Source organism: Bacteroides intestinalis, from assembly GCF_003464595.1.
Taxonomy (GTDB): Bacteria; Bacteroidota; Bacteroidia; order Bacteroidales; family Bacteroidaceae; genus Bacteroides; species Bacteroides intestinalis_A.
Genome location: NZ_QRZF01000006.1, coordinates 230,687 through 346,029, shown reverse-complemented (window position 1 = coordinate 346,029; position 115,343 = coordinate 230,687). Strand labels below are relative to the sequence as shown.

73 protein-coding genes (2 of these 73 running past the window's edge) are annotated in these 115,343 nt (G+C 43.0%); 59 read left to right on the top strand and 14 right to left on the bottom strand.

Annotated elements, in window-relative coordinates; translation table 11 throughout:
• A protein-coding gene (locus DWW10_RS11375) for a type I phosphomannose isomerase catalytic subunit (protein ID WP_022392517.1) crosses the window boundary here: on the bottom strand, window positions 1–91 show its beginning. Its footprint begins 884 nt before the window's first position; the window shows 91 of its 975 coding nt (coding positions 1–91); the start codon lies at window positions 89–91; its stop codon lies beyond the left edge, outside the window.
• A 198-nt stretch (window positions 92–289) separates the two neighbouring features.
• On the opposite strand from DWW10_RS11375, the gene DWW10_RS11370 reads away from it, so the two are divergent.
• Genes DWW10_RS11370 through galK form a run of 3 tightly spaced genes read left to right on the top strand, consistent with a single transcriptional unit; the run spans window position 290 to window position 3,985 of the window.
• Window positions 290–1,387, top strand: a complete 1,098-nt coding sequence (locus DWW10_RS11370; RefSeq protein ID WP_118220784.1) for an aldose epimerase family protein — start codon at window positions 290–292, stop codon at window positions 1,385–1,387.
• Between the two features lie 45 nt (window positions 1,388–1,432).
• Window positions 1,433–2,776, top strand: coding sequence for an MFS transporter (locus DWW10_RS11365; RefSeq protein WP_022392519.1), 1,344 nt, complete (start codon window positions 1,433–1,435; stop codon window positions 2,774–2,776).
• Between the two features lie 54 nt (window positions 2,777–2,830).
• Window positions 2,831–3,985 (top strand): galactokinase, encoded by a 1,155-nt coding sequence (gene galK, locus DWW10_RS11360; RefSeq protein ID WP_022392520.1) that lies wholly within the window; start codon window positions 2,831–2,833, stop codon window positions 3,983–3,985.
• A 127-nt stretch (window positions 3,986–4,112) separates the two neighbouring features.
• Here galK and DWW10_RS11355 read toward each other — a convergent pair whose 3' ends face one another.
• The 3 genes from DWW10_RS11355 to DWW10_RS11345 are packed head-to-tail and all read right to left on the bottom strand — an operon-like array spanning window position 4,113 to window position 8,562.
• Entirely contained in the window at window positions 4,113–5,093 is a 981-nt protein-coding gene (locus DWW10_RS11355; RefSeq protein ID WP_022392521.1) for a glycoside hydrolase family 43 protein, read from the bottom strand.
• 5 nt (window positions 5,094–5,098) lie between these two features.
• Complete coding sequence (locus DWW10_RS11350) at window positions 5,099–7,081, bottom strand: alpha-L-arabinofuranosidase C-terminal domain-containing protein (RefSeq protein ID WP_022392522.1); 1,983 nt, start codon at window positions 7,079–7,081, stop codon at window positions 5,099–5,101.
• A gap of 26 nt (window positions 7,082–7,107) precedes the next feature.
• Window positions 7,108–8,562, bottom strand: a complete 1,455-nt coding sequence (locus DWW10_RS11345) for an arabinan endo-1,5-alpha-L-arabinosidase (protein ID WP_476374699.1) — start codon at window positions 8,560–8,562, stop codon at window positions 7,108–7,110.
• A gap of 203 nt (window positions 8,563–8,765) precedes the next feature.
• Between DWW10_RS11345 and DWW10_RS11340 the strand changes: the two genes are divergently transcribed.
• The 27 genes from DWW10_RS11340 to DWW10_RS11205 all read left to right on the top strand — a co-directional run bounded on the left by DWW10_RS11340 (window position 8,766) and on the right by DWW10_RS11205 (window position 52,942).
• Window positions 8,766–13,034: a hybrid sensor histidine kinase/response regulator transcription factor gene (locus tag DWW10_RS11340; protein WP_022392524.1), complete on the top strand. Its 4,269-nt coding sequence runs from the start codon at window positions 8,766–8,768 to the stop codon at window positions 13,032–13,034.
• Window positions 13,035–13,460: 426 nt separating this feature from the next.
• Entirely contained in the window at window positions 13,461–15,311 is a 1,851-nt protein-coding gene (locus DWW10_RS11335) for a LamG-like jellyroll fold domain-containing protein (RefSeq protein ID WP_022392526.1), read from the top strand.
• 73 nt (window positions 15,312–15,384) lie between these two features.
• Window positions 15,385–18,456 carry a SusC/RagA family TonB-linked outer membrane protein gene (locus tag DWW10_RS11330; protein WP_118487050.1) on the top strand — a complete coding sequence of 1,024 codons (3,072 nt, stop codon included), beginning with the start codon at window positions 15,385–15,387 and terminating at the stop codon, window positions 18,454–18,456.
• Window positions 18,457–18,462: 6 nt separating this feature from the next.
• Window positions 18,463–20,217 carry a RagB/SusD family nutrient uptake outer membrane protein gene (locus DWW10_RS11325; protein WP_118421297.1) on the top strand — a complete coding sequence of 585 codons (1,755 nt, stop codon included), beginning with the start codon at window positions 18,463–18,465 and terminating at the stop codon, window positions 20,215–20,217.
• Window positions 20,218–20,238: 21 nt separating this feature from the next.
• Window positions 20,239–23,448: a SusC/RagA family TonB-linked outer membrane protein gene (locus tag DWW10_RS11320; RefSeq protein WP_022392529.1), complete on the top strand. Its 3,210-nt coding sequence runs from the start codon at window positions 20,239–20,241 to the stop codon at window positions 23,446–23,448.
• A 19-nt stretch (window positions 23,449–23,467) separates the two neighbouring features.
• The gene (locus DWW10_RS11315) at window positions 23,468–25,285 is read left to right on the top strand and encodes a RagB/SusD family nutrient uptake outer membrane protein (protein WP_118421406.1); all 1,818 of its coding nucleotides are present in this window, start codon (window positions 23,468–23,470) and stop codon (window positions 25,283–25,285) included.
• A gap of 77 nt (window positions 25,286–25,362) precedes the next feature.
• Window positions 25,363–25,806: a hypothetical protein gene (locus DWW10_RS11310; RefSeq protein WP_022392531.1), complete on the top strand. Its 444-nt coding sequence runs from the start codon at window positions 25,363–25,365 to the stop codon at window positions 25,804–25,806.
• Between the two features lie 83 nt (window positions 25,807–25,889).
• The gene (locus tag DWW10_RS11305) at window positions 25,890–27,803 is read left to right on the top strand and encodes an arabinan endo-1,5-alpha-L-arabinosidase (RefSeq protein WP_022392532.1); all 1,914 of its coding nucleotides are present in this window, start codon (window positions 25,890–25,892) and stop codon (window positions 27,801–27,803) included.
• Window positions 27,804–28,090: 287 nt separating this feature from the next.
• The gene (locus tag DWW10_RS11300; protein WP_022392533.1) at window positions 28,091–29,230 is read left to right on the top strand and encodes an aldose epimerase family protein; all 1,140 of its coding nucleotides are present in this window, start codon (window positions 28,091–28,093) and stop codon (window positions 29,228–29,230) included.
• Between the two features lie 25 nt (window positions 29,231–29,255).
• The gene (locus DWW10_RS11295) at window positions 29,256–30,950 is read left to right on the top strand and encodes a sodium:solute symporter (protein ID WP_022392534.1); all 1,695 of its coding nucleotides are present in this window, start codon (window positions 29,256–29,258) and stop codon (window positions 30,948–30,950) included.
• A gap of 98 nt (window positions 30,951–31,048) precedes the next feature.
• Window positions 31,049–31,729 carry an NUDIX hydrolase gene (locus tag DWW10_RS11290; protein ID WP_007217736.1) on the top strand — a complete coding sequence of 227 codons (681 nt, stop codon included), beginning with the start codon at window positions 31,049–31,051 and terminating at the stop codon, window positions 31,727–31,729.
• Window positions 31,730–31,808: 79 nt separating this feature from the next.
• The gene (locus DWW10_RS11285; protein ID WP_022392535.1) at window positions 31,809–32,492 is read left to right on the top strand and encodes an L-ribulose-5-phosphate 4-epimerase; all 684 of its coding nucleotides are present in this window, start codon (window positions 31,809–31,811) and stop codon (window positions 32,490–32,492) included.
• A gap of 42 nt (window positions 32,493–32,534) precedes the next feature.
• Window positions 32,535–34,043, top strand: coding sequence for an L-arabinose isomerase (gene araA / locus DWW10_RS11280; RefSeq protein ID WP_022392536.1), 1,509 nt, complete (start codon window positions 32,535–32,537; stop codon window positions 34,041–34,043).
• A 2-nt stretch (window positions 34,044–34,045) separates the two neighbouring features.
• Complete coding sequence (locus DWW10_RS11275) at window positions 34,046–35,644, top strand: xylulokinase (protein ID WP_022392537.1); 1,599 nt, start codon at window positions 34,046–34,048, stop codon at window positions 35,642–35,644.
• A gap of 298 nt (window positions 35,645–35,942) precedes the next feature.
• On the top strand, window positions 35,943–38,291 hold the full coding sequence (locus DWW10_RS11270) for a beta-L-arabinofuranosidase (protein WP_022392538.1): 2,349 nt from the start codon (window positions 35,943–35,945) through the stop codon (window positions 38,289–38,291).
• A 39-nt stretch (window positions 38,292–38,330) separates the two neighbouring features.
• On the top strand, window positions 38,331–40,265 hold the full coding sequence (locus DWW10_RS11265) for a glycoside hydrolase family 97 protein (protein WP_022392539.1): 1,935 nt from the start codon (window positions 38,331–38,333) through the stop codon (window positions 40,263–40,265).
• 31 nt (window positions 40,266–40,296) lie between these two features.
• Complete coding sequence (locus DWW10_RS11260; RefSeq protein ID WP_022392540.1) at window positions 40,297–41,841, top strand: alpha-N-arabinofuranosidase; 1,545 nt, start codon at window positions 40,297–40,299, stop codon at window positions 41,839–41,841.
• A gap of 175 nt (window positions 41,842–42,016) precedes the next feature.
• On the top strand, window positions 42,017–44,026 hold the full coding sequence (locus DWW10_RS11255) for a transketolase family protein (protein ID WP_022392542.1): 2,010 nt from the start codon (window positions 42,017–42,019) through the stop codon (window positions 44,024–44,026).
• 128 nt (window positions 44,027–44,154) lie between these two features.
• Entirely contained in the window at window positions 44,155–44,589 is a 435-nt protein-coding gene (gene rpiB / locus DWW10_RS11250) for a ribose 5-phosphate isomerase B (protein ID WP_007217730.1), read from the top strand.
• A 272-nt stretch (window positions 44,590–44,861) separates the two neighbouring features.
• Window positions 44,862–46,265, top strand: coding sequence for a glycoside hydrolase family 28 protein (locus DWW10_RS11245; RefSeq protein ID WP_022392543.1), 1,404 nt, complete (start codon window positions 44,862–44,864; stop codon window positions 46,263–46,265).
• Window positions 46,266–46,435: 170 nt separating this feature from the next.
• Entirely contained in the window at window positions 46,436–46,711 is a 276-nt protein-coding gene (locus DWW10_RS11240; protein WP_007214998.1) for a tetratricopeptide repeat protein, read from the top strand.
• A gap of 21 nt (window positions 46,712–46,732) precedes the next feature.
• Entirely contained in the window at window positions 46,733–46,960 is a 228-nt protein-coding gene (locus tag DWW10_RS11235; RefSeq protein WP_007217729.1) for an indolepyruvate ferredoxin oxidoreductase subunit alpha, read from the top strand.
• Between the two features lie 19 nt (window positions 46,961–46,979).
• A complete protein-coding gene (locus DWW10_RS11230) occupies window positions 46,980–48,065 on the top strand; it encodes a 3-methyl-2-oxobutanoate dehydrogenase subunit VorB (RefSeq protein WP_022392544.1) in 1,086 nt (361 codons plus the stop codon).
• Between the two features lie 240 nt (window positions 48,066–48,305).
• Entirely contained in the window at window positions 48,306–49,067 is a 762-nt protein-coding gene (locus DWW10_RS11220) for a thiamine pyrophosphate-dependent enzyme (protein WP_022392545.1), read from the top strand.
• 97 nt (window positions 49,068–49,164) lie between these two features.
• A complete protein-coding gene (locus tag DWW10_RS11215; protein ID WP_007215003.1) occupies window positions 49,165–49,707 on the top strand; it encodes a 2-oxoacid:acceptor oxidoreductase family protein in 543 nt (180 codons plus the stop codon).
• A gap of 187 nt (window positions 49,708–49,894) precedes the next feature.
• Window positions 49,895–52,096, top strand: coding sequence for a putative porin (locus DWW10_RS11210; protein ID WP_022392546.1), 2,202 nt, complete (start codon window positions 49,895–49,897; stop codon window positions 52,094–52,096).
• 12 nt (window positions 52,097–52,108) lie between these two features.
• Complete coding sequence (locus DWW10_RS11205) at window positions 52,109–52,942, top strand: transporter substrate-binding domain-containing protein (RefSeq protein WP_022392547.1); 834 nt, start codon at window positions 52,109–52,111, stop codon at window positions 52,940–52,942.
• Window positions 52,943–53,173: 231 nt separating this feature from the next.
• Here DWW10_RS11205 and DWW10_RS11200 read toward each other — a convergent pair whose 3' ends face one another.
• Window positions 53,174–55,099 carry an NAD(+) synthase gene (locus DWW10_RS11200; RefSeq protein WP_022392548.1) on the bottom strand — a complete coding sequence of 642 codons (1,926 nt, stop codon included), beginning with the start codon at window positions 55,097–55,099 and terminating at the stop codon, window positions 53,174–53,176.
• Window positions 55,100–55,326: 227 nt separating this feature from the next.
• Between DWW10_RS11200 and DWW10_RS11195 the strand changes: the two genes are divergently transcribed.
• The 4 genes from DWW10_RS11195 (at window position 55,327) to DWW10_RS11180 (ending at window position 62,604) form a co-directional block, all read left to right on the top strand.
• Window positions 55,327–57,123: a sensor histidine kinase gene (locus DWW10_RS11195; protein ID WP_022392549.1), complete on the top strand. Its 1,797-nt coding sequence runs from the start codon at window positions 55,327–55,329 to the stop codon at window positions 57,121–57,123.
• Window positions 57,124–57,248: 125 nt separating this feature from the next.
• On the top strand, window positions 57,249–57,659 hold the full coding sequence (locus DWW10_RS11190; protein WP_022392550.1) for a Fur family transcriptional regulator: 411 nt from the start codon (window positions 57,249–57,251) through the stop codon (window positions 57,657–57,659).
• Window positions 57,660–57,711: 52 nt separating this feature from the next.
• The gene (locus tag DWW10_RS11185; protein ID WP_007215010.1) at window positions 57,712–58,269 is read left to right on the top strand and encodes an NADH peroxidase; all 558 of its coding nucleotides are present in this window, start codon (window positions 57,712–57,714) and stop codon (window positions 58,267–58,269) included.
• Window positions 58,270–58,482: 213 nt separating this feature from the next.
• The gene (locus tag DWW10_RS11180; RefSeq protein ID WP_118421407.1) at window positions 58,483–62,604 is read left to right on the top strand and encodes a hybrid sensor histidine kinase/response regulator transcription factor; all 4,122 of its coding nucleotides are present in this window, start codon (window positions 58,483–58,485) and stop codon (window positions 62,602–62,604) included.
• 31 nt (window positions 62,605–62,635) lie between these two features.
• On the opposite strand, the gene DWW10_RS11175 is transcribed toward DWW10_RS11180, so the two are convergent.
• Window positions 62,636–65,212 carry a glycosyl hydrolase 115 family protein gene (locus DWW10_RS11175; RefSeq protein WP_022392552.1) on the bottom strand — a complete coding sequence of 859 codons (2,577 nt, stop codon included), beginning with the start codon at window positions 65,210–65,212 and terminating at the stop codon, window positions 62,636–62,638.
• A gap of 279 nt (window positions 65,213–65,491) precedes the next feature.
• Between DWW10_RS11175 and DWW10_RS11170 the strand changes: the two genes are divergently transcribed.
• The 8 genes from DWW10_RS11170 to DWW10_RS11135 all read left to right on the top strand — a co-directional run bounded on the left by DWW10_RS11170 (window position 65,492) and on the right by DWW10_RS11135 (window position 76,733).
• The gene (locus DWW10_RS11170; RefSeq protein ID WP_022392553.1) at window positions 65,492–68,653 is read left to right on the top strand and encodes a SusC/RagA family TonB-linked outer membrane protein; all 3,162 of its coding nucleotides are present in this window, start codon (window positions 65,492–65,494) and stop codon (window positions 68,651–68,653) included.
• A 19-nt stretch (window positions 68,654–68,672) separates the two neighbouring features.
• Window positions 68,673–70,745, top strand: a complete 2,073-nt coding sequence (locus DWW10_RS11165; protein ID WP_022392554.1) for a RagB/SusD family nutrient uptake outer membrane protein — start codon at window positions 68,673–68,675, stop codon at window positions 70,743–70,745.
• 252 nt (window positions 70,746–70,997) lie between these two features.
• Entirely contained in the window at window positions 70,998–73,640 is a 2,643-nt protein-coding gene (locus DWW10_RS11160) for a T9SS type A sorting domain-containing protein (RefSeq protein WP_022392555.1), read from the top strand.
• Window positions 73,641–73,757: 117 nt separating this feature from the next.
• Window positions 73,758–74,279: an RNA polymerase sigma factor gene (locus DWW10_RS11155; protein WP_007663901.1), complete on the top strand. Its 522-nt coding sequence runs from the start codon at window positions 73,758–73,760 to the stop codon at window positions 74,277–74,279.
• Window positions 74,276–74,692 (top strand): hypothetical protein, encoded by a 417-nt coding sequence (locus tag DWW10_RS11150; protein ID WP_022392556.1) that lies wholly within the window; start codon window positions 74,276–74,278, stop codon window positions 74,690–74,692. Before DWW10_RS11155 ends, DWW10_RS11150 begins: the two co-directional genes overlap by 4 nt.
• A 21-nt stretch (window positions 74,693–74,713) precedes the next feature.
• A complete protein-coding gene (locus DWW10_RS11145) occupies window positions 74,714–75,157 on the top strand; it encodes a DUF6108 family protein (RefSeq protein WP_044533313.1) in 444 nt (147 codons plus the stop codon).
• Between the two features lie 34 nt (window positions 75,158–75,191).
• A complete protein-coding gene (locus tag DWW10_RS11140) occupies window positions 75,192–76,067 on the top strand; it encodes a hypothetical protein (protein WP_022392558.1) in 876 nt (291 codons plus the stop codon).
• Window positions 76,068–76,265: 198 nt separating this feature from the next.
• Window positions 76,266–76,733: a nucleoside deaminase gene (locus DWW10_RS11135; RefSeq protein WP_021967750.1), complete on the top strand. Its 468-nt coding sequence runs from the start codon at window positions 76,266–76,268 to the stop codon at window positions 76,731–76,733.
• A 176-nt stretch (window positions 76,734–76,909) separates the two neighbouring features.
• Here the strand turns inward: DWW10_RS11135 and DWW10_RS11130 are convergent, their stop codons facing one another.
• Both DWW10_RS11130 and DWW10_RS11125 read right to left on the bottom strand, forming a co-directional pair.
• The gene (locus DWW10_RS11130; protein ID WP_022392559.1) at window positions 76,910–78,508 is read right to left on the bottom strand and encodes an OmpP1/FadL family transporter; all 1,599 of its coding nucleotides are present in this window, start codon (window positions 78,506–78,508) and stop codon (window positions 76,910–76,912) included.
• Window positions 78,509–78,543: 35 nt separating this feature from the next.
• Window positions 78,544–79,941, bottom strand: coding sequence for a hypothetical protein (locus DWW10_RS11125; protein WP_022392560.1), 1,398 nt, complete (start codon window positions 79,939–79,941; stop codon window positions 78,544–78,546).
• 281 nt (window positions 79,942–80,222) lie between these two features.
• Between DWW10_RS11125 and prmA the strand changes: the two genes are divergently transcribed.
• The 5 genes from prmA (at window position 80,223) to DWW10_RS11095 (ending at window position 85,402) form a co-directional block, all read left to right on the top strand.
• Complete coding sequence (prmA, locus tag DWW10_RS11115; RefSeq protein ID WP_022392561.1) at window positions 80,223–81,065, top strand: 50S ribosomal protein L11 methyltransferase; 843 nt, start codon at window positions 80,223–80,225, stop codon at window positions 81,063–81,065.
• 127 nt (window positions 81,066–81,192) lie between these two features.
• Window positions 81,193–82,683: an amino acid adenylation domain-containing protein gene (locus DWW10_RS11110; RefSeq protein ID WP_022392562.1), complete on the top strand. Its 1,491-nt coding sequence runs from the start codon at window positions 81,193–81,195 to the stop codon at window positions 82,681–82,683.
• A 12-nt stretch (window positions 82,684–82,695) separates the two neighbouring features.
• A complete protein-coding gene (locus DWW10_RS11105) occupies window positions 82,696–82,938 on the top strand; it encodes an acyl carrier protein (protein ID WP_022392563.1) in 243 nt (80 codons plus the stop codon).
• Between the two features lie 3 nt (window positions 82,939–82,941).
• Window positions 82,942–84,330 (top strand): MBOAT family O-acyltransferase, encoded by a 1,389-nt coding sequence (locus tag DWW10_RS11100; protein WP_022392564.1) that lies wholly within the window; start codon window positions 82,942–82,944, stop codon window positions 84,328–84,330.
• Between the two features lie 19 nt (window positions 84,331–84,349).
• Window positions 84,350–85,402 carry a hypothetical protein gene (locus tag DWW10_RS11095; protein WP_022392565.1) on the top strand — a complete coding sequence of 351 codons (1,053 nt, stop codon included), beginning with the start codon at window positions 84,350–84,352 and terminating at the stop codon, window positions 85,400–85,402.
• Between the two features lie 22 nt (window positions 85,403–85,424).
• Here DWW10_RS11095 and DWW10_RS11090 read toward each other — a convergent pair whose 3' ends face one another.
• Entirely contained in the window at window positions 85,425–86,285 is an 861-nt protein-coding gene (locus DWW10_RS11090) for a glycoside hydrolase family 25 protein (RefSeq protein ID WP_022392566.1), read from the bottom strand.
• Window positions 86,286–86,397: 112 nt separating this feature from the next.
• Window positions 86,398–88,044, bottom strand: a complete 1,647-nt coding sequence (locus DWW10_RS11085) for a diphosphate--fructose-6-phosphate 1-phosphotransferase (RefSeq protein ID WP_022392567.1) — start codon at window positions 88,042–88,044, stop codon at window positions 86,398–86,400.
• 182 nt (window positions 88,045–88,226) lie between these two features.
• Here DWW10_RS11085 and DWW10_RS11080 point away from each other — a divergent pair, with 182 nt between their 5' ends.
• The 10 genes from DWW10_RS11080 (at window position 88,227) to DWW10_RS11035 (ending at window position 105,169) form a co-directional block, all read left to right on the top strand.
• The gene (locus DWW10_RS11080) at window positions 88,227–88,496 is read left to right on the top strand and encodes a hypothetical protein (protein ID WP_007663915.1); all 270 of its coding nucleotides are present in this window, start codon (window positions 88,227–88,229) and stop codon (window positions 88,494–88,496) included.
• A gap of 9 nt (window positions 88,497–88,505) precedes the next feature.
• Window positions 88,506–89,060: a 1-acyl-sn-glycerol-3-phosphate acyltransferase gene (locus tag DWW10_RS11075; RefSeq protein WP_022392568.1), complete on the top strand. Its 555-nt coding sequence runs from the start codon at window positions 88,506–88,508 to the stop codon at window positions 89,058–89,060.
• A gap of 178 nt (window positions 89,061–89,238) precedes the next feature.
• Window positions 89,239–90,033, top strand: coding sequence for an amidohydrolase (locus tag DWW10_RS11070; protein WP_022392569.1), 795 nt, complete (start codon window positions 89,239–89,241; stop codon window positions 90,031–90,033).
• Between the two features lie 37 nt (window positions 90,034–90,070).
• On the top strand, window positions 90,071–95,680 hold the full coding sequence (locus tag DWW10_RS11065; protein ID WP_118421408.1) for an alpha-2-macroglobulin family protein: 5,610 nt from the start codon (window positions 90,071–90,073) through the stop codon (window positions 95,678–95,680).
• A 9-nt stretch (window positions 95,681–95,689) separates the two neighbouring features.
• Window positions 95,690–98,035, top strand: coding sequence for a penicillin-binding protein 1C (gene pbpC / locus DWW10_RS11060; protein ID WP_022392571.1), 2,346 nt, complete (start codon window positions 95,690–95,692; stop codon window positions 98,033–98,035).
• A 276-nt stretch (window positions 98,036–98,311) separates the two neighbouring features.
• On the top strand, window positions 98,312–100,303 hold the full coding sequence (locus DWW10_RS11055; protein WP_022392572.1) for a glucosamine-6-phosphate deaminase: 1,992 nt from the start codon (window positions 98,312–98,314) through the stop codon (window positions 100,301–100,303).
• A gap of 127 nt (window positions 100,304–100,430) precedes the next feature.
• Window positions 100,431–103,346 (top strand): golvesin C-terminal-like domain-containing protein, encoded by a 2,916-nt coding sequence (locus DWW10_RS11050; RefSeq protein WP_118421409.1) that lies wholly within the window; start codon window positions 100,431–100,433, stop codon window positions 103,344–103,346.
• A gap of 99 nt (window positions 103,347–103,445) precedes the next feature.
• Window positions 103,446–103,763: a hypothetical protein gene (locus tag DWW10_RS11045; protein WP_007663951.1), complete on the top strand. Its 318-nt coding sequence runs from the start codon at window positions 103,446–103,448 to the stop codon at window positions 103,761–103,763.
• A 1-nt stretch (window position 103,764) separates the two neighbouring features.
• A complete protein-coding gene (locus DWW10_RS11040; RefSeq protein ID WP_022392574.1) occupies window positions 103,765–103,977 on the top strand; it encodes a sulfurtransferase TusA family protein in 213 nt (70 codons plus the stop codon).
• 127 nt (window positions 103,978–104,104) lie between these two features.
• Window positions 104,105–105,169 carry a hypothetical protein gene (locus tag DWW10_RS11035; RefSeq protein WP_022392575.1) on the top strand — a complete coding sequence of 355 codons (1,065 nt, stop codon included), beginning with the start codon at window positions 104,105–104,107 and terminating at the stop codon, window positions 105,167–105,169.
• Between the two features lie 16 nt (window positions 105,170–105,185).
• On the opposite strand, the gene DWW10_RS11030 is transcribed toward DWW10_RS11035, so the two are convergent.
• Window positions 105,186–106,367: a sensor histidine kinase gene (locus DWW10_RS11030; RefSeq protein ID WP_022392576.1), complete on the bottom strand. Its 1,182-nt coding sequence runs from the start codon at window positions 106,365–106,367 to the stop codon at window positions 105,186–105,188.
• A gap of 448 nt (window positions 106,368–106,815) precedes the next feature.
• Between DWW10_RS11030 and DWW10_RS11025 the strand changes: the two genes are divergently transcribed.
• Both DWW10_RS11025 and DWW10_RS11020 read left to right on the top strand, forming a co-directional pair.
• Window positions 106,816–108,645: a YgiQ family radical SAM protein gene (locus tag DWW10_RS11025; RefSeq protein WP_022392577.1), complete on the top strand. Its 1,830-nt coding sequence runs from the start codon at window positions 106,816–106,818 to the stop codon at window positions 108,643–108,645.
• A gap of 13 nt (window positions 108,646–108,658) precedes the next feature.
• The gene (locus DWW10_RS11020; RefSeq protein ID WP_022392578.1) at window positions 108,659–109,300 is read left to right on the top strand and encodes an outer membrane beta-barrel protein; all 642 of its coding nucleotides are present in this window, start codon (window positions 108,659–108,661) and stop codon (window positions 109,298–109,300) included.
• Window positions 109,301–109,394: 94 nt separating this feature from the next.
• On the opposite strand, the gene DWW10_RS11015 is transcribed toward DWW10_RS11020, so the two are convergent.
• The 3 genes in view from DWW10_RS11015 to DWW10_RS11005 are tightly spaced (at most 16 nt apart) and all read right to left on the bottom strand, a layout consistent with a single transcriptional unit that may run on beyond the window.
• Window positions 109,395–110,492 carry a glycoside hydrolase family 88/105 protein gene (locus tag DWW10_RS11015; protein ID WP_022392579.1) on the bottom strand — a complete coding sequence of 366 codons (1,098 nt, stop codon included), beginning with the start codon at window positions 110,490–110,492 and terminating at the stop codon, window positions 109,395–109,397.
• 16 nt (window positions 110,493–110,508) lie between these two features.
• Window positions 110,509–112,281 carry a RagB/SusD family nutrient uptake outer membrane protein gene (locus DWW10_RS11010; RefSeq protein ID WP_022392580.1) on the bottom strand — a complete coding sequence of 591 codons (1,773 nt, stop codon included), beginning with the start codon at window positions 112,279–112,281 and terminating at the stop codon, window positions 110,509–110,511.
• Between the two features lie 10 nt (window positions 112,282–112,291).
• Window positions 112,292–115,343, bottom strand: the 3' portion of a protein-coding gene (locus DWW10_RS11005; protein ID WP_259320470.1) for a SusC/RagA family TonB-linked outer membrane protein. Its footprint extends 11 nt past the window's final position; only the last 3,052 of its 3,063 coding nucleotides appear in the window; its start codon lies beyond the right edge, outside the window; its stop codon occupies window positions 112,292–112,294.

The window sequence follows — 115,343 nt, the reverse complement described above, 5'->3', positions numbered from 1 at the left end:
ATAGCGTTTCATTCAATTGCTTAAAAGCAATAATCTTGTCGCCTCCCCAAAGCGTCTGCTTCAGAATAGGCTCAAATTTCAAAGGATACATTCGTAGTTTTTGTTAGAGCTTTAAATAAAAATGTTACATTTTTTTAGATTAACGCGACAAACTTACAAAAATATCAATTCGCCTCGTAAATGTTAAACGCTAAACTTTCCTAAAATGTTCTTCACATTTCAAGATAAACCCTTGGGAGTACGGAAGAATTTCTTTTTATTTGCAAGAAATTTAAATTATACCATGGATATGATAAACACCGTGTCAACAGGAAGTAACTTGTCTGGTTTAAACAAGGAAGACTTTCAAAAAGATATAAATAACAAAAAGACTGATTTATTTATTCTTAAAAATGCTCAGGGAATGGAAGTTGCAGTAACTAACTACGGATGCGCTATCCTTTCCATTATGGTCCCCGACAAGAACGGGAAGTATGCTAATGTAGTTCTGGGACATGACAGTATAGATCATGTAGTCAATAGTCCCGAACCTTTCCTCAACACTACCATCGGACGCTACGGTAACCGTATAGCCAAAGGAAAGTTCACTCTGTATGGCGAAGAGCACAATTTGACGATCAATAACGGACCTAATTCTCTGCACGGCGGACCCACAGGTTTCCACGCCAGAGTATGGGATGCAGTCCAACCGGATCCGACAACTGTTGTATTCAACTATACATCTGCAGATGGTGAAGAGGGCTTCCCCGGCAATCTGGAAATAGAAATGACCTACCGCCTGGAAGATGAAACCAATGCACTGGTTATCGAATACCGGGCCACTACCGACAAAGCAACAGTTGTCAATCTCACCAATCACGGCTTCTTTAATCTGGCAGGAATTGCCAATCCCACCCCTACGGTTCTGAACCACACCATTACTATCAACGCTGATTTTTATACTCCCATTGACGAAGTATCTATTCCTACAGGAGAAGTCCTGAAAGTAGAAGGTACTCCTATGGATTTTCGTACGCCGCACACTATCGGTGAACGCATTGATGATAAATTCCAGCAATTGATAAATGGCGCAGGCTATGATCATTGTTATGTACTGAATAAAACCGAGAGTGGCGAATTAAGCCTTGCCGCTACTTATACGGAACCGGAAAGCGGACGTACAATGGAAGTATATACCACAGAGAACGGAGTACAACTTTATACAGGAAACTGGTTGGGCGGATTTACCGGTGCTCACGGAGCTACTTTCCCGGCACGCAGTGCAGTTTGTTTTGAAGCCCAATGTTTCCCCGACACACCTAACAAACCACATTTCCCATCGGCCGTATTGCTCCCGGGCGATGAATACCAACAAGTAACTATTTACAAGTTCGGTGTACAAGAATGAATATAACTAACCTAATTTTATAACTAATTTAATTAATTAAAAACCATGACACAACAAAAACAGAACGGTAATCTTGTCGCTATCATTACCATGTTCTTCATTTTTGCGATGATTTCCTTCGTTACAAATCTTGCCGCACCGTTCGGTACGATTTGGAGAAACGAATATGCGGGTTCGAATACTTTAGGTATGATGGGAAATATGATGAACTTCCTGGCATATCTGTTTATGGGAATTCCTGCCGGTAACATGCTCGTTAAGATCGGTTACAAGAAGACAGCATTGATTGCAATGGCAGTAGGTTTCCTCGGTTTGTTCACGCAATACCTTTCCAGCTTATTCGGAGCAAATGCCGAAGTTTTCGCATTCGGTGAATATGCAATCAAATTAAATTTCGTTATTTATCTGCTTGGTGCATTCATCTGCGGTTTCTGCGTTTGTATGCTTAACACAGTGGTGAACCCGATGTTGAACCTCCTTGGTGGTGGTGGTAACAAAGGTAACCAGTTGATTCAAACAGGTGGAGCCCTTAATTCTTTGTCCGGTACATTGACTCCGCTTTTCGTAGGTGCTTTGATCGGTACGGTAACTTCCAAGACTGCTATGTCGGATGTTGCTCCTCTTCTTTTTGTTGCTATGGGTGTATTCGTAGCCGCATTTATTATCATTTCATTTGTAGCTATCCCTGAGCCACACCTTCAGAAAAGTGGAGCGAAGAAAGAGAAATTCTCTCACAGCCCATGGAGCTTCCGTCACACTGTACTGGGTGTAGTTGGTATTTTCATTTATGTAGGTATCGAAATCGGTATTCCGGGTACATTGAACTTCTATCTTGCCGACGCAAGCGATAAGGGTGCCGGAATTATGATGAACGGTGCTGCTATCGGTGGTGCTATTGCTGCTATCTACTGGTTGCTGATGCTTGTAGGACGTACTGCAAGTAGCGCTATCAGCGGTAAGGTTTCCAGCCGTACACAGTTAATCGTTGTATCTGCTACCGCTATTGTTTTTGTATTGATTGCTATCTTCACTCCGAAAGATGTAACAGTTTCAATGCCCGGTTACACTGTAGGTGAAGGATTTATGATGGCACAAGTACCCGTCAGCGCATTGTTCCTTGTACTTTGCGGTCTTTGTACTTCTGTAATGTGGGGTGGTATTTTCAACCTTGCAGTAGAAGGATTAGGAAAATATACAGCACAAGCATCCGGTATCTTCATGATGATGGTTGTTGGTGGTGGTGTATTACCTTTGATCCAACAAAGCATCTCTGACTCTGTAGGTTATATGGCCAGCTACTGGTTGATTATCGCAGCTCTTGCTTATCTGCTATTCTACGGCCTGGTAGGTTGCAAAAATGTAAATAAAGATATCCCAGTAGAGGATTAACGCAATAAGAAGGTATAGGTAATTAATTTATTCACTTATAAATTTGAAAAGATTATGGATATAGAACACGTAAGAAGCCGTTTCATCAAGCATTTTGACGGAACAACAGGAGCAGTTTACGCTTCTCCGGGACGCATCAACCTCATTGGTGAGCATACAGACTATAACGGTGGTTTTGTATTCCCCGGAGCAATCGACAAAGGCATGATTGCTGAAATTAAACCGAATGGTACTGACATTGTACGAGCTTATTCCATCGACTTGAAGGATTATGTAGAGTTCGGTTTGAAAGAAGAAGATGCTCCCCGTGCAAGCTGGGCAAGATATATCTTCGGTGTATGCCGTGAGATGATTAAGCGTGGCGTTGATGTAAAGGGCTTCGATACAGCTTTCTCCGGTGATGTGCCTTTGGGTGCAGGTATGTCTTCATCTGCCGCTTTGGAAAGTACATATGCGTATGCATTAAACGATCTGTTCGGTGACAACAAGATAGACAAGTTTGAACTGGCTAAAGTAGGTCAGGCAACTGAACATAACTATTGCGGTGTAAACTGCGGTATTATGGACCAGTTTGCTTCTGTATTTGGCAAACAAGGCAGCCTTATCCGTCTGGACTGTCGTTCACTGGAGTATCAATATTTCCCGTTCGATCCGAAAGGTTATCGTTTGGTATTGGTAGACTCTGTAGTTAAGCATGAATTGGCTTCTTCAGCATACAATAAGCGTCGTCAAAGTTGCGAAGCTGCTGTTGCTGCTATCCAGAAGAAACATCCGCATGTAGAGTTCCTGCGCGATTGTACCATGGACATGCTGCAAGAGTCAAAAGCTGAAATCAGCGAAGAAGACTTCATGCGTGCAGAATATGTCATTGAAGAAATTCAACGCGTACTTGACGTTTGTGATGCTTTGGAAAGAGCTGATTACGAAACTGTAGGTCAGAAGATGTATGAAACCCATCATGGTATGAGCAAACTTTACGAAGTAAGCTGTGAAGAGCTCGATTTCCTGAATGATCTTGCATTTGACTGCGGTGTAACAGGTTCACGCGTTATGGGCGGTGGCTTCGGTGGCTGTACTATCAACTTGGTGAAAGATGAGTTGTATGATACATTCATCCAGAATGCTAAAGATAAGTTCAAAGAGAAGTTTGGCAGAAGCCCTAAAGTTTATGATGTAGTTATCAGTGACGGTGCTCGCAGATTAGTTTAAAACTAAAACAACCCAATCCTAAAAGGGCGTCTTCCCATCACGGGGAGACGCCCTTATCTTTTTAGCCTTTTCAAATAAACTAATCAACTAACCTAATCTAACCTTCAGTATATTCTAATATCTAAACCTATTGCACTCCTTCTGTTGTCATCTGAATCCGCTTCATGGTTCCATCTTCATTGTAATACAAACGATCTATGCATACAGAACGTCTATAGCTTCCACCTGTCGGATTAATACCTCCATTGTGATAAATAAAGTACCAGTCACCTTTGAACTCAATAATCGCCTGATGGTTGGTATTGGAATTACCAGCTATTTCATTCAGGATACCTTTATATTCCCAAGGTCCTGTGATACTCCGGCTCATTGCATAGCAAATCTTCTCGGGAAATTCAGACGCATAAGAGAGATAATACCAATCACCACGTTTATGTATCCAGGGAGCCTCCGTAAAACGAGGTAGAACCACATGAACAATCGGACCATCCAACTCAATCATATTATTTTTCAGTTTGGCATAATAGCACTGAGTATTTCCCCAATACAGATACGCCTGTCCGTCATCATCAATAAAGACTGTCGGATCAATGTCATCCCAGTAGATTTTAGTGCGTTCTACTGTCATATCATTGGTAATCAGAGCAGAGCCACGTGCATCGACAAAAGGACCTAACGGAGAGTCGGAAACAGCCACACCGATAGACTTTCCGGGAATGGCATTATGCTCCACAGTAACGTACCAATAGAATTTACCATCACGTTCGATAACCTGACTTGCCCATGCTTCTCCCTTTGCCCAAGAGAAATCTTTGGCTTTCAGAGGTACAGGATGTTCAGTCCATGTCTTCATATCAGCTGAAGAAAAAACACACCACTCATTCAGAAGATAATGTTCAGCTGGTGGAGGACATTCATCATGTCCGGCATAGATATACACTCTGCCGTCATATACCATCGCACCCGGATCAGCTGTATATTTATATTTGATAATCGGATTTCCTTTCGCTACAAAAGTGGTATCTTTTTGTGCTGATAGCCCTTGTGAGGCTACCAGTACAAAAGAAACAACCAAAAATCTAACCTTATCTAACCTAACTTTATTCATCAATTTCATCCTTTCTTAAAAATGTAGACAGCAAATGTATTGGGTTCTAGCTCTACATTCAGCACCTGTCCGTCGATAGAAACCGGACTTTCCTGGGGCTGGATAGCAGATGGCTGTTCAATCGTATTATCTTTATTGGGATCAGCAGAACGAAGCTTCATACAACGACCGCCAGACAATACATCTTGCTTCTTCAATCCTTCAAACTTCAATGATAAGGGCTGAGCTTTATCGGAAGTATTGGCTACTTTCACTATAATCTCTTTTTTATCCTTATCATAAACAGCACTTGCAAACAAACCATTCTGTCCCTCAGTTCCTGCTACAGGCTTTTTATCCATAGTAAGGGGAAGTACGTTGGTGCCTTTATGGTGTCCGTAGAGTTGCTGAACATAGTAACTTACAGTACGTACCGAGTTCAGATTATCAAACCAGATCATATCCGGACGCCATTGCCATCCTTCCACATGAGCAAACAGAGGAGCATAAGTAGCCATGTGTACAATATCGGCATTACGTTCCAATCCTGTCATAAAAGCAGCTTCAAGCAAGGCAGCATTGAAATGGTTCCACTTCTTACCTTTACCATGACAAGCATATTCACCGGCGAATACTTTCGGCCCTTTACGGTCATAGTTATCATAACGTGTTCCCTGGTTCAAGAACCAGTTCTCAGGACGATAGAAATGTTCATCCACCAGATCCGCTTTCAGACGCTTCATTTCCGGCCACAAATATTCAAACTGCTTTCCTTCAGAATCAGGTCCTGAACTTCCGATAATCTTGATATCCGGATAGGCTTTACGAATAGCCTTGATAAACGGTTCGAGATGTTCCGGATATTCCGGTCCCCATTGTTCGTTACCAATACCAATAAACTTCAGATTGAACGGTGCAGGGTGTCCCATATCTGCACGAAGTTTTCCCCACTTTGTTGTAACATCTCCATTAGCAAACTCTATCAGGTCGAGAGCATCCTGAACATAACTATCCAAATCGCATACGGCCACATGTGCCTCTGCATCTGAATTCTGAAACTGACAGGCAAGACCACAACTTAATACAGGTAGTGGCTCCGCTCCTATTTCTTCTGAAAGTTGGAAAAATTCAAAGAAGCCTAATCCATAGCTCTGAAAATAATCGGGATAGAAACGGTGCGGGAAAGTATATTCCCAACGATTCTCATTCAGGGGACGATTCTCTACAGGACCTACTGATTTTTTCCAGTCATAACGTGTAGCCAAATCAGTTCCTTCAACGATACACCCGCCGGGGAAACGGAAAACACCTGGTTTGATATCTGCTAAGGCCTGTGCCAAATCTTTACGTAAACCATTTTCGTGTCCTTTCCAGGTATCAACCGGGAAAAGAGAAACGTGCTCCAAATCAACAGTACCTTTTGAAGCAAGGAAAATACGAAGCGTTGCCTTCGGATCTGTAATGCCTGGCTTCAGAACAACTTGGTATTTTTTCCATTCTTTCGAATCAATAGTCAATGTTTCTGTGGCAAAAGCATGATGTTCGCCCATAGATTTGGTATCCACCAGCTCTACACGAATTTTTTCTGCCGTCCCTCCTTTTGGCAAGCGTGCCCATACAGAAAAGCGATACTCTTCACCGGCTTTAACGCCAATACCGAAGAAGCCTTCATTGTCAAGTCCGGTGTGCTTATGCGGGTGTCCCGGATCAGACAGACGAACATAGTGAGGGTTTCTTTCAAAAGGACCATCATCCTGCAAAGTAACATTACCAAAGGTCTTCCATCCCATTAAATTCTGTGGGAATTCAAACGAACGGTTCTTTACAAGTTCAGCATATAAGCCACCATCAGCAGCATAATTGATATCCTCAAAGAACAGTCCATACATAGTAGGCTGAATCTCTGCACCTAATTTCTTGGTTTGTATCACAAACTCATTGGTTTGTGCCTGAAGCGACACTCCTGCTGTAAGAGCCAGCGCCGCCAATAATCCTGTGTATCTTTTCATGGTTTCAAAATAAAAATTATAATTGATTATTTAATCCTTTTCCCCCAGACGGAACGTCCCCGGCTATCCAGACCGGTAAAGAGAACTGTTTCCGTTTCATTTTCCCAATCATGTCCGGCAAATACGATCAAGTCTTTTATATCTTCTCCATCAAGTGCCAACCGCAGAGATTGCTTTGCATCTGTAAAATCCCAGGTTCCTTTATTCTCTCCCAGTTTTCCATCTTTCTCCAAATGTAACAAACGAGACATGTTCCATTCTTCATCTTGCAGTTCACCCTCACCCCACAATATTTGTCCTGCTTCCAACTGGCGTTCATACAAAGGTTCCTGCACACGGATAATCTCCCACTCACCAGCTAAATCTGCAGCGGAGAACTTTCGAGATTTACTACCTGCATAACGTTCAGGAGATACTACAGGCCAACCCTCTTCCGTAAAGAACACTTGACGTATATGAAGATCCATCATCTGATTCTGTGGAGACAAACGACCTTGATGAGCCATAAAATACTGTCCATCGTCTGAAGTAAACACCGCACAATGCGCTGTTCCGGCCCAACCCGGATGATTTTTGAAACGGTAAGGCGCCGTTAGTATCGGAAAGTTATTGGTAGTATCTTTCAATTCCTTACCAAAGTAATCCATAAAAGGACCTTCTGCTTTATCTGAACGTCCGACACGCACATTGTAAGTCGTCATCAGCGGATCATAGGAAACAAACAGGAAATATTCTTTTAATTCAGGATTATAAATAATCTCAGGTGCTTCCAGATTATCCTTCTTGTAATTAGCACGACGAGCTACCAAGTGTCCTCTATCTCCTTCTACCAAAGGAAGTCCGGTTTCAGGATTCAATTCCACGCAGTACAAACCACCAAAGAACGAACCGTAGTGCATCCACCACTTCCCATTTGAAGGGTCTACAGTGATACTGGGGTCAATGGCATTCATGGCTGTCGTATCGTCTGTTTTAACAACACAACCTGCCAACGTCCAAGGACCTTCAGGCGAATCAGATTCTGCTAATCCGATATAGGATGTCTTCCGCCCGAAAGCCGATACGCAATAATACAATCTATACTTATTGTTATAAGGAATAATATAGGGAGCCCATATATTTGTCGCTCCATGTCCATCAGCATGGGCACGCACCCACTCTACCGCTTCCTGCGGAATTTCAGGAAACGCCCAGCCAAGGAATTCCCAATTCACCAGATCTTTAGAACGCCGCATCTGAATAAACCCCAAAGGGACTCCTTTCTCTTTCGCTTCTTTACGGTTTTCACGGAATATTGCATCTGTAGAATACATATAGTAATACTCACCCATCTTCCGGCATGACGGATCATGTACATTATAAGTTCCCCACGATTGATAATTCTCCATAGAAGACAGTGAAGAATAATCATCCGCCCACGGGTTAGGTGAGGCGGTAGGCGTAAATACAGAGGAGGTACAGCCAGCGAACAGGCTGCTCATCAACACAACAGCTACACATAACAAGTTTCTCATACTATCAGTAAATTATAAATTCTGTTGCAAAAATACGCCCGGGCCAGCATGGTAAGGTGGACAAATGAACATTTGAGGTGGACAATCCAGCAATTTAAATTAAAAACAGTTGGTCTAATTTTAAACATTATAAATATTCTTCTAACTTTGCCTTTAATAATACAAATTATATGAAAAGACACAACCTTTTATACCTTATTATATATATCAGTTTCATTACACCGTGTGCTCTGCAAGCACAAGAGCGTTTCACTGACCAGTACAATGTCTCGTACATCACCATGGATGATGGACTCCCACATAATTTTATTGATGATATTTACAAAGATACCCGGGGATTTCTTTGGATTTCTACTGCCGGAGGAGGACTTTCCCGATATGATGGCTACGAATTCATTCATTTCAATCCCAATACCTCCCATTGTAAGCTAAAAAGTAACTTTATACTAAATGTATATGAAGATACCTTTCAACGCCTTTGGATCGTATCTGAAGGAGGAACAGACATTATTGATTTATTGACTTTGCAACCTATCATCCCGAATGACCCCAAAGGACTGCTGACCATCTTATTAAACCAACCAGCATACACTGTGATACGCGACTCACAGAATTCTATATGGTTGCAATGCGGAAATGCACTCCATCGGATTACCTTTAATACAAAGGGAGATGTAGAAAGCCTGTCTACATTAACATTGCCTCAATTAAACGAACCGGATCTCGTATTAAAGGACATTGATGAAGACGGAAAGATATGGACCGCAATAAATGGCACAATCTATAAAATCATTCCGAATAATCAGGGAGAATTAGAAAAAAGCCATATATCAGAGAAACTAACGTTCTTACCTGATACCTATCTGAAAGATATGTTAGCAAAAGAAAATGAAGTATGGATAGCCACACATGCAGGATTGTACCGCTATAATAAAAACAGTAACGCAATAAAGATTTACGAGAATATTCCTAATGACCCACATTCCATTTCGCAAAATTATCTGACCAGCCTTGCTATCACCAACGATAAACAGTTGATTGCAGGTACACTCCGTGGTGCAAATATTTATAATCCAATTACAGACAGTTTCGAACATCTCACCCATAATTCTACCGGCAACAGCCAATTGAATAGTAACTTTATCAATTGTATAAAAGTAGACGGAAAACATATATGGATCGGCACTGAAAGCGGAGGAATCAACAAACTCGCACCCAAACGCTTATCTATACACAACTACATACATGATAAAGAAATCCCCTCAAGTCTGTCTGATAATCCGGTAAATGTCATTTATGAAGATAAAGAAAAGAACTTATGGGTAGGCACTGTGGAAGGAGGCTTGAACCTGAAGAAACAAGGGACTGAACAGTTTTTCCATTACAGATGGGAACGTGGTGAGATAAGTCATAATTCTGTCAGTAGCCTTGCCAGTGACAACCAAGGTCAGTTATGGGTAGGTACTTGGGGCGGTGGAATCAATATTATGAATCCCAAAGCACTGAGTCGTCCCCTTCAAGTCATATATACACATCCAGAAACAGGATTTCCATTATTCTTCATAGCAGTACTTGTTTATGACCCTATCAATAACGGGATGTGGGTAGGTGCCAATCGGGGGCTCTTTTTTTACGATATGGCAACTCAGAAATTCATTTCCCCCTTTGCTAACCAGATGGCAGAAAATGTACGTGGTTGCCTCGGTGCCCTCATCGACAAAGAAGATAAATTATGGATAGGCAGCACAGAAGGAGTATATATTATAGACCTTCATTCCCGCTCCGCTAAATCAGAGAAAGGAGAGTTCCAGTACCGACATCTCAATTATAAGTTGGACAATCCCCAATCAAAGCTAATAGAGAAGATTAGTTGCTTCTGCGAAACGACAGATGGAACACTGTGGCTGGGTAGCAACGGATATGGTATTTATAAAAGAGTTGTTGATGACCAAGGCAAAGAAAAATTCATTTCTTATAATACCACCCAAGACCTAATCAACAATAATGTCCGGAGTATGCAAGAAGGCATAGACGGTAATATCTGGATAGGAACAAATAATGGACTTTCCTGTTATCACCCGATAGAGAACCGTTTTACGAATTACACGAAACAAGATGGGCTACCCGATGCTCAATTCTACTGGAACGCCTCATGTCATTCGTCAGACGGAACCCTCTATTTTGGTACTGTCGCAGGGCTCACAGCCATTGAAAGCAATTTTCCGCCTAGTATAATTCAGCCAGCCAATGTAAGATTCACTAAACTAAGAATCGGGAATCAAGATATTCTTCCCGGTAACATATATCTATCCCAAGATATTGCTGTCACTCAGGAACTAAAATTTCATGAAAAAGAGAAATCATTTTCTTTGGAATTCTCAGCCCTCAATTTTGAACCGGATAATACGGCCACATATAGCTATCGCCTTCTCGGATTTGAAGATAAATGGGTACAAGTACCTGGAAACCGACGATTTGCAAGTTATACAAACCTGCGTCCGGGAACTTATACCCTGCAAGTAAAATATACGCCCGACGTAGAAGATGGAGCAGAGAACATCACACAACTAAAAATCATTATCCAACCCTACTTCTATAAAACCACTTGGTTTATCTTATTACTTATCGGTTTCGCTTTATTAATCACCTGGCAAATTTATCAATGGCGTATACGGAACTTCAAGCAACAAAGAGAACTGTTGCATCGCACAGTGGAAGAACGTACATACCAACTGGAACAACAAAAGCAGCTATTGGAGAATCAAACGGAAGAACTCTCCAGGCAAAACAACACACTAAAACAACAAAACGAAAAAATCACCCGGCAGAAAGCTCAATTAAGTCGTATGGCACGCAAAGTTCAAGAGTTGACATTAGATAAGATTGCCTTCTTTACCAATATTACACATGAATTCCGTACCCCGATAACCTTGATTATCGGCCCCATCGAACGTGCTCTTAAACTGAGTTATAATCCGCAGGTAATAGAACAATTAAACTTTGTAGAACGTAACTCCAAATATTTATTATCCCTTGTCAATCAGTTAATGGACTTCCGAAAGGTAGAATCCGGTAAGCTGAATATAGTAAAGACTAAAAGTAACTTTCTGAATTTTATAAACTCATTACTCACTCCTTTTGAAGTGTTTGCCGGAGAGCGGAATATCGCGATTAAGCACTATTTCCATATGAAAGATCCTGAAATCCGTTACGATGAGGAAGCTATGCATAAAGTAATTACCAATCTACTAAGCAATGCTATTAAATTCACTCCCGATAATGGAGAAATATCCGTATATATAGCTACATTACCGACAAAAGAAAGTAAGGAAGTACTATACCTCTGCGTCAGTGATAGTGGGACAGGCATTCCGAAACAAGATATAGAGCAGATATTCAACCGCTTCTACCAATCAAAGAAGCAAGTGAAGTATCCTGTATACGGGCAAACCGGTACTGGCATAGGGTTATATCTCTGTAAACGTATCGTACTGATGCACGACGGAGACATAAGTGTCCGTAATAACCCCAGTTCTGGCTGCTCTTTCCGCATCCTGCTTCCATTACCCAAGGAAGAAGACATAAACGATCAGCTTATCATTGAAAATAACATTCCGCCTACAACACCCGCAACAGCAGACGACGAGTTGCCCAAAGAAAAAGTGGCTTTAAATATTCTGGTTGTAGAAGACAATGCTGACATGAGAGGATATATCCGTTCTATTCTCCGCGATTATTATAATGTACTCGAAGCTTGTAACGGTGCAGAAGCCATTGAAATACTAAACAGGCAATCGATAGATTTCATTGTCAGCGACCTGATGATGCCAGTAATGGATGGTATAGAGCTGTCACATCGAGTAAAAGAGACTTTTGCAAACTCACACATCCCTTTCCTGATGCTTACTGCCAAGACATCACCGGAAGCCCGTCTGGAAAGCTATCGCACAGGAGTAGACGAATATCTTCTAAAACCTTTTGATGAGACTCTCCTATTAACCCGTATTGAAAATATTCTGGAGAATCGGAGACGCTACCAGAGACAATTCAGGGCAAATATGGATGTTGAAGTACTAAATATAGAAGAAGAATCAGGAGACAAGAAGTTTATCAACCAAGTGATGGAAGTAGTGAAAGAACACTATAAAAACCCCTACTTCGAAGTCAGCGACTTCAGTGAAGCTGTTGGGGTAAGTAAAAGTCTCCTAAACAAAAAACTGCAAAGCCTCATCGGACAGTCTGCCGGACAATTCATCCGTAACTACAGACTGAATACTGCCCGGGAATTGATTCTCAAAAATCGGGAAACAAAACAGATGAACATTGCTGAAATAGCATATGAGGTAGGTTTCAATGACCCCAAGTATTTTGCACGTTGTTTCAGTAAACAATTCAATATGAAGCCCAGTGATCTGATGAATGAAGAAGGTAATAACTAATAGAAATTACAAAAACGACGTACAATAAATAAGATTTATAGCCACTTTTTTCTGCTAATAATCAACCTTTTACAAAAAGCAGGTTTCTTGTCAACAAGGAATTAACTTTCTGTATACAAGAAGTTAACTTCTTGTTGGCAAACTCTTAACTTCTTGTATACAGAAATATTGTTGCTTTTATATTTATTTACAAGAAGAGATAACTGTACCCATTTACAAGATTGATTGGCAAAATAATCATTCATAAGAGGTCTCTTATACGTCAAGAATTATAATAATTGTAGTTTTTACACTCAAATACTCGTTTGTCCACCTCTAATATTCGTTTGTCCACCCCTAAAAGTATGTTTGAGCGTACTTTTGCATCACTACTTAATGTATCAAGTAAGTAGAATAACTAATTGTTAAACCAATAATATCTGTATTATGAAGACAAGAAAATGGCCGGTACCCATTCTGGCGGCATTTACAGTCCTTTCATTTTGGGCCTGCGAGGATTGGGGGCAAATGGATCCTCCGGCAGGAAATCAGAAAAATCCCAAATTAGAGCAAGTCGCAAAGATTACTTTTGAGGATAAAGATTTTGATCCTCAAAGCCTCAACTATTATGCCTACGAAGGCGGAGACATAGCTGAGATTGAAGACGACAATGTACACGGTAAAGTACTTCACCTACCTGATGGTTATGCCCGTATGTTCAATCCACTGAATAGTGTGGAAGCACAGAATGGTGTGTCACTGACATTCTGGGTGAAGCAGGCACTTCGCATTGACGAAGAAACGGAAGAAGAATTGGAGCCGGACTTGGTCGGTGCCCTCTTCTCTTTCCAAAACAGCAACGGCACACAACGCATGTTCCTCACCGCAAACGGCTGGCTGAAGTATGAAGGTGTGGATGGTGAATACGAGGTCAACAACCCCGAAACGAACAAAGTATCCAAAAACCCATTGTTGTTACCCGCCGGAGAATGGCACTACATGGCCATTACTGTCCGCAATGACGGTTACAGCATCTATGTGGATGGCAAACAACGCATCGACAAGACCGTAGAGAAATCAAACTTTGACTTTGGAAAGATTGTACAGTTCATGGCCGCTACACCTTATATATATATAGGTTATGGTTCAGACTCTCACACACAAGAGATGTGGATAGACGATATCGCAATTTACCGCAACCAAATTACCGACAGTCAATGTCAAATGCCGAACATAGGCGGAGAAGAGGGAGCATTCGAATATCTTGTCGGCGATCCCATCATCACTGTAGGCGCAGAAGACAACTCGGCAGCTTGGTGGACAGCATTCTCCAACTATTTCAGAATGCCCGCTGACGGCAATATGAAGTTCAAATTCACCAACCACACCAGCGGTGCTGGCAACTGGAATAACTGGTGCTTCTGTCTCTGTACCGATGCCGAACGAAATGGCAGTGACTATGCCGAATACTTCGTTATCCGCTCCGACCTATACGGATGGGGTGACAGCTATGGCTCAGGTATATGGACCAACGAAGGCTATGGTGACTGGGATGCTTTCCGTGCTGATATGGAAGGTGCAGAAGTGACTGTGACCGTCCAACGTAGCGGAGCAACGGCAACTGTAGAGGCAGTAGCCAAAGCCATCAACGGTAACGTGTACAAAGAAACTTTCACCACCACTTGCGGTGACGGCACACAAGTAGTCCGAGGCTTCTTTATAATGGATGGTTCACACATCGTATTCGACACTGAGGAAACCACAGCATTAACCACAGTGCCACTGACAAAGACGACTATCGGTGCCGAGGACTGTTCGACTGCCTGGTGGACAGAATTCTCAGACTATTTCCAGATCCCCGTCGGACAGAATTTGCATCTCGAATTCGAGAACCACACCAGTGGTACTGGCAACTGGAACAACTGGAATCTCTGCCTCTGCACTGATGCCGAACGGAATGGCAGTGACTATGCCGAATACTTCGTCATCCGTTCCGATCTTTACGGATGGGGTGACAGTTATGCCTCGGGCACATGGACTAATGAGGGCTATGGCGACTGGGATGCTTTCCGTGCCGACATGGAAGGAGCCACAGTAGTCATCGACATTCAGCGTAACGGTGCTACGGTGACAGCCACTGCGATAGCTACCGGCAAGAATGGCAATGTGTATAAAGAAGTTTTTGTAACAGACTGCGGTGATGGAAACCAGACAGTACGGGCATTCCTTATCGTGGATGGAGCTCATCTCAAGATGGATAAATCCAACTGCTATCTGTACACTCCGTTATTCAAGTAATAACCTCTATAAACAAGAATATATTATGGACAACAAAAAAATCACAATATCAGCAGCCCCGCGCTTGGCGGGTATGTTGCTGGCATTCGCCTTCCTGCTGACCGGACAAATGCTCTTTGCACAATCCAAGCAAGTGACAGGCGTAGTGAAAGATGCCACCGGTGAAACTGTTATCGGTGCCAGTGTACTAGAAAAAGGTACTACCAATAATGGTACTATTACAGACTTTGACGGTAACTTCAAATTAACTGTTGGCAATCCTAATGCCACATTACAGATTTCATTCGTTGGTTATCAGACACAAGAAGTCAGCCTGAATGGGAAGAATTCTATTGTAGTCACTCTGAAAGAAGATTCTGAAATGCTGGAAGAAGTAGTGGTAGTAGGCTATGGTGCACAGAAAAAGGAGAGCGTGGTAGGTGCCATCTCACAAGTATCTTCCAAAGAATTACTCCAATCACCTGCTGCCAATGTATCCCAAGCTATAGCTGGTAAAATTTCAGGTGTTATCACCTCACAGACTTCCGGTGCTCCCGGTTCAGATGACACGCAGATCTATATCCGTGGTCGTGCCACATTTGCCGGTGATGCCCAACCGCTTGTTTTGGTAGACGGTGTAGAACGTGAATTCTCACAGATTGCTCCGGATGACATTGAAACAATCTCTGTATTGAAAGATGCTTCGGCAACAGCCGTTTATGGTGTACGTGGTGCAAATGGTGTAATGTTGATTACCACCAAACGTGGTAGAGAGCAAAAGCCTGAAGTAAGTCTGACCGCCAACTGGCAGATTCAAAGTCCGACACGCACAGATACTTACCTGAACTCTTACCAGTCAGTGAATTTGCTGGAAGAAGCCCTCGCTAACGACGGCCTTCCTTCACAATTCTCTGCCAGTGACTTGGAAATGTATCGCAAGTCATGCGCCGGTGAGCTGAGCGGTTTGGATGCAATGCTCTATCCCAACGTAAACTGGTATGATGAAGTTCTGAAAAGTTCTTCTCCGGCACAGCGCTATAACGTTAGCGTACGTGGTGGTACCAAGCGTATGCGTTACTATGCTTCCGGTGAACTATACGACCAGAAAGGTCTGATCAAGAATCTGAGCAACGACAAGTATGGCAACTCTTCAAGTCCCAGCTTCCGTCGTTATGCATTCCGCGCCAATATGGACTTGTTCTTGACGAAAGACCTGACTTTCTCTGTCAACTTCGGTACCCGTTTCGAAGAGCGTAAAGGCTCCAATACTACCGAAAGTGCTAATTATAGCCAGATATTTTATGAAATGAATCATACTCCCGGATGGCTCTTCCCCGTATCTACAGTAGTACAAAACGGTGAAAAACAAGAAACGATCTATGGAGGTAGCTCACAGTATCAGAAAAATATCGTAGCATCCTTAGCCAAAGGCGGTTATTACAAAGCCACCAATACCATCAACGAAACTAACTTCATCCTTGACTACAAGATGGATTGGCTGACTGAAGGATTAAGCGTAAAGGGTATGGCTTCATTCGACTACGACTCTTACGACAAAACTCTGTACGGAGCTAGTTTTGCCACTTATGAGCTGAACAACCGTGACGATTTCGGAAACATCGACGCCTATAACCGCTTCAATACGGATGGCGAATTAGCTGGTAGCAAAGATTCTTATACGATTTATAAACTCTACATGGAAGCTCAAATCAACTATGCCCGCAAATTCGGTAAACATGATGTAACAGCTATGGCGCTCTACAATCAGAATGATTATCGTTACAGAGCTGACCTGGCTAAACGTTATCAAGGTTTAGTAGGTCGTGCCACTTATAGTTACGACGATCGTTATCTAGCCGAGGTGAACTTTGGTTACAACGGTTCAGAAAACTTTATGAAAGGTAAACGTTTCGGTTTCTTCCCTGCTTTCTCTTTAGGCTGGCGTATCAGCAATGAATCTTTCATGGAGAATACTAAGGATTGGTTGAATAACCTGAAACTTCGCGCCTCTTACGGTGAGGTAGGTAACGATGTATATACTGTGAATGGAGTAGCCCAACGTTTTCTCTATGAGGAAAAATGGAGCCAGATCAGTAATGATTATATGTTCGGTACCAGCGGCCAATCCGGCATCTACGAAACACAATATCCTAACTATGCCGTTACCTGGGAACGTGCTCACAAATACAATGTCGGTTTAGAGTTCGGATTGTGGAACGGATTGTTGAATGGTAATATCGACCTTTTCCACGAAAAACGTAACGATATTCTTACCAACTATCTGACACGTCCGGAATGGGTAGGTGTAACGATGGCAGCCGGCAATTTAGGTGAAACCGTCAACAGTGGTTTTGAAATCGAGTTGAAACATAACAACCGTATCGGCAAGGACTTTCAATACAACGTTGGTCTGACCTTCTCTCATGCCAAGAATGAAATTAAGAACATGGATGAACCGGCACTGAAAACAGACTACCGCAAACGTGAGGGTCATCCTATTGGCCAGTATTATGGACTTGTATGCGACGGCTTCGTAACAGCTGCTGACTTGGCTGATCCTAATTTCCCGACATCAACCTTTGGTAATGTACAGGTAGGTGACTTGAAATATCGTGATATGAACAAAGATGGTTTTATCGACGAACGGGATGAAACATTCATCGGTTATAGCGATGTACCCGAAAACACATATGCACTGACCTTAGGATGCAATTATAAAGGCATTGGTTTCAGTGTAATGTTTCAAGGTGTCGATCACGTAAGCCGTTATTATGATGCAGAAGCGATGTATGCTTTCGTCAGTGGCGGTAAAGTAAAGGAGCATCACCTGGATCGTTGGAATCCCGCTAAATCGGAATCCGAGAACCTGGCAAGCGCTAAGTATCCATTGCTGCACTATGACAGCTACGGTGATCACAACCAACGCCAGAACTCCTTCTTCCTGAAGAATGGTGCTTTCATGCGTCTGAAAAACATCGAATTGAGCTATACATTGCCCACCCAATGGGTAGAAAAAGTAGGCATGAGTGACTGTCGCCTCTACGTAAACGGTAACAACCTCATCACTTGGGATCATCTGGATGATTTGTGTGACCCGGAAAGCAACGGTTCCAACCGCTATCCGATTATGAAGACTGTGAACTTTGGTGTAAACATTAAATTCTGATAGAAAATGAAAAAGACATTATTATATGGCATTTTTGCCCTGAGCATCGCCTCTGCCACACTTACTTCCTGCGAAGATATGTTTGGAGGCTTCCTCGACAAGCAACCCAGTAATGAGTTGACGGGTGAAGAAGTGTTCGGCGACTGGAACTTAATGACACAGTTCCATTACGATACTTACAACTTCCTGCGTCACGGTGCCTGCCGCATCAACCATTCTTGGTTGGATGCCGCTACAGACTTGGCAGAAACCAGCTATGCAACCGGTGGTGTACGTACCACATTTAATATAGGTAACTATTATGGTAGCGGTGGTTCAGCTGAGCTAAGTGCCACTTGGGAACATTACTATCGCGGTATCCGTAAATGTAACATGATAATTACACGTATAGAAGATGTACCTAGAAATCCGGATTTGCCAGAAGATAAGCATCTTGAGTATAAAGCCAACTACATCTCTGAAGCTCGTTTCCTCCGTGCCTGGTTTTATTGGGAACTCTTCCTGCGTTACGGTCCTATTCCCATCGTAACAGAAGTACTCGATCCGAATGGTGATTTATTGAGTGACTATAAAACTCGCCCCAATATAAAAGAATATGTGGTAGACTTTATCCTGAAAGAACTGAGTGAATGTGAAAGCGGTCTGATGACTTATGCTGATGCTTCTGATAAAACTCGTGCCGGACGTATCGGGCAGCCTATGGCCCGCGCGCTATATAGCCGTATTATGCTGTATATGGCAAGTCCGCGCTACAGCAGCGAATCAAGCATCACGTGGCAACAAGCGGCCGATGCAGCAAAAAGTTTCATCGAGACCTATGGCAGTAACTACTCGTTGATGCAAGGTACAGACTCAAAGGCAGCATTAACCAATGCCTGGTTATTAACTCCATATGAAGAAAGCAATAAGGAAATGATTTTCTATCGTAACGATGGAACCATCTCATGGAATAACATTCGCTATGACGTCCCGGTAGGTGAAGGAGGTGATGGTGGTCTTTGCCCGTCGCAAAACCTAATAGATATGTATGACATGATTGACGGTAATTCTCCTTTTCAGGAATACGACGAAACCGGAGCCCCGGTCTACAACGGAATCAATCCGATTATCAATACGGCAAGTGGTTACAATGATGCCAATATGTGGGCCAACCGCGACGGGCGTCTGGCAGCATCCGTTCTTTATAATGGTGTATCCTGGAATAATGGTGTAATCAATGTCGTCAAAGGACAGCGTGACAATCCTATAGGTAATGCCAACGCAACCCCGACCGGCTATTATGTACGCAAATACATTCCGGAAACCATTCTGAGTGCAGACCACAGTGGTAACTCACGCCGTCTCTGGACGATCATCCGTTATGCGGAAATCCTGCTGAATTATGCCGAAGCACTGAACGAAGTGCAGGGCCCCTGTCAGGAAGTATACGATCAACTCGACCTGATTCGCCATCGTGCAGGCATCACCGGCAATGTTGCCGACCGTACAGATCTGAACACCAAAGAGAAAATGCGCAACTTCATCCGCAAAGAACGCACGGTAGAATTGGCATTCGAAGAACATCGCGCATGGGATGTACGCCGCTGGAATGTAGCAGAAGAAGCATTGGGACGAGATATCATCGGTATTGATGTAGCCGCTAATGGTACCATCACCCGCAAAGTAGCCCAGAAGCGCGTATTCCAAAAGAAGATGTACCTCTATCCTATCCCTGAAGGGGAATACTGGAAGACAGGAATTGAAAACAATCCGGAATGGTAATCCTTAAATCAAATATTGAATATGTATAATTTGAATCATATCATAAGAAAATTAACAGGAGCAGGCAAAGCCTTGCTGCTGGGAATCCTGCTCTTTGCGACCGGTACAGTCTGGGCACAGACTACACAAACATTGAAAGGTCGCATTGTGGACACCGAAGGCAACCCAGTTGCCGGAGCCGTAATAAACGTCGCAGAAGAAAGCCGAATCGTCCTTTCCGACGAAAACGGTTACTTCAGTCTGAAGAACGTAAAAACGTCTGATGAAATCTGTATCAGCAGTGTGGGATACAAAAACACACAAGTAGCGGTAGACTTCAACGAGGGATTCAAAGTGGAATTGGAATCCGACCTTGATGAATACCTCCACACCACTCCTATAGCATTCGGACGCAAAGCCAAAAAACTGGTGACCGAATCAACCTCTGTAGTAACTGGCGAAGAACTTCAAAAGCACCCTATCACCGTGCTCCAGAATGCATTCACCTCTACCGTTACTGGTATGGAAACTTACGAATGGTCCAGTGAACCGGGATGGACGGAAACAGCCATGTATATCCGTGGTATCCGCACCATGAACACCGGAGCCCGTGCCCCACTGGTTATTGTAGACAACATGGAGCGTGACCTGTCTTTCCTCGATGCATTTCCTATCGAGAATATCACCATCCTGAAAGATGCCGCAGCGACTGCTATCTACGGTATGCGTGGTGCCAATGGCGCAATTTTGGTAACTACTAAACGCGGTAGTGCCGGAAAAACAAACATTGACTTCACTCAGGAAGTAGGCTTCCAAATGTTGAGTAACAAGATGGAAAATCAGAATTCTTACAATATGGCTCTGACACGTAACCGGGTAAAATACCTGGATGGACAAGACCCTATGTACACTGATGAACAGATTGAAAACTACCGCCGCGTATGCAACGGAGAAACGCTTGAAGGAATTGACCAGTATAGATACTTCAACACCAGCTGGGCCGACGAACTCTATCGCGAAACGGCCCCCATGTACAAAACCAACCTGCAAATCAGTGGAGGTAATGAACGTGCCCGCTATTATGTTTCATTCTCTTACCTCCGTCAGGAAGGTATGTGGAATGACAAATGGACTAACTATAACAAAAACTACAATACCGGTCATACACTTAACCGCTGGAATTTGCGCTCGAACATCGATATTGACATAACTAAGCATCTCAATGTATCTCTTGACCTGGGTGGTCGTATCGACAACATTACTCAACCGACGGAAGGTGTATTCAATTTGACTACATTCGGTGTTGTTGAAGCTAACCCTATGGAACCTGTATTTACGCCGAATGGTCAGATTTACGCATCTGCCACAGCCCAGAACGCTGGCCGTTACCTTGCCGCCTCCGGTCAGGAAAAAAACCGTCGCCGTAATCTGTACTCTACAGTAAATGTCAATGGTGATTTGAGTCCGTTATTGAAAGGTCTAAAAGTAAATGCAACCATTAGTTTCGACTCTTACGAGACATTTGAATCTACTCAGAGAAACAGTGTGAATTCATATTACTATGATTATATGAATATGGATGTAACTGACCCTTCGCAATTCACATATAAACAACACACCACTTATTCTGCCTTGAGCGATCCTACGCCCAATCAGCGTGAATTCTATTACAACCTGAACCTGATAGGTGGTCTGGGCTACAGCAATAAGTTTGGTCAACACACTATCGAAGCCCGTGCTTTTGCCCGTGCTTACCGCAACCAGCCCAATACGTATGTATCTTCCAACCGTTACCTTTCATACAACGGACAGGTAACTTACGACTATGCCAACCGTTATATCTTCTCTGGAAACATTTCACGCATGGGTTGTGATAATTTCAGGGAAGACCAACGTTGGGGAACTTTTTATGGTGCATCCGCAGGTTGGGTAGCTTCCGAGGAATCTTGGCTAAAAAACAAGAATATCAACCTTTTGAAACTTCGTGTTTCTTACGGTCGTTCCGGACAATCCACGACAGGTGGAGGTCGCTATGCGTATCAGAATACATATGGTTCTGCTACCGGTTACGGTTTTGGCTATTCCGGTTCCTATGTCAACGGATTTGCGGAAACGATGGCAGGAAATGCCAATAACAAATGGGAAATATCGGATATGCTGAATATCGGATTGGACTTCGACTTCTGGAACAAAAAGCTCTATGGTGCAATCGATGTATTTAAAGAATGGCGTTCCAATATTTTAGTCACTCGTACCAGTGTACCTTCTCTCTTAGGAATCTCTGTTGCGCAAGACTCCTATGGAAAAGCCGAAACAAAAGGCTTTGAAGCCACTCTCGGTCATCGCGGGCACATTGGTAACTTCAATTACTACATTGAAGGTATGGTGACCTACAACACCAATAAAATTACCGAAATGGACGAAACAGAACCTAATGTGGAATGGCAACGCAAAACCGGCAATCGTATTTATGACTATACTTCTGTAAACGGTTTGTACGAAAATGCATTCAATAACGGTGTCGGCGGTTGGAACCGCTACAAATTCATCCAATGGGCCAGCGATCCTAACCTGATTGCAACCAGCCAGCAGGATGCTATCGATCATCCAGAAAAGTACCCGTACAACTCAGCTTCCAATGGTGCACAACTACTGGGTACAGCCGTATTCAAAGATTTGAATGGTGACCGCCAAATTGACTCCAATGATATGATACCGGATACTTACACCATTATCCCGGAACTGATACCGACCGTCAACCTCGGTATTGAATGGAAAGGCTTCGACGCACGCGCCGTATTCACCGCTTATCTAAACCGTGACGTATTCCTTTCTCCAGCTGTAGCCTGGTCGGGATGGGGTAATCAAGGCACCCATGAAGTAGTAAAAACATGGGGTTATTATACGGATGATCCTCTTGACCCGCGTAACATAAACGCCACCTATCCACGTCCGACTTATGGTGCCTTTAATGCCATTGATAGTGACCGTGCCACAGGAACTTATCAGAATGACATCTGGATTGTGAATGGTAATTTCTTGTCACTCCGTAACGTCGAAGTAGGTTATTCATTACCCAAACGGTTGATTGCAAAGGCCAATCTGACCAAGTGTCGCCTCTACTTTAGCGGATATAACCTTTGCACATGGAGTAGCGTACCCGATGGTTGTGACCCGGAAAAACCGATGAGCTACGTATGGTGGTATCCAAAAACCCGAACATTTACATTCGGTATAAACATTGGTTTCTAATATGAAAAACAGAGAAATTATGAAAAAAGTATTCAGATATATGGCAGCCACATTGCTGGCTGTAAACTTCACCTCTTGTAGCGACTTTTTAGACAAAGAGGTAGACTTGAGTTTGGATGCGGAACAGGTGTTCCAAAAATTTGAGAATACCCGCGGCTATCTGGCAAATATCTATACCTACCTTCCAGATGCATTCGTAGGTTATACGGATGGGCAGTTCCGTGGTGCATCACGTGACTGCATGACAGATAATGCACTCTCTTTTTGGAGTGTACATTACTATCACAGTGTATTGACAGACGCTTATCCGGCAACTAACCATCCGTTTGCTGCGGATTTCTGGCCCAAGAACTTCAAAGGTATTCGTGCTGCCAATAACTTCCTGAAGTACGCTCGCGAAAGCGTTGTAAAGAATACCGAAATGGATGGCGATGACAACCGTTTGTACGACCGTTACATGGCTGAAGCCCGACTGCTACGTGCCATCTTTCACTTCGATCAAGCCAGTTGGTTCGGCGATATTCCTATCGTAGGCGAAGATGAAAACGGCGAACCCATCATTTTCGAATACACCAATCCGGAACAAATGAACATGGCACGCACCAATTGTGCCGATGCGCTAAAATGGATTGCTGACGAATGTGATAAGATAAAAGATGTGCTACCATTCCGATATGCACAGGAAGAACTGAACTGGGGACGCGTGAATGGTGCAGCAGCCTATGCCCTGAAAGCAAGAGCATTGTTATACAGAGCATCGGCCTTGCACAATCCCAATAATGACGCTACCTGGTGGAGAGAAGCTGCAACGGCTGCAACGGATTTTATCACAAAGAACAAAGCTCAAAGCAATCCGTACAGACTGTATACTACGACAGATAATGATCCGAACAAGAACTATTATGAATGTTTCATTTCTACACCTCACCTGAACAACGAATACATTTTGAGCCGTTCAGAGTGGCAAACCCGTGAAATTGAACTATTCCTAGCTCCCTGCGGATTCAGTGGCAGTGCGAAATCAACCGGACGTACTGGTCCGACACAGAACCTGGTGGATAGTTATGAGACTAAAAATGGTCTCCCTATAGATAAAGATCCGTCTTACGACCCACAGAATCCGTACGCCAATCGTGATCCACGCCTGGAACAAACCATTCTGCATCATGGTTCTATTTGGGGAGATGCTAAACAAGATGAAGAACGTGAAGTAGATGTTACTTATGGTTCCGGCAAAGATTATCATGAACTGCATGGTGGAACACTCACCGGATACTACACCAAGAAATTCCTGAATAATATGTCGTTCAAGAGCCCGACTACCTACACGCATGCCTGTCCTATCTTCCGCTATGCAGAAGTATTACTGAATGCCGCTGAAGCCATCAACGAAGCAGAAGGCCCAGATAATGCATATCAATATGTAAATGAAGTGCGTGCTCGTGTAGGCATGCCACCCTACAGTGGAATGAGTCAGTCACAGCTTCGTGAACGTATCCGCAACGAACGCCGCATCGAACTTTGCTTCGAAGATCACCGTTTCTTCGACGAACGTCGCTGGAAATTATTCGAAGGCAGAAGTGCCGCCAGCGAAAAGAGTCTGCCCTACTACCAGCAAGTTTATAACCTTTACGGTGTAGCTGTAACTCCGGGACAAAGTACAGTGTTCAATTACGGTCCGGCTGAAATGCACCAAACACGTGCTTTCAACAGCCCGAAGAACTATTACTTCCCCATACCGGATGCCGAAATCAAGAGATTGCCCAACTTGAAACAAAATCCCGGTTGGGAAATGAGTACCTCTTCAAGTAATGAGACAGGGACACCTGCTGAATAATCAAAAAACATTGTAACTACCCCGGATGATCCAATATCATTCGGGGAGTTACCTAAACTTATTAAAACTCCGAAAATATGAAACTTAATAAATGGTTAAGCATACTAGTGGTGAATTGCTCACTGCTAATCGGTTTTACCGCTTGTGACGACGATGATAATGATAGTAATGAACTCTCTCTCAGTGCACCTATACTAACTGAAATTGCTGCTCCTACTGCTATAGCAACTTCTGATGTAATAGTCAGCCAACAAGATTTGGATGAAGGCACTATCAGAGTAATGGCCTATGGTTTCTGCTATAATACTTCCAAGAATCCGACTATCTACAGTGCTACGGTAAAGACACTTCCTGAAAATGGTAAAATGGAAGCTACACTAACAGACTTGACTGATAATACCGTATATTATGTACGTGCTTTCGCAACTCTCTACCCCAACGGAGTAGTGTACTCGCCAGAGGTGGAAGTTACGATAGGGACAATTGCACCGGAACCAGAACCGGAAACGCCTGCTGAATAAGACTATACTGGAGGGTGTGTCAAAAAGCTTTTTGACATATCCTCTTGTAGCTGAAAGTACTAATTATTAATAAAGAATTATTTATGAAGTTCTCCAAATGGATCCTATTACTGATTGGCAGTTTTCTCTTATCAGGAGCATGCAGCAGTGATAGTAATGAACCCGATACAGATGAGACAACCGTTTCTATTTCAACTCCCTCTGTAACCAATGTCACGGATGATAAAGCAAATATAATTGCGACTATCACGACAAATACCCCCTCTGCAATTTTAAAGAAAGGTATTTGTTATGATACTCAATCTAATCCGACAATTTCCAGCCGGACTGTTGAAATGAGTAGTGCAGGTCTGTCACTCAACCTGACGCTATCGGACCTTGAGCCTGAAACGAAGTACTATACCAAAGCTTTTGCGACCGTAGCTAATGGAAATCCGGTTTATTCATCAGAAATCACATTCACTACAGAATCCCGCAGTGTTACTTCCGAATTGGACAAATATATAGCCCCTTCCTATTCTGACGATTACACCAATATTGCAGGCTGGAACAACAGAAATCAATGGAATTTAGCCAACGTGCATGACCCAAGTGTAGTATTAGCCGAAGATGGGTATTATTATATGTACCAGACAGATGCTTCGTATGGTAATGCACATGAAGTCGGCGGACATTTTCATTGCCGCCGTTCCAAAGACCTGGTAACCTGGGAATACATGGGAGGCACCATGAAAGCACTACCCAATTGGGTTATTCCTAAATTAAATGAAATACGTGCCGGCATGGGACTGAGTGACGTTCAGCCTGATACTAAAGACTTTGGTTATTGGGCACCTTGTGTCCGGAAAGTCAGAAACGGTCTTTACCGCATGTACTACTCCATCGTCTGCCCAGGCCTGCTCAACGGCGAAGGAACCTGGGGGGAACGTGCCTTTATCGGCATGATGGAAAATTCTGATCCTGCCAATAATGAAGGATGGGAAGATAAAGGATACGTCATTACCAATGCTTCGGATAAAGGATTAAATTATAACGTTCAGGCAAATGACTGGGCAAACTGTTACTATAAATGGAATGCAATCGACCCAAGTTATATTATCGACAAAGACGGTAAACACTATTTGGTTTACGGTTCATGGCATAGTGGTATCGCAGCATTGGAAGTAGATGCAACCACCGGAAAACCACTTAATGTATTGCCCAACCCCTGGGGAACGGAAGCCGATATAGCTTCTTACGGACAGTTACTCGTAACCCGCCAAATAGGAGATCGCTGGCAGGGATCTGAAGGACCGGAAATTATCTATAATTCGAACACCGGATATTACTATCTATTCATGGCTTATGATGCATTGGATGTACCTTATAATACACGCGTATGTCGTTCCCAAAATATTCTGGGTCCTTACTTAGGCATTGACGGGACAGATCTTACCAGATTTGGCGGAGAAATGCTCCCCATCGTTACACATCCTTACAAATTCAACAACAGTAATGGCTGGGTAGGTATCTCTCACTGCGCCATTTTCGATGATGGAAACGGAAACTGGTACTATGCCTCACAAGGACGTTTACCTAAAGATGTACCAGGCATCAATAGCAGTAATGCCGTGATGATGGGACATGTACGCTCCATCAAATGGACGAGTACAGGATGGCCGGTAGTGATGCCGGAACGTTACGGCGCCGTACCTCTGGTACCCATTACAGAAAATGAGCTGGTTGGGAATTGGGAACATATAGATCTCTCCTACTCTTACGGAAAACAGAAAACATCCAATACAATGACACTTTCTGCCGATCATAAAGTAACCGATGGTTCCTGGAAAGGCGCAACATGGAGCTATGATACAGACAACCAACGTATCACATTCAGCAATGGAGTAGAAGTATGCCTGCAAAGAGAAGCAGATTGGGAAGCCAGTCCGAGAACTCACACAATTGTCTATGCAGGATATACCAACAGTAAAACATATTGGGGTAAAAAGAAAAAATGAGATAAGTTCCCGCCCATATCCGGATAGGATTTGAGCCGTATCTAGTCCGTATCTGCTCCGTATCTATACACTTGGACTTGGTAGGGAGTTGGTATGGAGTTGATACGGACTTGGTAGGAAGGGGGTGAATCTGAGCTCTAAAAACAGCCTCAAATTCCCAATCACTGAGTCTGTTTTTTTACTTTTATGTTACATAACATATACAGGTGTAGTTAATACACTCAAATAAAGTGTTACTTTTACACCCAAAATCGGATAATTATCTCATTTACATTAAAAATAGAACCATGAAAAACAGTTTTCTACTTGCAGGAATTGCCGCACTGATGTTATCTGCGTGCAATAACAAGCCAGCTCAGGAGTTGACTTTGTCCGGTCTGAATCCGGTGAATTTTCAAACAGAAGTGAACAATGCCAAAACGGATCTTTACACCTTAAAGAACAAGTCGGGCATGGAAGTGTGCATCACTAACTTCGGTGGTCGTATCGTTTCTATTATGGTTCCCGATAAAAACGGGAATATGCAGGACGTTGTTCTGGGTTTCGACAGCATTGCCGACTATGTAAACATCCCGAGTGACTTCGGCGCTTCTATCGGCCGTTATGCAAACCGCATCAACCAGGGAAGAATCGTATTGGACGGAGACACAATCCAATTACCACAAAACAACTTCGGACACTGCTTACATGGCGGTCCTAAAGGCTGGCAATACCAAGTATATGAAGCCAATCCGATTGATGAAACGACTCTGGAACTGACTCGTATCTCACCGGACGGTGACTCTAACTTTCCCGGCAACGTAACTGCCAAAGTTCTTTTCAAACTAACAGATGACAACGCTATAGATATAAAGTATAGCGCTACTACAGATAAGAAAACAGTCATCAACATGACTAACCACTCTTACTTCAACTTATCCGGTAATCCTTCAAAAGCTGCAACAGATCATATCTTATATGTAAATGCAGACAACTACACTCCGGTAGACAGTACTTTCATGACCACCGGAGAAATCGTAACAGTGAAAGAGACTCCGATGGACTTTACTACACCTAAAACAATAGGACAAGATATCACAAACTTCGACTTCGTTCAGTTGAAAAACGGAAATGGCTATGACCACAACTGGGTACTGAATACGAATGGAGACATTGCTCAATTAGCTGCAAAACTGACTTCACCTGAAAGCGGCATCACTCTGGAAGTATATACCAACGAACCGGGTATACAAGTTTATACCGGCAACTTCCTGGACGGAACTGTAACAGGCAAAAAAGGCATTACTTATAATCAACGTGCTTCCGTATGCCTGGAAACACAACACTATCCCGACAGTCCTAATAAGCCGGAATGGCCTAGCGTGGTATTGGAGCCGGGACAAACATACAACAGCGAATGTATTTTCAAATTCTCAGTAGAGAAATAATAGTTAACTTTTAAATATTAGAATTGTGGAAGCATTAGATTGGATCGTAATTGGAGTCTTCGCTTTAGCTCTGATTGGTATTATTGTTTGGGTTGTCAAACAGAAACAAAATGACTCAGCGGATTATTTCCTGGGTGGACGTGACGCTACATGGATTGCTATTGGTGCATCTATTTTTGCATCGAACATTGGTTCGGAACACTTGATCGGATTGGCAGGTGCCGGTGCATCCAGTGGTATGGCTATGGCACACTGGGAAATCCAGGGATGGATGATTCTTATTTTGGGATGGGTATTCGTACCGTTCTATTCAAGAAGTATGGTATATACGATGCCGGAATTCCTGGAACGTCGTTATAACCCGCAATCCCGTACTATATTGTCTGTAATCTCCTTGATCAGTTATGTATTGACTAAGGTAGCGGTTACGGTATATGCCGGTGGTCTGGTATTCCAACAGGTATTCGGCATTGAAGAACTCTGGGGAATCGATTTCTTCTGGATTGCAGCGATCGGTCTGGTTTTGATCACTGCATTATATACAATCTTCGGTGGTATGAAGTCAGTACTTTATACTTCTGTATTACAGACACCGATTTTGTTGTTAGGTTCACTGATTATCCTTGTACTCGGTTTCAGAGAACTGGGTGGATGGGACGAAATGATGAGAATTTGTGGTGCGGTAACTGTTAATGATCAGGGCAACACCATGACGGAATTAATCCGTAGCAATAGTGATCCGAACTTCCCTTGGTTGGGAGCATTAATCGGATCAGCTATCATCGGTTTTTGGTACTGGTGTACTGACCAGTTCATCGTACAACGCGTTCTTTCAGGTAAAAACCAGAAAGAAGCACGCCGCGGTACTATCTTCGGAGCTTATCTGAAATTGTTGCCTGTATTCTTGTTCTTGATTCCGGGTATGATTGCTTTCGCACTTCATCAGAAATACCTCGGTGCAGGTGGTGAAGGTTTCTTGCCGATGCTCGCTAATGGTAGCGCCAATGCCGATGCAGCTTTCCCGACACTGGTAGCTAAGTTGTTGCCGGCTGGTGTGAAAGGTCTGGTGGTTTGCGGTATTCTTGCAGCTTTGATGAGCTCATTGGCGTCTTTGTTCAACTCATCCGCCATGCTGTTTACAATTGACTTCTACAAACGCTTTAAACCGAAAACTTCTGAAAAGAAACTGGTAGTTATCGGTCAGATGGCAACTGTAGTGATTGTAATTCTGGGTATTTTGTGGATACCTATCATGCGTAGCGTAGGTGATGTACTTTATACTTATCTGCAAGACGTACAGTCTGTATTGGCACCGGGTATCGCCGCAGCTTTCCTGTTGGGTATCTGCTGGAAGCGTACTTCTGCACAAGGTGGTATGTGGGGATTGATCGCCGGTATGGTAATCGGTCTGACACGTCTGGGAGCAAAAGTATATTACAGTAATGCAGGAGATGTAGCTGGTGGTACATTCAAATATCTATTCTATGATATGAACTGGTTGTTCTTCTGCGGATGGATGTTCCTGTTCTGTATCATTGTAGTGATAGTAGTCAGTCTGGCAACGAAAGCACCGTCTGAAGAAAAGATACAAGGATTGGTATTCGGTACCTCTACCCCGGCACAATTGGCGGAGACACGCGCCAGCTGGAATCATTGGGATATTATCCATACGGTTATTATCCTGGGTATCACTGCCGCTTTCTATATCTATTTCTGGTAAAATAGTTACAAGCTACGGGCTACAAGTTACGAGTGTCATTTGGCATGATAGCGTAGCCACTTGTAGCTTGTAGCTCGTAACCCGTAACTTAAAGATATATGACAAATAACTATTATAGTTCAAATCCGACCTTTTACGTTGGCATCGACTGCATCATCTTCGGTTTCAACGAAGGAGAACTGAGCCTGTTATTGCTGAAACGAAATTTTCAGCCGGCAATGGGTGAATGGTCTCTGATGGGTGGATTCGTGCAACAAGGTGAAAGTGTGGATAATGCGGCCAAACGTGTACTGGCGGAACTCACCGGTTTGGAAAATGTATATATGGAGCAGGTAGGGTCGTTCGGCGAAGTGGAACGTGATCCGGGAGAACGGGTGATCTCTGTTGCTTATTATGCATTAATCAATATCAATGAGTACGACCGCGAACTGGTGCACCAGCACAATGCCTACTGGGTAAACATCAATGAATTACCACCTCTGATCTTCGACCATCCGCAAATGGTGAAACAGGCACGGGAATTGATGCAGCAAAAAGCATCCACAGAGCCCATCGGCTTCAACCTGTTACCGAAGTTATTCACGCTATCTCAACTGCAAAGCCTCTACGAAGCTATTTACGGTGAACAGATAGACAAGCGTAACTTCCGTAAACGGATAGCCGAAATGGACTACATTGAAAAAACAGATAAGATTGATAAAACAGGTTCCAAACGCGGAGCTGCCTTATACAAATTTAATGAAAAGGCATACCGTAAGGCACCGAATTTTAAACTGTGATAGAGTGATAATGTGATAGAGCGATATCGCCTTTACCGCCCTATCACATTAACACCTTATCACATTAACAAATGAAATTATGCTGGAAGAACTGAAAGAAAAGGTATTCCATGCCAACCTTGAACTGGTGAAGCATGGACTGGTTATCTTCACCTGGGGAAATGTATCGGCTATCGACCGTGAAACGGGACTGGTAGTCATCAAACCCAGTGGTGTAAGTTATGACGATATGAAGGCGGAAGACATGGTAGTGGTGGACCTCGATGGCAAGGTAGTGGAAGGACGATTGAAACCGTCTTCAGACACTCCGACCCACGTGGTACTCTACAAGGCTTTCCCTGAAATCGGCGGTGTGGTACACACCCACTCTACTTATGCTACTGCCTGGGCACAAGCCGGATGTGACATTCCGAATATCGGAACGACACACGCAGATTACTTCCACGATGCCATACCTTGCACGGCAGATATGACAAAGGAAGAAGTGGAAGGAGCGTATGAAATGGAAACCGGAAATGTAATCGTGAAGCGCTTTGAAGGGCTGAACCCCGTACACACGCCGGGAGTACTGGTAAAGAATCACGGCCCCTTCTCTTGGGGAAAAGATGCAAACGATGCTGTACACAATGCAGTGGTAATGGAACAAGTGGCTAAGATGGCAAGCATTGCTTATGCTGTCAATCCGAAACTGACCATGAATCCGCTGTTGGTGGAAAAGCATTTCAACCGCAAGCATGGGCCCAACGCTTATTATGGACAGTAATTTAATAAATGAAAGAATTAACAATTAAAGAATTAAAACATTATGAACGCATTTGATCAATATGAAGTATGGTTCGTGACCGGAGCACAGCTCCTGTACGGAGGTGACGCAGTTATCGCAGTAGACGCACACAGTAATGAAATGGTAGCTGGATTGAACGCCAGCGGCAAATTGCCGGTGAAAGTGGTTTATAAAGGTACGGTAAACTCTTCTAAAGAAGTAACTGAAGCTTTCAAAGCTGCTAACAATGATGAGAAATGTATCGGTGTTATCACCTGGATGCACACTTTCTCTCCTGCCAAGATGTGGATTCACGGTTTGCAGGAACTGAAGAAGCCGTTGCTGCACTTCCATACTCAGTTCAACAAAGAAATTCCTTGGGATACCATGGATATGGACTTCATGAACTTGAACCAGTCTGCTCACGGTGACCGTGAATTCGGCCACATCGTAACCCGTATGCGTAAAAACCGTAAGGTAGTGGTAGGCCACTGGCAAGATGAAAAAGCACAGGGCCAGATTGCAACATGGATGCGTGTTTGCGCCGGATGGGCTGATGCACAGGATATGCTGATTATCCGTTTTGGTGACCAGATGAATAACGTTGCTGTTACTGATGGTGACAAGGTATCTGCTGAACAAGTTTTGGGTTACCACGTAGACTACTGTCCGGTAAACGACCTGATGAAGTACTACAATGCAGTGGAAGACAAAGATGTACAGGCAATGGTAGATACTTACTTCAAAGAATACGATCATGCTGCTGAACTGGAAAAAACCGGAACAGAAGCTTATACCAAAGTATGGAATTCTGCAAAAGCAGAAATCGCTCTCCGTCGTATCCTGAAAGATACAGGTGCTAAAGCATTTACTACCAACTTCAACGACCTCGGTGACTTTGATCAGATTCCTGGACTGGCTTCTCAACGTCTGATGGAAGAAGGTTATGGTTTCGGTGCAGAAGGTGACTGGAAAACTGCCGCTTTGTACCGTACCACATGGTTCATGAGCCAAGGTATGCCGAAAGGTTGTTCTTTCCTGGAAGACTACACCTTGCACTTCGACGGTGAAAAGAGCGCTATCCTCCAGGCACACATGCTGGAAGTTTGCCCGCTGATTGCTGAAGCAAAACCGAAACTGGAAGTACATCGCCTGAGCATCGGTATCGATAGCGAAACTGCACGCCTTGTATTCACCAGCAAGCAAGGTGAAGGCGTAGCCGCTACTATCGTTGACCTGGGTAACCGTTTCCGCCTCATCGTGAACAAGGTAGAATGTATCAAGAGCAAACCGCTGCCCAAACTTCCTGTAGCCAGCGCATTGTGGATTCCGATGCCGAACCTCGAAGTAGGTGCTGCTGCATGGATTCTGGCAGGTGGTACTCACCACACCAGCTTCTCTTATGATCTGACTGTAGAATACTGGGAAGATTATGCAGAAATGGCAGGTATCGAAATGGTAGTTATCGATGAAAATACAACTATCAGCGAGTTCAAGAAAGAACTGCGCATGAATGAAGTATATTACATGTTGAACAAAGCGCTTTGTTGATTATGAAACTAGACGCAAAATCAACCATCGAAGCAGGCAAGGCCATTCTTGGCATAGAATTCGGTTCCACCCGAATCAAGGCTGTTTTGATTGACCAGGAAAACAAGCCCATCGCTCAAGGAAGTCACACCTGGGAGAACCAGTTGGTTGACGGACTTTGGACATATAGCGTTGAGGCCATCTGGTATGGACTGCAAGATTGTTACGCCGACCTTCGCTCAAACGTGAAGAAGCTCTATGACATAGAAATAGAAGCTTTGGCAGCAATCGGTGTCAGCGCCATGATGCATGGTTATATGGCATTCAATGATAAAGAAGAGATTCTCGTGCCCTTCCGTACTTGGAGAAACACCAATACAGGTCAGGCTGCGGCTGCTTTATCAGAGCTATTCGTTTATAATATTCCTCTGCGTTGGAGCATTTCTCACTTGTATCAGGCTATTCTGGACAACGAAGAACACGTGAAAGATATTAATTATCTGACAACGCTTGCAGGTTTTATCCATTGGCAGATAACCGGTAAAAAGGTATTAGGCATAGGCGATGCATCAGGTATGCTCCCTATAGACCCGGTTACCAAGAACTACTCCGCTGAAATGGTGACCAAGTTCGACGAGTTAATCGCTCCGAAGGGATATGACTGGAAATTACTGGATATTCTTCCCAAGGCATTGCCGGCTGGCGAGAATGCAGGTTTCCTGACACCGGAAGGTGCTAAGATGCTCGACGTATCCGGTCATTTGAAAGCTGGAATACCGGTTTGCCCGCCCGAGGGAGATGCAGGTACCGGTATGGTTGCAACCAATGCCGTTAAGCAGCGTACAGGAAACGTATCGGCAGGTACATCTTCATTCTCCATGATTGTATTGGAGAAAGATTTGTCAAAGCCCTACGAAATGATCGATATGGTTACTACTCCCGATGGAAGTCCCGTAGCCATGGTACATTGCAACAACTGTACGTCCGACCTCAATGCATGGATCAATCTGTTCAAGGAATACCAGGAACTGCTGGGTATACCTGTAGATATGAACGAAGTATATGGAAAACTCTACAACCATGCCCTGACAGGCAATGCGGATTGTGGCGGTCTCATTTCATTCAATTACATCTCAGGCGAACCTGTAACAGGTTTTGCAGATGGAAGACCGATGTTTGTACGTTCGGCCAATGACAAGTTCAGCCTTGCGAACTTCATGAGAACGCACTTGTATGCTTCTGTCGGTGTCCTCAAGATTGGTAATGACATTCTTTTCAAAGAAGAAAAGGTGAAAGTTGACAGAATCACAGGACACGGAGGTTTGTTCAAGACTAAGAATGTGGGTCAGCGAGTACTTGCAGCAGCATTAAATTCACCGATTTCCGTAATGGAAACTGCCGGTGAAGGTGGTGCCTGGGGTATTGCGTTGCTGGGGTCATTCCTTGTGAACAACGAAAAAAAGCAACCTCTCGATGCTTTCCTGGATGAGCAGGTGTTTGGTGGAGATGCAGGTGTTGAGATAGCGCCTACAGCTGAAGATGTAGCAGGCTTTAACGCATACATCGAAAACTACAAGGCAGCACTGCCCATCGAAGAAGCCGCAGTGAAATTCAAAAAGTAATTCCTACTTCAAGGAATAAACGAATGTAATAGTATAGGGAAAAGCTTCGGCTGCCACGTGGGTGCTGTTGGTACCGGAGCAACTCCCTATACATTCGTTCTACAAGCTCGGACAATTCATTGAATCTGGCAAAGCATCGTTGCCCGTTCAGGCAAAGTACCGTTGCTCGCTCAGGTGAAACACTGTCACTCGCTCAGGTGAAACATCGTCACCCGTTCAGGTGAAACATCGCCACCCGCTTAGGTGAAGCACTTTCGTCAGTAAGCAAATAATCTCTATACCTCAAATATAATATAATATGAAATCGATCCTTATTACTTACCTGTTCCTTTTTTGTTTTCTCCTGACCGGGAAAACTCAAACCCAACAAGAAGTTTCCTATTTCCCTCTGCAAGATGTTAAGCTGTTGGAAAGCCCCTTCCTGCAAGCGCAACAGACTGACTTACATTACATCATGGCCATGGAGCCCGACCGCCTGCTCGCCCCTTTCCTGCGCGAAGCCGGACTGACGCCCAAAGCGCCAAGTTATACCAACTGGGAAAACACCGGACTGGACGGACACATCGGCGGACATTACATTTCCGCACTCTCCATGATGTATGCCGCTACCGGAGACACAGCCATATACCGTCGGCTGAACTATATGCTGAACGAACTACATCGTGCACAGCAAGCCGTAGGCACCGGATTCATCGGAGGAACTCCCGGAAGCCTGCAACTTTGGAAAGAAATTAAAGCTGGGAATATCCGTGCTGGAGGTTTCGACCTCAACGGCAAATGGGTACCCCTATACAATATACACAAGACTTATGCCGCACTGCGCGACGCTTACCTCTATGCCGGAAGCGACCTTGCCCGCGAGATGTTGGTGACCCTCACCGACTGGATGATAGACATCACCGCAGGACTCACCGAGCAACAAATGCAAGACATGCTCCGCAGCGAACACGGAGGACTGAACGAAACTTTCGCTGATGTTGCCGAAATCACAGGTGACAAGAAATACTTGGAACTGGCACGCCGCTTCTCCCATAAAGTAATTCTGGACCCTCTTGTGAAGGATGAAGACCGCCTGACAGGCATGCATGCCAACACACAGATACCGAAGGTTATCGGCTACAAACGTATCGCCGATCTTGCACAAGACCAGAACTGGGATCACGCCGCCCGCTTCTTCTGGAACACAGTGGTAAATCATCGTTCCGTCTGCATTGGTGGCAACAGTGTACGCGAACATTTTCATCCGGCAGACAATTTCACATCCATGCTTAATGATGTGCAAGGTCCGGAGACTTGTAATACTTACAACATGCTTCGCCTGACGAAGATGCTTTACCAGACTTCTCCCGACATTCGTTTTGCCGATTATTACGAACGTGCTTTATATAATCATATCCTTGCCTCACAACAGCCAACAAAGGGTGGATTTGTTTACTTCACCCCTATGCGTCCGGGACACTACCGCGTTTATTCGCAACCGGAAACATCCATGTGGTGTTGCGTCGGTTCCGGATTGGAGAATCACACCAAATACGGAGAGTTTATTTACGCCCATGCAAAGGATACGCTGTATGTAAACCTCTTCATCCCCTCCCGTCTGACCTGGAAAGAGAAAAAGATAACCCTGGTACAGGAAACCCGTTTCCCCGACGAAGAGCAAATCAGATTCCGCGTGGAAAAGAGCAAGAAGAAAGCATTCAGCCTCAAACTCCGTTACCCCTCCTGGGCTAAAGGCGCCAGCGTTTCCGTTAATGGAAAAGTACAAGAAACGAATGCCCAACCGGGAGAGTACCTGACCATTCACCGCAAATGGAAAGCCGGAGATGAAATCACACTGAATATGCCCATGCAGGTTGCCTTGGAGCAAATACCGGATCGGGAAAATTTCTATGCATTCATGTATGGCCCCATCGTACTTGCCAGCCCCACAGGGACAGAGAATATGGACGGGCTTTATGCAGATGACAGCCGTGGCGGGCACATTGCCCATGGCAAACAGATTTCCATGCAAGAAATACCGATGCTGATAGGTTCCGCCGCGTCTCTACCTCAATCACTCCGGAAGATAAACGATGACTTGGTTGCATTTACTTATACCGGTAGTGTCTATCCGGCACAGAAAGAAGCGCTGAAATTGATTCCTTTCTTCCGTCTTCACGATTCTCGTTATGCCGTTTATTTCCATCAGGTAACCGAAGCTGAAGTAGAAAGTATCCGCAAAGAAGTGGCATTGAGCGAGCGTAAAGCAATGGAACTTGCCAACCAGACTGTAGATCTCATTTTCCCCGGCGAACAACAGCCTGAATCAGATCATGGTATTCAGTATGAGCAGGCAGAAACTGGAATCAATAAAGACCGTCATTTCCGGCGTGCCAAAGGTTGGTTCAGTTATAACCTCAAAGTAAAAGAGGAAGCCAGCCAGCTGATGATCACTGTACGGAAAGAGGATTATACCAAGGTAGCCATCCTTCTTAACAATGAAAAACTGACCGTTAGCCCTACGATCAGCAAACCTGATAAAGAGGGTTTTATAACGATCTGTTATTCTTTACCCCAAAAGTTAAGTACAGGTAGCTATCCGATACGCTTCAGTCCGGACGGAACGGAGTGGACACCTGCCATTTATGAGGTCCGCTTACTCAAATAAAATAGCCTTAGTCAGAAATATATCATAAAGCAAAAGAACATGAAGAAGATTGTTTTACTCTCCGCCCTCCTAGCTATTTCAGGTGCTTTAACGGCACAGGAAGTACAAGGGCCGGACGGTGCATTAAAAGTAAATGTGGAGTTAAAGGATGGAAGTCCCGTCTATTCCGTTCATTATAACAATAAAACATTCCTGGAGCCTTCTCCGCTGGGATTGAAAACCAGCATCGGAGATTTCTCCACAGGACTGAAACAGTTGGGGCATCAGGTACGTACGATTGATGAGACTTACACAATGCCGCATGCAAAGGTAAGCCGTGTACACTATCAAGCCAATGAGTTGGTATGCAACTATCTGAATGAAAAGGGGGATACTTTACAAGTTATCTTCCGGGTAAGCAACAATGATATTGCACAAGCCTATCGGATTGCCTCTCCCAAGCATACACACTGCATCATTGAGAAAGAAGCAACCGGATTCGACTTTCCTTCATACACCACAACTTTCATTACTCCCCAGGCTCCTGCGGGAGACGGATGGATGGGTACTAAGCCAAGCTATGAAGAAGAATATACACTGGATGAGGCTATTGGTACGCCTTCACGTTACAAACTGGGCTATACATTCCCGGCTCTCTTTCATGTAGGTAATGACGGATGGGTGTTAGTTTCCGAAACCGGTGTAAGCAGCCATTATGCAGGAACAAAGCTCAGCGAAGGAACTCAAGACGGTTTGTACACCATTGCTTTTCCGGAAAAAGCAGAGAATGGCGGTGTAGGTGATGCAACCATTGCAGCATCCATCCCCTCCCTGACATCTTGGAAAACCATTACCGTAGGTGAGACCCTGAAACCAATTGTTGAGACGACCTCTGCCTACGACAATGTACGCCCGCTCTACGAACCGACACAGGTTTATCAACCCGGTCGCTCTACCTGGAGCTGGATACTCTGGCAAGATGCCAGTTGTAATTATAAGGATCAGCAGACTTTTATTGATCTTGCAGCTACCATGGGATACGAATATATCCTTATTGATGCGTTATGGGACAAACAAATCGGTTATGAGAATATGCCCTCGCTCATTGCCTACGCCCAGTCAAAGGGAGTGGATGTTCTTCTCTGGTACAACTCCAACGGAAGCTGGAATGACGCTCCGCAAGGTCCAAAACATCGTTTAGACAGTGCACCGACCCGCCAGAAAGAAATGGCCTGGATGAAAACCCTGGGTGTAAAAGGCATTAAGGTAGATTTCTTTGGCGGTGATAAACAAGCCACCATGAAACTCTACGAAGACATACTGACCGATGCCAACCAATATGGAATCGCTGTTGTATTCCACGGTTGTACCTTACCGCGTGGCTGGGAACGCATGTATCCGAATCATATGAGCAGTGAAGCAGCATTGGTATCTGAGAATTTGGTATTCGGGCAATATCATGCCGACAAAGAAGCTCAACGAAGTACATTGTACCCCTTCATCCGCAATGCAGTTTCAGCTATGGACTTCGGCGGTGTATTTTTCAACAAACATTTCTCCAAAGATGGAGTCAGCGGTACACTTCGTAAAACGACCGATGCCTTCCAGATTGCTACATCTGTTCTCTACCAGTCAGGTATCCAGCACTTCGGCATCACTCCCAATAACCTGACGGAGCAACCGGAGTTTATTCTCGATTTCATGAAAAAAGTACCTACCGTGTGGGATGAAACGCGCTTCATTGACGGCTATCCCGGCAAATATTGCGCTGTAGCCCGTCGATACGGTAATCAATGGTACATTGCCGCCACCAATGCCACCGAGCAACCCATGAAACTGAATTTGTCTTTACCGTGGCTGACGAATCAGCAAGTTTCCATCATCCATGATAACGAAGCCCGCACTGCCAGTCTTTCGCAAGGCACCGTCAACAAAAAAGGTATCCTTACCATCGAAATGCAACCGATGGGTGGAGCCATGATTTATACTAAATAACATTACGAACATCATATAACTAATAACCATTATGAGAAACAAACTATTATTCAGCAGCGTTCTTTTAGCTGCATCTGTATCGCTGTCCGCACAAAAGAGTGCAACGATCACGCTTCATGCCGACCAAGGCACACAAGTTATCCCCAAAGAAATTTACGGCCAGTTTGCCGAACATCTGGGTACCTGTATCTATGGTGGACTTTGGGTAGGAGAAAATTCGGATATTCCCAATATCAAAGGTTATCGTACCGATGTATTCAATGCATTGAAAGAACTCCAGGTTCCCGTACTTCGTTGGCCGGGTGGCTGTTTTGCCGATGAATATCACTGGATGGACGGTATCGGTCCGAAAGAGAACCGCCCCAAAATGGTAAACAATAACTGGGGAGGTACAATTGAGGACAATAGTTTCGGTACACATGAGTTCCTCAACCTCTGCGAAATGCTGGGTACTGAACCTTATATTAGTGGAAACGTGGGTAGTGGCACTGTAGAAGAACTGGCTAAATGGGTAGAATACATGACTTCCGAAGGAGACTCTCCGATGGCAAGACTTCGTCGTCAGAACGGTCGTGACAAAGCATGGAAAGTGAAATACCTCGGTGTCGGTAACGAAAGCTGGGGCTGCGGCGGAAGCATGCGTCCTGAATATTATGCTGATTTATATCGCCGCTACTCCACTTACTGCCGCAACTACGACGGCAACCATCTGTTTAAGATTGCCAGTGGTGCCAGCGATTACGATTATAACTGGACTAAAGTCCTGATGGATCGCGTAGGCGGACGTATGAACGGACTCTCTCTCCATTATTACACCGTAACCGGCTGGAGCGGAAGTAAAGGAGCAGCCACTAAGTTCGACAAAGACGATTATTACTGGACAATGGGTAAATGCCGTGAGATAGAAGACGTTATCAAAAAGCACTGCGCCATCATGGACGAATACGATCCTAAAAAGCACGTAGCCCTCATGCTCGATGAGTGGGGTACCTGGTGGGATGAAGAACCCGGCACTATCCCAGGACACCTTTACCAGCAAAATACATTGCGTGACGCTTTCGTTGCCTCTCTTAGTTTCGACATCTTCCACAAATACACCGACCGTCTGAAAATGGCAAATATTGCCCAGATAGTAAATGTATTGCAATCCATGATCCTGACAAAAGGTAAAGACATGGTGCTGACTCCCACTTATTATGTATTCAAGATGTACAATGTACACCAGGATGCCACTTACCTCCCACTCGACCTGAACTGCGAAATCATGGATGTACGCGATAATCGCAAAGTGCCTATGGTAAGTGCCACAGCTTCTAAAGACAAGGACGGCAAAATTCACATCTCAATGTCTAATATCGATGCCGACAATGCACAGGAAGTTACTATCAACCTGCCGAACGTAAAGGCAAAGAAAGCCGTTGGTGAAATCTTAACTTCTGCCAACCTGACGGATTACAACTCTTTTGAGAACCCTAATAATATAAAATTAGCTCCGTTCAAAGAGGTAAAAATCAATAAAGGTATACTGAAGATAAAACTACCAGCCAAGTCTATTGTTACTATAGAGTTACAGTAAATCAGTCTGAAAGGCTTATTGTATTTCAAACAAGAAGCAGGTGGAAGTGCCGCAAAAAAAGAGGCTCTTTCTATGTTGCGAATTACGCATAAAGAGTTATCTTTGTCGCTGTTAAAATTAACAAGTGACACTTCAACCTGCTTTATTATAGTATTCAAATCAAATAAATATCAATATGAACGACAACAAACTTATGAACCGTGCAGCGGATAACATCCGTATCCTCGCTGCTTCTATGGTTGAGAAAGCTAATTCCGGTCACCCAGGCGGTGCCATGGGCGGTGCCGATTTTGTGAACGTACTCTTCTCTGAGTTTCTGGTGTATGATCCCGAAAATCCTGCATGGGAAGGTCGTGACCGCTTCTTCCTGGACCCGGGTCACATGTCACCGATGCTCTACTCTCAGTTGGCATTGACAGGCAAATTCACATTGGATGAACTGAAGGAATTCCGCCAATGGGACAGCCCCACTCCGGGACACCCTGAACGCGACATCATGCGTGGTATTGAAAACACTTCCGGTCCGCTCGGTCAAGGTCATACATTCGCAGTGGGTGCAGCTATCGCAGCTAAATTCATGAAAGCCCGTTTCGAAGAAGTGATGCAGCAAACCATCTACGCTTATATTTCGGACGGTGGTGTACAGGAAGAAATTTCTCAAGGTGCAGGTCGTATCGCAGGTGCACTGGGACTGGATAACCTCATCATGTTCTATGATGCCAATGACATCCAGCTTTCTACTGAAACCAAAGACGTAACTATCGAAGATACTGCCAAGAAATATGAAGCTTGGGGCTGGAAGGTTCTCAAGATCAACGGTAATGATCCCGATGCTATCCGTGGCGCTTTGAACGAAGCGAAAGCAGAAAACGAACGTCCTACCCTGATTATCGGTCATACCGTAATGGGTAAAGGTGCACGCAAGGCAGATGGCAGCAGCTACGAAGCTAACTGTGCTACTCACGGTGCTCCTCTGGGTGGTGACGCTTACGTAAATACCATCAAGAACCTGGGTGGTGATCCGACAAATCCATTCGTAATCTTCCCCGAAGTGAAGGAACTGTACGCAAAGCGTGCTACCGAACTGAAGGAAATTATGGCTAAGAAATATGCTGCTAAATCAGAATGGGCAAAGGCTAATCCTGAAAAGGCTGCCAAACTCGACCTGTTCTTCTCTGGTAAATCCCCTGAAGTAAACTGGGCAGCTATCGAGCAAAAAGCAGGTGTTGCTACACGTGCTGCATCAGCTACTGTACTGGGCGCTCTTGCTACTCAGGTAGAAAACATGATCGTTGCTTCCGCCGACCTTTCAAACTCTGATAAGACAGACGGCTTCCTGAAAAAGACGCATGCTTTCAAGAAAGGTGATTTCAGCGGTGCATTCTTCCAGGCTGGTGTTGCCGAACTGACTATGGCTTGCTGCTGTATCGGTATGGCACTGCATGGTGGTGTAATCCCTGCTTGTGGAACATTCTTCGTATTCTCTGACTATATGAAACCTGCCGTACGTATGGCTGCACTGATGGAAGTTCCCGTGAAGTTCATCTGGACACACGATGCATTCCGTGTAGGTGAAGACGGTCCTACTCATGAACCGGTAGAACAGGAAGCTCAGATCCGCCTGATGGAAAAACTGAAAAACCATAAAGGCCACAACTCTATGTTGGTTCTCCGTCCCGCAGATGCAGAAGAAACAACAATTGCATGGAAACTGGCTATGGAGAATACTACTACTCCGACCGGTTTGATCTTCTCTCGTCAGGATATCGCTATGTTACCTGCTGGAAACGACTACTCTCAGGCTGCTAAGGGTGCTTACATCGTAGCAGGTTCTGATGAAAATCCGGATGTAATATTGGTAGCCTCGGGGTCAGAAGTATCTACGCTGGTGGCAGGAACTGAATTATTGCGCAAAGACGGCGTGAAAGTACGTATCGTATCTGCTCCTTCCGAAGGTTTGTTCCGCAGCCAGGCTCCGGGATATCAGGAAGGTGTTATCCCTGCTGACGCAAAAGTCTTCGGTCTGACAGCCGGTCTGCCTGTAAACCTGCAAGGTTTGGTAGGTGCTCACGGTAAAGTTTGGGGATTGGAATCTTTCGGTTTCTCAGCTCCTTACAAAGTACTGGATCAGAAGTTAGGTTTTACTGCTGATAACGTTTATAAGCAAGTAAAAGCAATGTTATAAAAAGCCCTGGTGCATACTGGGCGAATGATTATTCGCCCCTACAGGTTGTAACAGGCTTGTAGGGGCGAAATATTTTTCACCTGATATCCCATTATAGAGCCTCTAAATCAATCATACTACAACAGAAAATGAAAACAATTGGAATTTGTTCCGACCACGCCGGGTTTGAATTGAAACAGTACGTCAAGGGGTGGTTGGAAACTAAAGGATGGGAATACAAAGATTTCGGAACCTATACAACGGAGAGCTGCGACTATGCAGACTTTGCTCATCCTCTGGCATTGGCCGTTGAAGCCGGAGAGTGTTACCCGGGTATTGCTATCTGCGGAAGTGGTGAAGGTATCAGCATGACACTGAACAAACATCAGGGCATCCGTGCTGCGCTTTGCTGGACAGCGGAAATTGCTCATCTGGCACGCCAGCATAACGATGCCAACGTACTCGTCATGCCGGGACGCTTTATCAGCACAGAAGAAGCTGATATGATTATGAGAGAATTCTTCAGCACACAGTTTGAGGGTGGACGCCACCAGAAACGGATTGATAAAATACCGGTGAGATAATCATCCCAACTTAAAAATTACACTTGCAGGTGCGAGAACTGACACTTGCTGTTGTGTAAGGTTACGCTTGCGGATGTGTAAGACAACACTTGCAGTAGTGAAGGCTTACACACCCGCAAGTGTTTTTAGTTTATATACCTTTCAATGGCCTAAGAAGCATAAACACATCAAATTTTACACATTTTATGCCAAAAACTCTTCCCTCTAATAGAGTCACTTTCCGTACTTTTGCCCACATATCTAATAACCATTAAAAGTAAAACTGGAAACGCATGAAAAAAGTACTCGGAATTATTTCCCTGCTTCTCTCGGCCACATTGGCAACTGCCAATTCGATAGATTTCGATAAGGCTTTCAAGGAGAGTACAAAGATTGAAAAGCAAATCAAGAAAACATCTTTCCCCAAACAGACGTATCTCATTACGGACTTCGGCGCCAAGCCCGACACCCCGGATGCTCCCTGTCATGAAGCAATCAACCAGGCTATCGTAACATGTTGCCTGAATGGTGGTGGTACGGTTATAGTTCCCAAAGGTACATTCTACACAGGTCCCATCACACTGAAAAGCAACGTCAACTTTCATGTGGAAGAAGGAGCCGTATTAAAATTTTCAACCGATCAGAGCCTCTACTTTCCCGGAGTTATCACCCGTTGGGAAGGAATAGACTGCTATAATGCCCGCCCGTTGATTTACGCATACGGTGAAACAAATATCGCCATCACCGGTAAAGGGACTATCGACGGACAAGGCTCCAACGAAACCTGGTGGTCTATGTGTGGCGCTCCCCGTTATGGCTGGAAAGAGGGCATGGTGGCACAACGCAACGGAGGACGGGAACGCCTGCTGATGTACGGTGAAACCTCCACTCCTATTTATAAACGTGTAATGACACCTGAAGACGGATTACGTCCGCAACTCATCAACCTGTACTCATGCAATACAGTGCTGATAGAAGATGTAACTTTATTGAATTCCCCTTTCTGGGTTATTCACCCGCTATTCTGCGAAAGTCTCACTGTACGCGGTGTATACGTTTATAATCGCGGTCCCAATGGCGATGGCTGCGACCCCGAATCTTGCAAAAATGTATTGATAGAGAACTGTACCTTCGATACCGGAGATGACTGTATTGCCATCAAGTCCGGACGTAACCAGGACGGGCGTAAATGGGGTGTTCCCAGCGAGAACATCATTGTACGCGGTTGCTATATGAAGAAAGGACATGGAGGTGTAGTCATCGGTAGCGAAATCTCCGGCGGATACCGCAACCTGTATGTAGAAAACTGTAAGATGGATAGCCCAGACCTCGACCGTGTGATCCGCATCAAGACCAGCACCTGCCGTGGCGGACTGATTGAAAATGTATTCGTGCGTAACGTCACCGTAGGACAGTGTCGCGAAGCCGTGCTGCGCATCAACCTCCAATACGAAAACCGTGAGAACTGCAACCGTGGTTTCACTCCTACTGTCCGCAACGTTCACCTGAAAAATGTAACCTGCGAAAAAAGCAAACTTGGTGTCCTTATTATCGGTCTCGACGACGATGATCATGTGTATAATATCAGCGTTGAAGACTCCCACTTTAATAATGTTGCCAAAGATGGAAATGACATAAAAGGAGCTAAAGACGTTACGTTCAAAAATCTCTATATAAATGGAAAACTTGTAAAGTAGCAAAACCACATTTTATATCATATAAACCCGAAGTTGTGACATTCTGACAGAATTTCATTCAACTTCGGGCTTCTTATTTCCCCATTTTTCTTATTTTTCACAGAATACTTGTTCGTTGTCTCTAAATAAAAACTATCTTTGTATTCCAATAATCCGGAACTCAATACGATATGGAGCAACTGAAAACTATCAAAGAGCTTATCAATCAAGGAGATGTAGCAGAAGCTATCCGGCAGCTCGATGAATATCTGATCACCGACTCTACCGACCGGGATGAAGCTTTCTATCTCCTGGGAAATGCCTACCGTAAACAAGGTAACTGGCAACTGGCTTTGAACAACTACCAGTATGCTATCGACCTCAATCCCGACAGCCCTGCCCGTGAAGCCTATCGTATGGCAATGGATATCCTGAATTTCTTCAATAAGGATATGTACAATCAATAACATATAAAAGTAACGTAAATTATGGCAAAGATTAAAGGAGCAATCGTAGTGGACACCGAACGGTGTAAAGGCTGCAATCTATGCGTGGTAGCCTGTCCTCTGCATGTAATAGCCCTCACCAAAGAGGTGAACGTAAAAGGGTATAACTATGCCCACCAAATATTGGAAGATACCTGCAACGGCTGTGCGTCGTGCGCCCAGGTTTGCCCGGACGGATGTATCTCTGTTTTTAAAGTAAAAGTTGAATAAATCTGTAAATCAGTAGAATATGGCAGAAGAAGTTGTATTAATGAAAGGAAACGAAGCCATCGCCCACGCCGCTATCCGTTGCGGTGCTGATGGATACTTCGGTTATCCTATTACTCCGCAATCGGAAGTATTGGAAACTCTTGCCGAACTGAAACCCTGGGAAACTACCGGCATGGTAGTGCTGCAGGCAGAAAGTGAAGTGGCAGCTATTAATATGGTGTACGGCGGTGCCGGAAGTGGAAAGATGGTATTAACCTCATCGTCCAGCCCCGGTGTCAGCCTGAAACAGGAAGGTATCTCCTACCTGGCAGGTGCCGAATTACCCTGTTTGATTGTAAACGTAATGCGCGGCGGCCCCGGATTGGGAACCATCCAACCCAGTCAGGCAGACTACTTCCAGACTGTTAAGGGTGGAGGTCACGGTGACTACCGTCTGATTACTTTGGCTCCCGCTTCCGTACAGGAAATGGCTGATTTCGTTGGATTGGCCTTTGATCTTGCCTTCAAATATCGCAACCCGGCTATCATTCTTGCCGACGGTGTTATCGGTCAGATGATGGAAAAGGTTGTATTGCCTCCGCAAAAACCTCGCCGTACAGATGCAGAAGTTATTGAGCAATGCCCGTGGGCTACTACCGGTAGAGTAAACGGACGTAAGCCCAATATTATTACTTCTCTGGAATTGAAACCGGAAGAGATGGAAAAGAATAACATCCGCTTCCAGGCTAAATACAAACTGATTGAAGAAAACGAAGTACGTTTCGAAGAAATCAATTGTGAAGATGCCGATTACCTGATTATCGCCTTCGGTTCTATGGCCCGTATCGGACAAAAAGCAATGGAACTTGCACGCGAAGAAGGTATCAAAGTCGGTATATTGCGCCCCATTACCCTTTGGCCCTTCCCCACAAAAGCCATTGCAGCCTATGCTGAAAAAGTGAAAGGCATGCTGGTTACCGAATTGAATGCGGGACAGATGGTTGAAGATGTACGCCTCGCTGTAAATGGTAAAGTAAAAGTAGAACACTTCGGACGTCTCGGCGGTATCGTACCCGATCCGGAAGAGATTGTAAGTGCACTGAAAGAAAAATTAATCGAGAAATGAACCCTGATAAGATAAGAAGCGTATTGAATATACTCTTTATGATACTTGCCTTGGCAGCTATCATCGTATATTTCGTTGCAAAGGATGACTTCAAACTGTTCATCTACGTTTGTGGCGCAGCAATATTCGTTAAGCTGATGGAGTTTTTTATACGGTTCACCAACAGGTGACAAGGGAACAAGTTAACAAGATACAAGGGCCTCGTAAACTGAAGCCTTGTCAACTTAAAAAACAAAAGTTATGATAAAAGAAGATATTATCAAGCCTGAGAATCTGGTTTACAAGAAACCGACTCTGATGAACGATAATCCCATGCACTACTGTCCGGGATGCAGCCACGGTGTGGTACACAAGCTGATAGCCGAAGTAATCGAAGAAATGGGCATGGAAGACAAAGCAGTAGGTATCTCCCCCGTGGGATGTGCCGTGTTCATCTATAACTATCTGGATATTGACTGGCAGGAAGCTGCACACGGACGTGCACCCGCTCTTGCCACTGCTATCAAACGCCTGTGGCCGGACAGACTGGTATTCACTTACCAGGGAGATGGTGACTTGGCATGTATCGGTACGGCAGAAACAATCCATGCACTGAACCGTGGTGAGAACATTACTATCATCTTCATCAACAACGCCATTTATGGTATGACGGGTGGACAGATGGCTCCTACTACCCTGGTCGGCATGAAGACTTCTACCAGCCCTTACGGACGTGATGTTCATTTGCATGGTTATCCACTGAAAATGGCAGATATTGCAGCACAACTGGAAGGAACCGCTTACGTTACCCGCCAGAGTGTACAAACAGTGGGTGCTATCCGCAAAGCAAAGAAAGCCATCCGCAAAGCATTCGAGAACTCCATGGCAGGCAAAGGCTCCAATTTGGTAGAAATCGTTTCTACTTGTAACTCCGGTTGGAAACAGACACCTGCGCAATCTAACAAATGGATGGAAGAGCACATGTTCCCGTTCTATCCGCTGGGTGACTTGAAAGACAGATAAATCAGTTAACAAGGAAACGAGGGAACAAGTTAACAAGGAGGAGATACTTCCTCGTCAACTTGTCAACTGCAACCTCGTCAACTAAAAGAAAAGAACAATGAAAGAAGAAATCATTATAGCAGGCTTCGGTGGACAAGGCGTATTGTCTATGGGAAAGATTTTGGCATACTCGGGACTGATGGAAGATAAGGAAGTGAGCTGGATGCCCGCTTATGGACCGGAACAACGTGGTGGTACAGCCAACGTTACGGTGATTGTAAGCGATGAGAAAATCTCCTCTCCTATTCTGAGCAAATATGACGCTGCCATCATTCTGAACCAGCCCTCACTGGAGAAATTCGAAAGTAAGGTAAAGACGGGCGGTATCCTGATTTACGATGGATATGGTATCATCAACCCGCCGACGCGTAAGGATATCAAAGTGTATCGCATCGACGCAATGGATGCAGCCAATGAAATGAATAATGCCAAAGCATTCAACATGATCGTGCTGGGTGGATTGCTGAAACTGAAACCGATGGTTACGCTGGATAGTGTACTCAGAGGCTTGAAGAAGACTTTGCCCGAACGTCATCATCACTTGATACCGATGAATGAAGAAGCGATTAAAAAAGGAATGGAATTGATTAAAGAGGTATAATTCCATTAGCCCTTACAATAAAAGTCAGCCCTTGCAATCATTTTTTGCAAGGGCTTATTTTATACAATCAAAGGCATAAGACTCCTTACAATTAGATTCGCTTATAAGACGGTATGTTTGTAAAAATAGGCAAAAAAGGCTGAATTCCGCAAGCGAATAATTTTTTATTGTATCTTTGCGCCTAATTATGAGACGAATTCTACTAACATACATACTTCTATTCGTATTGGGATCGCTGGCAGTACAGGCACAGCAGCCATTCAATACGCTGGACAACCGTGACCGCTATGGAAACCAGGTCGACCCGTCAACGCAGCCCGACAGTCTGGATACCGGCACTGATGTTCAAAGCATTCCGCCTAAGCTTTATATGTGGCAATTAAGCGAAACTTTAGGAAACCGGACCATTGTTCCTGCAGATACGCTTGCTCTGAATTTCCAAAATACGAATCTGGTAGGTGGTATGACTGGAGAATATAACTTCCTGGGTAATCTGGGTTCACCTCGTCTCTCCCGTATTTTCTTTAATCGCCAAGACGACGAACCGACCCTCTTCATGGCACCATACTCCAGTTTCTTTGTTCGTCCCGACCAGGTATTTTTCACTAATAGTAATGTACCTTATACCAATCTGACTTACTATAAAGCCGGTAATAAGGTCAATGGTGAAGAACGGTTTAAGTCTTATTTCTCTGTCAATGTAAACAAACGGTTAGCATTCGGCTTTAATTTTGATTATCTATATGGACGTGGTTATTATGCCAATCAGTCCACTTCACATTTCAATGCCGGCTTATTCGGAAGTTACATCGGTGAACGCTATCAGATACAGGCAGTTTATAACAACTTCTTCATGAAAATGAATGAAAACGGTGGTATAGCGAATGACGGTTACATCACCCGGCCTGATACAATGGCAGAAGGTAAGAAAGAGTATAGTTCCACCACCATTCCTGTGAAAATGGAACAGACCTCAAACCGCAATAAAGATTTCTATATCTACCTTACACAACGCTACCGATTAGGTTTCAAACGAAGAGTATTGAAAGAAGAAGCCCAGAATAGCAGTGTCCAACAGCGTTTTTCCCCTACAGCACCAACTGCACCTATTGCTTCCAGTATTGCACCTGCCGACAGCTTAGCTACTGGCAGTTTAGCTACCGACAGCCTCTCGGCTAATAATCTCGCAATGGGAGATAATCTCAGCTTGGACAGCCTCAATAACAACCACGCTCTTCCGGAAGATACTAACTTTGTCGAAGAATTTGTTCCGGTCACAAGTTTCATTCATACCTTCAAGATAGAACGGGCGCGTCACAGTTACCAATCTGTATCGACACCAGACGAAAATGCTTACTACAACAAACAAGGAGTCAGTCGTGACTCTACCACAGCATTTAGCGTAAAGAATGTCTTTGGCATAGCCTTGCTGGAAGGTTTCAATCGATATGCTAAAGCCGGACTTACCGGCTATATATCCCATAAATTCAGTCGCTACGACCTGATGAATGCAGACTCTATGACAGTAGACCGTTTCACCGAACAAGAAATTTATGTGGGCGGTGAATTGGCTAAACGACAAGGTAAAACTCTACACTACTCTATAGACGGCGAAGTTGGTATTATGGACAAAGCAATGGGACAATTCCGCGTAAATGGAAATATGGATTTGAATTTCCGTCTTTGGAAAGATACGGTAAACCTGATAGTACGAGGTTTCGTAAAAAACACATTGCCCTCTTTCTATATGCGCCATTATCACTCCAACCTGCACGTTTGGGATAATGACAACATGGAGAAAGAATTCCGTACCCGCGTAGAGGGTGAACTAAACATTGACCGTTGGGGAACCAATCTTCGTGCCGGAGTAGAAAATGTGAAGAATTACACCTATCTCAACCAAAAGGCCGTACCTGAACAGAATAGCGGTAACATACAAATACTTTCGGCCACGCTGAAACAAAATTTCCGTGCAGGTATTTTCCATTTAGATAATGAAGTAACCTGGCAGAAGTCAAGTAATGAAACGGTTCTGCCTCTGCCACAATTTTCAGTATATTCTAATTTGTACCTCCTGACCAAGTTAGCTAAAAAGGTACTTACCGTGCAGTTGGGTGCTGATGTGCGATACTTTACCAAATACAATGCACCGGCTTACACGCCATCCATTCAGCAGTTCCATTTGCAACCGGAAAATGACCAGGTAGAAATCGGCGGCTATCCGATAGTGAATGTCTATGCCAACCTGCATCTGAAGCGTACACGCCTCTTCGCTATGTATTCTCACGTAAATCAGGGTATGGGTACACGTAATTCTTTCCTTGTACCACATTACCCCATTAATCCGAGTCTCCTCAGAATTGGTGTTTCGTGGAACTTCTACGATTAAAACTCTTTCCTTATGAAAATATCGAAAGCTAATATTCTGAAATATGTAGCAATGGGGATCATAGCTGCTTGTATTACTACTTTCTTTTTAAAGAAAGAGAAGAAGCATGGACACCCTCGTGATTATGCAGAAATAGCTGCTGAGAAAACTATCCGCGCTGCTACGGAGTATAATTCCATCAGCTTTTACGTAGATGGAGATACCTTATCCGGTTTTCACTATGAATTAATAGAAGCTTTTGCACGTGATCATGGCTGGAAAGCTGCTATCACTCCGGAAATGAGTTTCGATAAACGGCTCGAAGGACTGGCAGATGGAGAGTTTGATGTCATTGCTTACGGCATTCTGGCTACCAGTGAATTGAAAGATTCCTTATTACTCACGACTCCGATTGTGCTGAACAAACAAATTCTCGTACAAAGAAAAGCTACTTCCCCCACTGACTCCATATTCGTTAAAAATCAATTGGACTTGGCTGGAAAAACTTTGCACGTAGTGAAAGGATCACCATCCATCTTGCGTATCCATAATCTGGGAAACGAGATTGGAGATACCATATATATTAAGGAAATAGACAAATACGGTTCGGAGCAATTGATAGCTCTTGTAGCCCATGGTGACATTGACTATGCCGTATGTGATGAAAGCATTGCCCGTATCGTTTCAGATAGTTTTCCACAAATAGATATCAATACCGATATCAGTTTCACACAATTCTATTCCTGGGGAGTCAGCAAACAGTCGCCTGTTTTATTAGACAGTCTTAATTCATGGCTGCAAAGCTTCTGCAACAGCAAGGAATTTCAATCGATCTACCATAAATATTACCAGCCTTCCAACAGATAATAACTCTTTTATCGTATACTTCTTTATAGTTCACCAAAACTCCACATGGTAACTCCATTTACAGGCTGAGGTAAAGATCGTTACATACCGATGTAAAGGCCGTTACATGCCAAGGTAAAAGCCGTTACAATAGGCGGTAAAGGTCGTTACATCCTACGGTAAATGCTTTTACATTATGGGGTAAATTACATGTAAATGCTATTTATTGATAATCAACAAATTATATCATCGCTACAAGCTCTCCACTTCCCTCAACCACATTTCTGATGAAGCATCACTCGGCATACGCCAGTCACCACGTGGACTGATAGAAATACTACCTACCTTAGGTCCGTCCGGCAAACAAGAGCGTTTGAATTGCTGATTGAAGAAACGGCGGAAGAATACTTGCAACCACTTCTTAATGGTCTCTTCATCATACATATCCTTAAACGTACGCGCTGCAAGGAAAAATATCTTGGAAGGACGGAAGCCACAACGCAGGAAATAGTACAAGAAGAAATCATGCAATTCATACGGGCCAACCAAGTCTTCCGTAATTTGTTTGATATTCCCGTTTTCATCTGCCGGAATAAGTTCCGGACTTATCGGAGTATCGACAATATCCAGCAGTGTTGCACGAGAAGCTGCATCCATATCATTCTCAGCCACCCACTTCACCAAATGTTTGACCAATGTCTTAGGAACACTTCCATTCACACCATACATGGACATATGGTCGCCATTATAAGTTGCCCATCCCAGCGCTAATTCTGAAAGATCACCCGTACCTATCACCATTCCCCAAGTCTGGTTGGCAATATCCATTAATATCTGTGTGCGCTCGCGAGCCTGTGCATTTTCATAGACCACATCGTGTACATTGATGTCGTGATCTATATCTTTGAAATGCTGAATACAAGCTTCTTTGATGCTAACCTCACGCACGGTAATCCCCAAAGAGTTCATTAAATCCACCGCATTCGTATGCGTACGGTCAGTGGTGCCAAAACCCGGCATTGTCACACCGATAATGTCTTTGCGGGACCATCCCAATTTATCAAAGGTCTTTACACATACCAGCAGTGCCAAGGTAGAATCCAATCCACCGGAAATACCAACCACCGCACTTTTAGCGCGCGTATGCACCAGACGTTGTGCCAGACCGGAAACCTGTATCGAAAATATTTCTTCACAACGCTCATTCAATGCAGTTCCTTGCGGTACAAACGGATGCGGATCAAAACGTCGTGTCAGGTTCAGTTCTTTACTATTCACATATTCCGTAGAAACACGTACTGCTTCTTCCGGTGCACAATGTGCCCGACAGGCAACAAATGTTGTGTTTACACGCCTTTCTATACGCAAATGTTCCACATCAATCTCACCAATGACAACTTGCTCCTCAAAAGAGAAGCGTTTACTATGTTCTATTAAACTGCCATTCTCATAAATCAAACCGTTTCCGGCAAACACTACGTCAGTAGTAGATTCTCCGAAGCCACACGAACAGAATACATAACCGGCAATACAACGCGCCGATTGCTGACTAATCAGAGAGCGCAAATAATTATGCTTTCCAATTCCTTCATTATCAGCAGAAAGATTAAACAGGATCTCCGCACCTTGCAATGCAAGTGAGGAACTGGGCGGAATAGGTGCCCACAGATCTTCACAGATTTCAATGCCGAATGTCGTATCTGCCATCTCAAACAGTAAATTGGCTCCCATGGGAACCAGCTGCCCGCAAAGGCGTACACTGGTCTCACTAACATCAACAGCAGATGTAAACCAGCGTTTCTCGTAAAATTCCTTGTAATTAGGAAGATAAGTCTTAGGTACCACACCCAGCACTTTTCCTTTCTGAATTACGACGGCTGCATTCAGCAATACACCATTCATCGCTATCGGCATACCCAGTATAGCTATTATGTCCAGTTGTCGTGTATTACTTATAATATGTATCAGCCCCATTTCTGCTTCTTCAAGCAACAGTTGCTGCGCAAACAAATCGCCGCATGTATATCCTGTGACACACAGTTCCGGAAAGGCTATGATTTGCACACCTTTTCCTTCAGCTATGATTATCTCCTTTTCTATTTCTCCGGCATTGAACTTACAGTCCGCCACCTTTACACGGGGCACAGCCGCCGCTACCTTTACATATCCGTAATTCATAAGGATGTCATTTATAAAATTTGACGGCAAAAATACAGTTATTTATCCACAAACACAAAATAATCATTTCTTTCACTTCGTATATCCCGGATTATTTGTACTTTTAGCCACATTTTAAAGCACGTTATACAAAACTCATGAGGCTCCATAGTACACTCCATAAATGGCTACTTTCACTAATATTATTAGTCGGATGTCTTTCTGTTTCTGCTAAAGAAAAAGAATACGTGTTATTTCTTAGCTCCGTCAATGCCGAAGAAGCTTGGATACATGGTTTTCTGAATGAAATCCAAAAACGTTTTCCCTATAATAAAAACATAGAACTACGCAATTATTTTCTCACGGTCCCGGTATTAAAAAGTGAAGAAGAGGTCAGACAAGCTCAAGCTAATATATTACAGACATATCCTACTCCACCAAAAGCGGTCATAATTGTTGGCGACCCGGGATGGTTGGTCAGCGCACCTATTTTCGATGGTCCCTGGAAAGACATTCCTGTTATTCTTTGTTATTCCCGCAAAAGGATTCCAGCCGACCTGCAAACATTATTAAGTAAGATTCCTCTCACAGAAGAAAACAGTATTCCCATTGAGGAATTCAATAAAAACTACAATATCACTGTACTGGAACAGCCATATTACATCAAGCAAACCCTTGAACTCATCCGGCAACTTCAACCGGAAGTCAAACGAATCGCTTTCATTTCCGATGATCGCTATATCAGCGTTGTTACTCGTCAGGCAATAAAAGAGGTGATGCAAAAAGATTTTCCCAATCTGCAACTGGAGCTTTTATCCTCTGAACAAATAAGCACTGAAGAATTACTGGACACACTTACCAGCTACAAAAAAACGACCGGGGTCATCTATTATGCCTGGCTCCGACAATATGGAAGTAATAAGAATTATTATCTATCGGACCACCTTAAAAAAATACTTCCCAGTTTCCTGGAAGTTCCGGTATTCACATTAGCCGATTTAAACCTTCAAGAAAACTTATATGTAGGCGGGCATTATATCTCCATCCATGATTTCACGAACACAGTAATGTCTTTAATCGGTCGTATTTTATCAGGCGAAGCCGCCTCTTCCATTTCTTATCAAAATGGTGGAATTCCACAAACTTATCTCAATTTCGCCGATCTGAAGTGGTGTAAAATTCCCGAAAACTTATATCCGAAAGATGCGGTTTATTTCTTTCAGCCTCCTACTTTCTATCAACAATATAAAACTCATATCTGGATGACAGGCTTATTCATAGCCCTACTCATCGCTCTGTATATTTTCTACTATATCCATTCCCAAAGACATAAAAAGGAACTCATTCAAGCTAAGGAACGTGCCGAAGAATCCGACCGGTTAAAGTCTGCTTTTCTTGCCAACATGAGCCATGAGATACGTACTCCGCTCAATGCAATTGTTGGTTTTTCCAGTATTCTTGCTGAGACAACAGACACACCGGAAAATCATGAATACATCAGAATTATAGAAGATAACAATTACCTGTTATTACAACTCATAAACGACATCCTTGATTTGTCAAGAATAGAAGCCGGTTTACTGGACTTCTGCTACACCGATGTAGACGTAAACAGCTGTATCCGTAAACTTGAGGATGCCTTCCATTTCAGGATGCCGGCAAACGTGAAATGTGTAACAGAATTCGGTATGAAGAAATGCTATATCCATACTGAAAAGAACCGTCTGATGCAAGTACTTGGAAATTACTTCTCCAATGCTATCAAATACACCAATCACGGAAGCATTACCATTGGTTATTATCCTCCCAAAAACGAAAAAATCCGTTTCTATGTACGGGATACAGGTTGTGGTATTTCCTCCGATAAACAACAAACCATTTTTCAGCGTTTTGTAAAGCTGGACAACTTCAAGCAAGGCACAGGACTCGGCTTGTCTATCTGCCAGATGATAGCAGAAAAGATGAATGCCACTGTCGGAATACATTCTGAAGTGAATAAAGGTTCCGAGTTCTGGATAGAGCTCCCTTACCAACCCGTTAATTAAAAATAGAACTACTATTAACAACAAGACAACAAAAAAGATTAGAAATCTTTTGGAAAATTCAAAGAAGTCTTTATCTTTGCAAGCGAAATAAAAATGTAATTATTACAAGTTTGAATTAAGGAAATATGGAAATAGTAGTAGAACGATTGCAAGGGCATAATATCAAACCTTCGGTGCAGCGTATTGCCATCATGAAATATCTTATGGAGCACCGCACGCATCCGACGGTAGACGAGATTTATACAGCACTGTCTCCTACTATACCGACGCTTTCAAAAACAACAGTTTACAACACACTGAAAATTTTGAGCGAACAAGGAGCTGCACAGACGCTGACCATTGATGAGCGTAACACATGTTATGATGCCGATACTACTCCACACGCACATTTCCTGTGCAAACGCTGCGGGAAAGTTTATGATTTAATGTGCAACGATACTGTAAGACAAGTGGTAGATACAGATATGGATGGACACGAAGTGCAGGAAATCCACTATTATTACAAAGGAATCTGTAAACAATGTAAAGAAGACTAACGTTCTATTATAAGAACAAACGAATAACTAATTCAATTAAATCAAAAAGAAAATGAAAAAATTTAGATGTACTGTATGCGGTTACGTATATGAAGGTGATGCCGCTCCTGAGAAATGCCCGTTGTGTAAAGCTCCTGCAAGCAAGTTCGTAGAAGTTGTAGAAACTACAGAAGATGGCCCTCTTTCTTTTGCTGACGAACATGTAATCGGTGTAGCTAAAGGTTGTGATGACGAAATGATCAAAGACTTGAACAATCACTTCATGGGCGAATGTACAGAAGTTGGTATGTACTTGGCTATGAGCCGTCAGGCTGACCGCGAAGGTTACCCCGAAGTGGCTGAAGCTTTCAAACGTTATGCTTGGGAAGAAGCAGAACACGCTTCTAAATTTGCTGAACTGTTGGGCGACTGTGTATGGGATACCAAAACTAACCTCGAAAAGAGAATGAATGCCGAATCTGGTGCTTGCGAAGACAAGAAGCGTATTGCTACTCGCGCAAAAGCTTTGAATCTGGATGCTATCCATGACACTGTTCATGAAATGGCTAAAGATGAAGCTCGCCACGGTAAAGGTTTCGAAGGACTCTACAACCGTTACTTCAAGAAATAATCCTTTTTATATTTTTATGGAAAGAGGTTGCCATTTTTGGTAACCTCTTTTTTTATATTACACACTATCCCTCAAATTATCGCATGAAATGTAACACATCATTTGCCAGACGTTACATCCATGCTTTATAAGGGGCTTTTTCCCATATATATGTTTGCGAGAATATCTGTTTTCAATTACTTTTGTATCACAATTGCTAACCCCAACATTATCATGAAAACGCTATTATCCATCTTATTTCTTTTCTTCGCAACATACGGATACAGTCAATCAGAGAAATTATTCACAGTAGACCGCGAACTATCGAACAGCAATATCAATCAGATATATCAAGCTAAAGACGGAGTCATATGGATAGCTACCGATGACGGTCTAAACCGTTATGACGGTGCTAAGTTCAGCATATATAAGCACAAAGAAGGAAATGACAGTTCCTTAGTAGATAATAATGTACGGACTCTCTTTGAAGATAGCAAAGGGCACTTTTTAGTAGGCACTCAACGTGGACTACAACTCTATAATCCTGCAACAGATCTCTTTAAAGAAATACCAATCTTCTATCAAACAGGAGAAAACATGAGCGCACATATCAGTACGATATTAGAGCGCAAAAATGGAGACCTATTAATAGGAACTTCCGGACATGGTGTTTATTCATTAAAATTAGAAGGAACGGAAGCTGTCATTAAAGAAGCACAATTACCAGTTCCCAGTTTTTTCATCACATACCTATTTGAAGATCAGACAGGTAACCTGTGGGTATCTACAGAAGGCAAAGGTTTATACCGCATCGACACATTAAACCAGATATACCACTACTTCATTGGAAAAGAAAATGCTTGGAATATAGTCACTTCCATTTGTCAAGACGAAAAAGGAAATATTTATGCTAGTAATATAAACAAAGGGATGTTTATCTACAACCAGCAAGAAGACATATTTACCCCCATCATTTGTTCTACTCCTACCAATCTGCCTATCAATACAATATGTGCTACCGAACAAGGGAAAGTTTATATCGGTACCATAGGTTATGGAATTAAAGTATACGATACACACACACAGAAAATAAAAGAAAGTGAATTTAGTTTCAGTACTTTCGATTTCAGTAAAGCTGACGTACGTGCCATTACCAAAGATAAAGCAGGAAACTTATGGTTGGGCATCAATGCCAAAGGAGTGATGCTGCTTCCGGCTACAACAAATCAATTCAAGTATATGGGATATAAATCACTGACAACAAACAAGATAGGTTCAAACTGTATAAAGGCTGTATGTAAAGATAGTGAAGGCACCTTATGGCTTGGAACTGCCAATGACGGCATATACGGCATAAAAGAAGAAAGCAAATTTTCCCTACACTTTGAGCACAAGGAAAACTCCCAGTCTGTACCATCAACCATCAATTACATCCATCAAACTGCAGATGGTAGATTATGGTTAGCTTCACCCTTAGAAGGGCTGGCAGAAATGAATCCGAAAACAGGTATATGTCACTATTATAAACTGCAGGACCATAATCAAAATGAAATAAAAAACATATCGCATTTGGTATCAGACAAAAATGGAGAACGGTTATGGATAGCCGTTATGGGCGGAGGTGTCTTCTATATGGATTTAAAGACCGGAAAAATAAACAGATGTGATACTTTTGAAAGTGGAAAAGAATATCAGGAAAACTATAATGCACTTCACAATCGTTGGGTATCCTCACTGCTATGCACCAGCAATGGTAAATTATATATCGGTACATACGACGGTTTGGGATGTCTGGACATATCTACAATGAGCTTCACTTCAACTTACAAGAAAAACAGAATATTCGGAGGGAGCATAGTTTTGACCCTTTTTGAAGATGAAAAAGGAGATATCTGGGCAGGTACTACCAAAGGCCTGATCCATATAGATGGTAAAAATGGAAACTCAAAGACCTATACCACACACGACGGCTTACCCAATAATACCATTTGTGCCATACAGAGTGACAGACAACATGGATTATGGATTAGTACCAACTATGGCATCACAAACATAAATCTGGAAACGGGCAATTTTGCCAACTACTATGCAGGAAATGGACTACAAGGAAACGAATTCAGTCAAAATGCTGCCTGTAAGGGCAAAGAGGATTATCTTATTTTTGGAGGAATCAATGGCATCACTTATTTCCGTCCGGCAGAAATCACTGCAGAAGTAAAACAACCAGAAATAAAAATTGCTGATTTCTACATCCACAACAAAGCTGTAAAGAAGGGAACACAATCCGGCAAGCATGAAGTCATAGAAACAGCAGTGCAGAAAGCTAACAAATTTCATCTATGTCATAAAGACAACTCGTTCAGCATTGAATTTACAGCTATGGAATTCTATAATCCAGAGCGCATTACTTACCTTTATTCTATGAACGGAGCAAACTGGGTAGCATTAGCGCCAGGTGTCAACAGAGTCTCTTTCAGTGATCTGGCACCTGGGACTTACCATTTCAGGATGAAAGCTAAAGACTATACAGCTTACTCAGAAGAGAAAGAAATTATCATCCAGATAGATCCGGCATGGTGGGTATCAGGTTGGGCAAAATTAATATATACTCTATTAATATTGTCAGTATTTGGATTTATTGTGATGCAGGTACGCCATCGCTACCACATGCATCAAAAGATGTTGCAACACATCCATGCAGAACAGATTAATGAAGCCAAGCTGCAATTCTTCATTAATATTTCTCATGAAATTCGAACCCCAATGTCACTTATCATCAGCCCTTTACAACAGTTGATGGCAAAAGATAAAGATATAGAATGCAGAAAACTCTACGCTACTATACAACGGAATGCCGAACGCATCCTGCAATTGGTAAATCAATTAATGGATATCCGTAAGATAGATAAAGGACAGATGTCCCTCATATTTAAAAAGGCTGAAATAGTAAGCTTCACCCGCGATATATTAGAGACCTTTGAACAACAGACAAGGATAAAGAAACTTGAACTGGAGTTCCAGACTTCCACTCCTGAAATAGAAATGTGGATAGATCCTAAGAATTTTGATAAAGTCATCTTAAATCTATTGTCGAACGCTTGCAAATTCACACCTGAAAACGGAAAAGTAAAGGTCAGTCTCAACACAGGAGAGGACACCAGTCTTCCAGATAAAGCACCTCTGCACCGATATGTTGAACTTACAGTTGCAGATAGTGGTATTGGTATTGCTCCCGCGGAACGAGAACATATATTTGAGCGATTCTATCAAATACGCAATAGCCAGAACAACTCAAATGTCGGAACTGGTATTGGACTCCATCTGACACGTTCTTTAGTGGAATTGCATTATGGAAGCATTCGCGTAGAAGATAATGGAGAAGGACATGCAGGCTCCCGATTTATCATACGATTGCCATTAGGAAACGAACATCTGAAAAAAGAAGAAATGGAAGAATCAACCTCCACCAATGGTATAATAGAAACTTCCACAATAGAACCAATACTAGCAGTTTCTCCTCTACCCTATGAAAGTGAAGAAGATGAAAAAAAACGTGTTCGCAGCCGTCGCCATGTGCTCGTTGTAGAAGACGATGAAGAAATTCGTCATTATATCTGTCGTGAGTTGGGCAACGACTTTTACATGGCTGAATGCAGTAATGGAAAAGAAGCATTAGCGTTAATACTCTCACATACACCTGATCTTATAATCAGTGATGTGATGATGCCGGAAATGGATGGGCTGACACTCTGTCGTAAAATACGGCAGAATATTAACATCAACTATCTACCCATTATCCTTCTCACCGCCCGCACCCGCGAAGAAGACAACTTAGAAGGACTGGATACCGGGGCCGATGCCTATCTAATGAAACCTTTCAGCATTGAATTGTTAAGAAAAACCGTTCTAAATCTTATTCGTAACCGTGAACAATTACGTAATGCTTTCAGTGGTCGCCAGAATCAAGAGGAACAAATTTCAACTCCTGAAATAAAATCACCTAATGACCGACTTATGGAGCGCGTCATGCGCGTTATCAATGAAAATTTAAGTAACCCGGCATTAACAGTAGAGATGATCAGTACAGAAGTAGGCATCAGCCGTGTGCACCTGCATCGTAAACTCAAAGAACTCACAAATCAAACGACACAACAACTCATCCGCAACTTACGCTTGAAGCAAGCCGCCACTCTATTAGCCGAAAAGCGACATAGCATAACAGAAATTGCTACACTAACAGGATTCACGCATCCCACTTACTTCGCCACGGCATTCCGTGAAATGTTTGGTGTATCCCCATCAGAATATATGGAACAGCATATAGGGCAGGATAAAACCAAAGATGGCATCTTATGATATAAAAGATGCCAACTTTTACATCATAAGTCTATTTTATGGTTCTTGTCCGTGGGCTTTCCATCAGATTAAGCCTACCGGACATATCGCCTCCACAATCTACTATTATCTTATGTAATACTATGGCTGGGCTGAGAGGACGAATGGTCAGAATATGCACTCCGGCTTTTAAAGTTACATCAGGAAAAGTAACTTTGGATTCTATGATCCGTGCTGCTCCTGCAGGATACATTTTCGAATAGCAATTAGCCCAGGTTAAGTCTGAATTGTAGTTTACAATCTGTTCCACCCCATCATCTAAACGAATAGCATAGCTATGCCCACCTTTAATAAAAGGCAAGGTACTATCTAATATTAAACGTACACATACACCGGACAAGTCTGATTTCAACCGCATTTGGTATATTAGTGATGCGCCAGAGACTGATTCGGTATATGGCATTAGAGAAAGTCCGGAAAGTGTGCGCCCCATATCCGGTATAACAGTCCATTGTGTCCCCGGTTTCTGTACAGACCTAGCAAAGCGTTCTGCCTCCATTACAACAACTCCATTATTCTCTTCATACTCATATCCTCCCATTTTTATAGCCTTGTCCGGGAAAGCATCCACACGGATTACTTTCGGCATTATGTTTCCTCCCTTCGGTTCATCCCAAGCAGTGTAACCAATATGCGTTTGATTCATCATATGCTTCCATTTGCCACCCGCAATATTATGATTATAATCGTCACATAATTCCGCATCTCTGCGAAAGCAATATTCTGCACGGTCTGCCCAAGCATTGGCACGCAAGTCATTTTCCATAGCTAACTGCCGATTCATAGCTACAGCGTAGTACATTTCATAAAGATTCGCCATAGCCTGTACGGGAAACAATATCAGCTCTTTATAAACATCGTGCATATTTTTCGGCAACAGAGTAAACTGACGAACAGCATGTGCTTCCAATGCAAGAAATTCATCTGTTACTGCTTTAAACTCACCACTTTGTAAATTGTAAGTTTCGTGGTCTAACATCTCTGCCGTTACACGAGCACAATATTTACAGTGAAGATTTAAAATCCGTGCAGCTTCATCAGCATGTTCGTCGCCAAATTGCTGACGGCAAAATTCTCTTGTATAATCCATCAGATTACCTGCATCGAATGCATTAGGATTCCATGCCATTTTCAGAAAGAAGTCTGTAGGGAATTCATTCGGTTTCAAATCACCCACATTCAATATCCACATCTTATCCACACCGTATGTATAAGTAAGGTATAATTGTTCCCACATATGCTGAATCTGTGTCATATTCAGCCACTGATAAGCACGCGGAGCACCATGTAAATCTACATGATAGTACATTCCATAGCCACCAGGATGACGCTTGGCACCCGGTTCAGGCAGACGACGGACATCGCCCCAGTTATCATCACATAAAAGAATCATCACATCATCAGGTATTTGCATTCCCCGATCGTAATATTCCAGAACCTCACTGTAGAGAGCCCACAATTGTGGGGTCTTAGAAGCTGGTTTACCCGTGACTTCTGTTATAATACGACGTTGCTCTTTTACTATGTTTTCCAGTAACTTTGTATCCGTATCAGGCCCCATAGGTGCATCACCGTCACCACGCATAGCAATAGTTACCACTTCTTCTTTGCCTTTCATACGTTCTATGCCTTCACGAAAGAAACGATCAATGCCTTTTTTATTCGTTTGATAGTTCCAGGCTCCATACACTTTACGATTGCGAGCATATTCCTGGTGATTACGTGCCATAGGCTCATGATGAGAAGTACCGATTATGATCCCCATCTCATCAGCTAATGGACTGTTCATGGGATCATCTGCATAAAAAGCAGCACTCCACATGGCAGGCCACAAAAAATTTGCTTTTAGACGGAGAAGTAATTCATATACATGCTTATACATTTTACTATTAAATCCTCCATAACGTTCCGTAGTCCATCCACCCATACAAGGCCACTCATCATTAATAAAAATACCACGATATTGTACAACCGGCTCTCCATCGGTATATACACCTTTCTTTATATAAATCTCCTTATGCGACTCAACCGGAACATCTGCCCACCAATACCATGGAGATATACCAATCTGGCACGATAACTCATAAATACCATAAATTGTACCTCTTTTGTCACTGCCTGCAATCAGTAATACTTCGCCTTCCACCCCTTCTATCGGATTTGTTACAGTGGTAATAATAAACTTTTCATTTCTACCTTTCAACTCACGAACATCCAATTTTTTCGCCTTCACTAATTGTTTTATCAACGGCGATTTATCAAAAGAACCTATAAGGATACGTAATTTTTGCGCTCCTTCATCAACTTGCTTTTTTGCACCTATCTTCAAATAAGGACGAGTATTCGTCACTCGAAAGAAGTCCTCTTGCAAATTACGCACAGCCATTAATACCCCCTTATGCTCTTCATCAGCGCATAAAATACTGAAATTCGGTTGTTGGGTAGTGGTCAATGCCAGTGTTCCCTCTTCCTGATTAAAAGTAACAAACTTGTCCGCCGCCTTTAATATAGGCGCTAAAGCCAATCCAAGCAACAAGCCAATAATCTTAGTTTTTAATGATACTCTCATAATATAGCAAATTTAATTTGTTAGTCTATGAGACAAAGATAAAAGCCTATCCTACACCCGACAAAGAAGAGCGTTACAGATACATTCAGTGATATTACGACTTCGCAAACACAACCGTGTGTTACATCAAATAAGTTTTATGTTACACCTTCAATGATAAACGCAACATCACTTAATCTTTCTGCAATAGTAATATGACACCTGCTTTTGACACATTACATACCTTTGTTCCCAGAAAACAAAAAACATTTTTTATTAACCCATTAATTAATAGTAATAATGAAAAGCACTACTTATTATTTTAAGTTATCGACACTATTACTCCTGCTTAGCTTCATACCAATATGGGCTATTGCACAAAGTAATACCGTTAAAGGTACAGTGAAAGATACTTTCGGTGAAGCCGTTATTGGCGCAAATGTAACAGAAGTGGGCACCAGCAATGGTACCATTACGGACATTGATGGTAACTTCTCACTGAACGTTTCCTCCAAGGGGCAACTTCGGGTATCTTTCATCGGTTATCAGTCACAAACCCTGGACATTGCCGGACAAAAGACCTTGAACATTACCTTAAAAGAAGATACTGAGACTTTAGACGAAGTAGTAGTAGTAGGTTACGGTACCGCAAAGAAACGTGACCTGACCGGTGCCATTACCCAAGTAAAAGCTGAAAATTTGATGGCAACAGCACCTACTAATATTCAGGAAGCTTTGCGTGGTAAAGCAGCCGGTGTCATGGTAGCAGGAGGAGGTCTTAACGATACTCCAATGATTCGTGTCCGTGGTAACCGCTCTATCTCGGCCAGCAACGAACCGCTATTCGTCATCGATGGTGTACCCGTCAATGGGGGCTCAGATATCTTAAATCCCTCAGACGTCGCATCCATTGAAGTTTTGAAGGATGCTTCGGCAACCGCTATCTACGGTGCCCGTGGTGCAAATGGTGTCATATTAGTAACGACTAAAAAGGGTGAAACAGGCAAAGTCAATGTAGAATACAATGGCTATCTAACCATCAGTAAAGTAGATGAATATCGTCGTGTGCGAAATGGAGCAGAATACCTGGAATATTTACGTGAAGCTGACCGTAATTACATTTATGATGGTGAGGGCGGTTACAGTATAGACCCTAGTTGTACCTATCCTTCTATGACCCCCAGTTGGGAATATGACCAAAAGTTAGAATATGTAGGTTCTCGTGATATTTCGGGCTACGTTTTGGAATCTGTCAAGCGTGCTTGGGAAGGTGGTTCATATAATCCTTCTATGTTACGCACCTTTGATTGGCAGGGTGCTGGTATGCGTGATGAAGCTATTTCACAGAATCATAATATCAGCATACGAGGTGGAAGTAAGGATACCAAAGTCTTTATTTCCGGTTCTTTCATGGACAATAATGGTATCACTCCCCGCTCCTATCGGAAACGTTATACCCTACGCATGAATTTGGATCAAAATTTAGGTAAATATATCAGTATGGGAGCCACCAGCAATTTTGCATACTGGGAATACTTTAATGGTACCGGAGTGGGTGGTAACTGGAATCCATTAGGCACTCCGTACTATTCTCCTGGTGGTAGCGGTGATTATGGTGTAGGAGGAGATGTAACCCAAGATGGGGACCCTGCATTGGGTCTTGTCCCCCACCCCACGGGCGAAGGTATGTTATGGAATCCCTTTTATGATTTTAGCGGAACAGAAGGTCGTACCAAAAGAAATCGCATCGACGCCACTATCTATGCCATGATAAAATTAGATAATGGTTTGTCTTACCGAGTAAACTTTGGTACCGACTATTATAGTGGACAAGAACAGATGTTTTATGCCAAAGCATCAACTTCACAAGGGTTTGGTAATGCCAAAGCTGAACAAAAAGCAACTTTTGACAGGGGTTGGACATTGGAACATATCCTTGCATACTCAAAAACATTTGGTCAGCACAGTTTAAATTTGACAGCAGTACAGTCCACACAAAAATTCACACAAGAACCTCTCACTGCCAGCGGTGTAGGTATTCCTCTTGAATCTCAACTCTACTATAATCTGGGAAGTGCCACAACACAAGGTGTCACCAGTGGTTTTACTCAATGGACCATGATGTCATGGATGGGACGTGCCATCTATGGTTTTAAAGATAACCGTTACATGCTGACAGCTTCTCTACGCTATGATGGCTCTTCACGTTTGGCAGAAGGCCACAAATGGGTCGCTTTCCCATCCGTAGCATTAGCATGGCGCATTTCTGACGAAGCATTCATTAAGGATAATCTTAGTAGTATCAGTAATCTGAAATTGCGTTTCGGTTATGGTAAGACTGGTAACTCTGCCGTCAGCCCATACGAAACGATTGGTAAAATCACCAGTAGCCGTTACACTTGGGGAAATACGGGAGTCATAGGTTATGCACCAAGTTCACTTTCAAACAAAACATTGACTTGGGAAACTACCGGACAGTACAATATCGGCTTGGATTTCGGCCTGTTCAATGGACGCATCTCCGGTAGTGTTGAGTGGTACAAACAGAACACTTATGACTTACTGATGCCACGTGCTCTTCCTGAAGTATCAGGCTTTGGAAGTATCACGGAAAATGTAGGCGAAACAGAAAACACAGGTTTCGAGTTTACACTGGAAACAGTAAATTTCCAAAATAAGAATTTCAATTGGACCACCTCACTACAGTTTGCTACGAATAAAGAGAAAATTGTAAAACTGGCCAGCGGATTACAGGAAGATATTGCTAACATGTGGTTTGTCGGTCATCCGGTAGATACCTATTATGACTATGTAAATACCAAATATGTGTGGGGATACTCCAAAGAAGATATGGAAGAAATGGCAAAATTCAATGCTAATGGACATTCTTATAAACCGGGCGACCTGCGTTTCGTAGATTTAGATGGTAATTATAAAATAGACTCTAAGGATCGCACTATTCGAGGACAAAAGATGCCTAAATGGACAGCAGGTATGGGAAATACATTCCGATACAAAGATTTCGATCTTTACATCTTCATGTATGGCATGTTCGGGCATACCATTTACTGTGATCCGGGCGTAGGACATGACGGCCGTATGAATACTCGCTATGCTAATTACTGGACACCAGAAAATACTCAAACCCAGTTTAGAAAACCAACCAAAGGAGATGCCGATCAAGCTAACAGACAAGCCTACTGGTACAACAAAGGAGACTTTGTTCGCGTTTCAGACATCACTTTGGGATACAGCCTTCCCAAAAGTATCATTAAATATTTAGGACTGGAAAGAGCACGCTTTTATGTGCAAATACAAAACCCGTTTACCTTTACAAGCTATCCTAACAATGATCCAGAAGGCTCCGTCAAAGCTGGACGAACATGGGATCGCAAGCAAGAAGAATACAGTGATCCAATTACGATGAAGAATTATATCTTCGGTATAAATTTGACCTTCTAATCCATTAAAATTCATAAATATGAAAACTCATATCAAACATACATTTATTATTGGAGCATTAGGTTTCTGCTTAGCTGCCTGCTCTGACTTCTTAGACGAAAAAGGCTATAATACAGACTATAGTTACTATGAAACAGCCGATGGCATAGAAACTCTTGTAGCATCATGTTACCAAAATGGACGCGGCATGTTTTCCACCTCCAATACGCCTTCGGGTATCATCTTCCAGGAGATTGGTACGGATATGTATACCATTGGTGGTGATGGCGGTACTGATTTTGCTCTCTACACATCTACAATGAACCCTTCTAATGAAACTTTCTCCTCTTTTTGGACGGATTGTTATAACGGTGTGGCACGTGCCAATCTGGGATTACAGTACATCGCTTCAAACAAAGATATGAAAGAAGATATAAAAAGCATACGCGAAGGTGAACTGAAATTTCTGCGTGCTTATTATTACTCCGTACTGGTAATACACTATGGCGACTGTCCGTTACTTTTGCAACCTATAGATAAACCGACCTTCAATTTTACACGTGCTCCGCAGAAAGAGATTTGGGCACAAATCATCCAAGATGCTACAGATGCCTATAACCTGTTACCGTGGGCAGATGCTGAAGGTAAAGTGACAGGTGATTACGGACGTGTCAGCAAAGGAGCTGCCGGACATTTATTAGCCAAAGCATACATGTTCCGTTATAGCCAGAAGTGGGCAGGCAGTCAATCGGATAGCCATATGAACGAAGACCGTGGTGCAGAAAGTACAGATCTGGATAAAGCAATTAAATACGCAAGTGCCGTATGTCATTTTGGTAGCGAATCCGGAAGCGGCAGTTTACATGAATTAGCCTCTGATTATTCCGACCTCTGGAGATACAATCCCAAAACCGGAGGTCCGACTCCCGATGATTATGCTGGCTCTGAGATATTGTTCAATATCCAATTCTCCACAGATCACTTTTATAACAATCAACTGGCAACAGATGTAAATACAGGAGGTAACTGGCTTCATATGATGTTTACCACCCAAGCAGAAGGTATGCCTATGACCACTGCAAACGGAAACGGCACTGAAAGTGTTAAATGGGGTACAAGTAACGGTATCGGACGTGATTTGATTACAGGTAGACCCTGGAGAAGAGCATCTCCAACTCCTTTCCTGTATGAAGACAACGGATTATATGGACCACAGTATTATTCAAGCAATAAGCATGGTAAACTGATAGACTCAAGACTTTATAAATCACACATCTGGGTATACTATTGTAATCAGGCACCTAATGTTACTTGGACAACATTTTCTAATGCAACAGGCCATTTCGACCCTGCCAGTATCGGAGAAACGGTCGGTAATCAGCGCTATGCTATCGGTGACACAGCTATCGTCTTTTCAATGGAAGATGTCGACAAACGTTTTTCTAAAGGAACCAAGTCAGAAAAATTGGCTTTTGCCCGCGCCATAGAACCATACTGGTATATTCCAATGCAATCAATCAATCGCCCAGGTCTGAATGAAAGAAGCGACCGTGATGGTATTCGTAATACTTATCCCAGTCTGATTAAATATCTGGATAGCCGGCGTACATCTGCCAACGATCAATCTGGTTACCGGGACTATTTCTGTTATCGTTTGGCGGAAACATATATCATGTTGGCCGAAGCTTTTGCCTTAAAAGGAGACTATACCAATTCTGCTGCTGCACTGAATATAGTACGTGAGCGTGCTGCATGGAAGGAAGGTGAAGAGAAAACTCCAAACTTCTACAAATATGATGGTGGTAACATAGCTAATATAAAAAAATCCACAGTAGAAGAGATGAAAGTAACAGCGGATTTCCTGAGCACAATGAACGATGATCAGAAGCTTATATTCTTCCTGGATGAATATGGTCGCGAAATGGAAGGCGAATTACACCGTTTCGAACAATTAGTACGTAACGGAGCCGATTTCTTTGTAGCAAGAATAAAAGAACGCAGTGCACTTGCTGCAGAAAACATCCAACCCTTCCATCGTTTCCGTCCGATTCCACAAAAACATATAGACCGACTGGAACCGGCAGATCCAAATCCACAGAATTACGGATATTAATCAATAGGTTCTCTATTAAATATACAGATTGTATATTATGGCCTGTAGTTTCTTGAAAGAGACTACAGGCCATTTTTATTATTCTGACAGTTTTCAGGATTCAGTCATGGGACCAATATTTCTCTACAAATTCTTCTGAAATCGTTTCCGATGATTTCATCCTCTTTCTTTTACCCTCCAGTTTCAAATCCTTAGTTTTGTCTTGCCAGCCAATCTTTGGCCACTATTGTATAACCATTAAAAATAAGATTTATGCAAAAAAAGCCACTACTTCTTCAACAAAATTTCAGGTTAAAACGACTCTGGATATTATGCCTAAGCTGCTTATGCTTTGCTCACACGGATGCACAAGTCTACAAGATTGAAATGTCTGACTACATCCTACAAGCGTCGGGTACCAACACCGAAACCTTGTATATCAAGAACAAGCAGTCAGAAAATTTAATTCAACTTGGGAAATTGAAATTTGGATGGACACCTGCCATTACAATGGAAAATACATGTACCTATGAAGTTATAGAAGTAGATGGTTTTCAAGCAATTCGTGCCAAATACATATTTCCGGCATCCGTACCTTCTTCCATCACTCTGACCGGAACATTCATTGCACGGCCCGACAGAGTAGATGTACAATATCTGATATCCGGAGTACCGACAGGATACGTCACTAATTGGGGAGGATCACAATTCCGCTTTATTCTTGCCAACAAAGCTAATACCCAAATACTGCCGGAATCTAAGTTGGGTCTATGGCAACGGGATGAGAAGGGAGGATTACCTATAGAAGTCTCCGACTCTAACTTTTACCCATTTCTCATAAAAGATAAAATGCTATGTCTGGCTTATGGACCTGAAAATACAGCCAACTCCAGCTGGAAAGACGACTGGTACAGGCATACCGTACTCATTGACAATAAAGACGGTTCATATTCCACTAAGTTCTCCGTATTGATAGCTTCTTCCGATTGGCCTGATGAAGCTATCTGTGCACAATGGAAAGGTCGCCCTTTTGCCTTAACACTCAGTACAGACCAAATTTACAATTGGTGGGATAATACTTCCGAATCATTAAGTGTACAGGCACATTTAGTCAACACATCTCAAGAAAAAAAGAATCTTATATTCAAATATTGGGTTCGGGATTATGCCGGTGATTATATTGTAAATGAAACTCAATCACTCACTCTAGAAGCCGGACAGCTTCAGGTCTACCCTATCGAATTTTCTCCCAAAACGGAACGGGAAATTTATTTTGTAGAAGCTTCCATTGAAGACGAAAACGGCAAGGAGCAAGTCTTTTCCAGAACCAATCTGAGTTTACTACCTCCTCACAATTTCACATCAACTCCTGATGAAAATATCATGGGGCTTTCAGCCTACTGGGCCATACCAGACTCTACAGAATTAAAACGTCTATTAAACAGAATGGGAGTCAGATGGGTACGTAATGGCATAACCAGCAGCTTTGAAAATACCGAAGCAATGTATCATAACAACATTGACTGGACTAAAGAATGGAGCGATGCCGAACGAGACAAACTGATACGGGAAAGTTTTCAGACAATCGTAAAAAATGGAAACAAGATATGGGAATTCGGAAATGAGCTAAATATGAGTTCACCGGAGATTGGCGGAGCCGGTGAAGGCATCGGCAAAGCATTGTTGGCAGAACCATATGTGAAATGGTTAAAAGCCATCCGTAAAATACAGACTGAAAAGCCGGAATGGCAAAAGATCAAAATCATTTCTTTCGGCATAGCAGGTACCGATGAAGTATTTTTGGAAAAACTGGTCACACTGGGAGGCTGGGAATTACTGGATGGAATAGCTCTTCATCCGGGAAGAGGAAATTTTACACCAGATTATCCTGTAACCGTTCCCTGGAACGAATTTGAGAAACCTTCCACAGGTTATCAATATTGGAATTATTATGGTTCCATTCGTCTTGCTAAAAAGTTCATCAAAGAACATGGAAATGATAAAGACCTATACCTAACAGAAATTTATGCACTCGACTACCCAAACCATTCATGGAATGACACTCCCCGTGAATCTGCAGAGAATGTGGTTCTTTCATATGCGCTTGCCGCTGCCGAAGGCATAAAAAATGTGCTTTACTATCAGCTATTCAATTCTGTATGGAACAATCAGTTAGGAGTAAGAGCAGACAACAGGGAGTATTTCTTCGGATTAATCAATCGCGACCTAAGCTTTAAACCTTCTCTGATGGCTTACTGTAATATTTCTGAAGTATTGGACGGAGCCCGCTTTAAAGGCTGGATTAAATTTGATGAGAACAACCCTTTCAGTAAAGGAATTATGTTCGATACCCCCAAAGGTCCCATGAGCATTCTTTGGGACAGAATGGAAGGTGACATTCTCCCCCGCCCTAAAGGAGAAAACTCTCCGGAACCATGGGTAAGTTCATGGAACCTGCAAACCGAACTAACTTTACCATGTACAGGAGAAAGCATTATAGTACTAAATGCTATAGGACAACAAAAATCAATCCCCGCAAAGGATAATAAAGCAACGGTCACTTTAAGCGGAGCTCCAATCATTGTATATGGCATGGATGCCTCCCAGATAAAACTCCACGGAGAAAATCCAACCGGTATAGAAAACGAAGATATCGATGCGAAAGATATACAAGTATATCCCAATCCAGTAAAAGATCAACTTTTCATTAAAGGTAACTTTCAATCAAATGTTGAACAAATACAGATTAGCATTTATAATATTACCGGCCAGAAAATCATAAGTAAATCAATCCCGACATCTGGTAACATCTTGAATTACAACTTAAATATGACAGGAACCAGTTCAGGAATTTATTATGCAGTCTTCGATATAAACAATAGTAAACGCTACACCAAAAAGATCATTAAGCAGTAATTCATATTCACTCAAAAAGGTAAGTGTTGCCAAAGCAAAATAAAAAATTGCTTTGCGCAACACTTTTTTTTATTTTTGATGTCACGTTCGTCTTACACGTTCGTCTTAGTTATGTAAATGGAACTCAAACAATTTAAAATATCCGTTCTACCCCTCCGCAATAAACTATTGAATTATGCGCGGAAGCTGACTGAAAGTCCGGACGATGCAGAAGATGCCGTACAGGAAGTCCTGCTCAAGCTATGGAATAAAAGGCTTGAACTGGAACAATACCGAAGTATCGAAGCATTCGCCATGACCATGACACATAATCTCTGTATGGACATGTGGCGTACTAAACATACAACCAACGTACCATTGGAATATGTACAAGATGCCACCCCCAGCGGAACACCGGAACGGTTGCTTGAAATAAAAGACGAAATTCGTCTGATGCATGAGATTATCAATTCGCTGCCCGACTTGCAGCGTACCATCATGCGGATGAAGGATATCGAAGAGTACGAAACAGAAGAAATTGCCGACATCACAGGTTGTAATCCGGAAGCTATCCGAAGTAACCTGTCGAGAGCACGGAAGAAAGTGAGGGAAATTTACATGCAAACCATACAAGAAAAAATAAGGAGGAAACAAGCATGAAGATAGAAGAATTAATAGATCGCTATTTCGAGGGACAGACCTCATGTGACGAAGAGCGCGAATTGCGCCGTTTCTTCACACAAGAGAATATACCGGAACCCCTACAAGTATACCGTCCCCTGTTTGCCTGCCTGGATCAGGAAGCAAAAGCATTCCTGAAAGAATGCATCCCTGCTAAAAAACTCTCTTTACGTCGACGCTTCATTTATATGACCGGGGGAATAGCTGCCGGACTATTATTACTTATCGGCATTGCAGGTATACAACGTTATCTTCATGTCACTCCGGATAACTATGTCATCATCGACGGTAAACAATACACCGATGAGAACCTCGTACGCGAACAAGCCCTTGCCGCTTTCCGCGATATGCGGACTACGGAAGATGAAGTACTTGACCTGATGTTTGAATAATAAAAATCAATAGATATGATTATGAAAAAGCTCATTCGTACCCTGCTATGCTGCCTGCTGTTTCTACTCAGCACCGGCATGTACGCCCAAAAGGGGCTACAAATAGCTTCCGTATTTCAAAAATACGGTAACGAGAAAGGGGCCACTTATGTGGAATTATCGAAGATGTTATCCAAAACATGGGACATTACCCATTACCAAAGCCTAAAGCTATCGAAAGCCGAAAAAGCATTGCCTGACATTTACCGTTGCCTGGAAGCCGATCGGGAATATGCCAAAAAGATCAAAGAGGTAGTCACAGATGGACGTATTCAATCGGGATACTATCAGCTGCCTCCGGTAAAAGACAAAACCAATCGATTCATATTGTTCCGACTCGGGAAGAAAGGCGAAGCTACGCTTATCTATATCGAAGGAGAAATAGACAGCGATGACCTTGTTACACTGATATTCAGTAAAGACTAATATTGAAAATTATAAATCACAAATAATAAATCTTATGAAACGAATACTCTTTTTATTTCTGATCATGACTTCAATGACAGTCGTGGCACAAGAAAGCATCCCGCAAGACACAACCCTCTACCTCAACGGACGGAAGGTGGTTATTAAAGAACGTGATGGTAAAATCAAAGTAAAAATGTATGAAGCGAAAGCTGAAAATGACACCATAGAGAATACTCAGGTATTTGAAGGTGTGTATCTGGACGGACGCAGCATTGAGCGAACCACTACAGTTTCCGTACCTTTCGTGAAGAAAAAGAAAGGCTACTACCGCTTTGATCCGCATTATCCTGCTATTTACTTCGGTTTCAACAAGCTGGCAAGCAGTACGTTCCAATATTCTGCCAAAGTACCACAACTTGGCTCTAAGTCTTGGGAATGGGGAATTAATCTGTTCAATACCGGCGTAGCTATTACACGAGACAATCATTGGGGATTAACTACGACTCTCGGACTTGCACGCATCGTCTACAAATTAGATGATAACTATGGTTTCGAAAAAATCGATGGCATCACTGTTTGCCGACAAGCCGACGATGTAGATTATCAAAAGAGTTGGCTGCGCTATTGGGCTTTCCGCCTACCTGTCAGCCTGGAGTGGCAAACCAAATTTGGCAGTCGCCGTGCTTTCATTGCAGCCGGTCCGGAAATAGAATGGCGCGTGGGGGTTAAATCCAGAGCTAAATATGATAATAAGAAACACACTTTGAGCGATAAACTGAACACCCATCCACTTGGAATGAACCTGTTGTTGCAAGCCGGTTACGGTTGCCTGGGATTCAATGCCCGTTTTGCACTAACTTCCTTGTTTGAAAAGAACAAAGGCCCGGAACTCTACCCGGCTTCTATAGGTATAGGTTGGTACTGGTAAATCGTCCCGTAAGATAAGAAAATCTGTCCCACGAGATAAAATAATCCGTCCCCTGAGATGAAAAAATTCATTTCAGGGGACGGATTATTTCATTTCAGGAGATGATTTTAGTTGTCTCCTGTAATCAGATTCACAATCTTGGAGAATATAAAAAACATTGTTATCTTTGTCAGTAACATTAAAAATAATCATTTCATTATGACCAAAGAAGAATTAATGAGAAAAGCGATCGAACTCTCTACGGAGAATGTCGCTAATGGTGGCGGCCCTTTTGGTGCTGTCATTGCCAAAGATGGAGAAATTATAGCTACCGGAACGAACCGCGTAACAGCCTCATGTGACCCTACGGCACATGCTGAAGTCAGTGCTATTCGTGCAGCAGCCACAAAGTTGGGTACTTTCAACCTCAGCGGATGCGAAATCTATACTTCCTGCGAACCCTGTCCCATGTGTCTCGGCGCTATCTACTGGGCACGACTGGAGAGAATGTATTACGGAAACAATAAGACTGATGCCAAAAATATAGGTTTCGACGACTCTTTCATTTATGATGAGATCGCTCTAAAGCCCGCTGACCGGAAACTTCCATCGGAAGTATTATTACACAACGAAGCCATCAAAGCTTTTGAAGCATGGGCTGATAAGGAAGATAAAATAGCCTATTAAGAACCTGTCGACAAGGAGTTAATTTCTTGTAAACAAGAAGTTGACTCCTTATAAAACACTATTATTCAAGCATTAAAACAAAAAGTCCCCGGAGCGCTGCAATCGTTTCCGGGGACTTGGGTTTAATACACAAGGTATTTGCAATGAAAGGTTATTTGCTTTATATTGTTGTTCGTTTAGAAACGCATACCTAAAGTAAATAGCACCTGACTACGAGAGTTTGTTACTTTCGTTACTGCCGGTACATCATAATTACCATTATTACCCGGTAAAGCAAATGGATAGAAATCAGCTTTCTGAGTAGAGAATTTATAGGCCAAATCAGCATAGAATGAAGAACCTCTATAACCAATACCCAACGTATAATTACTCAGTGACTTCGTATTTGCAAAGTCAGTATCCACATTCAGCGAATTAGAAGGAAGAGTCTTAACTGCATCATTCTTAAATGCAGCAGAGCTATAGTTGTAACCCAAACGAAGAGCAAATTCCGGGATTACCTTATATTCAGCGCCAATACGGAAAGTACTCACTCCTTTATTATTAATTTTTGCTTCTTCACTCTCATACTCCATTTTATCACCTTCCGGGTAATAGAAAGCCATTTTCGAATAATCCTGGTACTCATATTCGGCGCCTAAAGCCAAATTACTTCCCACTGTATAACCTATACTTAAATTATATGTCCACGGAGTACGCAATTCAAACTCGCTCTTCATATCCTTATCATTCAATTCATAATAAGTACTATAGGAGAGATGTTCCTGAAACTCTTCACCAGTTTCATTATTCACATACCAAATATTCGATTGTATAGCTGCTCTGGTAGTATAAGTCAGTTTATAAAAGGTTGGCGTATGGATGGCTAATCCAAGGCGCAAAGGAGAATCTTCCATAGGACGAAGAATAAAACCGAACTTAGCATCCCAACCTGCACCATTGATACGGTTCTCACTGCTAATACTATAGTCATCACCCTTTCCCATATCTTCGCCATAGAAATAAGACTTACGATAATTTACATCATATGCTCCGATGGTAACACCAAAATAAAAGCGATCATTAAAATTAAAAGCAATATTAAAATCATATTGGTCTACTCCACCTCTTTCTACAGACTTATAAGTAGCATAAGGACTAATACCTAAGCTATAATAAGGATTATTAGGATCGTCATCTCTATCAAACAAACGGGCATCCCAACCTAAAGCACCTAACCAACCAACACTATTGTGATTATACGGATTGATCTCATCTATTGTTAATTGATTAAGATCCACTCTTGATGGGTAACCATTATACATCTGATTCGCCTGGCTTGCCATCAAGTCTGTCTGCGACAAACCATATTGCCCTCCCATCGTCATTGTCCGATTGAATGATTTTGCTTTATGATAGTTAAATCCAAAGTTGACATAACGCAAGGTCGTTACATTCCCGAGCTTCGTAGAGAACACAAAGCCTGCATTGTCAAAATTCCAACGGTTTTTATCACTATTAAATGTATTACTTCCTAGCTTACTCTCGACTCCCATACTGGAAAAGCCAAATGAAACCATTGCATCATTACTGCGATAGATACCAATACCGGCAGGATTTGTTCCAATAGTAGAAATATCACCACCCAAAGCTCCCATCGCACCACCCATACCTACAAAGCGGGCGGTTCCGTTCAAATCTTTACTTATTATATTTGCTGCATCATATACAGTCTGTGCGCTCACACTTGTTGCTACGAGCACAGCCAAAGCTATTATCGTTGATTTCTTTTTCATACTCATTTCTTTTTTATGGTAAACACTCCATATAGTTATCTTCTTCTACTGGAACCTCCACCACCGCCACCACTTGAGCGACTGGAAGAACCTCCACCACTACTACCGGATGAATAGCTGCTCGAACGTGAGCTACTACCGGAAGAGTAACTACTGTTTGAAGAAGAACGACTACTGTTATAAGAACGAGTAGTACTACTATTGTTGTTAGAACGTCTGCTATTATCATTAGAGTAGCTTCTGGTAGGATTAGTCGAACTACCTCTATTATAAGTCGATGTAGAAGTGCTACTACGACGTGTAGTTCCTACAGAAGAAGAACGGGTAGAAGTTCCTCCACTATTACGAACACTTTCCACATTACTACTATTATATGAATTATTGCGCGTACTGCTGGGACGAGTATAAGTCGATCTCCGTGAAGAAGCAGCATCTCTTCGGGTATTCATTCCCGGACGGTCACTTCCTGAACGAGTACCTACCACCCTGCGAGTTGTACTACCTGAAGTACCGGTACTGCGTCTTACGGAAGTAGCATCCGAAGAACGACGTACGGTTTGTCCACCATTCGTTACAGAACCCCGGCGTGTAGTTCCTTGTGCAGTAGAGACACGATTTCCGTTGGAATAACGTGTTCCATCATGACGTCTATTCGTATATACGCTACCGCTATTCCAATGACCACCTCCCCAGTGTCCACCGCCACCGGGATACCAGCCACCGCCAGGATAGTAATGATGGTGATGGTGTCCCCATCCCCAGCCACCGTAGAAGCCGCCCCAACCATAGGACCAGCCACCGTAGCTGTAATAAGGCGAGTAACCTCCCCAACCATAATAAGGATAGCCACCCCATCCGTAGGAGTTATAACGCCAATCCCACCACAAACGGTTAGAGAAAGTAGGGAAAGCATAAGCATACATTCCATCAGTATATACGTTCCAGTTCCATGTATCCAGACCGTAAACGACATCCCAATAGTATGGACTACTGATACTTATTGCATAACGAGGGTTACGGAAACGTACGATACGCATAGCATATTCATAATCTTCTTCCGAACCATCGAAGCCGTTTACCCATTCCCCCTCCGGATCAGGCACAGCTTTTTCTTTAATATATAAGGTATCGTCTTCCATTACGAAGTCATTCTCACGTGAATCATAGCGACGATTATACTCGTCTACATCACGTGCATTTCCTTTACGATCCTGAACTACAACAGTAGTATTCCCCGGCGACGTATAAACCGTAGTCGGTGCATTCGACTTTACTACAATTTCTTCAGCCGGAGCAGATGTTCTCTTCTTCTCCTGCTTCTTTTCCTTCTTATCCTTAGAAGGAGTGTAGTAAAGGTCGTCATCTATGCTCTGCGCCGAAACCATCCAAGGGAGGCACAAGGCAAAAAGCGATAAAAAAACAATCTTTTTCATATGGGTGTGGTTTATAGGTTTACATTTATCTATTTTATCACGTCACAAAGATAGCGATGGGAATTACCGTGTGCAGGAGAATTTCCCCAAATGATTATAGGGATTTCCCTAAATACCCTATCTTTAAAAAAGATAAGCTGCATCTCAACATAACTTTTTCATGCAAGCATGAAAGTTCTGCATTCGATTTACATTATCTTTGCAACTAATAAACAAATATACAAAGAAACCGGTTCACTTCATCGGGACCCTCTTTGCATTTAACAATATATTGTATTCCAATGAAATATTTAGAATTTACTTTCCGCACTTCCCCCTGCACTGAAACAGTGAACGATGTGCTTGCCGCCGTTCTGGGTGATGCAGGTTTTGAGAGTTTTGTAGAACAAGAAGACGGTATTGCTGCCTACATACAAAAGGATTTGTATGATGAGACAACTGTAAAAACAGTTATAGCCGAATTCCCCCTACCGGATACAAAAATTGAATATACTTTTGCAGAAGCTGAAGACAAAGATTGGAACGAGGAATGGGAAAAGAATTTCTTCCAACCGATCGTTATTGGTGATCGTTGCGTCATTCACAGCACTTTCCATCACGATGTTCCCCAAACTGAATATGACATCGTAATCAATCCGCAAATGGCTTTTGGTACGGGCCACCACGAAACTACCAGCCTCATCATCGGTGAACTGCTGGACAGTGACCTGCAAGGAAAGTCTTTACTCGATATGGGGTGCGGTACTTCTATCCTCGCCATTCTTGCCCGCATGCGTGGTGCTGCACCTTGCACCGCTATCGATATTGATGAATGGTGTGTACGCAATTCCCTTGAAAACATAGAGCTGAACCATGTAGACAATATCGCCGTGTCACAAGGTGATGCATCTTCCCTGAAAGATTTAGGTCCGTTTGATGTGATTATTGCCAACATCAATCGTAATATTCTGCTGAATGACATGAAACAATATGTGCGTTGCATGCATCCGGGATCAGAACTGTATATGAGCGGTTTTTATGTAGACGACATTCCACTGATTCAGGCAGAGGCTGAACGTAATGGATTGCAATTTGTGCACCATCAGGAGAAAAATCGTTGGGCAGCAGTAAAGTTCAAACTTTAATTCTCCGAAAGCATACGATCCTTAACACACATTAACGATAGGTCTATAGGGAGAATATAAATTCTCCCTGTCTTTATTTGTGCAAAAACAAATTAGACTTTACTATAACTATCAAATCACAAACAAAATGGAAAAGGATCAAAAAGATATGATCGGTGAGATCATAAATGCTTTTGAGAAGTATGCGGAACATCAGGCATTTGTTATTAACGACATCGCCTATACCTATCGGCAATTATCTGAAACCGTATACAAAATATCGACCTTGATTAATGAAAGGAAAGACAAAATCATTGGCATTATAGCCGAAGACAAATTAGAAACCTATGCCTCCATACTGGCAGTATTAATCAGTGGAAAAACGTATGTCATCCTGCACCCTGCCTATCCTAAGCATAGAAACAAGAAGATAGCCGAGCTTGCCGATATTCATTTAATCTTATATACAAAAGATATTCGTATTTTGAATCTGGACACCCAGCATATAGACTTTATATGTACTTCGGAAATACAAGAAACACCTCCCTCCTCCTCTGGTAGCCATGCGGAAAAGAATGAAAACGCTTATATCATCTTCACCTCCGGCAGTACGGGAGAACCCAAAGGAGTTCCTATCTCCCGCAATAACCTGAATGCTTTCTATGATGCATACAGTCATCTGGACTGGCAGTTGGATGAAAACGACCGGATGCTGCAAATGTTTGAGCTGACCTTTGATGTATCCATCGTATCTTTCTTATACCCACTGACTATAGGAGCATGTGTATATACAGTTTCCCCGGAAGGTGTAAAGTATATCAATGTCATTGAAACCCTGGAGAAATACAACCTTACATTTGCTGCCGTAGCTCCTTCGCTACTCCAGTTACTATTGCCGTATTTTTCAGAGATACAGCTTCCTAAACTGAAGTATCTGGTTGTTACCGCAGAAGCATCGGATGTAGAATTACTGTCTGCTTTCAGAAGCTGTGCACCTAATGCCTCTTTTGTAAACTTGTACGGTCCTACAGAAGGAACAATCTATTGTACAGCTTATCAGATACCAACCACTTCGTGCAAACACCATAACGGGATGATTGCCATAGGAAAACCATTCAATGGAACCGACATTCTGATTATGGACAGCAATGAAACTACCGTATCTACAGGAGAGACCGGAGAACTCTGGATCAGTGGCAAACAAATCATGAACGGCTACTGGAATTCCCCGGAAAAGACTCAGGAATGCCTCATCAAAGGAATAGATGGAAAGATTTACTACAAAACCGGTGACCTTTGTCAGTTAGATGCCGATGGTGATATTATATACTGCGGTCGGAAAGACTCACAGATAAAGCTACAGGGATTCCGCATTGAACTAAGTGAAATAGAACACGTCGTAAAAAACTACTTCAACAATGAATGCAAAGCAGTTGTCATTCCCAAATATGGAGAAAACAACCAATGCGAACTGCATCTGGTCGTCGAAAAAGTTCATCTTGATAGACAACAGATAGAAGAACACATGAATAGCCGATTACCGTTCTACATGGTTCCCAAACATATACACTGCATGGAGCATTTTCCTCTGAACACCAGCAGTAAAACAGATAGAAAGAAAATCTTGGAATTAATATAAAACTAAACTAACATGGATACTCAGATGATTTTACCCAAACTAAGCCTGATTTTTCAGGAAATCCTAAAGAGAGATAACATCGTTCTTACCAATGAAACCACTGCACAAGACGTAGAGGGGTGGAATTCATTAACCAACATGATACTAATAAGTAGAATTGAAAAAGATTTTAATGTTCATTTTACTTTCAGGGATATTGTACGGTTTAAGAATGTAGGAGATATTTGTAATGCGATTCTGACTAAAACAAAGTAGAACATGTCATTCATATCCCTGAATTTTGTCACACTGTTTGTGTGTACTTTCCTTTTATACTACACACTCCCCACGAAATATAAAAAAGCGGTGCTCTTGTTATCGAGTTGTGTTTTTATAGGATACTATCATATAGCCTTTCTGGTGATAGCCCTCCTCATTTCACTGGCAACTTTCTTTCTCGGCAAATGGGTAGGGCAAACAAAACGTGAAAAGGATGCAAAAAGAATCTATATTTCAGGCTTATGTCTTCTGATAGTAGGCTGGTTAACATTCCGATACGCCAACCTACTGCCCGGCGTACACTTACTATTTCCTTTAGGTATTTCCTTTTATACCTTCCAGGCTCTTTCGTATCTGACTGAAATCTATTGGAAAGAAGAAGAGCCGGAAGAGAACCTTACCGACTTCATGATATATATGCTCTTCTTCATGAAATTCCTGTCAGGTCCTATAGAGAGAGCAAGAGATATGCTTCCCCAATTGAAGTCAGGGAAACCGGTAGCCTACCAATCCATTGTCTATGGAATGAAACTGATAGTAGTGGGATTGGTAAAAAAGCTGATACTTGCCGACTATATTTCTCCCCATATAGATGGAATTTTCAATTCTGTGCATGCAGCATCCGGCGTCCAGTTACTCATGGCATGCCTTTTATATCCGATAGAATTGTATGGTGACTTTTCTGGTTACACGGATATTGCTCTTGGAGGTGCCTGTATGTTGGGATTTAAACTCAGCCCTAACTTTAACCGACCCTTCATAGCACAAACTACTGCCGAATTCTGGAGAAGATGGCACATGTCCCTTTCATTCTGGGTTAGAGATTACTTATACCTTCCCCTGTCTTCCGGCATGCGTCGTTGGGGGCAGTGGGGTGTATTCCTGAGCCTGAGCCTTACATTTGCCGGACTGGGTGCCTGGCATGGTGCAGGTTGGAACTTTATCATCTACGGACTCATCCAGGGGCTTCTCATTTTTTATGAAATGAAAACCGCTATCTTCCACAACAAATTGAAGATTTGGTTAGGTAATCCATTGTTTAGCGCCTTATCTATTATCCGTACTTATCTTCTTTTTGCCTTTTCCCTGATTTTCTTCCGCCTGGATTCGGTTACCGATGCGTTTTATTATATCAGACACATTTCGTTCAGCACCCATGCCAGTTGGAAAGAGATGAGCATCGGGATGTCAGATCATAACTGCATCGTCGCAGGCAGTGCCCTTGTACTGATTCTAACCTACGAATTTTTCATGTCTAAACGAGATCTTCTGGAAGCATTGGCAAAACAGCCTGCACTTATCAGATGGAGCATCTATTATTTGCTGGCTATTATGTTCTTTACATTGGGACAGTTCAATTCCGACAGTTTTATCTATCTGCAATTTTAATATAAATAAAGACAGCATAATGAAGAAAAAGAATGAACGAAGCGCAGCCATGCGTTTCATCCTAAAATTATTTATATTCCTGATACCTTTTATCAGTCTGTTGGCGGTCTATTTTCTGAATGACCCTTTTATGGTCTTAAAACATTACGACCGCTATGACAACTCTCCTGTTATGTTGAACGAAAGCTATATCGGTTGGCAAATGTACATGAACAACCGGGACTCCATTGCTTTTGACTCCTTCATTATGGGAAATTCCTGTACGATGGCCTATCCATGCCGCGAGTGGGAAAAATATCTGAATGGAGGCAGGGCAATACGCCTGTTTGGTAATGCCGAGAGCATAGCTGCCATTTGCAAAAAATTACAAGCTTTGGAAGAAAACGGCGCAGAAATTAAAAACCTGCTTCTGATTCTGGATAAAGAGTCGTTAGGAAAAGACCAGCTTTTAAACGGCCATAATTATGTACTGCCTCCTGCTCTGTCAGGAATCAGTAACTTTAGTTTCCAGGAAAAATTCTGCCAGGCCTTTTTCTTTCCCAATTTCTTGCTTCCCTATCTCGATTATAAAATATTCCATCAATACCGCCCCTATATGAAAGGAGTGATCAATCCTTATGGTGTCGTCAAAGACCCTGTGACCAATGACGCCATCAATCCCCGGGAGGAAATGATCCAACGTGAAGGAGAAGCATATTGGGAAAGTCATAAAAAAGAATTCCAGAAAACAAGGGATCCCAATTATAGAAATGGAAAATACCGGAAAGGTGAACCGTTTCTTTGGCAAGCACAAATCGGATTATTAGAGGAAATAAGTCAAATATGCCGGAGACATAACACTTCTGTCAAGATTATTATCAGTCCTGATTACAGTCAGATAAGCATAAATCCTGCAGACGTGGAGATCTTAAAAAGATTTTTCGGTGATACCAACGTATTTGATTTCAGTGGCATTAATGAATACACGAACGATATTCATAACTACTACGAAAGAGGACATTACAGACCGATACTCGGAACACGTTTATTGCAAAAAATATATTGTAAACAAGAGCAGATTGAAAACATATAAAAAGAGAGAACTTTCAACTAAATTATTTTTGTAAAGTAAGAGCCTGCAATTGTTCCAATGAGCCATTAAACACGTTCAAGTCAACTTCTTCCTTAATGCCCGGAACATTGCCTACATCAGTATGTTGCCAGAAGTGCCAAGGACCCTCATACTTGACGGAATCTACGTAATAATGAGCAATCCAGTAGGGATACGTATTGAATACCGAATCATTAAGATAGCGGCTTTTAAATTTATAGGAAGTATAAAGAATAGGTTTCACGCCATAATGTGACTCTACACGGTCGAGCCAGGTTTTAACGGCAATCTTCAGATCATGAGGCGTACTTTTACCAATAGTTTCGACATCAAGTACGGGGGGCAGGTCGCCGGGAATCAGCTGAACCGTACGGATAAAGAAATCAGCTTGCTTATGCGGATCTGTTTTGGGAGAAAAGAAATGGTAAGCCCCACGGATAAAACCATAACGATGTGCCTGATCAAAATTGAACGGGAAAGTGTCATCAGCATGGTCACCACCCTCAGTGGCTTTCATAAAGACAAAATGGATAGGAAATTTGGTTGTTTTATTAGATGTCAGTTGTACCCAATCTATACTGCCTTGATAATGGGAGATATCAATGCCATGCACTTCATAGTCACAGGGCATACAGACACCATATCCTTTCTGACCATAACAAGGCTTCCAGCGATAAGCATACGGGCGAATGAAAAACCAATAAAACCCGGCAGAAAACACAGCAATAATCCCAACAGCAAGTATAGTACGCAACCATGTGGGCATGATACGTTCTTTGCTCTTTTTCTTACCGCGGCGTGCAGCAGGTGCAGCAGAACGGGAAGTTGGTTTTCGACGAGGTGTAGAATTAGTTTTAGTTGCCATGCATTAGTTAAAATAGAACGCAAATCACACAAATTACGCAAATAGATTATTCAAATTTGTGTAATTCATGTAATTTGCGTTCTTCTTATTCACTTTTCGTTAGCTTGCTGATTTATTTAGCTTGCTCTAACTGCAAAGTCTTTGTCGGCTGGTCACAAACTTCTGTAGGTCCGAAGTACTGAATCGGTCCGGGATATACATAGTCTGTAGTGATAGCCCACTGGTCGCGCTGAGCAGCAAATGCTTTGAATGGAGCACCATCCAGTTTCACCAGAGCTTTCTGGATAACCGGTTTCATTTCACCGTGACGGCGTTCCATGTTCATCATCATCGTGATGGGCACACCACCTGCAATCCATTGGTCAGCAGGAGCTGTAGTGTTGCGTACAGAAGACATATAACCTGTCTTACCATTAGCAATCAGAGAAGCAGCTGTATAACCCAGTGAGTAGCAATAGTCAGCATCGTAGTTAGACGGAGCAGCACAACGGCCTTCATAACCGAAGAAGTGATGTTGAGAAGCGAACTTACCAACAAATTTACCTTCTTCTTTCCATGCAGCGAGCTTAGTAGCTACCATTTCCGACAACAGTTTTTCTGTTTCAATCAGAGATACCTGTACGTTTCCGTGCGGGTCGCGATCCAGCGTCAGCTGACGTGCAACACCTTCGGGCAGGCTGGCATAGATAGCAGCATTTTCCGGAGACAGTTTACGAATGATATAATCACGTTGGTGAGATTTCTTAATCTGAGAGAATTCTTCAGCATTTTCAGCGAGGAAGTCGTTCAACTCAGCGATCAGACGTTTCATAGCCGGGATGAACTCGATCAGACCTTCAGGAATCAAAACCGTACCGAAGTTGTTGCCTTGAGCAGCACGGTTGGCTACTACCTGTGCAATGTAAGTTACTACATCGTCCAAGGACATATCTTTTGCTTCAACTTCTTCTGATACGATACAAACGTTAGGCTGTACCTGCAAAGCACATTCCAATGCAATGTGAGAAGCAGAACGTCCCATCAACTTGATGAAGTGCCAGTATTTACGAGCAGAGTTACAGTCGCGTTGAATGTTACCGATAACTTCAGAGTAAACCTTACAAGCAGTGTCGAAACCAAAAGAAGTTTCAATCATTTCGTTCTTCAAGTCACCGTCGATAGTCTTCGGACAACCGATTACCTGTACGCCGCACTTCTTAGCTGCATAATATTCAGCCAATACGCAGGCATTCGTGTTTGAGTCGTCACCACCGATGATAACCAATGCCTTAATATCAAGTTGCTTCAGGATTTCCAGACCTTTTTCAAACTGGTCTTCTTTCTCCAATTTGGTACGACCGGAACCGATGATATCGAAACCACCTGTGTTACGGTATTCGTCAATGATGTCTGAAGTCAGTTCCATATAGTTATGGTCTACCAGACCGCCGGGGCCAAGGATGAAACCATATAACTTACTGTCTTTATTCAAATTCTTGATACCGTCGAAAATACCGGAAATCACATTGTGACCGCCGGGAGCCTGACCACCGGAAAGGATAACACCCACATTCATAGCGGGGAAGTTAACCACTTCGTCAGTAGCCTCAAACTTGATCAAAGGCATTCCGTACGTATTAGGGAACAATTTTTGGATAGCTTCCTGATCGGCTACAGATTGAGTAGCTGCTCCAGCTACCGCCTTAACGGCACCCTTCAGCGCTTTCGGAAGTTTGGGCTGATAAGCAGCCCTTGCAATTTGCAATGCACTTTTTGTCATTTTATCTAATTATTTAAAGGTGTTAGTAAAGTTTCGTTCAAAAGCGTCGCAAATTTCGTGTTTTTTTCTGAATTATGAAAGGAAGCGCACATCAAAAAAAATATGAAATGTTGGTTTATACCGTGGAAAGTACTTATCTTTACCGGAAATATTTCAATTTATTCACTTAAAACGTAAAGATTATGGCAAGTAGAAGAGAACTTAAGAAAAACGTCAATTATATCGCAGGTGAACTGTTCATGGAGTGTTTGGTAAACAGCTTATACGTACCCGGAACCGATAAAGCAAAAGCTGACGAATTGATGGGTAAAATCCTGAGTATGCAAGATGAATTTATCAGCCGTATCAGCCATACCGAGCCGGGAAATGTAAAAGGTTTCTACAAGAAATTCCGCGAAGACTTTAATAAAGAAGTAGACGCAATTATTGACGCTATCGGTAATCTGAAGTAAGCACCGGGAATGAAAAAAGCAATATACAGCTTTATCTACTATCGCATTTTGGGATGGAAGACAAATGTAACGGTGCCGGATTATGATAAATGTGTGATCACTGCAGCACCTCATACATCTAATTGGGATTTATTTATCGGCAAACTATTTTACGGAGCTATCGGGCGGAAAACCTACTTCATGATGAAAAAAGAATGGTTCTTTTTTCCACTGGGACTAATATTCAAAGCCGTGGGGGGCATACCGGTGGATCGGGGACGCAAAACATCATTGGTAGACCAGATGACGGCAAAGTTTGCAAACAGCAAGAAGTTCCAGCTTGCGATTACACCGGAAGGAACCCGTAAAGCAAATCCTAATTGGAAGAAAGGATTTTATTTTATTGCATTGAAAGCGCAAGTGCCTATTGTTATGATAGGTATCGATTACAGAACCAAAACGATTTCTGCTACAAAGGCGATTATGCCGTCGGGAGATATCGAAAAGGATATGCGCGAGGTAAAGCTCTATTATAAAGATTTCAAAGGAAAGAACCCGAAAAACTTTGCTTTAGGAAACATTTAAGTTTCAACTGCAGGATTACGCAAATTATACGGATATGACCCGAACCATATCAAGTCCGTGTTTGCTCCGTATCTATAACTACGGACTTGGTATGGACTTGGTACGGCCTTGACACGAACTTGGTAGGGGGAAGAATTTTCTTCCTTCAATGGATAGGATTAAAACTGATTTTTATAGTATGCGCGTAACTCTATTACAGACAAATATTATTTGGGAAGATAAACAAGAAAATCTCCGCTTGCTCCGGGAAAAGCTGATAAAGCTCCGTGGAGAAGCGGAGATTGTTGTCTTGCCCGAAACTTTCTCTACCGGTTTCAGCATGGACAGCCAGAGGTTGGCTGAACCGATATCTGGTGAAACAATCTCAACCCTGCGTCAATGGGCGGCAGAATTCCAATTGGCTATTACGGGCAGTTACATAGCTTGTGATGAAAGCAGCACCTCTCTCCAAGCCCTCCCCTGCTACAACCGTGCTTTTTTCCTGACTCCTGAAGGAGAAGCTTATTACTACGATAAACGACACCTTTTTCGCATGGGCCAGGAAACGGAGCATTTTACAGCAGGTAGCCAACGCCCTGTTATCTCCTATCGGGGGTGGAATATACTGCTGTTGGTCTGCTACGACCTTCGCTTCCCGATATGGAGCCGAAATGTAAATAATGAATACGACCTTCTGATATACGTTGCCAACTGGCCTGTTCCCCGCCGCCGGGTGTGGGATATTCTGTTGCAAGCCCGTGCACTCGAAAATATCAGTTATGTTTGCGGCGTCAATCGCATTGGTACGGATGGAAATCAAATGCCATATAGTGGCGGCAGTGTCATTTATTCGCCAAAGGGCGATTTGCTTGCCAGCGTGCCCGACTATGAAGAAGGAACCGCCACCGCAACTCTCGACCTCTCTGTACTGAGAGAATTCAGACAAAAATTTCCCGCATGGAAAGATGCGGACGCTTTTTCTATTAACAATTGACAATTGGCTATTCAGAACTATTTAGATTATGGAACGAATGAAAGCTAAACATCGTATAGCTGACAAGCTATTCTTTCTGTTACTGACTATCGCAGTTTTTTCCTCTTGCACAAACAGCAAAAAGGATATTGTTCCTTCTGCCGAGTATGCACCTTTTGTGAATGCATATACGGGAGGAGTCATCTCGCAAACTTCGAATATACGCATAGAACTGGCACAAGATCAGCCTATGGTAGATTTGAACAATGAGCTGAAAGAAAATCCATTCAGTTTCTCCCCATCTCTGAAGGGTAAAGCATATTGGGTCAGCAACAATACGATTGAATTCGTTCCTGAGCCAGGAACTTTAAAGCCGGGAGAATTCTATGAAGGTACGTTCCAATTAGGTCGGTTTGTAGAAGTGGACAGTCGCCTGAAAGAATTCAAATTCTCTTTCAGAGTACAGGAACCTAATTTCACACTGTATATTGAACCGCTAACAACCATCGACGTAGATAGCCATGGCGACCTGGTGACGCTGAAAGGTGAAGTACGTTTCAGTGATGCCACTTCCAAAGAAGCAGTTGAGAAAATGCTCTCTGCCAAAGGTGGAAACGGCCAAAGCTATCCGGTCAGTATCACTCCAACAGATCATCCGACACGCTATCAGTTTGAAATAGCCGGTGTTATTCGCGAAGCGGAAGACTATCAGTTGGAAATCACCGCCAATGGCAGTCCTGCAGGAATCGACCGCAAACTGACAGAAAACATTCTGATCCCTGCCAAGAATGATTTCCGTTTCCTCTCTGCCAAACGCATTGACGAACCGGAAAATGGAATTGAAATAGTATTCTCCGATCCTGTTTCTACCACACAAGACCTAAACGGATTGATTGAAATCCCCGAAGTATCATCTTCTATATTTCAAGTGGAGAATAATAAAGTATGCATCTACTTTGAAGCCAACCAACTGAGCAAACTGACTTTGAAGATACACGAAGGAGTGAAAAACAGCCGGGATAAATCGCTCGGCACATCACATTCCATCGCATTCAGCGAACTGAATCTGAAACCACAAGTGAGCATGTCTACATCAGCCGCTATCCTGCCCGACTCCAAAAGTTTGATCATCCCGTTCCGGGCAGTCAATCTCTATGCGGTAGATTTAAGCGTAATCCGTATTTTTGAAAACAATGTACTGATGTTCATGCAGACCAATACGCTCTCATCCGCCAGTGAGCTGCGCCGTTCCGGACGATTGGTTTACCAGAACACATTGTGGCTGAGTAAGGACAGCACAAAAGACGTGCACCGATGGGAAGACTATTCAATAGATCTTGCCGGACTGATCCGGCAAGAACCGGGTGCTATCTACCGTGTCATACTTTCTTTCCGGCAGGAATACTCAGCCTATCCTTGCAACGGAACAGAAAAACAAGAGATGAGTTTTGCAGACAATGCTGCTTCAGAGGGATTGACGAAAGTCAGCGGAAGTAGTACTTTCGAAGAAAATGAAGCAGAATGGGATACTCCGGAAACTTATTTCTACTATAATGGTAACATTAAGATGGATTGGAGTCAGTATAACTGGCGGGAACGCAATAATCCTTGCCATGCTTCCTACTATATGGATTCTGACCGGGCAGCATCGTGCAACGTATTTGCCTCCAATATAGGAATGATTGTAAAACGGAATTCACTGAACAAACTGTGGATTGCCGTAAGCAACATCTTGGATACCAAACCGATGGAGAAAGCAAAAGTAACTGTTTACAACTTCCAGTTGCAAGCCATCGGAACCGCTGAGACCAATAGTAAAGGATTTACAGAAATCATTCCGAAAGGTGTTCCTTTCATTGTGGTGGCCGAAATAGAGAAGCAGAAAGCTTACGTTCGTGTGGTAGATGGCGAAGAACAATCTGTCAGCCGGTTCGATGTAGGCGGAAAAGATATTCAGAAAGGATTGAAGGGGTTCGTCTATGGCGAAAGAGGGGTATGGCGACCGGGAGATACACTGCATGTAAGCTTTATTATGGAAGACCGTGAAAAAAGGATTCCGGATAAACACCCTGTAGCATTGGAATTGTATAATCCGAGAGGACAATTCTATACCAAAATGATCTCTACGCAAGGTGTAAACGGTTTCTACACGTTTGACCTGCCGACACGCCCCGAAGACCCGACGGGATTATGGAACGCTTACGTCAAAGTAGGCGGAACCGCCTTCCACAAAAGTCTTCGCATAGAAACAGTGAAGCCAAACCGCCTGAAAATAAATCTGAAACTGCCGGAGAAAGTAATCCAGGCTTCTACCAAAGAAATGCCGGTAATGCTTACTTCCACTTGGTTGACAGGCGCCACCGCTTCACGGCTGAAAACCAAGGTGGAAATGTCCCTGTCAAAAGTAAATACGCAATTCAAGAACTACGGGCAATACATATTCAATAATCCGGCTACCGAATTTACAACTGTGAAGAACGATGTATTCGACGGGACACTGGATGCGGAAGGAAAAGCTAACTTTATGTTGAAACTTCCGGCTGCCACCAATGCCCCGGGAATGCTGAATGCAACCTTAACCAGCCGTGTATTCGAACCGGGAGGAGACGCCAGTATTTACACGCAAAGCATTCCGTTCTCTCCATTCTCTTCTTACGTAGGGATTAATCTGAACCAACCGAAAGGAAAATACATCGAGACAGACCAGGATCATGTATTCGACATTGTCACCGTAAATGCAGAAGGACAATTAGTGAACCGATCCAATCTGGAATATAAGATTTACCGTATCTCCTGGAGCTGGTGGTGGGAGAACCGGGACGAATCATTCGGAACTTATGTCAACAGTAGTTCCATCACTCCCGTAGCCAGTGGCAATATACAGACTACAGGCGGAAAGGCAACTTTTAAATTCCGGATAAATTATCCGGACTGGGGACGTTACCTGATTTATGTGAAAGATAAGGAAAGTGGGCATGCCACCGGTGGAACTGTTTATATAGACTGGCCGGATTGGCGCGGACGTTCAAGCAAGACGGACCCCAGCGGCATTAAAATGCTCGCTTTCTCTCTGGATAAAGACTCGTATGAAATAGGTGAAACGGCAACAGCCATCATTCCTGCCGCTGCGGGAGGACGTGCATTAGTAGCCCTGGAAAACGGTTCAACTGTTCTGCAACGTGAATGGATTGAAGTTTCCAATAACGGAGACACAAAGTATTCTTTCAAAGTGACTCCGGAAATGGCACCGAACGTTTACCTGCACATCAGCCTGTTGCAACCTCATGCACAGACAGTGAACGATTTGCCGATACGTATGTACGGTGTGGTTCCGGTATTGGTGACTAATAAACAAACTATATTGCAACCGCAAATTAAAATGCCGGAAGTGTTGCGGCCGGAAACGGACTTCACCGTTACCGTCAGCGAAAAGAACGGCAAGCAGATGACATACACACTGGCCATTGTAGACGACGGATTACTCGACCTGACTAATTTCAAGACTCCCGATCCGTGGAATGAATTCTATGCCCGCGAAGCATTGGGCATCCGCACCTGGGATATGTATGATGATGTACTCGGAGCATCTGCCGGACGCTACAGTTCATTGTTCAGTACGGGTGGTGACGAAACACTGAAACCGGCCGATGCAAAAGCGAACCGCTTCAAGCCGGTAGTGAAATTTATCGGTCCGTTCTATCTGGATAAAGGAAAACAGAAGACGCACACGCTGAAACTACCGATGTACGTAGGTTCTGTACGTACGATGGTGGTAGCGGGGCAAGACGGAGCTTATGGAAAAGCGGAAAAGACTTCTTTCGTACGGACACCATTGATGTTGTTGTCCACACTACCCCGTGTTCTGAGCACACAAGAAGAGATTACTGTCCCGGTAAATGTCTTTGCCATGGAGAAGGAAGTGAAGAATGTATCAGTATCCATCCAGGCTTCAGGTGGAGGTGTGCAGGTAATCGATCCCAATAAACAATCCATTACTTTCAGTCAACCGGGTGACCAACTCGTTTACTTTAAGATAAAGACCGGAAGTAAAACAGGAAAAGCAACGATACATATCACTGCCAGCGGTGGCAGTCAGCAAGCGAAAGAGACCATTGAAATCGAAGTCCGGAACCCGAATCCGGCAGTGACCTTCCGCAACAGCCAATGGGTGGAGAAAGGAGAAAGTGTAACACTTCCTTATTCATTGAATGGTGCCTCTCCGGCAAATAGCCGTATGCTGCTGGAAGTCTCACGTATTCCTTCGGTAGATATCAGCCGCAGGTTCGACTACCTGTATAATTATCAGCATCATTGCACGGAACAGCTGACTTCCAAAGCTCTGCCGTTATTGTTCGTCAGCCAGTTTAAAGCTGTGGATGAGGAAGAAGCTCAAAAGATTAAAGCTAACGTACAGGAAGCGATACGGCAGCTCTATGCACGCCAGCTTCCGAATGGCGGTTTTGTTTACTGGCCGGGGAATGCCAGTGCTGATGAGTGGATTACTTCTTATGCGGGCATGTTCCTTGTATTGGCGCAGGAGAAAGGCTACGCTGTCAACTCGAATGTGCTGAATAAGTGGAAACGCTTCCAACGTACTGCTGCCCAGAACTGGCGGATGCCGGATCAGGATGACAGTTGGAGTTACTGGCAAACGGGAGTGCAACAAGCATACAGATTGTACACACTGGCATTAGCCGGTGCACCTGAGCAGGGTGCCATGAACCGGATGAAAGAACAAGCTAACCTGCCTCTGCAAGCCAAATGGAGACTGGCAGCCGCTTATGCCCTGACAGGTAAGATGAAACCGGCTGAAGAATTGGTATTTAAGGCAGAAACCACCGTTCCCCCTTATTCCTCACAGAACTACATCTATGGTTCGTATGATCGTGACGAAGCTATGATATTGGAAACCTTACTCCTGATGAATCGCGACCAGGCGGCATTACAACAGGCGAAGAAGGTATCCAAGAATCTGGCCGAAGAGAATTGGTTCAGTACACAGTCCACTGCTTTCTCATTGATGGCGATGGGACGTCTGGCTGAAAAGCTTTCAGGTACTCTGGACTTCACCTGGACCTGGAACGGAAAGCAGCAACCCGTAGTAAAATCAGCCAAGGCTGTATTTGCAAAGGAACTGTCCACTTCACCGGCTTCGGGTAATATTATAGTAAAGAATGAAGGTAAAGGTGCATTAAGTGTGGACCTCATTACACGCACGCAATTACTTAATGACACGTTACCCGCAATATCCAATAACCTCCGCCTGGACGTAAAATATACGGATATGAATGGAGCGACGATATCCATAGATGATATCAAGCAGGGAACAGACTTTATGGCAGTCATCACCGTAGGTAATATCAGTGGAACCACCGCTTACAGTAATCTGGCATTAACACATATCCTGCCATCAGGTTGGGAGATTTACAATGACCGGTTGATGACTCCGGAAGCGACACCTACCCGTGAGTATACCTACCAGGATATTCGTGACGACCGCGTATTGACTTACTTCGACTTGCGTCGCAGCGAACTGAAAAAGTTCACCATAAGACTGCAAGCTACGTATGCAGGTAATTTCATTCTGCCGGCTATCCAGTGCGAAGCCATGTATGACGGTTCGGCACAGGCACGAACCAAGGCGGGAAGAACGACTGTCAGCCGTTAAGTTCGTTTCATGGGAGCTAAGATTATAAAGTACTTCAAACAACTGTCTATCACCAGAAAAGTAATACTCATACTTATTACAATTCTGGTGATAGCCTATATCTTTTGCCTTCCCCGGCAACTTTTCCATGTGCCCTACTCCACCGTTGTCACTGACCGGAACGGTGAATTACTGGGCGCACGCATTGCATCCGACGGTCAATGGCGCTTTCCGCCCCGGACCACTACTCCGGAGAAAATAAAGCAATGTCTCATCACTTTCGAAGACAGGCACTTCTATCACCATTGGGGGGTCAATCCTGTCTCCATTGGCAGAGCCGCCTACCAAAACTTAAAGAATAAGCGCATTGTAAGTGGAGGAAGTACCCTCACCATGCAAACGATCCGTCTGGCAAGAAACGAATCGCGTACTTTTGGAGAAAAATTCATAGAAATGATCCTGGCCACCCGACTTGAATTTGGTGCTTCAAAAGAAAAAATCCTGTCCATGTACGTTTCACACGCTCCTTTCGGAGGAAATGTAGTAGGACTCGATGCCGCCGCCTGGCGATATTTCGGACACTCGTCCGAAGAACTTTCCTGGGCGGAAGCAGCTATGCTGGCGGTACTTCCAAATGCACCCGCCATGATTCACCTTTCCAAATCACGACAATCATTGCTCAATAAGAGAAACCGTCTGCTGAAACAATTGTATGGACGAAAGATTATAGATAGTTCCACTTACGAACTGGCTATCAGCGAACCACTACCCGATGAGCCTCATCCTCTCCCTCAAATAGCCCCTCACCTGGTCAGTCGCTTCTATCAGGAACGGAATGGGAAATATTCCGTGTCAACCATCGACAGAGGTATTCAAACCCAGATAGAGAACGCAGCCGAGCGTTGGAGTAATGAATTTAACCGGAGTGATATACGCAACCTGGCTATTCTGGTAATTGATATCCGGACCAACCAGGTGGTAGCTTATTGCGGCAATGTAAACTTCGAACGGAAACAAAGCGGTAACCAGGTAGATGTAATTCAGGCACCCAGAAGCACGGGAAGTATTCTGAAACCATTTCTATATTATGCCATGTTGCAGGAAGGCAGCCTGCTGCCTCATACATTACTGCCTGATATACCAATTAATATTAATGGCTTTACACCTCAAAACTTCAGTTTGCAGTTCGAAGGTGCTGTTCCGGCTTCAGAAGCACTTGCCCGTTCACTAAACATTCCGGCAGTAACGATGCTGCAAAAATATGGTGTTCCCAAGTTTCACACTTTCCTGAGGCAAATAGGTTTGAAGACAATCAACCGTCCCGCCTCCCATTATGGTTTATCACTTATCTTAGGCGGAGCGGAAGCCACCCTATGGGATGTAACCAATACATACGCACATATGGGACGGAGTTTATTGCAACTTCCACAAACGGAATGTAGTTTACTGCTTTCAGATTCTGAAGGTTCAGAAAATTCCGAGGCAGTCACTTCTGCAAAGACAACGGATATTTTTCAACCGGGAGCCGTATGGCAAACATTCAATGCTCTAACCGAAGTGAACCGTCCCGAAGAAATAGACTGGAAATCCATCCCTTCCATGCATCCCATCGCATGGAAGACCGGAACGAGTCATGGATTCCGCGATGCCTGGGCTGTAGGCGTCACTCCTCACTATGCCGTAGGTGTATGGGTGGGTAATGCTACCGGAGAAGGCAAGCCCGGTCTTGTAGGAGCACGGACAGCCGGTCCGGTTCTGTTTGATGTATTCAGCCTGCTTCCTCCTACACAATGGTTCAAACGTCCGGAAAATGTCTTTGTTAAGGCTGAAGTATGCCGGAAATCCGGGCACCTGAAAGGCCGATTTTGCGAAGAAACAGATACTTTATTGATTCTTCCCGCCGGATTAAAGACGGAAGCTTGCCCTTATCATCACCTCATCACTCTCTCAGCCGATGAAACTCACCGTATCTATGAGAATTGTGCCAATCTGGAGCCTACCATCCAGAAATCCTGGTTCACTTTGCCGCCCGTCTGGGAATGGTATTACAAACAGCATCATCCGGAATACAGTCCGCTTCCTCCCTTTAAGCCTGGTTGCGGAGAAGATGCCCTCCAACCGATGCAGTTCATCTATCCGCCCATGAATGCACGGATTGTATTACCCAAACAGATGGATGGAAGCCCAGGATATATGACTGCCGAACTGGCCCATGGTAATCCCGCTACCACCATCTTTTGGCATCTTGATAACACTTATCTGACGCAGACGCAGGATTTCCATAAGATTTCTTTGCAACCCACACCCGGAAAACACTCGCTGACAGCGGTAGATAGTGCAGGAAATACAGTAACTACTACATTTTATATTCATTAGGATTACCTGTTACTAAAAGACAGGTACGCGGACGAACAGGTGATGTATTTGTACAAAAAGATTCCATTTTAGTCTTTTTAATGAAAATACCTAAAAGAAGTGAGTACATAGTTACCAAAAAGTGCCTACATTTGTATCCCGAAACAGTGTCAGAAAAAAACACCTTGTTCCGAAAAACAGCCCCAACACTATTAAATGAGTGAACTTTGTTTTTCGTATATTTGTTAAATCATAGAAGCGACAAGCTTTAATCAATTTATTAATACCAATTTAGTTATGAAAACCAATCTTAGTTCTCAAATCACTCTCAACAGAGTCTCCCCCAGGTATTACAGGCCTGAGAATGCATTTGAAAGGTCGGTATTGACCCGACTGGAAAAAATCCCGGCTGACATCTACGAATCAGCAGAGGAAGGTGCAAACCACGTTGCCTGCGAAATAGCTCAACTGATTCGCGATAAACAAAAGGCCGGACGTTTTTGCGTATTGGCATTGCCGGGCGGTAATTCTCCCCGTAATGTATATTCAGCCCTTATCCGGATGCATAAAGAAGAAGGTCTGAGTTTCCGCAATGTTATCATATTCAACCTTTACGAATATTATCCGCTTACAGCAGATGCCATCAACAGTAATCTGAATGCCCTGAAAGAAATGTTCCTCGATCATGTAGACATCGACAAGCAGAATATTTTTAGCCCGGACGGTACTATTCCTAAAGACACGATCTTCGAATATTGCCGCTTGTACGAGCAGCGCATCGAAAGCTTTGGTGGACTGGATGCTGTATTACTCGGTATCGGCCGTGTAGGTAACATCGGTTTCAACGAACCGGGTTCCCGCCTGAACTCCACCACTCGCTTGATTTTGCTGGATAATGACTCACGCAACGAGGCATCCAAAATGTTCGGAAGCATTGAAAGCACACCGATCAGCTCTATCACAATGGGTGTATCCACCATTCTGGCTGCCAAGAAAATCTTCTTGATGGCATGGGGTGATGATAAGGCTAAAATGGTAAAAGAGTGTGTAGAAGGTGCAGTAACAGATACTATTCCGGCATCTTACCTGCAAACGCACAACAATGCTCATGTAGTTATTGACCTTTCTGCTGCCGGCAACTTGACGCGTATCCACCGTCCGTGGTTGGTGACTTCATGTGAATGGAACGATAAACTGATCCGTAGTGCTATCGTATGGCTGTGCCAGTTAACAGGAAAACCTATCCTGAAACTTACCAATAAGGATTATAATGAAAACGGTTTAAGTGAATTGTTGGCATTATTCGGTTCTGCATATAATGTAAATATCAAGATATTCAACGATCTGCAACATACTATTACCGGATGGCCGGGTGGCAAACCAAATGCAGACGACACTTATCGCCCCGAACGTGCAAAACCATATCCGAAACGTATCGTTGTATTCTCTCCGCATCCCGATGACGACGTTATCTCCATGGGAGGTACCATCCGTCGTCTGGTAGAGCAAAAGCATGATGTACACGTGGCTTACGAAACCTCCGGTAACATTGCCGTAGGCGACGAAGAAGTAATCCGTTTCCTGCACTTTATCAACGGTTTCAATCAAATCTTCAATAACAGCGAAGACAAAGTGATTACCGATAAGTATGCAGAAATCCGTAAGTTCCTGAAAGAGAAAAAAGACGGTGACATCGATACACGCGATATTCTTACCATTAAAGGTTTGATACGTCGTGGTGAAGCACGCACCGCCTGTACATACAATAACATCCCACTGGATCATTGTCATTTCCTTGATCTGCCGTTCTATGAAACCGGTCGTATTCAGAAAGGTCCGTTGACTGAAGCTGATGTGGAAATCGTACGTAACCTGTTGCGTGAAGTGAAACCTCACCAGATATTCGTTGCCGGCGACCTTGCCGACCCACATGGTACACACCGTGTCTGTACCGATGCTGTATTTGCAGCTATCGACCTAGAAAAAGAAGAAGGTGCAAAATGGCTGAAAGACTGCCGCATCTGGATGTATCGTGGTGCATGGGCTGAATGGGAAATTGAGAACATTGAAATGGCAGTGCCTATCAGTCCTGAAGAACTCCGTGCCAAACGTAACTCTATCCTGAAACACCAGTCTCAGATGGAAAGTGCACCGTTCCTGGGCAACGACGAACGTCTGTTCTGGCAACGCAGCGAAGACCGCAACCGTGGTACTGCTGCATTGTATGACAGCCTTGGTCTGGCATCTTACGAAGCAATGGAGGCATTCGTGGAATATATTCCGTTGTAAATGTTTGCTAAATAGAAATAAGAAGAGTGGGAAGCCAAGGTTTTCCACTCTTTTTTTACGTACTTTTGTGGAGGGACTTCACTGCAAAAAGGCACAGAGTCTCACAGAGCTTATCCGTTATGAGAATATGAGAAAAAGAATATTATTAGCCATTTGTTGCTGCGCTTTCGCCCTTAATGGAAAACTGGCAGCCCAAGATACCGAAGCGAACGTACAAGATCGTCTTCAATCCTTCTTTCGGGAATATACTACCACCACAGTAAATATCGGTACTTGCAAACTGGATAGTTTCCGCATAAATCATCAGAAAAAAAGATTAACGGTTTATGCAGATGATAAATTCTCCTATCAACCGTTTCGCCAGGAAACGGTAGATGCCATATACCGGTACCTGAAACAAGTACTTCCGGGCCCCGTAAACTATTATGATATAACTGTGATAACGGACGGACAACCCATCGAAGACCTGATTCCTAATCTTTACCGAAAAGGTAAGAAAGATAAATCCCGTTTGTACAGTGGATTAGAGTATAAAGGCGAGCCGTGGGTAACGCGCGTTTCGCGTCCTTATGAAATCAGCCGGGGATTGGAAGGTAAACATATCGCTTTATGGCAAAGTCATGGGAAGTACTTCATCAACAAAACCGGAAAATGGGGATGGCAACGCCCTCGCCTGTTCTGTACAACAGAAGATCAATTCACCCAATCCTTTATTCTTCCCTACGTCATCCCAATGTTGGAAAATGCCGGTGCCAACGTGTTTACTCCCCGCGAACGGGATACCCAGAAACAGGAAGTCATTGTGGATAATGATACTCCACAAAGTTCCCTTTATCTGGATATGAAAAGCCGCAAAGCCAAGTGGGAACAAACAGGACTTCCCGGTTTCGCCCAGCGTAAATCAGTCTATCGGGATGGTGAAAACCCATTTATTAGCGGTACGGCACGATTTGCTCGTACCGAGAAGAAAAAAAACAAAGCTTTTGCTGAGTGGATACCCGATATTCCTGAAACAGGAGAATACGCTGTATACGTCTCTTATCAGACCTTGCCTAATAGTGTAAGTGGTGCCAAATACATTGTGTTTCATAATGGTGGAACTACAGAATTCAAGGTAAACCAACAGATAGGTGGCGGTACATGGGTCTACCTCGGAACCTTTACTTTTGATAAAGGAAAGAATGATTATGGCATGGTAGTACTCAGTAATGAAAGTAAGCAGAAAGGAGTGGTCTGCGCCGATGCTGTACGTTTCGGTGGAGGTATGGGTAATATTGAACGTGGTGGAGTAACCAGTGGGATGCCGCGTTATCTGGAAGGTGCCCGTTATTCTGCACAATGGGCAGGTATGCCTTATCCGGTCTATGGTGGACGGGAAGGCAAGGATGACATGTCCGACGACATCAACGTACGCTCCCGTATGATCAATTATCTGTCCGGTGGTTCCATATTCAATCCCAAAGAAAAAGGGTTAGGGATACCCTTTGAAGTTTCTATGGCATTGCACAGTGACGCCGGTGCCAATAAGGAAGATAAAATCATAGGATCACTCGGCATATACACTACTGATTTCAATGGCGGGCAACTTGGAGCAGGCACCAGCCGTTATGCTTCCCGTGATTTATCCGACATCCTGCTCACCCAACTTCAGCGCGATATCCGTTCCAATTATGCCATAGACTGGACACGCCGCAGCTTATGGGACCGTAATTACAGTGAAACCCGCCTTCCGGCAGTGCCTTCTACTATCATCGAACTGCTTTCACATCAGAATTTTGCCGATATGTGCCTCGGTCACGACCCCAACTTTAAGTTCACCGTAGGACGTTCCATTTATAAAGCTATTCTGCAATACCTTTGCAATCAGCATGGCAAAGATTATGTAGTGCAACCACTTCCCGTAAGCAACTTTTCCATCCGCTTCGGCGATAAAAAGAATACATTGGAACTCTCCTGGAAGGGTGAGGAGGATCAACTGGAACCTACAGCCAAACCACGTGAATACATTGTTTATACCCGCATCGGACGCGGAGGATTTGATAATGGCGTACGTGTCAGCAGCCCTTCTTATACAGCCAAAATAGAACCGGGTATTGTCTACTCTTTTAAAGTAACCGCAGCCAATCGGGGTGGAGAAAGTTTTCCGTCCGAGATTCTTGCTGCTTATAAAGCCAAGAAGGAAAAAGGACGTATCCTGATTGTCAACGGCTTCGACCGTATCAGTGGACCGGCAGTCATCGATACCCCTATTGAAGCCGGATTTGATTTAACAAAAGATCCGGGCGTACCTTATCTATATGACATTTCACTTTGCGGCGCTCAAACCGAATTCTCCCGCAAGCAAACGGGAAAGGAATTGGGACGCAGCAGTGACGAGTGGGAAGGATTAAAAATTGCCGGAAATACCTTCGACTACTCCTTCATACACGGAAAAGCAATACAGGCAGCCGGTAATTATAGTTTTGTATCATGCAATGATGAGGCTGTAGAAAACGGGCGCGTCCCATTGGAGGTTTATAATATTGTGGATTACATTCTTGGACTGGAGAAAGAAGATCATCAAAGTAACCCGGCTCGTAACACATATTACAAAACCTTTTCTTCCCCTATGCAACGCGCATTGACATCATACTGTCAATCCGGTGGTAATCTGCTGATTAGTGGTTCCTACATCGGCAGCGATATGAATAACTCGCAAGGCGACCGGGAGTTTACACAGAATCTTTTGAAATACGCCTACGGACAGTCTATCACTGACAGCTATTCAGGAAATATCAGTGGGCTGGGACGTACATTCAGTATCCCCCGCCTACCCAATGAATATGCTTATCCCGTAACTGCTCCGGAATGTATTCTTCCTACAGGTGGTGCTTTCCCCGTACTCACGTATAATTCCGGCAATCAAAGTGCTGCCATTGCTTATCAGGGCAATTACCGCACCTTCGTCATGGGATTTCCTTTTGAAAGTATCGAGAAGGAAACGGATCGTAATGCTATCATGGCCTCTATTCTGCAATTCCTCACCACAGATTCACGCAAATAAAAATAAAAAAGGAAGAATAATCAATGAAAGTATGCATAATCTGTGGTGAAAAACTTATCTTTGCTCTCAGAGTATAAACCTTTAAAACATAAAAAAACTATGTACACTATACAAGCAAACCCCAGCGGTACCCGCAGTTTAGAAATATCCGAAGAGAATCTGGCTACTATTGAGAAATACGGACTTTTCCGTCATCTTATTGACAGTAACGGTATTGTAGACGAGTCTGTTCTGGAGAAACTGAGACTGAATATCCGCTCCCTCATCGCATCACAAGAGGAGGACAGCAAAGATCTGCTCGACCTCTGCATCGACGTGATATACCACAACAACATGAAAGCCTTCGGATTACAACAGTTGATCAAACTCTATCTGGAATGGCTTTCCAAGCAAGAACCCATAGAAGAGGAGTCATGAAATGAAAACAATCGACACCTGTGGTCAAAAACTTTACAGTCCTCTCATCCCGGCAGTCAAAGCTATGTGCGAAACCGCGCCGGGTGAGAAGTTGGAAATTATAATGAATAACGCTGAGGCTTTCCAGGATTTGAAGGAATACCTCGCGGAACAGAGCATTGGTTTCCGAGAAATATACGACGGAGAACGGATGATCTTGCAGTTCAAGATGTAATAGTTGATCCGCCACTTTTTTCACAAAAGAGATTTCAATGCCCCTATACAAATACAGACGGGATACATTGCAGTGATGTTTCCCGTCTTTTTTATTCGACTGTACTTCAAGCTAATACATCAGAAACATGAAAACACTCTATTTTTTCCTTCCACTCCTGATAATAATTGTAGCCACCCCATTAAGCGCACAAGATATTCCCGAATGGCATCTTGTCAAGATGGACAAATTAGGATTTATAGCTTCTTTTTATCAGACTCCTACAGCAAGTACGCTGACTGAAGGAGAATCTACGTGTTATAGCTTTGAAAATATTATAAACGAAAAAGATCATCCTAATAAATTATATCAAATCACTGTGTGGGAATCCTCTAATCCGGCTGACAGCACTTATGCCGAATACAAAGAAGAAGAACTGACAACTCTTAAACTTCATAGTCAAGGATTGCGACTCATAGAAAAAGATATCATGCAAGGAAGAATGATTCCATTCAATTGCTATGTACTGCAAAGTAAGACCGGAGAATACACTCATTTTTACATAGGATCGGGTAAGAACAAAGTTTATACACTAGAAGTTACATGCAAAAAAGATGAAAAATATAATGCTGATTTGATACAGTTCATACGCAGTTTCCAGATAACTCTTTATAATAATCAGATCGAAAGCATCAGTACCGACAGTCTAAGCTATACCATGAACTTTCCCTTCACCCCTAAGATTCAAAAAATAGATTCTCCGGAAGCTGGAATCAAATATCATGTAGTAGTTTCCGGCGAAGCCCCAAAGAAACCCGAAACAGGATATATGGGAGAACTGGAAGTAATCTCTCAGGTTAGTGTATCTCCGATAGAGGTATATGAAATATCTGAAATATGCTACAATACAGACCAACTGCCAGAAGAAATATCTGCCGAACAAAAAGAGTATTTCTGGAGAGAATTGATGCACATGATTATCAATGCCACTTCCCAAGGTAAACTACTCAAAAAGGAAGAAATGAAATCTGGAAATCCCGAAGGCATAGCTTTTACTTACACTGGAATAAACGGGATTAATTACCGTACATTTCTTTGCCGGGCATTTTATATCAAACGCAAATTATATATTCTTCAGGTTCTACTTCGATACAGGGACGAAGCTAATCACCCGGATGTTATCAATTTTTTGGACTCCTTCCGCATAAAGTAAATATTAGGCTCTATCATTATTCCTGCATAAGCAAAGGCACTTCAAACCAGAATGTAGACCCTTTGTTTACCTCAGATTCCAAACCCGCCTTGCCTCCCAGACTACGAATGATAGTTTGCGAAAGCGTCAGCCCTAAACCTGTTCCCGGCACTTCCCGATCCAACTTCTTAAAGCTGGTAAATATTTCTTGTTGCTCTTCTTCCGGTATCCCAATCCCGGTGTCGGACACATAAAAATGAACGGTATCCGTTTCCTTCATGTGGCAACCAAAGCGTATTTCACCAGATTTGGTAAACTTAATCGCATTATGAATCAGATTTGCCATTACCTGAATGATGCGCTGATGTTCAGAATACATGATAATAGGTTGCAAGGATGCTTCACAGATCAAATCAACTGAAGGGTTATTGAACAGTTTCACTTGAAACATGCCTTCCAGTTCTCTCAACAAGTCATTGGCATCAAACTCCGAATACTCGAAACTCAAAGTCCCGGCCTCTATCTGCGAAAGATCAAAGATATCATTTATCAAACGCAGCAAACGCTCATTGTTCTCTGAAATAATATCCATATACAGTTTCTTCTCCTCTTCATCGGAAGCAGTAGCTATTAATCCGGAAAAGCCAACAATCGCATTCAGTGGTGTACGGACTTCATGACTTATATTCGCAATAAAAGTAGATTTCAACCTCTCTGCAGATATCGAGTTCTTTCTCTCTATGTTCAGCAACCTCTGAACATTCTGCAGTTCCGTTACATCATAAACCGTCAATACCATATGCTCTTCTCCTTCAATAACAACATAAGCGCCCGATACTGAAACATCACAGGGGATCACTTTGTCTTCTTCTTCATTCAGAAGATTCATAGAAGCATTTACTTTTTTGAAACTCTCTTTCTTCTGAAAAGCTCTTCCAATAGCTGCGCGGATACCACAAAGTTTACACTGCTGGTGCATGCCACACTCACCGGCTTCGGCAGCATTCCGGCAATGCAACAAGTCACCGACCCTTTTCATCACACCAGTCTCAGGAACAGGAAGCTTATTCAAGGAGTAGTAATTAGTGTCGCAAACAATAAAATCTTTATCAATCAGTAAAAAATAGGCATTAATATTTTGTAAAACCAAAGTTGCCCGGTCAAGTTTGCTTTGTAGCGTGTCTTTTGAACCTGATTCTTCATACGGAGATGTTTCCATAATTGATTGATTTATATTTTGATTTGTGCCATTAGCGTACAAAAATATAAAATATCTGGATAAACCAGACGATTCTTTGGCATTTTTATTTGTGCCCATCCCATGCTTTGCCAAGTTACCAGTGAAAGCTAAGGCGCTTTTCCGTAAGGACTAAAGACTAAGACAACGAAAGTTTATTCGTCCCCTTATAAGGAACATTGCGTCCCCTTATGGAGGGACGCAATGTTCCTTATAAGGGGACGAAATGTTCCCCATGGTGGAACGCATTAACATTCGCAGGCAAAGGTACTAAGTTCTTCTATGATCTATACTACCCTAAGAAGCTATATCCCTTACAGACCTATTAAAAAGCAAAATCGGAGATATGAAAGATACGACAAGCATAGATTATGAATGCAAAAATTGCACATTTTCTGGCTGAACCTCATTTTATGCGTATCTTTGCAGCATGAAAGAATATCGACTGACTGATTGGTTGCCCACAACCAAAAAAGAAGTAGAATTGCGTGGATGGAACGAACTGGACGTTATTTTGTTCAGCGGAGATGCTTATGTGGACCATCCTTCTTTCGGGGCTGCCGTCGTGGGACGCATCCTCGAAGCGGAAGGCTTGCGTATAGCGATTGTGCCTCAACCCAATTGGCGAGACGATTTACGTGACTTTAAAAAATTGGGACGTCCCCGCCTATTCTTCGGTATCAGTGCCGGCTGCATGGACTCTATGGTCAATAAATATACGGCAAACAAGCGTCTTCGTAGTGATGATGCCTATACACCGGATGCCCGTCCGGACATGCGACCGGAATATCCGTCCATCGTTTATACCCAAATCCTGAAGAAACTCTATCCCGACATTCCAGTTGTTTTGGGAGGCATTGAGGCAAGTATGCGCCGATTGACGCACTACGATTACTGGCAGGATAAAGTACGCAAAAGCATCCTCGTAGATAGTGGAGCCGACTTACTGATCTATGGGATGGGAGAAAAGCCACTTGTGGAACTGGCAAAAAGAATGCAGCAGCAGGCTGATACCGGCTTGCCCCTGCAACGTGATATCCCACAAATAGCCTATCTTTGCAAGACAGCGGAATTTGTGCCGGAAGAAGGAGATATCCGCCTTTACTCTCACGAAGAGTGCCTGAAAGATAAGAAAAAACAAGCTGCCAACTTCCGCCATATTGAAGAAGAAAGCAATAAATATGCGGCCTCACGCATCACACAGGAAGTGGATGACCTGACCATCGTTGTCAATCCGCCTTATCCTCCGCTGACGGAAGCAGAACTTGACCACTCCTTCGACTTACCCTATACCCGGTTGCCTCATCCCAAATACAAAGGCAAACGTATTCCGGCTTATGACATGATCAAGTTTTCCGTTAATATCCACCGCGGCTGTTTCGGTGGCTGTGCTTTCTGTACCATCTCGGCGCATCAGGGAAAATTCATTGTCAGCCGTAGTAAAGAAAGCATCTTGAAAGAGGTGAAAGCATTAATGGAGCTCCCTGACTTTAAGGGATACCTGAGCGACCTTGGAGGCCCTTCGGCCAACATGTACCACATGAGGGGAAATGATGAAGCTCTTTGTAAGAAGTGCAAGCGCCCGTCATGCATTCATCCCAAAGTATGCCCGAATCTGAACAGTAGTCATCGCCCATTACTTGATATTTACCATGCTGTGGATGCACTGCCCGGCATCAAAAAGTCATTTATCGGAAGTGGTGTACGCTATGACTTATTATTGCACCGGAGCAAAGATCCGGAAACCAATAAAAGCACTGCTGAATATACCCGTGAGTTGATAGCCCGACACGTCAGTGGACGTCTGAAAGTAGCTCCGGAGCATACCAGCGAACGAGTGTTGAGCATCATGCGCAAACCTTCATTCAGTCAGTTCCAGGAATTCAAAAAGATATTCGACCGCATCAACCGCGAAGAAGGATTGCGGCAACAGCTTATCCCCTACTTTATCTCCAGCCATCCCGGCTGCCGAGAAGAAGATATGGCAGAACTGGCCGTCATTACCAAACGTCTTGACTTCCAACTGGAACAGGTACAAGACTTTACCCCTACCCCAATGACTGTGGCCACCGAAGCATGGTACACCGGCTTCCACCCTTATACTCTGGAACCTGTATTTAGTGCCAAAACTCCACGGGAAAAGTTGGCCCAACGTCAGTTCTTCTTCTGGTATAAGCCGGAAGAGCGAAAGAATATTATCAATGAACTAAGGCGAATAGGACGACAAGATTTGATTGACAAACTATATGTAAAACGATAAATACGAATCAGGCATGAAAAAATTAATCATTTTCCTTATTGTATCCTTGAGTTGCACAAACTCACTCTTGCAAGCACAAGATCGTTTACCGCAAGACTTCAGTGTATCATTCGGTGGCGGACTGACCCTGCCGTATGTAGATGGAAATCGTAATGACTTCTTTAACAAGAATGGAAATCGTGCAGGATATAACCTGACGACGGAAGGGCGCTATTACTTCATGCCAAACTTCGCTTTGGGACTTCAGTATGATTACCTGAGAATTGCTCATTCTCCGGATAAAATGCATTTACATTACATACATCCCAACATCACCTACCGTTACTTATGGAGCAATGGCAATCAAGGTGCTTTCCTATCATTCGGTATCGGTTATATGAACTACGAGGAGCGTACATACCAGAGAAACACCAAGAAAGGATTTCTTTTCAATAGAGGATATTGCGGCCTGTCAATCGGCATGGGTTACGAATTCTATATTTCTAAAAAAATATCCGGAGTATTTCGTGCCGACATTCTGACGGCCGACTGGTTTGCCAATCCTGATGCCCGACTTTACAATCCGGATGATTATGATGACGGAATAGATCACAGCTGGTTTAAGAACAATATTACGTTCTTCAATATAGGTTTTGCCATACAGTTCGGACGATAACAGAATTTTCCGCCAATCCATAAGAAAATATCCCCTTCCACATCCATAAAGTTCTATTAATAGAGAAACGTATGGGTATGGAAGGGGGATTCTGTTACTTAATCAGTTTGTATAATTCGCTGCCAGCCAACAAGAAAGCACCTACACCATATACATCAGTAGCATCACGTCCTGCAGCCTTGGGAGCAGCCCCTACAGGTTGTATATATCCCAACTTACCGTCTGTATGTACGGCTTTGACCAGTGACTTCCAGCCTTTTTCAAGCACAGGCTTATAAGTACGTTTTGCCAGGTATTCATTTCTGAGTCCCCACGCAATTCCATAGCACATAAAAGCAGAACAACTATTTTCAGGCATATCGTAAGAATCCGGATCCAGCAAGCTTGTGCGCCAGTCACCGCCCTCGCATTGGGTTTTACGTACGGCCTCAGCCATTTTCACAAACAGTTGAATATAGTAGTTACGCGAGTCACAATCTATTGGGAGATTATCTATAATCAAAGGAAGTCCGGCAAATACCCAACCGTTACCACGTCCCCAAAATTGTTTGGCTCCGTTCTTCTCACGCATAGGAATTCGCTTATTGTCCCTATAAAAAAGTGAATATTCTTCATCATACAATGAATCTACACATTCTTTATATTCACTATTCATATAATTCAAATAAACATCATCTCCCGTCATTGTATACAGAGCCGCATATACCGGCGGTGCCATGAACAATGCATCCGCCCAAGACCAGCGTTCCAAAGTTCCCACTGCATCCGTTTTCAACAAAGGGGCTTTCGAAGGATGAGTTGCCACATAATATGCCCGCTCCATCACCGGCTGCAACATCCGTTTATCTCCCAGTTTGCGATACATTTCAATAAATGCCTGTCCCACACAGATATCGTCTGCATGATAAACACGATCCCACATATTCCAATTGTATTTCTCACCAATTTCACGTACAAAGTCATAACATGTCTCATTACCGGAGACCTTCCCCCATTCGGTCATCCCCCGGTATAATGCACCGTTTGTCCAATCCAAGGGATGATGTTTCACCTCTTTTTGATGATTGATCTGCCATTTGGCTACTGCATCGCAGACTTTCATAATATCAGCTTTCTTCATGTCAGCTGAAAACTGCTGAGCATATAAGCTACAACCTACTGAAAACAAAAACAGAACTAAAATTTTCTTCATGGTTTTAAATAATTTATTATTCAACTTCGAGCGCCGGTACATTCTGATCGGCTCCCGGATATCCTAAATTCTGATTAATACGACCTCTGGAATTAGAAGCAATCGCATTCTCCGGTACAGGCCATAATATATGATAAGGCTTAATAGTATAAATATTGATGCCATTATGATTGATCTTTTCACGGAAGAAGTTATTATATCTCATCATTCGGTCATAGTAATAATTCTTCTCTGAAATATCGCTAAGTGAATACCCATTCAATCCCTTTTCTGCCATGATAAAAGCCACACGAGTCAATTCCGTCTTTCGAGGTTCTTCAAAAAACAATTCTCTAGCACGCTCATCCAGTATATATTCAATGGTTACTTGCTGAGAGTTTGTTAACTCTGCTGCATTAGCACGCATCCGGATTTTATTAATATCATTCATGGCTGCATCCATATTTCCTTTCCAATAATAAGCTTCAGCTCTCAGTAAATAAGTCTCAGCCAAACGGAATACATACCAATCCGTATATCCTCCCTGAGGAGTATCAGGTTTATTATCTTCAGGTACAAAAGTCTTGTAATGCATCATCGGACTCCAAGCATAAATAGTATCTACACAATACTTTTTTTGTAAAGGTTGACCATAATATTTAGATGCCGGATTATTATAGACCATATCCTCCATATTCAACCAATTAGGAGCTGTATGGCGATAATCGTCTTTGGAATCCCAAACTTCATAATTAAAATAATTAGTCGTTCTGATTCTACCGATACCACGTCCCACTTGCCCTATTTGAGGCTGTCCTGCCGCTTTATCCATTGTGCCACGTTTACCATCCGGATCATTGTTGGTATTTGCATTCCACCAGCAAGGAACAAGATCTCTCATCCGATAAGACCCGGTAGAAGTCCCCCCTTCTGTCAATTGTTTATCCTCAACCAGAAAAATGCCTTCCAGATTTTCAGAAGAATTGATATTCTCCCGATTAAAAAGATCACTTATTATATTATATTGAGCATCCGATATATTGACCCCAAATCTTTTTTCCATCAGTTTATGTTGACTATGATCTATGACAGCAGTAGTAGCAGCGACAGCTCCGTCAAAATCACAACATGCCAAACATATTTTAGCCAGCAGATGATTTCCTGCTGCCTTGGAAACAGCACCATGAGGAGCACTCTCCGGCAGATAGCGGGTGGCAAACATCATATCTTCTCGTAAACGTCTCAAAATACTACTACGTGTATGTGAATAGAAATCTAATTTAGGAGTTGTGACTTCTTTATCAATAAAAGGTACATCTCCAAACTGATTCACCAGTTTATAATACCAATAAGACCTATGAAAATACCCTTCAGCCAGAATTGTATTTTTATCATTTTCAGTAATCTCATCCGCAGCCTGTACACGAGATATTATTGTATTTGCTTTCTGAATAGCACTATAGCCTTTACTCCAGAAAGTACCAATCTGAGAATCTCCATAAGCACCCGGCTTTAGCTGAATCTCAAAGTTTTTTAAAGTTTGAGCAACGATATTGCCAGCTACAGCAACATCAGAAGTCATCAATTCTGTGCAGGCATAAGAATTATTTCCTATAAACTCCGGACGTATCATGGCGCGACAAGAAACCAAAGCACCTTCTAATCCTTCTTTCGTCACATAGGTATTTTCAGGAGAATAGAATGACAAAGGTTCCGGTTTTAGCCAATCATTACAAGAAACCAAACATGCAGTACACAAAAATGCAGAGAATGCATAATGTACCTTCCTTAATATTATTTGTGTTTTCATATCTATACTTTTATAATGAGAAATTAATACCAAAAGTAAACGTACGCGGTGCCGGAGATAAGGATTCCGGATCCCAATAATTCCATCCTGTTATCAATAAAGGATTAGAAATGTTTATATAAACACGAGCATTGGAGACGCTCCATTTAGAAGATATCTTATTAGGTATTCTATAAGCTAACGAAACTTCTTGTAAACGTACATACGAACGGTTTTTATAAACATTGAATGACGGAGATTTCGTATTCGAACCTAAACGTGCAAATTCATTTGTAGGATTCTCCGGAGTCCAATAATCATATTTATAAGCATTTACGCGGTCATAATAATAATCCGTGGGATGAGTATAATGACTATTAGAAGACTTATGTCCAAGATCTGAGCGAATAAAGAATGAAAAGTCCACGCATTTAAAGAACTCCATCGTATTACCAATACCGAATGAAAAACGAGGACGCTTATGTCCTTGAAATACTTTATCATCTTCCGGTAGATATTCTCCGTCATTATTTACATCCCATATCTTAAAATCACCCGGTTCTTTACCATACTTGGCAGCCTCTTCACGTTCATTCTCTTGCCATACTCCCAAAATTTTATAATCATAAATTTCATCTAAAGCATGTCCAATATACCATCCATTCTGAATATCATCATCTTCTCTCTGTCCTATTACATTTCCATCTTTATCCAGCACATCTACCATTTCCCCATACAAATGGGCAATTTCATTCCGGTTAAGAGAAGCAATGAAAGAAGAAGACCATCTGAAATTCTTATGATCGATATTAACTGAATTTAAAGACAATTCAAAGCCTTTATTACGAACTTCTCCCAAATTAGTTGTTACTCCGGAAAAACCAATAATATCCGGCAAAGAGCGAGTTAACAGCAAATCTTTTGTAGACATATAATAAGCCTCCACTGTTCCATTCAAACGATTACCCAGAATTGCAAAGTCAAAGCCTATATTATATGCTTCAGTCTTCTCCCATTTCAGGTTTTCATTGGGAAGACGAGTGGCATAAATCCCAATAACTGTACTTCCGTTATGCAGATATTTCTCCGAATCCAAATTTGCCAAAGCAGCATAACGTCCTATGCTCCGGTTTCCATTGATACCCCAAGATAAACGAAATTTCAAATTATCAATCCACGAAATCGCTCTCATGAAGTTTTCCTCATTCATTCTCCAACCAAATGCAAATGCAGGAAAATTAGCATATGGATTATTAGAACCAAAAGCCGAATAACCATCACGCCGGAAAGAAGCAGTAAACAAATAGCGATCCATTAAATTATAGTTCAGTCTTGCCATCATAGCATTTCCCGTATCCACTGTATCATCACTCCCTACAACCGGATTCGTACCATTTGCAACAGCATGCCAACCAAGTACTTCAGAAGGAGTAAGATTGGAATTCTCCGCTTTATCAGACCAAGTTTCATTTTTTTCAAGATTAAACAAAAGGGTCAAATCAAGCTTATGAATTTTATTGAATGTACGGTTCCATCTCAAGATATTATCAAACATCCAGGAATGAGCACTATTATTACGCCTGACGGCATGCCCCTTATACTTTTCACCAGCCATACTGGTAGATGGATCAAAATAATGATTCTTTTGCCAATTGTTATAGTCCGAATAGCTCATTTCATAAACGAATCCCCATGGCAATGTAATCTTTGCATTCAATGTAGCATTGAATGTCTGAGTCACATTGAAACGATCACGTTGTTCATAGCTTGCAAAAGGATTCGTGCTCATATTATCATCATTAGGATAGAACTTCAAAGAACCGTCTTCTTCATATTTACTCCCCCAGGGACTAGCCTGAATAGCTTCTTCCCAATCAACTTCATCTACACTTTCATTACGAGTGGCATAATGTGCTTGCAAGCCGACCTGAAGCCAATCTCTAACATTTACTTTCAAATTTAAACGCGAACGGATGGTCTTATATTGGTCTCCTACTACAATACCTTGATTATTAATGCTTCCTAATGACCAATAGTAAGAAACTCTGTCATTCTTTCCAGAGATACTTACATTGTAATCCTGACGCAAAGCGTTTTGAAAAGAAGCATCATACCAATCCGTTTCCCTACCTGCCAGATAATTATCTATTTCTGTTGTAGAAAAGGCCAAACGATTCAGCCAAATCTCTGCCGGATTTGAATCTGCCGAAGCCCCTGTATACGATAACCAGGTATTCAGATCAACTCCTTGTGGCAAATTGTCCGGATTATGGAAGTATCCCAAAGGACGAGATGGATTACTCCGGATTTTCTCATCCCTTCTCATAACCATATATTCCTGCCCATTAAAAGGACGCTGATTACGAGTCAAATTCTGCATACCTATCTTCATATCAAAATTGATGACAGGCTTTCCTTCATTACCCTGTTTCGTTGATATGACGACCACTCCCGAAGCCGCACGTGATCCGTAAACAGCTGCAGAACTACCATCTTTCAAAATATCAATCGTTTCAATATCACTGGGATTGATATCCACCAAATCGCCATTAAAGATAACTCCGTCCAATACAATCAGAGGAGAATTACTGGCATTAATGGATTTCTCACCACGAATCAACATAGAACCACCCCCTTTGGCAGAAGTTCCGAACCCTGCAGAAAATCCTGCTACCGTACCACGCAGCATTTCAGCTACACTAGTTACCGACTGCGTCGTATTTTCTGTAGAGATACGAGTTATTGCTCCTGTGAGATCTTTTTTTCTCATCGTTCCATAACCAACCACAACAACCTCTTCCAATTGAGCGACATCTTCTTCCAATTCCACGTTAATCACATTCCTTCCATTAACCGTAACCTCTTTAGACTGATAACCAATAAATGAAAAAACGAGAGTCTCTTTGGAATTTTCCAATGTTAACCGATAATTACCATCAATATCAGTGATAGTACCAGCTATTTTCCCCTTCACTTGCACAGTTGCTCCTATGACGCTTTCGCCATTGGATGTTACTTTTCCGGTAACTACAAAATTTTGTGCATAGACACCTGTTGACCAACTGATTAAGCTAAAAAACAGG

Bases quoted from the DNA above. Each gene is read 5' to 3' on its own strand.
- DWW10_RS11210 (WP_022392546.1), top strand. From the start codon at position 49,895: ATGAGACGAATTCTACTAACATACATACTTCTATTCGTATTGGGATCG.
- DWW10_RS11045 (WP_007663951.1), top strand. From the start codon at position 103,446: ATGTACACTATACAAGCAAACCCCAGCGGTACCCGCAGTTTAGAAATA.
- DWW10_RS11345 (WP_476374699.1), bottom strand. From the start codon at position 8,562: ATGAGCAGCCTGTTCGCTGGCTGTACCTCCTCTGTATTTACGCCTACC.
- DWW10_RS11130 (WP_022392559.1), bottom strand. From the start codon at position 78,508: ATGAAAAAGAAATCAACGATAATAGCTTTGGCTGTGCTCGTAGCAACA.
- DWW10_RS11310 (WP_022392531.1), top strand. From the start codon at position 25,363: ATGAAACTTAATAAATGGTTAAGCATACTAGTGGTGAATTGCTCACTG.
- DWW10_RS11040 (WP_022392574.1), top strand. From the start codon at position 103,765: ATGAAAACAATCGACACCTGTGGTCAAAAACTTTACAGTCCTCTCATC.
- DWW10_RS11335 (WP_022392526.1), top strand. From the start codon at position 13,461: ATGAAGACAAGAAAATGGCCGGTACCCATTCTGGCGGCATTTACAGTC.
- DWW10_RS11175 (WP_022392552.1), bottom strand. From the start codon at position 65,212: ATGAGAGTATCATTAAAAACTAAGATTATTGGCTTGTTGCTTGGATTG.
- DWW10_RS11125 (WP_022392560.1), bottom strand. From the start codon at position 79,941: ATGAAAAAGATTGTTTTTTTATCGCTTTTTGCCTTGTGCCTCCCTTGG.
- DWW10_RS11015 (WP_022392579.1), bottom strand. From the start codon at position 110,492: ATGAAGAAAATTTTAGTTCTGTTTTTGTTTTCAGTAGGTTGTAGCTTA.
- DWW10_RS11185 (WP_007215010.1), top strand. From the start codon at position 57,712: ATGAAAAAATTTAGATGTACTGTATGCGGTTACGTATATGAAGGTGAT.
- DWW10_RS11095 (WP_022392565.1), top strand. From the start codon at position 84,350: ATGAAGAAAAAGAATGAACGAAGCGCAGCCATGCGTTTCATCCTAAAA.
- DWW10_RS11145 (WP_044533313.1), top strand. From the start codon at position 74,714: ATGAAAAAGCTCATTCGTACCCTGCTATGCTGCCTGCTGTTTCTACTC.
- DWW10_RS11090 (WP_022392566.1), bottom strand. From the start codon at position 86,285: ATGGCAACTAAAACTAATTCTACACCTCGTCGAAAACCAACTTCCCGT.
- DWW10_RS11320 (WP_022392529.1), top strand. From the start codon at position 20,239: ATGTATAATTTGAATCATATCATAAGAAAATTAACAGGAGCAGGCAAA.
- DWW10_RS11100 (WP_022392564.1), top strand. From the start codon at position 82,942: ATGTCATTCATATCCCTGAATTTTGTCACACTGTTTGTGTGTACTTTC.
- prmA (WP_022392561.1), top strand. From the start codon at position 80,223: ATGAAATATTTAGAATTTACTTTCCGCACTTCCCCCTGCACTGAAACA.
- DWW10_RS11355 (WP_022392521.1), bottom strand. From the start codon at position 5,093: ATGAATAAAGTTAGGTTAGATAAGGTTAGATTTTTGGTTGTTTCTTTT.
- DWW10_RS11205 (WP_022392547.1), top strand. From the start codon at position 52,109: ATGAAAATATCGAAAGCTAATATTCTGAAATATGTAGCAATGGGGATC.
- DWW10_RS11245 (WP_022392543.1), top strand. From the start codon at position 44,862: ATGAAAAAAGTACTCGGAATTATTTCCCTGCTTCTCTCGGCCACATTG.
- DWW10_RS11265 (WP_022392539.1), top strand. From the start codon at position 38,331: ATGAAGAAGATTGTTTTACTCTCCGCCCTCCTAGCTATTTCAGGTGCT.
- DWW10_RS11315 (WP_118421406.1), top strand. From the start codon at position 23,468: ATGAAAAAAGTATTCAGATATATGGCAGCCACATTGCTGGCTGTAAAC.
- DWW10_RS11330 (WP_118487050.1), top strand. From the start codon at position 15,385: ATGTTGCTGGCATTCGCCTTCCTGCTGACCGGACAAATGCTCTTTGCA.
- DWW10_RS11020 (WP_022392578.1), top strand. From the start codon at position 108,659: ATGAAAAAATTAATCATTTTCCTTATTGTATCCTTGAGTTGCACAAAC.
- DWW10_RS11300 (WP_022392533.1), top strand. From the start codon at position 28,091: ATGAAAAACAGTTTTCTACTTGCAGGAATTGCCGCACTGATGTTATCT.
- DWW10_RS11200 (WP_022392548.1), bottom strand. From the start codon at position 55,099: ATGAATTACGGATATGTAAAGGTAGCGGCGGCTGTGCCCCGTGTAAAG.
- DWW10_RS11270 (WP_022392538.1), top strand. From the start codon at position 35,943: ATGAAATCGATCCTTATTACTTACCTGTTCCTTTTTTGTTTTCTCCTG.
- DWW10_RS11110 (WP_022392562.1), top strand. From the start codon at position 81,193: ATGGAAAAGGATCAAAAAGATATGATCGGTGAGATCATAAATGCTTTT.
- DWW10_RS11325 (WP_118421297.1), top strand. From the start codon at position 18,463: ATGAAAAAGACATTATTATATGGCATTTTTGCCCTGAGCATCGCCTCT.
- DWW10_RS11010 (WP_022392580.1), bottom strand. From the start codon at position 112,281: ATGAAAACACAAATAATATTAAGGAAGGTACATTATGCATTCTCTGCA.
- DWW10_RS11080 (WP_007663915.1), top strand. From the start codon at position 88,227: ATGGCAAGTAGAAGAGAACTTAAGAAAAACGTCAATTATATCGCAGGT.
- DWW10_RS11235 (WP_007217729.1), top strand. From the start codon at position 46,733: ATGGCAAAGATTAAAGGAGCAATCGTAGTGGACACCGAACGGTGTAAA.
- DWW10_RS11370 (WP_118220784.1), top strand. From the start codon at position 290: ATGATAAACACCGTGTCAACAGGAAGTAACTTGTCTGGTTTAAACAAG.
- DWW10_RS11255 (WP_022392542.1), top strand. From the start codon at position 42,017: ATGAACGACAACAAACTTATGAACCGTGCAGCGGATAACATCCGTATC.
- DWW10_RS11230 (WP_022392544.1), top strand. From the start codon at position 46,980: ATGGCAGAAGAAGTTGTATTAATGAAAGGAAACGAAGCCATCGCCCAC.
- DWW10_RS11075 (WP_022392568.1), top strand. From the start codon at position 88,506: ATGAAAAAAGCAATATACAGCTTTATCTACTATCGCATTTTGGGATGG.
- DWW10_RS11055 (WP_022392572.1), top strand. From the start codon at position 98,312: ATGAAAACCAATCTTAGTTCTCAAATCACTCTCAACAGAGTCTCCCCC.
- DWW10_RS11365 (WP_022392519.1), top strand. From the start codon at position 1,433: ATGACACAACAAAAACAGAACGGTAATCTTGTCGCTATCATTACCATG.
- DWW10_RS11220 (WP_022392545.1), top strand. From the start codon at position 48,306: ATGATAAAAGAAGATATTATCAAGCCTGAGAATCTGGTTTACAAGAAA.
- DWW10_RS11050 (WP_118421409.1), top strand. From the start codon at position 100,431: ATGAGAAAAAGAATATTATTAGCCATTTGTTGCTGCGCTTTCGCCCTT.
- pbpC (WP_022392571.1), top strand. From the start codon at position 95,690: ATGGGAGCTAAGATTATAAAGTACTTCAAACAACTGTCTATCACCAGA.
- araA (WP_022392536.1), top strand. From the start codon at position 32,535: ATGAACGCATTTGATCAATATGAAGTATGGTTCGTGACCGGAGCACAG.
- DWW10_RS11035 (WP_022392575.1), top strand. From the start codon at position 104,105: ATGAAAACACTCTATTTTTTCCTTCCACTCCTGATAATAATTGTAGCC.
- DWW10_RS11290 (WP_007217736.1), top strand. From the start codon at position 31,049: ATGACAAATAACTATTATAGTTCAAATCCGACCTTTTACGTTGGCATC.
- DWW10_RS11065 (WP_118421408.1), top strand. From the start codon at position 90,071: ATGAAAGCTAAACATCGTATAGCTGACAAGCTATTCTTTCTGTTACTG.
- DWW10_RS11150 (WP_022392556.1), top strand. From the start codon at position 74,276: ATGAAGATAGAAGAATTAATAGATCGCTATTTCGAGGGACAGACCTCA.
- DWW10_RS11070 (WP_022392569.1), top strand. From the start codon at position 89,239: ATGCGCGTAACTCTATTACAGACAAATATTATTTGGGAAGATAAACAA.
- DWW10_RS11170 (WP_022392553.1), top strand. From the start codon at position 65,492: ATGAAAAGCACTACTTATTATTTTAAGTTATCGACACTATTACTCCTG.
- DWW10_RS11165 (WP_022392554.1), top strand. From the start codon at position 68,673: ATGAAAACTCATATCAAACATACATTTATTATTGGAGCATTAGGTTTC.
- DWW10_RS11030 (WP_022392576.1), bottom strand. From the start codon at position 106,367: ATGGAAACATCTCCGTATGAAGAATCAGGTTCAAAAGACACGCTACAA.
- DWW10_RS11275 (WP_022392537.1), top strand. From the start codon at position 34,046: ATGAAACTAGACGCAAAATCAACCATCGAAGCAGGCAAGGCCATTCTT.
- DWW10_RS11240 (WP_007214998.1), top strand. From the start codon at position 46,436: ATGGAGCAACTGAAAACTATCAAAGAGCTTATCAATCAAGGAGATGTA.
- DWW10_RS11190 (WP_022392550.1), top strand. From the start codon at position 57,249: ATGGAAATAGTAGTAGAACGATTGCAAGGGCATAATATCAAACCTTCG.
- DWW10_RS11285 (WP_022392535.1), top strand. From the start codon at position 31,809: ATGCTGGAAGAACTGAAAGAAAAGGTATTCCATGCCAACCTTGAACTG.
- DWW10_RS11180 (WP_118421407.1), top strand. From the start codon at position 58,483: ATGAAAACGCTATTATCCATCTTATTTCTTTTCTTCGCAACATACGGA.
- galK (WP_022392520.1), top strand. From the start codon at position 2,831: ATGGATATAGAACACGTAAGAAGCCGTTTCATCAAGCATTTTGACGGA.
- DWW10_RS11105 (WP_022392563.1), top strand. From the start codon at position 82,696: ATGGATACTCAGATGATTTTACCCAAACTAAGCCTGATTTTTCAGGAA.
- DWW10_RS11025 (WP_022392577.1), top strand. From the start codon at position 106,816: ATGAAAGAATATCGACTGACTGATTGGTTGCCCACAACCAAAAAAGAA.
- DWW10_RS11305 (WP_022392532.1), top strand. From the start codon at position 25,890: ATGAAGTTCTCCAAATGGATCCTATTACTGATTGGCAGTTTTCTCTTA.
- DWW10_RS11135 (WP_021967750.1), top strand. From the start codon at position 76,266: ATGACCAAAGAAGAATTAATGAGAAAAGCGATCGAACTCTCTACGGAG.
- DWW10_RS11350 (WP_022392522.1), bottom strand. From the start codon at position 7,081: ATGAAAAGATACACAGGATTATTGGCGGCGCTGGCTCTTACAGCAGGA.
- DWW10_RS11155 (WP_007663901.1), top strand. From the start codon at position 73,758: ATGGAACTCAAACAATTTAAAATATCCGTTCTACCCCTCCGCAATAAA.
- rpiB (WP_007217730.1), top strand. From the start codon at position 44,155: ATGAAAACAATTGGAATTTGTTCCGACCACGCCGGGTTTGAATTGAAA.
- DWW10_RS11260 (WP_022392540.1), top strand. From the start codon at position 40,297: ATGAGAAACAAACTATTATTCAGCAGCGTTCTTTTAGCTGCATCTGTA.
- DWW10_RS11085 (WP_022392567.1), bottom strand. From the start codon at position 88,044: ATGACAAAAAGTGCATTGCAAATTGCAAGGGCTGCTTATCAGCCCAAA.
- DWW10_RS11215 (WP_007215003.1), top strand. From the start codon at position 49,165: ATGAAAGAAGAAATCATTATAGCAGGCTTCGGTGGACAAGGCGTATTG.
- DWW10_RS11140 (WP_022392558.1), top strand. From the start codon at position 75,192: ATGAAACGAATACTCTTTTTATTTCTGATCATGACTTCAATGACAGTC.
- DWW10_RS11340 (WP_022392524.1), top strand. From the start codon at position 8,766: ATGAAAAGACACAACCTTTTATACCTTATTATATATATCAGTTTCATT.
- DWW10_RS11160 (WP_022392555.1), top strand. From the start codon at position 70,998: ATGCAAAAAAAGCCACTACTTCTTCAACAAAATTTCAGGTTAAAACGA.